Consider the following 115,343-nt stretch of genomic DNA (forward strand, 5'->3'; position numbering starts at 1 on the left):
AAGCTATAATGAAAGCCGTCTAACACGTCAGAAAGGAGCATCGCGATGTTAAAAATTTTTTCTACTCAGTTGAGTGGCTATTTTACAAGAGTTTCTCAAAAAGAAGAGATGAATATAGAAGATAGTGCCCGTTTACTTGCCCAAGCACTAGTTGGTGATGGCATCATTTATGTACATGGTACAAAAGAAATGGAGGGTGTTGTTTCTGAAGCTTTACACGGGGCAGAACCGATGAAAAGCGCCAAATGTTTATTCGAAGATGGAAAACAAGCAGCCGTTACATCCGCTGACCGTGTGCTTCTCATCAGTCGTTTTTCAACAGATGATGAAGTCATTTCATTAGTGAAAAAGTTGCAAGATGAAGGGCATTCCATTGTTGGTATTTCAGCAGTTCAAGAAGGCGAAGCATCACTGGAGCAATTTACAGATGTACATATTGATACAAAGTTGCTAAAAGGAATAATTCCAGATGATGAAGGCTCCCGTTACGGCTTCCCAAGTTTAATAATCGCTCTATTTGCGTATCACGGATTAAAATTTACAATCGATGAAATTATGAACGAATATGAATAAAACAAAAAGGCGTCCGAATCTGGACGCCTTTTTCTTGCTTACTTGCCTTCTTTATTAATAATAGAAGCTTGTACGAAATCACGGAACAACGGTTGTGGACGGTTTGGACGAGATACAAGTTCTGGGTGGAACTGTGCTGCCACGAACCAAGGATGTTCTTTCAACTCGATAATTTCTACTAAACGACCATCTGGGCTTGTACCAGAGAATAGGAAGCCTGCGTTTTCCATGTCTTGACGGAATTGGTTGTTGAACTCATAACGATGACGATGACGCTCATATACAACCGGCTCGCTATACGCATTGTAAGCATTCGTTTCTGGTGTAAGCTTACATGGGTATAGACCAAGACGAAGTGTACCACCTAAGTCTTCTACATCTTTTTGTTCTGGTAATAAATCGATAATTGCATATGGTGTTTCAGGATCAATTTCAGAAGAGTTTGCACCTTCTAATCCTAATACGTTACGTGCAAATTCAATTGATGCAAGTTGCATACCTAAGCAAATTCCTAAGAATGGAACTTGGTTTTCACGCGCATATTGGATAGCAGCAATTTTACCTTCTACTCCGCGATCGCCGAAGCCACCTGGTACAAGAATACCATCTGTATCGCCAATCATTTCTTTCACGTTTTCTGCTGTTACATGCTCAGCATTTACCCATTTCACTTCTACATCTGTATCAAATGTGTAACCTGCATGGCGAAGTGCTTCTACAACAGAAATGTATGCATCTTGTAGCTCTACATATTTACCAACAAGAGCGATTTTTGTTTTCTTAGACAGGTTGCGTACTTTTTCAACTAATGCGCTCCAATCTGTCATATCTGCAGCTGGGTTGTCTAATTTTAAATGATCGCAAACGATTTGGTCCATATTTTGCTCTTGAAGAGATAATGGAACTGCATATAATGTATCTGCATCGCGCGCTTCAATAACTGCTTTTGTATCGATGTCACAGAATAATGCAAGCTTGTCTTTCATATCTTGAGAAACAGGCAATTCTGTACGAACAACGATAATATTTGGCTGAATACCTAAGCTACGAAGCTCTTTAACGCTATGTTGCGTTGGTTTTGTTTTCATTTCGCCTGCTGCTTTTAAGTATGGAATTAATGTACAGTGAATGTACATTACGTTGTCACGGCCAATATCACTCTTAATTTGGCGAATTGCTTCTAAGAACGGTAGGGACTCGATATCACCAACAGTTCCGCCAATTTCTGTAATAACAACATCCGCATTTGTTTCACGGCCAGAACGGTATACGCGTTCTTTAATTTCATTTGTAATGTGAGGAATAACTTGAACTGTTCCTCCTAAATATTCACCACGACGCTCTTTTTGAAGAACAGAAGAGTAAATTTTACCTGTTGTTACGTTGCTGTATTTGTTTAAGTTAATGTCGATGAAGCGCTCATAGTGACCAAGGTCTAAGTCTGTTTCTGCACCATCATCTGTTACGAATACCTCACCGTGTTGGTATGGGCTCATTGTCCCTGGGTCTACGTTAATGTATGGGTCAAATTTTTGAATTGTTACGTTTAAACCACGATTTTTTAAAAGTCTTCCAAGAGATGCTGCTGTGATCCCTTTTCCTAGAGATGATACTACACCGCCTGTTACAAAAATATACTTAGTCATGAAAGTACTCCCTTCTACTCTTCTGTTATATAATCACCGTTGCAAAGTGCAACGTATGTAGATAACACTGTATCCATCTTATTGTTAGACTCTTTCATTTTTCTAAACAAAAAACAAAAAAGAAAATTGCTCCCTTCATCACAAAAAGTAATAAGTAGGGAGCAATTTTCCTTTATATTTACACTTTAAAAGTATTATCGTCTTTTTTTAAAGAGCCCAAAAATGATTCTACATGGACGATAATAAAAAGTCAAGGTTAGAGTTTGTCCTCTTCCTCTTCTTCTTCTTCTTCATATTCAAGTTCTTCTTCAGCGAATTCTTCTTCATCGTCGTCTTCATCTAGATCATCAAGATCATCGTCTGCATCAAGAACCTTGTCCAAATCTTCTACATCATCTTCTTCATCGAAGTCGTCTTCATCACTATCAACATAGTCATCAAGATCTTCTTCCTCTTCTTCAACCTTACGCTTCTTCTTAGGTTTTGGTTGAGGTAAAATTTCTTCATCAATTTGCTCATATGGGTACCAGCTGCGCATTCCCCAACGATTTTCTCCTAAATTAATGAAACGTCCATCGATATTTAAATCTGTATAAAATTGTGCGATATTCGCAGCAACTTTCTCTTTAGACAGTCCCAGCACTTGAGCGATTTCTTGAACTAAATCCTGAAATGATGTTGCTTGTTTTTTGTCCTCTAACAGGCTATGTACAACTTCAATCATGGACAATTCTTTTAGCTCTTCTGGTGAATATTGCTTAAAATTCACTTATGCGGCACTTCCTTTCTTAAAATATAATCCTATATATAAAGTCCTAGTCAAAAAAATCCATACTATTTATTATAAACAAAACTCCAACAAATATGCTACAAAAAAATAGGAAATCATAAAGTGAAACTTTGATCAGTTGAGGTTTTCTTCATCCCCACTGATTATTAGTTGAATCAATCGGGATTTTACAAGCTGTTTATCCCTACCTAACTTCTTCAAAGCTTGAAAGTGACAATCCATTCTTTCAATATATTACAATCATATTGTTTTTCCATCTTATTCTATATAAAGCATCAAATGAATGAGAAATTGCTACAAATCCTATTTTATATTTTAAGCGAGCTACGTCAACCTCTTCTTTTTTATTCTAGAACCATATGAGCTCCATGTAATACGTAACGAATTTGCATCTCTGTGTATTCCTCTAACGTATAAAGCTTTTGCAGCGCCCAGCGCCTAAATCCCCACATTTGTCCTTGAATAAAAATATTGTGGGCAAGCAATTGAATTTCCTTTTTCGTTAATGTGAATATACCATTTCGGGCACACTGTTCCAAAATATTTTCAAACATGCCCACCATTTGAAATTCTTTTTCGAGAACATAAGGAAGCGATTCTTTTGGTAAAAAACGAACTTCTTGATACATAATTAGCACTTCTTCTTGCAGTTCATCCATCACTTTAAAATAATTTGTAATGGCTATCCTTAAACTCTCAACGCTTCCTTTCTCCGTACATACAACTTCTTCTAACCGTTCTTTTACATGCTCATAAATGCTATCGCACACTAAATAGAGAACATCATCTTTCGTTCGGATATACTCGTAGAGCGTACCGATACTAAACCCTGCTGCTTTTGCAATTTCCCTCGTTGTTGTGCGCGGGAATCCTTTTTGTTTAAAGAGCTGCACAGCTCCTTTAATCATCTGCTCACGCCGCAGTGCAACCAACTTCTCATCTTTTACAGACGCATGCACATTATGCTTAATCATCCCCTTCACCTCTTTCTCTATCAATTTGAAGGAAAAAGCGTAGGAGATACCTACGCTTTTTCCTTACTCACATCTCATGATTATTTCGTTAACATACGAGAGATTACAAGACGCTGGATTTCTTGCGTCCCTTCATAAATTTGCGTAATCTTCGCATCGCGCATAAAACGTTCCACTGGATAATCTTTCGTATAACCGTAACCACCAAATACTTGCACCGCTTCGGTTGTTACTTTCATCGCCGCATCCCCAGCAAATAACTTCGACATCGCCGATTCTTTTCCGTACGGAAGTCCTTCTGATTCCAGCCACGCTGCTTGATACGTTAGTAGACGTGCAGCTTCTACACTCGTCGCCATATCCGCTAATTTAAAACCGATACCTTGTTGCGCTGCAATTGGCTTTCCAAACTGGTGCCGCTCCCTCGCGTAATCTACGGAAGCATCTAAAGCTCCTTGTGCGATTCCAACAGCTTGCGCCGCGATACCATTGCGGCCGCCGTCTAGCGTCTGCATCGCAATTTTGAAACCTTCCCCTTCTTCCCCAAGTAAATTTGCAACAGGAATGCGGCACTCTTCAAACATAATTTCTGTCGTTGGTGAAGAGCGAATACCGAGCTTACTTTCTTTCTTACCAACCGAAAACCCTGGTGCACTGCTTTCTACAATGAATGCACTTGTGCCGCGTTGTTTTGATTCCGGATCGGTCAATGCGAAGACAACGTAAATATCAGCAATCCCACCGTTTGTAATAAAAATCTTGGAACCATTTAAAATGTAATGGTCACCATCACGCTTCGCTGTCGTTCTCATCCCCCCTGCATCTGAACCAGAACTAGGCTCCGTTAAACCATATGCACCAATTTTTTTCCCTTCCGCCATCGGACGTAAAAACGTTTGTTTCTGCTCTTCTGTACCGAATTTAAAAATCGGCCAGCCTGCCAGCGAAGTATGGGCAGATAACGTTACGCCTGTAGAAGCACAAACACGTGATAATTCTTCAACTGCAATCACATACGCCAAGTAATCGCTTCCAATTCCCCCGTATTCTTCAGGCCATGGAATCCCTGTTAAACCGAGGTCTGCCATTTGATCGAATAATGCACGGTCAAAACGCTCTGCTTCGTCGCGCTCCGCTGCCGTCGGTGCCACTTCATTTCTCGCAAAATCCCGAACCATTTTCCGTATCATCTCATGTTCTTCCGATAACCTAAATTGCATGTTCTCTTCCTCCTCTATCCTTTTCAGGTAATCAAACGATTTCTATAGCGCTCTGCTAATCACAAGACGCTGGATTTCACTCGTTCCTTCATAAATTTCACAAATTTTCGCATCGCGGAAAAAGCGCTCGACCGGATAATCTTTCGTATAACCATAGCCGCCAAATACTTGTACCGCTTCAATTGCGACTTCCACCGCTGTTTTTGAAGCGAATAACTTCGCAATAGATGCTTCCTTGCCACATGGGAGGCCTTGCGCCCGCATTGAAGCTGCCCTGTATACGAGTAATCTTGCAGCTTCTATACTCGTTGCCATATCCGCTAGCTTAAAGCCGAGCCCTTGCTGCGCGGCAATTGGTTTTCCAAATTGTTGACGTTCCTTCGCATAATCCACGGCGCACTCTAGTGCTGCCTCAGCAATGCCAAGTGCTTGTGCCCCAATGCCAATACGACCGACATCTAAGTTTGCCATTGCAACCTTAAATCCCTGTCCTTCTTCACCAAGTAAATTCTCTGCCGGTACTTTCATATCTTCAAATGTGAGCTGTACTGTACGTGAACCAAGCAGCCCCATCTTATGTTCATCTTTACCAACGATAAGACCCGGTGTATCCTTCTCGACAATAAATGCTGAAATCCCATTCTTCCCTGCATCTGGATTTGTAGAAGCAAATACGATATATGTATCCGCCTCGCCTCCATTTGTAATAAATACCTTAGAACCATTAATCACGTAGTGGTCACCTTGCTTCACCGCTCGTGATTTCAGGCTTCCAGCATCTGAACCCGCATTTGGCTCCGTTAAAGCAAAAGCACCTAAATATTTACCCGTTGCTAGTTTTGGAAGATACTTTTGTTTCTGTTCTTCTGTTCCAAAATATACAATCGGATTCGTTCCAACAGATGTATGTACCGCCAAAATCACGCCGATTGTCGCACTTACTTTTGACAATTCCTGAATAGCTAAAATGTAGGAAATGAAATCCATTTCCGCACCACCGTATTTCGCTGGAATTGGAATCCCCATCAATCCAAGCTCACCCATTTTACTTAAAACTTCTCCAGGAAACACCCCTTGTTCCATACTTGGAACAAAGGGAGCAATTTCCTTTTGTGCGAAATCCTGAACCATTTTTCTCATCATTTTTTGCTCTTCTGTGAAATGAAAATTCATATGCCCCGCCTCCATTTGTTTCATATACTTATTCGATAATCTGGTAAGACCACTACTTTGTAAAAAAGAGGGAGACCTACCTTATTGACTTCCTATTCGTACACGTAGAAGCCACGGCCTGTTTTACGCCCTAACCAGCCAGCATTCACATATTTACGTAGAAGTGGACAAGGGCGATATTTACTATCTCCTAATCCTTCATGAAGCACTTCCATAATATATAGACACGTATCTAGACCGATAAAATCTGCTAATGTTAGCGGCCCCATCGGATGGTTCATACCAAGCTTCATTACTTCATCGATTGCTTCTTTCGTCGCCACGCCTTCATATAGCGTATAAATTGCTTCGTTAATCATTGGCAATAAAATGCGGTTCGAAACAAATCCAGGGAAGTCATTTACTTCAACAGGTACTTTCCCGATTTTCTTTGTGATATCTTCAATTGTTTCATATACCGCATCGTCCGTTGCTAATCCGCGAATGATTTCAACAAGCTTCATAACCGGGACTGGATTCATAAAATGCATCCCAATTACCTTCTCTGGTCTTTTTGTTACTGCTGCAATTTCTGTAATGGGTAAAGAAGACGTATTTGTCGCCAAAATCGCGTGTTCTGGTGCAATTTCATCTAAATTCTCAAAAATTTTCTTTTTAATATCCATTTTTTCAACCGCTGCTTCAATAATGAGATCTGCTTCCTTTACACAATCTAGTTCAAGGGTGGTTGTAAGACGGTCCAAAGTTGCTTGCTTAGCCTCTTCTTCCATACGTCCTTTTTCCACTTGGCGCGCTAAATTTTTTGTAATAATCGCCAATCCTCTATCTAATTGCTCCTGCTTTAAATCTTGTATATACACGTGATAACCTGCCATTGCACACACTTGTGCAATGCCTGCCCCCATTTGTCCAGCACCAATTACAACAATATTTTGTACACTCATGTTCTTCTCCCCCTTTAATTAGCGAACTTCAATCATAATCGCGTCACCTTGACCACCGCCGCTACAAATAGAAGCAATGCCAATTCCGCCGCCGCGCTGTTTTAACGCATGAATAAGCGTAACGATAATACGGGCTCCGCTCGCCCCAATTGGGTGTCCCATCGCAACCGCTCCGCCGTTTACGTTAATCTTCTCCGGATTAATCCCTGCAATATCCGCACTTGCAATTGCAACTGCTGCAAAAGCTTCGTTAATCTCAAATAAATCAATCTCTTCCACTGTCTTACCTGTTTTCTTCAAGAGCTCATTAATCACATAACCCGGTGTTCTCGGAAAATCCTTCGCTTCAACAGCAATAGCTGTATGTGCCAAAATTGTTGCTAGCGGTTTTCTTCCTTCTTGCTGCGCTCTGTCCTCGCTCATTAATACAAGTGCAGCACCGCCATCATTTAAACCAGGTGCATTGCCCGCTGTTACTGCTGCCGTTTTATCAAATACTGGCTTTAGTTTTGCTAATTTTTCAACTGTCGTATCCCCGCGCGGTGCTTCGTCTTGTGCGACAATAATTGGTTCACCTTTTCGCTGCGGCACAGATACTGGAACGATTTCTTCTTCAAAACGTCCTTCTTTTTGTGCAGCAACCGCACGCTGATGACTGCGACATGCCCATTCGTCTTGTGCTTCACGGGAAATACCGTCTTCTTTTGCCACTTCCCCGCCATATACACCCATATGTATACCTGAGAATGCACATGTTAAGCCGTCTGCCACATTTAAGTCGACAACTTCGTTATGCCCCATTCGATATCCCCAGCGTGCACCTCGTAAAATATAAGGGCTGTTGCTCATTGATTCCATACCACCAGCTACAATAAGTGATTGATCGCCAGTACGAATAATTTGATCCGCTAACGTAACAGCACGCAGACCCGATGCACATACTTTATTCACTGTTTCTGTGCGCGTCTCCCATGGAATTCCAGCTTCTCTTGCCGCTTGACGCGAAGGGATTTGTCCTTGTCCTCCTTGAATAACCGCTCCAAAAATAACTTCTTCAATGTCACTTGCTTCAACATTTGCACGATCTAGTGCAGCTTTAATCGCGATACCTCCAAGTTCCGTTGCTTTTACATCTTTTAAAGCTCCCCCAAACTTTCCAACCGGTGTTCTTGTTGCACTTAAAATCACTGTTCTTACCAAAACGTATTCCCCCATTTCCTTTTTTACGGCGTGATTGAACGCTCGCTCGGTATTCCTACGTTGAGAAGAGGTGCAAAGCTTGCACCTCTTTCTAAAGTTGTATGAATTCTTATGATTTACATTGCTTCTTTCTTTTGCCCGATGACAGAGCGTTCTAGAATCTCTGTTACATCAAGTGTTTGTACTTGCTCTTCTACTTCTTTTGCTTTCGTACCGTCACTAATCATTGTTAAACAATACGGACAGCCCGTACCGATCATTGTCGGTTTCACAGCAAGTGCTTGTTCTGTACGTGCCACATTAATACGTGTACCAGCAGTCTCTTCCATCCACATAAGACCACCGCCTGCGCCGCAGCACATTCCTGTTTCACGATTACGCTCCATTTCAACAACTGTTACGCCTGGAATTGCTTTTAAAATATTGCGCGGCGCTTCGTATACTTCGTTGTATCTTCCTAAATAACAGGAATCATGATACGTAATTGTTTCTTCCACACGGTGGACTGGCTTTAAGCGCCCTTCTTTCACCCACTGTGCTAATAGTTCTGTATGATGATAGACTTCTGCTTGTAAGCCAAAGTCCGGATACTCATTTTTAAATGTGTTATATGCATGTGGATCAATCGTGACGATTTTTTTCACACCTGCTTTTTCAAATTCCTCGATATTTTTTGTCGCCATCTCTTGGAAGACAAATTCATTTCCTAAGCGGCGCGGCGTATCTCCTGAGTTCTTCTCTTTGTTACCGAGAATTGCAAAGGAAATGCCAGCTTCATTCATTAGCTTCGCAAATGATAAGGCAATCTTTTGACTACGATTATCGTACGAACCCATAGAGCCAACCCAGAATAAGTACTCAAATTCTTCGCCAGCTTTTGTTTTCTCTTTAACAGTCGGAATTGATACTTCTTCATCCGCTTGACGCCATGTTTCACGCTCTTTACGGTTCAGCCCCCAAGGGTTCCCTTGACGCTCAATATTTGTCATGGCACGCTGCGCTTCTGGATCCATTTTCCCTTCTGTTAAAACAAGGTAACGGCGCAAGTCAATAACTTTATCAACGTGCTCATTCATAACCGGGCATTGATCTTCACAGTTCCGGCACGTTGTACATGCCCAAATCTCTTCTTCTGTAATGACTTCTCCAATTAAGCTTGGATCATACGCAAGTGTTGCCCCCGCCGACTCTTGCTGGCCTTTCCCAGTTGCCATCATCGCCAATTGGTTTCCTTGTGTATTATTAAAGGCAACAGCCGGAACCCAAGGTGTCCGCGATGTCACCGCTGCTCCCTTGTCAGTCAAATGGTCGCGAAGTTTTAAAATTAAATCCATTGGCGACAGCATCTTTCCAGTTCCTGTTGCCGGGCACATATTCGTACAACGTCCACACTCTACACAAGCGTATAGATCAATGAGCTGCGTTTGTTTAAAATCTTCAATTTTCCCAACACCAAATGTTTCTTGCGTTTCATCTTCAAAATCGATTTTTTCAAGCTTCCCTGGATTGGAAAGACGACTAAAAAAGACATTGGCAGGTCCAGCAATTAAATGCGCATGTTTGGACTGCGGTACATAAACTAAAAACGTTAACAAAATAAGTAAATGCACCCACCAAGCAAAATAGAACACGGAAATGGCTACGGTTTCATTTATACCCGCAAAAACGTAAGCGATTGCAGAAGCGATTGGTTCGCTCCACGAAAGTTCTTCGCCGTGCCATATAATGCCCATCCCGTTACCAAGAAGTACGGAAAGCATTAAGCCACCGATAAAAATAAGAACGAGGCCCGATTTGAAATTACGTTTTAAACGAACAAGCTTTTCAACGTACCTTCTATAAAAAGCCCAAAAGACTGCGATTAAAATAATAAGTGTGATAATTTCCTGGAAGAATGTAAATGCAGGGTATAGTGGTCCAAGTGGAAGATGTGATCCTGGTGCTAATCCTTTCCAAACGAAGTCAAATGCTCCAAATTGGACAAGAATAAATCCGTAAAAAAACATAACGTGAATGATACCGCTCTTCTTGTCTTTCAACAACTTTTTTTGTCCAAAGACGTTTACCTTAAGAAGATCCCATCTTTCTTTAAAGCGGCGATCAAATTCTACCTTTTTACCTAATTGTATGTAGGCCATCCTCGTTCGTATGAGATATACAAATAAATATCCTGCATACGCAATAACGGCAATAGCAGCCAGCCAATTGATAAGTAATAAACTATTCATTTTTATGCCAACCCCTCTCTTTGTAAGCACTCTTTCTTTTAGAATCTTCGAAAATAAATAATTTTCTGAATTTATATCCCCTATCCCCATTATATAATGAGTGAGCATTCAGTCAACAGTTTTTTGTTATACAACAACAGAATTTTTATAACACTGTTTTTAACTGACGATATTTTTGTCGGGCGACAAAATTTTGGGTAGTTCAGCGACAATAAGTTGGATAAAAAGAATATAAAGTAAAATAAGGGGTAGCACGCACATTTTAACCTTTTTATACGCTAAGGGATTCTCAAAACTCAATATTACCTATTTCAATTGAGCCTTTAATTTAGAGATGAGTTTTGAGATTGAATAAATTGCTTAGAGTAGTAAAATCAACGTTTTTTCGGATTGAAATTTGCTTAGCGTATATTTTCATTAAAATGTGAGCGGTACGCCTATATGAGGAACTCCCGTCGGATTTACATTATGTTTTGTAAAGATAATAGATTTTACATCTTGAATATTATAACGAATATACTTTTCTACCCGTGCTTCTTGTGCTTTCCAAAACTTTTCTTCTTGTTCTTTTTGATTTAAGTATTCCATCGTTAAATACCCTCCTGCTATGATCGCCATAGCAGTTATAACGAAAATGAAAAATTTCTTCATAGGAATCCCCTTAATTTAAAAACATTGAAATAATCTCTTTATAAATGGGCTATCTAAAACAAGAGTAGTCAGTTCAACTACTCTTGTTTTTTTTCTTTCTCTTCTTTTTCAATTTCGGATACGGATTTTTCAGGTTGTTTTATAAGTTCTCCCAGTTCCTCAGAACGGGAAAAATCATCTTCAAAATTCTTCGTAGTACTTATACTAGCATCAAACCATAATTCCTTATCATTATTTATATATCCTTCTACAGAAGGAACCCCCATAAGACTTACATCTTTTTTTGTAAACGTAATAGATTTTACATCTTCAATATTATAACGAATATACTTTTCTACTCGTGCCTCTTGTGTTTTCCAAAACTTTTCTTCTTTTTCTTTTTGTTTTAAGTATTCCATAGTTAAATAACCTCCTGCTATGAGCACCACAGCAGATACAAACCAGATGATTATTTTCTTCATAGAAAACCACCTTATAAAAAACTTACCAATGCATTCTTCTTAAAATGGGATACAGAAGACAAGAGTAATCGCAAAGACTACTCTTGTTTCTTTTCCTTCTCTTCTTTTTCAATTTCAGATACCGATTTTGCTGGTTTTTTCACATAGTTATCATATAATTCTCCAGAACATGAAAACTTATCTTCAAAATCTTTTATTGTGCTAATACTAGCTGAGAAATCTAATTTTTTATTACCGTTTATATATCCGTCTACAGAAGGAACCCCCATTGGATCAACTTCATTATTTGTGAATGTAATAGATTTCACATCCTTAATATTATAACGAATATACTTTTCTACTCTTGCTTCTTGTCGTTTCCAAAATTGTTCTTCTTTTTCTTTTTGTTTTAAGTATTCCATAGTTAAATAACCTCCTGCTATGAGCACCACAGCAGATACAAACCAGATGATTATTTTCTTCATAGAAAACCACCTTATAAAAAACTTACCAATGCATTCTTCTTAAAATGGGATACAGAAGACAAGAGTAGTGCAAAGACTACTCTTGTTTCTTTTCCTTCTCTTCTTTTTCAATTTCTGATACGGATTTTTCTGGTTTTTTTATAAGTTTTCCAAGTTCTCCAGAACGCCCCAATTTTCTTTCGAAAGTATCATTATCATCAAGACCAGCATCAAACCATAATTCTCGATTATCATTTATATATCCTTTTATATGAGGAACTCCCATAGGGCTTATTTTATGTTCTATAAACGTAATAGATTTTACATCTTGAATATTATAATGAATATACTTTTCTACTCTTGCTTCTTGTACTTTCCAAAACTTTTCTTCTTTTTCTTTTTGTTTTAAGTATTCCATTGTAAAACACCCTCCTGCTATGATCACCATAGCAGATACAAACCAAATCATTACTTTCTTCATTGAAAATTCCCCTTATAAAAAACACTTACCAATGCATTCTTCTTAAAATGGGATGCAGAAGACAAGAGTAGTGCAAAGACTACTCTTGTTTTTTTTCTTTCTCTTCTTTTTCAATTTCGGATACTGATTTTTCTGGTTTTTTTACATAATTATCATATAATTCCCCTGAACACCCAAACTTATCCTCAAAATTATCTGTAGTACTTATACTAGCATCAAACCATAATTCTTTATCATCATTTATATATCCTTCTACAGAAGGAACACCCATCGGACTTATATCATGTTTTGTAAACGTAATAGATTTTATATCTTTAATATTGTAATGAATATACTTTTCTATCCGTGCTTCTTGGTCTTTCCAAAACTTTTCTTCTTTTTCTTTTTGTTTTAAGTATTCCATAGTAAAATACCCTCCTGCTATAATACAAATAATGGATAAAATAATTACCAATTTCTTTTTCATTTAAAATCCCCTTGTATTTGAATATAGTTAAAATATACCATGAAATGAGTTGAAACATATGAGTGAATTTAAAAAGAATACCATTGCGACAGATGAAGATTATTTTGAGTTATCAGATAAGGTTTATAAAGATACATATTTACATAAAGGTGAAAAAATAACGGGTAATAATGGGAAAGTATGGAGGGTTATAGAATCAATTGATGCAGATTGCCAAAAAGTCAAAAACGGATTACAAGCTATCGCAGTAGTACCTGAAAAAGATTATAAAGAGAATGCAACACATTATGATGATATAATCCTAGCATTTCGTGGAACAGAGGCTGGTAAAGGTGATGGAGATCTTCGTACAGATGTCAATCAAATTACATTTGGAATTAAAAAAAACATCAGTTTAAATATCGGAAACCAAGAAGTAAAACATAACCAACCAACATCATTTGATACTGGATTAGAATGGGCAAAAAATGACATTGTTGCGAAATATAAGCCGAAATCTCTTCATACAACTGGACATAGTAAAGGAGCTGGAGAGGCAGACCTTATAGCTGCGGAATTAAATTGTTATGCAACTACATATGCCGCGCCTAATGTTTATCGATTACTCAGTGACGAAGCAAAAAAACGAGTAGATGAAGGCGTAATGGAAAATAAAGCAATAGATTATACTCATAAAAAAGATGCCGTAGGGAATTTCACGCAATTTGGAGCACCTATGATTGGTAAACAATTTACAACTAAAAGTAATGGAACGGATAGTGTTCTTGCGGCGGTATTTATGGGACAACACCCAATGAAGACTTTTAAAGACACGTTCCACGAAAATGGTGGTGTCCAATTAGAGTTAGAACCAGATGACATTATTGCACGTGCAAAAGAAATACAAAGAATAAGTGATACATTACATGATATTGTTCGAAACATAGAAAATTTCCAACGACAAGAAGAAGAGGAAGTTGCAAAATTGAAGAGTCAATTGAAGCATGAAACAGGTCCTGGGGGAAAATATCATCTGTTAGAAGAACATGAAGTAGATGAGGCAATCAGAGAGATTGCAAAAACATCCCAAAACGGAAAAGATTATTTTCATGATGTAAAACTCGCAGAAGAATTAATTCATCTTTTACGGAAAAAACAAAAAGAATTAAGTCTTTTTGGAGATGATATTGCGCATGCTGCCAATTCATTACGAGATAAAGATAACCAATTAGGCACAAATTTTGAAGGATTGGCGGTGAAATAACATGATTGATTTTATAGAGGAAATTAAAAAAGTAGAAAAAGAAATAGAAAAAGCTGTGGGAGATGTCGCAGGAAATGTCGTTGATGAATTGCAAGCTCTCAAAAAACAATTAGAAAAAGAAATGCAACAAAAATTTTTAAAAACTGAAGTAGCATTCAAAACAAATAGTATAATAACAAAACAAAAGCATACTATTCAAAAAAATAAAGAATCATTTCATGATGTATGCAAAAGTTTAACTGAACAAGGAATTGAATTAGACAAAAGTTTTGAAAGTAAAACAGGTAGTGCAGTAAAAAAAACATTACATGAACACCTCAACCAAATTCGAAATGAAATGATTTCCGTACAATATGATTTAATTGATAGTTGCGGAAAAAAATAAACCTAATAGAGAAAATAAAGAATTACTATTTTTATTTCAATCGATATACATAAAAAAGTCCTCTTATACAGGACTTTTTTTCTAATTTTGAATGTAAACTTTTATATATTAGTTTACACTCAGATCGTTGATTTTATTAGTTTTATCGCATTTTACTCATTTTCTCCAAAATCACTATTAAAAGTATACATTCAAAATACTATAAATAAAGAATCTAGAAACTCCATGAACAAAAACAAACACCTCATTGATATACAACTGATTCGAAGTAATTCATATTATTCGGAGGACTATCCAGAGTAATAATGACCGATACTAAAAATAGATATAGACGCTTAGATGAAATGGGTGATTAATATGTATATGCCAATGGAACAAGAGGTTAGAGGATATTTAGTTACAGGTTCCTGTCTTGTAGTTATAGTTTCTTTAATACTTCTAATTTATTGGCTCATTAAGTACAAAGAAAAAAATATCATCTGGTTTATTGCACATTTCTTAACCCTTGCTTTAAGTTTATTCCTTCTGATAAATCTTCTAATCGGACCTAACTTTTCTAACTACGCTATGGCATCAGAAGAGAATTCACTTCAATTGGCCATATCAGGAATCACTTGGGTAGTAAGTATTATTTTCCTCTCAAAAGGAATTTTGGAGTTTATTAAACAAAACGTTCGTAATAAAAACAGCACCTAACCCTATTTAATCTAAATAAGGTTAGGTGCTGTTTTAGTTACTATATAAATCCATTTTTGTTTTTCGACATATAAGCCGCGGCTATGGATAACAAAAGGTGACCTGCACTCGTTTTCTCTCTTTGTTTTCACTTGACATGGGGCAGGAAAAGGATCTGACCGCTTCTATGCATGACCGGATGCTCCCTCCCCCCTAAAAAGAAGGGGTTTATGTCGGTTTTTTAATTTGTATTTATATATAATCAGTGTTAACGGAAGTAAAAATTACTAGACAAAATATTTCCAATATCCTATTACTACAAATAGTAAAGACACTGCTATATAGATAATAGATCCAATAAAAATAGGATTCATATTTAATTCAAACTTTTCTTCATCCATTGATTCAAATATAAAAAATAATCCCACTATAGAATTGCTTTACATACTTTTGCTCAAATTATAAGTACTGCTTATAACTTAAGCATGGTTAAGTTCTTCTTACGACCATCTTGCCAAAATTCTGTCATGCCGCAGACAACTTACCAAAACCCTGTCTTAAGGTTACGGCACAATTTTGAATCATTCCACAACGATTATTTCGGAAAAAACTAAAGAAGAACCACCCTCTCTAGAAAAATCATCTAAAATACTACATGTAATATTGAATTGTCTTACATACTTCTGTTTAAACTATAAGAACTACGTATTTCTAATACAATAAGCATCATTAACAAGTTCGGTTATCTTCCCAAATTTTCTTCTTAGTACTGTAGCACAAATTGAACAAAATACATGCCTGTGTAATCCAAAAAGAATGTGTTGAGAGAACCTGCTTTATGATCCAAATTGGATTCATTGGGCCACTATAGAAATGAATATAGAGGAGGTAATTTGATAATGGTCTTTTTATCTCTCTTGCTACTATTATTTGTAATATGGGTCCTACTGGACTTTTCATATGGAAGAAAGCGTCATTTAAAACAAATTAAGCATCGCTCTTTTCCTTTACGCCGTGGCCATTTTAAACTTTATACATATGGAAAAAATTTATACGATGACTTATTTACTGATATACAGCAGGCACAGCACCACATTCATATTTTATTTTTCATTGTTAAAAATGATGAGGTGAGTAATGCCTTTTTACAGCTTCTAATCAAAAAAGCAAAACAAGGCATACAAGTACGGCTTCTTCTCGATCGCATAGGTAGCCACCAATTATCAGGGGAAGCGATTCGTACATTGCGACAACATGGTGTCTCTTTTTCATTTTGTCATAAGATTAAATTCCCTTTTCTCTTTTTTTCCGCAAACCAAAGAAACCATAGAAAGATCACGATTATTGACGGGAAAATCGGCTATATCGGGGGCTTCAATATTGGGGAAGAATATTTGGGGCATGATCCAAAACTAGGCCTGTGGCGCGATTACCATTTGCGCCTTACAGGAGAAGGGGTACAAGATTTACAAACACAATTTTTGCACGACTGGCGCGATGATACAGCTGAGGATTTACTAGGAGAAACGTTATATTTCCCTAAACAACCGCCAGGCCCCATTCCACACCGCTTTATTCCAACAGACGGTGCTTATTTACAGCAAACCTTTTTAAACCTGATTGAAAGCGCAAAAGAAGAATTGTATATTGGGACACCCTATTTTATTCCAGGAAAAAAACTCATGCATGCATTATTACAAGCGAAAGAGCGCGGCGTTCGTATCACGATTCTTGTTCCAAAAAGGGCAGATCATCCGTTTGTTCGGGAGGCGAAATTACCATACTGCCGAAAACTGATTCAAGCAGGTTGCAACATTTATGAATTTCAGCAAGGATTTTTTCATGCCAAAATTATTATGGTCGATGGTCATACTTGTGATATTGGAACGGCCAATTTTGATATGAGAAGTTTATATACCAATCACGAGATCAATTGTCTCTTATATGATTCAGCCTTTATAAAAGAAATTAAAACGAAAATTAGCGAAGACATAGAAGAATCCTCCTTACTTTCTTGGAAAAATGTCTCCTCTCTATCCCTAATTGATAAGACAAAAGAATGGATTGGGACATTACTGGCATTTTTCCTATAGAATGAAACTTCTATCAGCGGAATACGAAATGGAATTGCGGTCTCACGCTGATTATATTGATGCTTCTTTTATACAACCCCTTTTAAAAATTGCAAAAGAAGTAAATCAGGACTTCAATATTATGATTGAGAGCAAACGAAAGGATTTGGCACTTTTTCAATTATATAAATCCATTTTGATTTTTCGGCATATAGCCGCGGCTATGGATAACAAAAGGTGACCTGCACTCGTTTTCTCTCTTTGTTTTCACTATGTCTGGGGCAGGAAAAGGATCTGACCGCTTCCATCATTGCATTAGCTAAAAATTTACAGCTCACCGTCATTGCTGAAGGTGTTGAAACGCATGAACAATGGGCGTTTTTACATAAACAAAATTGCGATCAAATTCAAGGCTTTTTAATTAGTCAGCCCGTCTCCGTCGAAGATGTATGGGTACTGTTACAAAAAGAAAAAGAAACAACCGCTTAAATAAGACGGTCGTTTCTTTTTATATTAATATTCAAATGGTAAATCAGAAGCTAATTGTACCACTTCATTATGATCTGTTACTGCATGATTTCGATCTAATACTACATCGCTAAAAGAAATACCCGCTACCATTGCTAACGTCAATAAACTACCAATAAGAAGTTTCTTCATATTCCATCACCCATATATTTTTTCTTTTACTATATCATGAAAATTTATCCATTCTACATGCAATTATGCATACCCATTAATATCCATTTTGATTTTTCGATGTATAAGCCGCGGCTATGGATAACAAAAGGTGACCTGCACTCGTTTTCTCTCTTTGTTTTCACTATGTCTGGGCAGGAAAAGGATCTGACCGCTTCTATACATGGCCGAATGCTCTCTCCTACCTAAAAATAAGGGTTTTATGTCGGTTTTTTAATTTGTATTTGTAAGTATAAGTACTTACAGATTTATTTTCTTTAAAAGTGTGTTTTTATAGGAATGTAGCTCTAATAAATCAAAAAAGAAAAGGGCTTTTTCATAAGCAACTCTAATATCCTGTTCTGCGTATCCTAACTTTTCCAGACACTCCCCTTTTTGATAATATAGCTGTCCAATAAGTGTCATGCTGCTTATACGACACGATGTTTCAATTGCCTTTTTAACCTGGTAAAGTGCTTCTTCATATTGTTCATCTAAGTATAGTGCTTTCGCATGATTATAACCAACCTTTACAGCAAATTCCTCGTTGCTATGTAGCGACTCCAGTTGCTTTAAAATATCTTGAAATAATCCTATACTTTTTTTGAAATACCCGTTTTCCGCATAAATATTTGCAATTGCATTTTCTACATATAAATTTTGAAATACATCAAGTCCTGCTAGTTGCTTGTTTATTAATTTTCTTAGTTCCAAAATACAATATTCATAGTTTACCTTTTTTAACATATATGCCGATACATGATACTGCCAAAGAAGAAATTGTTGAAATTCGGGATGATATTCCTCCTTCTTTAATTCATTACACACTTTTTTATAAATTTCTTTATACTGCTTTTGTTTACAAAGCAGTATAATATGATCCTTAAATTGTTTTTTTCTTTCAATATCAGAATAAATGAGTACCTCATAAAAATGAGTGATAGGTACTTTTAGCTTCGATGCAATACCTTGTAATATATCCATACTCGGATATACTGCTCCTGACTCAATTCTACTCACTTCTGATTGATGACATATATTATCAGCTAACTGCTTTTGTGTTAACCCTCTCATCATCCTCATTTTTTTTATTTCGGTTCCAAGCTTTTCTGCGTGCATGGTAGCTCACCATCCCATTACCAAAATCTATCTTTTCCTTAAAAGTTTTCATATCACTACAATAATGTTCTTGCGACAATTTTTGATATGAAATATTGCATAATATATATAAAATTCGGCAAATTCCTCTTACAATTCATCTCATACAAACACAAGATTGGGAGTATTAGAGATGAATTATAAAAAAGTTGCTAGTGCCCTTCTCGTTTTTGGTCTACCCTGTCCTTTATCAACTGAAGCTATTCATGCCCAAGAAGTTGATAAAAACGAAGTACAGGTTGAAGTTACTCAGCCTGGTTTAACAATCGGAAAGTTAACAGAACCACAAAACGGTACAACAGAAAATATCGCTAAAAAATACTTAAAAGGTGAAGTACAAGGAGCAAAAGCCCAACAAGAACAAGTTACCACTGAAAAAAGTGTTGATTTTCACCCTACAAACAAAGAGGTAAAAGAAAATCAAACAGAAGTACGTCTTGCCCAGACATATAAAAATTACAAAGTATACGGTCAAGGCTTAATTGTTAAGGTATATAAAAATGGAGTTATTACAACTGTTAGTGGTAAAGTTGCAAGGAATTTAGAAAATCAGCCTAACCTTACTATAACAAATATTTTGTCGAAAAATGAAGTAAAATCGTCATTACGAAATACTATATAAGTCCATTTTGATTTTTCGACATATAGCCGCGGCTATGGATAACAAAAGGTGACCTGCACTCTTTTTCTCTCTTTGTTTTCACGTGGCATGGGGCAGGAAAAGGATCTGACCGCTTCTATGCATGGCCGGATGCTCTCTCCCACCTAAGAAGAAGGGGTTTATGTCGGTTTTTAAATTTTTATTTATATATTCAAATTCTAAACAATGCAATCGCAAAAGGGAGAATAATAGAAAAAGATGTTTACCGATATACATTGGTAAACATCTTTTTTCATATCCATCCCTTTTCTTCTGCAATGGCAATTGCTTCAATTCGGTTTTTGGCATTTAATTTTGTTAAGACATCTGAAATATAATTTCGCACCGTACCCGATGAAAGATAGAGTGTTTTCGCGATTTCATTTGCTGTTTTTCCTTCTTTCGCTAACAGCATTACTTCTTTCTCACGATCTGATAATGGGTTTTGTTCTTGCCAAAGCCCAAACATTAGCTCCGGAGAAATCTCCCGTTTCCCCTTCATCACATTACGAATCGCTGCCGCTAAGTCTTCACTTGGACTATCCTTTAATAAATAACCCTGTACATTTGCTTGCATCGCCCTTTCAAAATAACCTGGGCGCGCAAATGTCGTTAACATCATCACTTTGCATGGTGATTTTTTCTTCTGCAATGCTTCTGCGACATCTAGCCCACTTTGAATCGGCATTTCAATATCCATAATGCTTACATCAGGCTGCAACTTTTCAATCAATTTTAAAGCCTCTTCTCCGTTCTCTGCTTGCCCAACCACTTCAATGTCATCTTCTAAATCAAGCAATGCACCTAATGCGCCTCGGAGCATTCGTTGATCTTCTGCAATGATGATTCGAATCATGCCCTCACCTCGTCTTTTCCTGTTCTAATTACGATTGGAACTTTCACCGTTAACATCGTTCCAGGTCGCATTCCACCTAATTCGAGAGCTCCATCTATAAGAGCAAGTCGTTCTCTCATACCTAAGATTCCATTTCCATCATTAGCTTGCGCTTGTAATCCCACTCCATTGTCCTTAACCTGCAAAATCAGTTCTCCTTGCGTTTCAAGTAAAGACACCTTGCATGTTGTCGCTTTACTATGCTTTACAACGTTTGTGATAGCTTCTCGCAAACACATACCTAAAATATTTTGTTCAAGCGGTGATAACGCATTTGAATCCGCCTTCTGCTCTACTTCTAACGAAATATTAGCAGCTTCTAGTATGACCTTCACTTGCTCTAGCTCTTCCTCCACAGTAATCATCCGCATATCAGAAATTAATTCACGAAGCTGCTTTAAAGCTGTACGAGATGTTTGTGTAATCTCCTTTGCCTCAAGACTTGCACGTTCTGGATTTTTCACAATGAGCTTCTCGACAAGCTGACTTTTTAATGTAATAAGAGATAGCGTATGTCCTAGCGTATCGTGAAGATCTCTTGCAATACGCTGACGTTCTTCACGTTTTACTAAATCTTTAATTTGTCCATTTGCTTCACTTAATTGCGTTTTTAGTTTCTTTTTTTGGTTAAAATTACGCATACCAAACGGCGAAAGAAGCATTAAAATAAACATTGGTATTATATTGACTAGGCTTGTAGTTGTTAACTGTTTTACATACACTAATACAAAAGCACCAAGCATTACAATCAAAAGACCAAACAATACTCGAAATACTTTTTTTGTTGGCGCAAACCCCATCGCACTTGCAGTAAAAAATCCGAAAAATATCATAAACGGATCATAAAACATAGCAAATATAAATGTAATTACAAGTTGAATACTTGCCCACATAATAAATGTCTTTTCTACAAAATAAAGCTGGCGGTATGCAATCACAAAAAGCAATAGCATACCGCTTCCTAAAATCAATTTCCATCCTGATTGATTCAATAGATGGTACAAAGGATACAACAAATACACAAACCATATATATGGGAAAAACCCCATATGTTTTGGAAAAATCTCAAACTGCTTCTTTTCGCCCACCCTATACCGCTTCCTGTCTTTTTCTTATATATATTGATATTACAACAAATATAAGGAAATAACCTCCTAAAATCGTGATATTCTCCCAGCCTATGGATTTACCCGCTACAATATCCCATGCTCCACTTCCGAAGTGATATGTCGGTGTCCATTCTCCAATTGTTCTTAGTACTTTCGGAAACACTTCGATTGGCATCCATAAACCGCCTAATACTGCTAAACTCATATTTAAAATATTAGCGAGCCCGGAAGCCGCGTCTGCTTTCTTAATTGAACCTACAATCGTTCCAAGTGCTAAAAATGGTGTCACACCTATTAATAACCATAATCCAGCGCCAATCCACTGCCCAACTGTTAATTCCACATTATTAATTAACATGCCTGCAATAAAGATCACAAGGATTGAAAAAGCATTTACCACTGTTTGAGAAATAATTTTAGCCGTTAAATATGCACCTTCTGGAAGTGGTGTAATTCTCAAAAGGTGTGTCCACCCCTGCCCTTTTTCTTGAGAAAGTCTCACACCGAAACTAAAAAGTGCAGTTCCTACAATACTAAACGTCGCCATCGAAATTAAATAATGGGCTTTCCAAGCATCCCCGTTCTGCGGTACTTGAATTACATTTGTAAAAATGTAATAAAACATAACTGGCATTAATAATGAGAAAAAGATAAATAATTTATTGCGAAACGTACGTAAAATCTCTATTTTGCATTGCATCCATAATGCTTTCATGCGATTCCCTCCTTCTGATTTGCAACAAACTGTTCAAAAGCTTCATCAAGACTTCCACGTTCAACAGAAATATCTGTAACAGGTAGGTTTTCTTTATAAATAGCTTGCAACGTAGCATCCGTATCATCTGTTGTTAGAATCGTACGTTGTTCATGAAACTTTACTTCCGTTACATGCGGTAATCCCTTGAGCAAGCTTGTAGGAATATCTTCTTTTGCATAAAATGAAATTGTTTTTCTGGAAATCGTTGCTTTCATTTCATCCGGCGTTCCATCCGCAATTATTTCTCCGTTTGCAAATAATAAAATGCGATCCGCTAATGCATCAGCTTCTTCTAAATAATGCGTTGTTAAAAGAATTGTCTTTCCTTCGCTTGCTAGCTTTCGAATGGTTTCCCAAAATGTCTTTCTAGACGTAATATCCATTCCTACAGTCGGTTCATCTAAAAATAGTAAATCTGGATTTCCAGCAAGTGCGAGCGCAAAGTTTAAACGTCTTTTTTGACCACCTGATAGTTTTTCACATCGTTGCTTTTTTTCTGATTCTAAATTCGATAACTGGAGTAATGTTTCTTTTGCAATTGGATTTGTATAATAACTGCGAAATAGATCAATTGCTTCCTCCACTGATATGCTATCGATAACACTTACTTCTTGTAGCATTGCGCCAAGGCGATTACGAACAGCTCGATGTTTTGGACTCTTTCCAAATATAGAAACACTTCCTTCTGATGGATCCTTTAACCCAAGCATCATTGAAATCATTGTTGTTTTCCCTGCACCATTTGGCCCAAGTAGTGCAACAATTTGCCCCTTCCCCACATGAAACGAAACGTTATTTACAGCCTTTTTATGTTTAAATGTTTTTGAAACACTATTTATTTCAATAATCTTTTCCATCTCTCTACCCCCGTTATTCCTTATATTTACATTGTATTAATTGGAAGAGATGGAAAACAGTAAGATACGTCATGACATGAATATGACAAATGTCATGAAATCTTTGTGGAAACAAAAACAAACGTGATACAATCGTGTAAGATATTTATTCGAGGAAGGACAGTGGTTTTTTATGATTATTCGTAATGAACAAGATTTAGAAAGCTTACGAAAAATCGGCTGCATCGTTGCACTTGCACGCGAGGAAATGAAAAAACAAGCGAAGCCAGGCATGACAACGAAAGAGCTTGATTTAATCGGTAAGAAGGTATTAGACGAGCACGGTGCCATTTCTGCACCTGAAAAAGAATATGATTTCCCAGGTACAACTTGTATTTGTGTAAATGAAGAAGTTGCTCACGGCATTCCAGGAGATCGTGTACTTCAAGAAGGCGACTTAATAAACGTAGACGTATCTGCGGCACTTGATGGGTATTACGCAGATACAGGCATTTCTTTTGTTCTCGGACAAGATGAAGAAAAAGAAAAACTTTGTCAAGCAGCGATAGACGCATTTTGGGCAGCAATGAAAAAAGTGAAAGCTGGTTCAAAACAAAACCAAATCGGCCGTGCTGTTTCCAATTTCGCACATAAAAATGGTTATGAAGTTATCCAAAACTTAACAGGCCATGGCATTGGACTTAGTTTACACGAAGCTCCAAACCACGTTTTAAGCTATTTTGATCCAATGGACAATGCACTGCTTAAAGATGGTCTTGTTTTAGCTGTAGAACCATTCATTTCTCTAGGCGCTGATCATATTATCGAACGCGGTGATGATGGCTGGACATTCGTAACACCAGACAAAAGCCTTGTTGCACAATGTGAACATACAGTTGTCGTAACACGCGGGGAGCCTATTATTTTAACAGAACTGTAAATCAAAAAAGAAGAGAGATCAATATTGATCTCTCTTCTTTTCATATGGATGATTTACAAATATTGCTAAGGATTATCATGAAATGTGGGAACATGATAATCCCCATATTACAAGGCTCAAGCGTAAGAAAAAGAAATCCTATTATAAGTTTCTTTTTCTATACATAATCTAAAGTTTGGGTGCACTAGATTAATGTAATTTAGGGACCTTCATGAAAGAAAGCCGATCCTTATATAAAATGATAGCATATACAGCTCAGCAAAAAATATGCAAATTTGCATATAGAATTATTTTCTTATTTCTCAACCTGAATTAATTGAAAATACAGAAATTAAAAGATAAAATATAGTCGTTATCCGTCTTCTTTTGTCAGTCAGAGAGAATAGAAGAATGGGAGAGGAAAATATGAAGATTTCATTGAAACAAAAAATAGTAAGCTCTTTGCTTGCTATATCACTCGCTGTCAGCTTAGCTCCACTTGGACAAGCAAAGGCTGATTCTCCGTCGGAAACCATAACAGCCCCATCTATTGCAAAACAACTTGATGCCAACCGCGCTATTGAACATGTCCGTTTTTTATCCGAAACAATTGGTCCACGTCCGAGTGGAACACCGAAAGAACAAGCTGCTTCTCGTTATATTGGAATGCGATTACAGTCTATGGGATATGAGGTAGAATACCAACCCTTTTCCGTCCCAGATCAATACATAGGGTTTATTGATTTCCCTTTATCTCGTGAAAAAAATTGGCAAGCAGGCGCTGCACCAAATTCTCTTATTTCTGCTGAACCTGTTACTGCTCCAATTATCTTTGTTCCAAACGGGACAAAACCAGAAGAAGTCCCCAATAACGTAAAAGATAAAATTGTATTATTTGAAAGAGGTACTACGGTAGCTGATTATAATAAACAAGTAGAAAACGCTGTCGCAAAAGGTGCTAAAGGGGTTTTATTATATAGCCTAATTGGTGGTCGCGGAAACTACGGACAAACGTTTAATCCAAGATTAACGAAGAAGCAACCAATCCCTGTATTCGGTCTTGCTTATGCACAAGGAAATGGGTTAAAAGAAAAAGTACAGAAAGGTAACACAATACTTTCTTTAAAAGCACGGCATGATGCAAACTTACAGTCCCTAAACGTTATTGCGAAAAAGAAACCGAAAAACAGTACAGGAAATGAAAAAGCTGTCATCGTAAGTTCGCATTACGACAGTGTTGTTGGAGCACCTGGTGCAAATGATAATGCATCCGGCACTGGTTTAGTACTAGAGTTAGCTCAGGCATTTAAAAATGTAGAAAGCGATAAAGAAATCCGCTTTATTGCTTTTGGTTCTGAAGAAGTAGGTCTAATCGGCTCTGATCATTATGTTGAAAACTTATCACAAGCTGAAAAGGATCGCATTTTAGGTGTCTTTAATGCTGATATGGTTGCAACAAACTATGATAAGGCGAAAAATTTATATGCCATGACACCGGATGGTTCTACGAATCTTGTAACAGATGCGGCATTAAACGCTAGCAAACAGCTAAATAACCCACTTGTTCTACAAGGAAAATTCGGTTCCAGCGACCATGTACCATTTTATGATGCTGGTATACCTGCAGCACTCTTCATTTGGATGGGCGTAGACAGCTGGTATCCACTCATCTATCACATTGAAAAGGTATATCATACGCCGCAAGATAATATTCTAGAAAACATTTCACCAGAGCGTATGAAAATGGCGTTAGAAGTCATTGGTACTGGCGTTTATGATATTCTGCAAAAACCGGCGGTACAAACAGGGCAGAAAGCTGCTTAATTATTACCAAAGCCACTCACTCCAAAGTGATGGCTTTTTTTGTTAAAAAAAAATAAATATGCATAAAAGCATATTTATTTCAAGGTATCATCATGTATAATACTAAATATAATAATAACTAAATATAATAATAATGATTATACTTGATAAGAAGGCATTTCTATTAGAAAAAAAACGATTCTTGCAGGTGTATTAACTTTTGCTGGACAGGAGCTACTGCTTTTATTCCAGAAACAAAAGCTACTGCTGCAACCATTCAAGAACAAAGCTTTACAAAATACTATTTCTAATTTCGCCATAGAAAAACCCCCTTCAGGTTGCATTCTTTTCTTCACATTATCATGAAGTTTTTTTGAATATCTACCTAAAGGGAGTAATATCAATAGTAATTTTTTAGTTTTTCCACTACTCAGATTACAATGTAATCAATAATTTAAAGCTTTTTTATTATTTTATTCGTTGTCGAGTGAATAGAATTCCACCTAAAACGAATAATATCATACCTGCAACGATTGAAATCATTTCCGCTGATGTTCCTCCTGTATTAGGAAGCATTGATGTCGGCTTATCATTTTCTTCAGTAGGTGGAACTTTTGAATCGTTATTTGTGTTTGGATCTGTACCTGGATCTTTTGGATCTTTTGGATCTACACCTGTTTCGTCTTTGATTTTTGTATTCGTGATGTCATAACCATGTACTTCGGATTGATATCCATTTACCGGTTGTTCTTTCACTTCATACTTGTATGCCTTACCTTCGGCATCGTATGCCGCTAAATCTTTGAATTCATATTTCCAACCGCTTGCTTCACTTACTTCTTGTGTCGCAAGCACTTTGCCATTTTGTAGTAGGTCTACTTTGATCATTGCTGGACGATCTTTCGCATTGTCGTCTTTCCATGTCTTCGTTCCTTCTACTTTTGTTTGGCCTACCTTTGTATTCGTGATGTCATAACCATGTACTTCGGATTGATATCCATCTACCGGTTGTTCTTTCACTTCATACTTGTATGCCTTACCTTCGGCATCGTATGCCGCTAAATCTTTGAATTCATATTTCCAACCGCTTGCTTCACTTACTTCTTGTGTCGCAAGCACTTTACCATTTTGTAGTAGGTCTACTTTGATCATTGCTGGACGATCTTTCGCATTGTCGTCTTTCCATGTCTTCGTTCCTTCTACTTTTGTTTGGCCTACCTTTGTATTCGTGATGTCATAACCATGTACTTCGGATTGATATCCATCTACCGGTTGTTCTTTCACTTCATACTTATATGCCTTACCTTCGGCATCATATGCCGCTAAGTCTGTAAATGCATATTTCCAACCTGTTGCTTCGCTTACTTCTTGCGTTGCAATCACTTTACCATTTTGTAGTAGGTCTACTTTGATCATTGCTGGACGATCTTTCGCATTGTCGTCTTTCCATGTCTTCGTTCCTTCTACTTTTGTTTGGCTTACTTTTGTATTCGTGATGTCATAACCATGTACTTCGGATTGATATCCATCTACCGGTTGTTCTTTCACTTCATACTTATATGCCTTACCTTCGGCATCATATGCCGCTAAGTCTTTGAATTCATATTTCCAACCGCTTGCTTCACTTACTTCTTGTGTCGCAAGCACTTTGCCATTTTGTAGTAAGTCTACTTTGATCATTGCTGGACGATCTTTCGCATTGTCGTCTTTCCATGTCTTCGTTCCTTCTACTTTTGTTTGGCCTACCTTTGTATTCGTGATGTCATAACCATGTACTTCGGATTGATATCCATTTACCGGTTGTTCTTTCACTTCATACTTGTATGCCTTACCTTCGGCATCGTATGCCGCTAAATCTTTGAATTCATATTTCCAACCGCTTGCTTCACTTACTTCTTGTGTCGCAAGCACTTTGCCATTTTGTAGTAAGTCTACTTTGATCATTGCTGGACGATCTTTCGCATTGTCGTCTTTCCATGTCTTCGTTCCTTCTACTTTTGTTTGGCCTACCTTTGTATTCGTGATGTCATAACCATGTACTTCGGATTGATATCCATCTACCGGTTGTTCTTTCACTTCATACTTGTATGCCTTACCTTCGGCATCGTATGCCGCTAAATCTTTGAATTCATATTTCCAACCGCTTGCTTCACTTACTTCTTGTGTCGCAAGCACTTTACCATTTTGTAGTAGGTCTACTTTGATCATTGCTGGACGATCTTTCGCATTGTCGTCTTTCCATGTCTTCGTTCCTTCTACTTTTGTTTGGCCTACCTTTGTATTCGTGATGTCATAACCATGTACTTCGGATTGATATCCATCTACCGGTTGTTCTTTCACTTCATACTTGTATGCCTTACCTTCGGCATCGTATGCCGCTAAATCTTTGAATTCATATTTCCAACCGCTTGCTTCACTTACTTCTTGTGTCGCAACCACTTTGCCATTTTGTAGTAAGTCTACTTTGATCATTGCCGGACGATCTTTCGCATTGTCGTCTTTCCATGTCTTCGTTCCTTCTACTTTTGTTTGGCCTACTTTTGTGTTTGTAATGTCATAACCTTTTACTTCTGTTTGGTATCCGTCTACTGCTTGTTCTTTTACTTCATACTTGTATGCTTTTCCTTCGGCATCGTATGCTGCTAAATCTTTGAATTCATACTTCCAGCCCGTTGCTTCGCCTACTTCTTGCGTCGCAACCACTTGGCCATTTTGTAGTAGGTCTACTTTGATTGTTTCTGGACGTCCTTCACCATTTCCGTCCTTCCATGTCTTCGTTCCTTCTACTTTTGTTGTTTGTACCACTTTTGTATTTGTAATATCATAACCTTTTACTTCTGTTTGATATCCATCTACCGGTTGTTCTTTTACTTCATACTTATATGCATTTCCGTCTGTATCATATGCCGCTAAGTCTTTGAATTCATATTTCCAGCCTGTTGCTTCTGTTACTTCTTGTGTTGCGATCACTTTATCATTTTGTAGTAAGTCTACCTTAATCATCGTCGGACGATCTTTCGCATTATCGCCTTTCCACGTCTTTGTTCCTGTAACAGATGTAGTTTTCACTTTATTCGGAATCGGCAACTCCACTCCGTTTGCATCATTTGATTTCACTTCAAACTCTATTTTTGTTTGAGGATCGAAATCAATATACTCTGGAGCTGAAACCTCTTGCACATAATATTTACCTGGTTGTAATTTAGGAATTTCGATTATTCCTTCGTTATTTGTTTTATATTCGTCCCCAACTTGTTCACCAGACTCTTTATACAACTTAAATGAAACACCCGGGATTACTTTTTTGGTATTTCCTTCAATATGTTTAACAATTTTTAGTGATCCTTTTGGAACCTCGTTACCTTCAGCACCACCGTTAGCTGACATATTTTCGACTGGGTGACTACCCGATTCAGTAACTGGGTCTTTGTGAAAAACTTGGTAATCAATCGTATAATCATTCTTAAAAAATTCTTGATTCTTTCCGGCTTCCGTTATAGTAGATGTATAACCAATCGTAAAGTAGGCAAGACGTGCTTTATCCTTATAAAGCACAACTTTAAACGATCTGTCACCAGTAAAGGTAATCGTTCCGTAACGTTGCTTTTCAAACTCTTGTAGCGTTAAAGATCGACGACCTAGATAATCATCAATAATTATATAGAAACTATCCTTATTAAGTGTTTGACCTTCCTGTAAATTATCAGTCACAACAATATCGCGACTTAACTCTTCTTTATTTAAGTTTATATTCAAGAACCAACGTACTTCATTGTCCTTACCTGAGTTCATATCACCAGTTTTATAAAAAAACGGTTTCTCTCCAGGCTCTGGGCCTGGACCGCCTGGACCGGTAATTGTTACAGCTTGCTTATCTACATTTGTACCAAAATTTGTTTCAATCTCTTTCTTTTGATCCGTTCCTACATTAGCAGCTTCCACGTAAAAGTTTAAATACCCTTTAATATTGTCATGTGTATCTACTTTATCATTAAATGTACATACCACAGTACCTGCAGTGACTTTACAAGTACCATAGTCATCTAATGGAAACTCTCTATCTAATCCTTTTAATTCTGGAGGCAGCGTTAATGTTAGTGTATCTCCAGGCTTCAGCCTAAGTCCATTTTTTTCACTGAAGTTTACAGTTACTTTAGTTCGTTCTGTGGTCTGTAGATTTGTTTTACCAATCTGAAAACTATCCACAAACCCTGCTGTATTTAACTCTTGTGCATTTGCTACTATACCTAAAAAACTCTGACCTATAGTAAACATAAAAATCATTATAATCGAAAAAATCGAAGTTATCCTTTTTAAATACATGCTTTACGTTATCCTCCCTATAAAATTAAATGTTGCTAGATTCTGGTACAAACATACTATGACAAAGATTCTATTATTCAATGTCATTAAGCTATTTTATTTAAATATGTTTGATAGCTATTATCATCTTTTTCTCTTTTTTCAACTCTTCTATTGCTTAGAGACTTGGAATTTTCTTTTTATATAGATTCATCTAGTTTCTTCGACATGTCTAAACTGTGGTATTTTGAGTCTGTATTGTTTAACAAAAACAGCTAAGGTAAAAGACAAAGTTTAATAAAGGAATTCAAATTACAAATACACATGAACGGGCCATAGAACAATTTCAGAGTCAGGAGAAGACAATTCAAAAAGCATTCACGATAAAACTCATGACAGTCATTCGTCTTATTATGCCGTAGAGTTTCCTAAATTTCCTCATATCCAGCGCAAACGATTGCTCCATACGCAAAAAATTTTAGTGTGAGCAAGTATAGACGAGCTACTTCACAGCAAATATGCATTTGGTCAACTCCCATGATTATCCTCATAAAGAATAACAAGAAGTACAGCGTATAATCGAATTTAACACACCAGCAGAAGAAGGTTATGGCCGTGAAACGTGCTAGGATACTCGTATTCTAAAGGATGCCATTGAAGATATGTTTTCTGTCATCATGAGTCAAAGTGAGATTGGCCATATGTTAAAACATTTTATGTTTCGTTGCACAACTGAACTTACACACCGAAACAATCAGACAAGAAAAACAAAAAATGTTCCAATATAAGCGCTATATGAATAAAAATGCTCCGGACAAAGTATTGTTTGCCTATGAAGATAAAAGTGATATTCTCCAAATCTGAATACAGTGGAACGAATTTGGGGGTAAATAAAAAAGAGTGTGATTGGCAACTAATTTCATATGAATCGTGCAGAAATGTGAAATTTATCCTTTTCATTTTTGGAGTCTATAAATGAGTGTCGAGAAAAAGTAATTTGCCTAGTGGATCTATGGCTATGTCGAAGAATTAAAATGAACTTATACATACATTTCACTTACTCGCTAAGAAGCGTTAGCTTTTCTAGAGCGACATTAATTTTTAATGCCGAGATGTATATATAAATGATGATAATAGCAAAACCGAGAAATTTATCTTCTTTCATCATTTTTATCAAATCATGAAAGCTTTAGTTGGACCATATGTACTATTTTAGACATAAAATCCCTAGTTTCTTGACTGGATTGGAAGTTTTCAAGATTACTTCCTAATTGTTTAAATACTTGGTTAGATGAAGTGTTAGTTTAGTATCCGTCATGGTTGTAACAACATTATTCACAACGACCACACCATTTCCTGGTAACATTCCACCAACTAATACTACATGTACAGCTTTTTGATAATTTTACCCCCGACAACCTATTATTCTAGAATCGTTCCCAAAAATCAATAGTTAATTGATGTTTTTCTATTTTCATTTCATCACCATAACATATATTTGCCACATATATTTAGAGTAGAAAGCTGAAACAGAAAAAGAGATAGCTTTGCCATCTCTTTTTCTGCCTAGCTTCCCCTTATCAAGCCGTACGTGAGGTTCTCCCCCATACGACTTTTCGGTGGTCTGCTTTCTTTGCCATCTAATCAGTCTATAGACTGATTAGATGTTTTTATATCAACTTGTATATCACTTTTAAACAAAAATAATCATCTTTTCTTTTGTCTATTACATTTTCTCTGGTGCAGATACTCCTACGATTGCTAATGCATTTTGAAGTGTAATGCGTACTGCACGCATTAAGTCGTAACGAGCTTTACTTAGTTCTAAGTTATCTTGGTTTAATACTTTTTCTGCATTGTAGAAGCTGTGAAGTGCTGCTGCTAATTCAAATGCATAGCTTGTAATACGGTGCGGCAGACGTTTTTGTGCTGCTTCTGCAACCGCTGCTGGGAATTCTCCCAGTTTCTTCAGTAAGTCAACTTCTTTCTCTGAGGAAACAAGTTTGTAGTTCACATCTCCGCCTGCCGCTAAGCCTAGCTCTTCACCTTGACGAAGGATGCTGCATACGCGTGCATGAGCGTATTGTGCATAGTATACAGGGTTTTCATTTGATTTTGATACCGCTAAGTCCATATCAAAGTCTAAATGAGAGTCACCACTACGCATTGCAAAGAAGTAACGCATTGCGTCCACGCCTACTTCTTCCATAAGTTCACGTAATGTAACAGCTTTACCTGTACGTTTACTCATTTTCACCTTTTCACCGTTTTGGTATAGTTGTACCATTTGGATGATTTCTACTTCTAACGTATCTTTATCATAACCAAGCGCTTGGATTGCTGCTTTCATACGGGGAATGTAACCGTGGTGATCAGCACCCCAAATGTTGATTAATTTATCAAATCCACGCTCTAATTTATTACGGTGATATGCGATATCTGGCGTTAAGTATGTGTAAGAACCATCGTTTTTAATTAACACGCGGTCTTTATCATCGCCATAAGTTGTAGAACGGAACCAAGTAGCTCCCTCTTCTTCAAATATTTCGTCGCGCTCTTTTAGCACTGCAAGAGCTTGGTCAATTTTTCCATCTTTATATAGTGATGTTTCTGAATACCAAACATCAAAATCAACGCGGAAACTGCCTAAGTCTTTTTGAAGTTTTGCTAATTCATATTTTAAACCGTACGCACGGTAGAATTCATAGCTTTCTTTTTCGTCAGCTTTCGCATAACGATCACCAAACTCTTCTGCTAAACGTTTCCCGATACCGATAATATCCGCACCATGGTAACCGTCTTCTGGCATTTCTTTTTCTAAACCTAACGCTTGCATGTAGCGAGCTTCAACAGAAAGTGCTAAGTTATGAATTTGGTTACCAGCATCATTAATGTAGTATTCACGAGATACATCGTATCCTGCTTTTGCTAATACATTACATAATGTATCACCAACTGCTGCACCACGTGCATGTCCTAAGTGAAGGTCACCTGTTGGGTTTGCAGATACGAACTCAACTTGTACTTTTTCACCTTTACCAGTGTTTGTTTCACCATAAGCTCCGTCAGCTTTAATAATCGTTGGGATTAAATCTGTTAAATAGCTGTTATCCATATGGAAGTTAATAAAACCAGGACCAGCAATTTCAATCTTTTCAATAGAAGCTTTTGCTTTATCGAAGTTTGCAATTAACTCTTCTGCAATCATACGAGGTGCTTTTTTCGCTACGCGTGCAAGTTGCATCGCCATGTTTGTAGAGAAGTCACCGTGTGTTTTATCCTTTGGAGATTCTAATACAACGTTTGGAATTTGTTCTGCTGTTGCTAATTCCGCTTTTAATACAGCAGCTTTGATTTCCTCTTTAATCAATTCTTTTACTTGTTCTAAGGAATTCATTTTGTTGCCTCCTTCAAATTAATCGTAATTGTATATCTACCTGCTTCTTGTTCACTTAGAAGCAATGCATACGTTAAAAAGAGTTGTCCTTTTTTCTTCTCTTCCGACCATTTAAAAAGAACGTTATCTGTTTTCGTTTGCAATACAAACGTGCCAAGCTGACTCGTATACGTACCAGTTGTCCATTCACCTTTTGTATGCGTTTGACGCATAGATACAGCACCTGAACGCATGATGAGAACTTGTTCATCTTGGATTTTTATAATTGTTTTCACTTCGCCTTGTTCGTTCGGCTCTTGAAACGTTACATATGTACTTTGACCTTTTACATAGTATTGACCATTTGCGTCAAAAGCAATAGTTTCCTTTCGTGCCCCTTCACGGATTTCTGTTACGAAATGAACGTGCACCGGCAAGCCTGCAAGTTGTTTCTCCACGTCTTGCACACCTTTCAAAATGTTATAGATTTTAAATATAATTTATAATAGAATACTTTTTCTATCATATCAAAAAAAAGCAGTATCTGTCTGCTGAAAAATCAGGAAAACTACGTTTCGAAAAAACAATTTATAGGGATATATTTCCCATGGTAAAATATCAGTTAAATCTAAATTTTCTTTCACTACTTTCCCAATTGGTGGTCGTGTAAAAATTATTGCGGATCACAGGCAAACATCAATTACAATTTTGAAACATTAAAAAAGGAGCGAATGATTCGCTCCTTTTTATCCCGTTATTCGCGGGCAGTAATACCCTCACCTCGAAATTCAGCAAAAGAAAAGAAGTTAGATGGGAGATGAAGAAAACTCCACTGCTTAAAGTTTCACTTTATGACTTCTGTAATTTCTTTAACGCCTTCTCCGGAATAGCTTCTTTCGAAATTTCAGCCCACCCTTTTCCTTGGGTTCCTTTTGCGTAAATTTTAATAAAGACCCCTGGATGAAGCTTACGATTAATCATTTTTTTAATAATTTGTTGCTCACCATTCTGGCCATAACCCGTAAATGTGTACAAATATTCGGCATCTTTTTTCTCACCTTTATTTATAACAGCATAATAATCTTTTATTTCTTTATTTGAAAAGAAGTTATCGACAAAGGCTTGAACGCCTTCTGTTTTTGATTGTAAATAAAATGCCGTTCCACCTAAAAGAATAGCAAATACAGCTAAAACTCTTATGACTAATTTCATGTATGACCCTCCTGTTTATAAATATCTCTTATCGGTCATATACTTATGTCTTTATTATACGGAAGAGGACATACCATACTCTATCGAATTTCCTTACAACTTCCTTATACTATTGTAAGAAAGTTCGTTTGAAGTATTTCCCTAATAAAAAATTTTTCTGTTCCAGCAACTTTTGTATTATTATTAAATAATACAAATTTTTATAAACAAAAATCAAAAAGGGGACGTTTTTCAGATGGCAATCTTGCAAGGTTTAGCACTACTACTCGTTGTACTATTTCTTTTTACACTTTTTAGCTTTCGTGCTCCTTACGGAATGAAGGCAATGGGAGCTCTTGCCAACGCTGCAATTGCAAGCTTTCTCATTGAAGCGTTTCATCGCTATATCGGTGGCGAAATGTTCCACAACAACTTTTTACAATCTGTCGGTGAAGCTTCCGGTAGTATGAGCGGTGTCGCCGCTGCTATTTTAGTGGCACTCGCAATCGGTGTATCTCCTGTATATGCTGTTTTAATCGGTATTGCATGTAGTGGATTTGGAATCTTACCAGGATTTTTTGCTGGATATGTTGTTGCCTTTATCGTTAAATTTTTAGAAAAGAAACTGCCAGCTGGCGTCGAATTTCTAGCAATTTTATTTGTTGCAGCACCGTTATCACGCGGAATGGCTATGCTTATGGATCCCATTGTAAATGCAACGCTTGGAAAAATCGGCTCCATGATTTCAGTTGCTACCACAGAAAGTCCAATTATTATGGGAATTATGCTCGGCGGACTCATAACAGTTATTTCTACATCTCCATTAAGCTCCATGGCGCTAACTGCTATGCTTGGATTAACAGGTTTACCAATGGCCATTGGTAGTCTTGCAGTAGCAGCCTCTGCTCCAATGAACTTTATTTTCTTTAAACGTTTAAAAATTTGTTCAAAAAAAGATACGATTGCTGTAGCAATTGAGCCATTAACACAAGCCGATGTTGTAGCAGCAAATCCAATTCCTATTTACACGACAAACTTTGTCGGTGGTGCACTTGCTGGTATCATTACATCCTTATTCCAACTGGTAAACAACGCTCCTGGTACAGCATCACCAATTCCAGGACTTCTTGTTCTCTTTGGATTCAATGATGTCGTGAAAGTAGCAATTGCAGCTGTATTATGTGGTATTGTTACTACAATCATCGGATATATAGGATCGATTATTTTCCGCAAGTATCCAATTCGTTCCGCAGATGAAATTCGCGGTGTATCTTAAGAAGAAAAAGGAGCTAGTTCCATAGTATGGGACTAGCTCTTTTTTCTTATACGTAACTTGTAGGTAGATGCCGAATTTTTCAGAAGCGTCGATATGTTGTGTCGAAACGCCGATATATTCACCCATTCGGTCGATATATTTGAAAAAACGTCGATATATGGGGCGCAAGCTACTTTTATTTTTATCCAGCTACGCCTCCTAGACCCTTACGTCTAAGAACCTTCCCTGCCAAGAGGTAAAAAACACCTTTTGCAGGAAAGAACCTTAGCCACCGGGTCTAAACAGTCGGCTTCGCTTTTATTTTATCTAGCTACAGCGGCTAGAATACTCGGTGGCTTCGCTTCTTCCTGCGAGGCAAACTACGCCTCTACGTCTGAAGCTCCATCCCCCTCCCATTCTGAGCGAGCCGCTTTCGCCTTTATTTCACCCAACCGAGCAGCATTTCCCGCACGAATTTGCTTGCTGCGATTGGTGTTTGATCGCTATGGTCATAGATAGGAGCTACTTCTACTAAGTCCGCTCCAACTACGTTTATATTTGAATTTGCAATTGCAACGATGGAATCTAATAGTTCTTTTGATGTGATACCACCAGCTTCTAATGTTCCTGTTCCAGGAGCATGTGCTGGATCTAATACATCAATGTCAATTGTGACATAAACAGGGCGTCCTGCTAGCGTTGGCAATACTTCCTTTAACGGCTCTAATACGTCAAATTTGTATAAATTCATGCCCACTTCTTTTGCCCACTGGAACTCTTCTTTCATACCAGAACGAATCCCGAAAGAATATACGTTTTCCGGACCAATTAAATCGCACACTTTACGAATTGGTGTAGAGTGGGATAAAGGCTCCCCTTCATATGACTCACGCAAGTCAGTATGAGCATCCATATGAATGATTGCTAAATCCGGATATTTTTTTGCCATTGCCTTAAAAATTGGCCAAGACACTAGGTGTTCACCGCCAAGACCTAGTGGAAACTTATCGGCATCTAATAGTTTTGTTACATATTCTTCAATCATGTCTATGCTGCGCTGCGCATTCCCGAATGGAAGCGGAATATCACCTGCATCAAAATATTTTACTTCTTCTAGCTCACGATCTAAATATGGACTGTACTCTTCTAGTCCAATCGATACTTCACGAATACGTGCAGGACCAAAACGAGAGCCTGGGCGATAACTTACTGTCCAATCCATTGGCATCCCGTAAATTACAGCCTCTGCATCTTCAAAACTTGGATGACTTTTAATAAATACTTTACCTGAATAAGCTTCATCAAAACGCATATTCTTTTCCTCCTTATATGGAACTTAAGGTATCCCAACCTTTCATTATTTCTCAAATTTGGAGCCACTTGCTCCTCTTTCTCGATTTAACACACTCTTCTCTTTACATCCGTGAAAAGATGATCTTTACGTAAAGTAGCTTCAGCGACTAGGCCTTTTCGGCTAAGAACCTTCCACACAAGAAAGTAAAAATCACTTTCTGTGCGAAAGAACCTTAGCCGTCAGGCCTGAACAGTCGACTCCGCTTTTTTTACTTAATTAAATCCCCAACAAATTTTGGTAATGCGAAGGCTGCTTTATGCAGTTCTTTTGTGTAATATTTCGTTTCGATTTCATGGAAACGTTCTTCGCTTACTTCTAATGGATCATGTTTTTTAGATCCAATTGTGAATGTCCAAAGTCCACTTGGGTACGTTGGAATGTTCGCTGTATATAGACGTGTAATTGGGAAGATTTCTTTTACGTCTTTGAACACAGTTGAAATTAATTCTGGTGTGAACCAAGGGTTGTCCGTTTGCGCAACGAAAATACCATCTTCTTTTAACGCTTTTGAAATTCCAGCGTAGAATCCTTTTGTAAATAAGTTTACTGCTGGTCCTACTGGCTCTGTAGAGTCAACCATGATTACATCATATTCATTTTCGCTTTCTGCGATGTGTAAGAAGCCGTCTCCCACTTTCACTTCAACACGCTCGTTATCTAACGCACCTGCAATTGTTGGTAAGTATTGTTTAGAGTACTCGATTACTTTTCCGTCGATTTCAACAAGCGTTGCTTTCTTTACGCTTGGGTGTTTTAACACTTCACGAATAACACCGCCATCGCCGCCACCAACAACTAATACGTTCTCAGGGTTTGGATGTGTAAATAAAGGTACGTGCGCTACCATTTCATGATAAACGAACTCGTCCTTCTCTGTTGTCATAACCATGCCATCTAAAATAAGCATGTTTCCGAATTCTTCAGTTTCTACCATATCAAGCTTTTGAAATTCCGTTTGCTCCGTATGTAATGTGCGGTTAATACGCGCAGTAATTCCAAAATGCTTTGTTTGTTTTTCAGTGAACCATAGTTCCATCGTACAATCACGCCTTTCATTGCAAATTTATAATGGGGACATCATTAATGTCCCCTAACAAAAATAAAACAAAACATACGAAAAGTATAGTTAAAAGTACAAAAATACCGAAAATATATTTTAGTCAAATCGTTTTTGTTCGTGTATAACGGAAATTATCTATGTAGTAACAAAGAAAACCCTTTCTTAAGAAAGGGTTTTTGTCTCTACTTTCATGGATTCACGAACAGGAATTAAAATCATAATACAACCAACTAATACAACAATTCCTCCCACTAAAAATGGACTTTGTGGTGAAATCGTATGACCGATGATGCCGGATAAAATTGGTGCGATTGCTCCGCCTAACCAGCGAACGAAGTTATATACACCCGATGTGACAGATCTTTCATAAGGTGAAATATCCATTACATAACTTGTATATAAAGCATTATTTAACCCAGATGCTAATCCCGATAAGACGATAAGGACAATTTGTAACCACATCACTTTTATAAAGAATAGCGCAATTAAAAAGATCGCAAATACGAGTAAGCTATAGCGTAGTAATGTTTTTGGTTCATATTTTCCTTCTAATTTATGTGCTAATATAGCAGATCCATACGCTAACGCAAGTCCCCAGCCACAAAATACAAAACCAAGCTGAATTGCGGATAAATGCATAATAAGTGGTGAATAAGCTAGCACAACGAAAAATCCATAGTAATATAACATGCCAGAAATTGCACCTTGCATAAATGGTTTATATTTCACCAAGTTAAGTAATTCACTCATTCCGGCCGCTTTACGCTTCACTTTGCGCTCTGGTTCTTTGACAAAAAAGAAAACAAGAATAAATGCTGATAAAATTAAAATACTTGTCGCAAAGAATGGATAACGCCAAGAATATCCGCCTAATAAGCCCCCTAATAACGGCCCGCCTGCCATACCTAAACCAATCGCTGCTTCATATAACCCTACTGCTTCATGCACTTCTTTACTTAAAGCGATTAATAATGTCATCGCTGTTGCGAAAAACATTGCATTCCCTAGACCCCAGCCAGCACGAAAAATAGATAACTGCGCAATCGTTTGTGATAATCCACATATAAATGCAAATACTGTTACAATCGCTAAACCTGTTGTCATCATTCGTTTATCGCCAAAACGGGCTGCAAATACACCAGCTGGCAGCATCATAATTGCCATTGTCAAAATATAAGCTGTAAATAACATTTCTACTTGCCAATGCGTTGCACCGATTTTCTCAGCGATGATCGGCAAAATAGGATCGACTACCCCGATGCCTGAAAAAGCAAGGAAGGTAGCCAAAACTGTAATCATTCTCCCTAATCGTTGTTTGCTCTCCATGCACATCATTCTCCTTTATTTTTTTCTAAAAATGTTGTTGCTCGTTGTAGACTATGCTCTAACTCTGCTTTGACGCGCTGCATTTGCATCATTTTTGCATCTAGTGTCTGCACTTGTTCCTTGAGCATATCCGCAATCTCTTGAATGACTTCACGATCACGTGGATTATCGCTGTTTCGTCTTTGCTCCATGCGCTCTTTTAATGATAAGAACTGTTGCATTTCTTGGAGGGTGATTCCTAGTACTTCTTTTGCTTCCACAATTTTTTTAATGCGTGCAATGTCAGCATCCGTATAAAGGCGAATATTTCCTTCACTACGCTCTGGTGGATGAATTAAGCCAATTTCTTCATAATAACGAAGTGTTCGTTTTGTTAAACCAATTTGTTTCGTTACTTCATCAATCTTATACATGTGTATTCCTCCCCTCATCACGTTATTACATTTTACGTTAACGTTAACTTTTATGCAACTGTTATACTTTTGTAAATCTTTGGCATATACATTGTATTTTTCTTGTAGCAGTTTCATAATGAAAGAAATGAAACGATAAGGAGATTTTCAAATGAAACAACCACTTATTTTTGCCCATCGCGGCGTCAAAGGAACACATCCAGAAAATACAATGATTGCATTTCAAGAAGCAGAGCGCATTGGGGCCCATGGCATCGAGCTTGATGTCCACCTTTCAAAAGATGGTGAACTTATTGTCATTCACGACGAAACTGTTGATCGTACAACAAATGGAGCTGGACTTGTTTCTGAAAAAACAGTAGCAGAATTACAGCTACTGGATGCAGGTAGTCATAAGGATGTATCTTTTCACGAAGCAAAAATTCCAACATTACGTGAAGTGTTCATTTGGTTGTCTACAACAAATTTACAACTTAATATTGAATTAAAAACAGATGTGATTCATTACCAAGGCATTGAAGAAAAGGTTGTTGATCTTGTCCGTGAATACCATCTTTCCAATCAAATTATATTCTCCTCGTTTAATCACGATTCTGTTGCATTACTTGCACAGTTAGCACCTGAAATTTCAAGGGCGATTTTATATGATGAACCACTTGCCGATCCACTTGCCGAAGCAAAAAAAAGGGAAGCAAATGGACTGCATCCGAATTTCAAACTATTAACAAAGGAATTCATCCAAACTGCACAGCAGCAAGGGTATGTATTCCGTCCTTATACAATCAATGAATACAACGACTTACAAACGATGATTGATTACGGCGTTGATGTCATCATTACAGACTGGCCAAAACGTGCTTTTGAGCTTCTTTCTTGAATGAAGAAGCTCTTTTTTCTTTTGTAGAAACCCTTCAAGTTTCACTTTACCTCGCTATTCGCGGGCAGTAATACCCCATCTCAAAATTCAAAAAAAGCAAAGAAGTTAGGTGGGGACTGAAGAAAACCCCCACTGATTAAAGTTTCACTTTATTGTTTAAAATATGAAAAAACCCTCAATACTAGTAAAAGTATATAATGAGGGGCTGAAAAAGATGGAACAAACTGTAAATCCAAAACATAAAAAATATATACGTCTTTTCCTCACCGCACTCTTTTCATGCGTTCTTTTTTTTGTTTTCGCTCTTTTTATTACGATTATCGTGGCGAAAATTATGGGGCCGCCCCCTGTTGCCGTTCCTCAAACAAGTGTCTTTTACGCTAACGATGACACAGTGATGGGACAAAACAATAGTATCCAAAAACGCTATAACGTCTCTCTTGATAGTATTTCTCCTTACGTAAGAGAAGCAACCCTTTCGATTGAAGATCAACGCTTTTACGACCACCACGGTTTCGATATGAAGCGAATTGCCGGTGCTGTGCTTGCAGATATAAAAGCAATGGCAAAAGTACAAGGTGCTAGTACCATTTCGCAGCAATACGCTCGTAATTTATATTTAGATCACGATAAAACGTGGAAGCGAAAGTTGTTAGAAGCAATGTACACCATTCGTCTCGAAGTCAATTACCGCAAGAATCATATTTTAGAAGGATATTTAAATACGATTTATTACGGACATGGTGCTTATGGAATTGAAGCTGCCTCCCGCCTTTACTTCAATAAATCTGCTAGTCGTTTAACATTAGCAGAGGCAAGTATGTTAGCTGGCATTCCAAAAGGACCTAGCGTATATTCTCCTTATTTACAGGAAGAGCGAGCAAAAAATAGACAACAACTCATTTTAAATGAAATGGTGGAACAAGGTTATATCACGAAACAAGAAGCAACCACTGCCCAAAAAGAAAAACTCACTCTTGCTTCCTTAGAAAAGAAAGAAGTAGCAGAAATAGCACCTTATTTTCAAGATGCTGTACGAGCTTCCCTTATTCACGATGTTGGGCTAAATGAGCAAACCATGCAGCGTGGTGGACTTCGCATCTACACAACACTTGATCCAAAACTACAAAAAATTGCAGAACAAACGGTAAAAGATACAATTCCCAAAACAACGGATATCCAAACGGCACTTGTCTCTATGAATCCTAAAACAGGAGAAGTAGCTGCACTTGTAGGCGGGAAAGATTATAAAGCAAGTCAATTTAACCGAGCTGTCCAAGCGTATCGTCAGCCAGGCTCTACCTTTAAACCATTTTTATATTACGCTGCGTTAGAGAAGGGATTTACGCCAGCTACACGTTTAAAAAGCGAGTATACAGTGTTTACGTTAGGTGATGGGGTCTCCAAATATAAACCCCAAAATTACAAAAACTATTATGCGGATGATTTTGTAACGATGACGCAAGCTCTTGCGGTATCAGATAACGTATACGCTGTGAAAACACATTTATTTTTAGGGGCGGACTCCCTTGCGAAAACTGCTAAACAATTTGGCATTACGAGTTCACTAAAGGATGTGCCATCACTTGCCCTTGGTACTTCTCCAGTAAAACCCATTGAAATGGTGGGTGCATACAGTATGTTTGCCAATGGCGGAAAACAAGTAAAACCAACATTTATTCGCCGCGTTGTCGATCATGAAGGAAATATTTTGTACGATGCACATTTAGAAAGCAAACAAATACTCGATAAAAGCAAAGCGTTTGTCATGCAAGAAATGATGACAGGTATGTTTAATAAAAAATTAAGCAGCTATGCTGCTGTGACAGGGCAATCGCTCGTCCCAAAACTATCGCGCACATACGCCGGAAAATCTGGTTCTACAGAGACCGATAGCTGGATGATTGGCTTTACACCACAGCTTATAACGGGTGTTTGGGTTGGCTACGATCAGCCCAAGTCTATTTCAAATCCAGCCGAACAAGGCTACGCCAAAACAATATGGGCCAATACGATGGAAAATGGGTTAGATGGGAAGCCAAAAAAAGAATTTAAACAACCAACTGACGTTGTTGCTGTAAATATTAATCCTGAAAATGGAAAAATCGCTACAAAAGGGTGCCCTGTTTCTGTCAAAATGTATTTTGTAAAAGGAACTGAACCGACTGAGTATTGTATGGATCATGTCGATGATAAAGAAGAATTCGATGAGGTAGTAAAAGAGAAGAAAAAGGAAAACTGGTGGAAAAAGTATTTTCCGTGGTAATAGGATGCACAATTCACAAAGGAGCAGTTTCATCCCCTGCTCCTTTTCTATTTTCAAATGCTATATTTCGCTTCAGCAATCTTTATCATTAATAATCGCTAGCACTTGATGATCTTCCCACCTTCCATTAATCTTTACATTTTTTCTAGCAATACCTTCCCGATGAAATCCAACTTTCTCTAAAACATGAATGGATCCTTTGTTATGTGGCATAACCCCAGCTTCAATTCGGTGAAGCTTTAATTCGTAAAATGCATATGAAACAACAAGGCTAACCGCCTCTGTCATATATCCTTTTCCATTATGATGCTTATCTAAGTAGTAACCAATGAAACAATTTTGTAAAGGGCCTCGCAATATATCTGAAAGTGCAATATTTCCAATCAATTCTTCTGTTCCGATCAAGAAAATTCCAAATGAGTATTCTTGATCTAGCTTTCTCTTTTCATATTGTTTTCTAATTCGATCCTGCTGTCCTTCCAAAGTGTAAAATGCAGCATCTCTTAATGGTGTATACAGCTGGAAAAATTCTTGATTCCTCAATTCTACTTGTAACATCGCTTCAGCATCATACTCTTCAAGAATTTTCACAAAAACACGATTTCCCTTTATTTTCATTTTATATCGCCCCCTTTCCCTATCTTCCAGCACAAATAAAAAATCCCCTTCTATCGAAAGGGATCTTTTATTATTCTCCTAATAACGCATGACGTAACGCTTCACTAGATTCATTCCAGATAGCTTCGTTATGCTCTTTTAAAAACTTCCCAAGCACTTTTTTAGATGTTGCATCCATATGATCAACCATAATGTGACGCTTTAATGATTTATCCATCTTATTTACATGCTCAGGAAGTGATTTATAACCACGGCGAATTTCACGATCAACTGTCATTTCACAAGCTGTAACACCCGCATAGTACGCACCTGTAGCTGTTCTCTCAATCGTTACCCAAACAAGCCAGTACGGTTTTCCGTTTGGAACTTCTTCTTTGCTCTTTAAAAATTTAATTCCTTTTTCAACAGTACTACGTGCATGCATCGCTCCAATATCCACAAATGCATTTTCTTCTGTAACATCAACGAAAACAGGTGAAATATTTTCTAAGCTTAACGCACCAACGCCAAAGCCACCGTGTCCATCCGTTGAATCATTTTTAACGATATTAAAACCAATTTTTTTCTTTTTTTCTGTCATACAAAACTCCTCCTCACTGCCCCATTAAAATAATCCGAATAACGGCGCAATTATACTTTCTAAAATGCCTAATACATAGGGAATTATTACTTGGAAAATAGGTTGAATTGTGTAACGATCTAGCGGTGTGATTACAAGAATTAATAAAATAATCGCACCATATTTTTCATACTGTGTCATTTTCGCCCGAGCACTTGCCGGCGCTAAATCTTCAACAACTCGATAGCCGTCAAGTGGCGGAATTGGCAATAAATTGAAAATGAATAGCACAATGTTAATCCCAATGAAAATTTGGAAAAATTGACCTAATGTTTCTGCAACAGCATACGGAATCGCAGCTAATACGCCAAATTTTATTAAGCTATACCAAACAATTAATCCAATGGCGCTTAACACGAAATTACTAAATGGACCTGCTAAAGAAACAAGAATCCCCGCCAAGCGTGGTCTTTTGAAGTTATAAGGATTGACTGGCACCGGACGTGCCCAACCAAATCCAATTAATAACACGGCGATAATCCCAATTGGATCTAGATGCGCCATTGGAGATAACGTTAAACGCCCTTGCCTTTTCGCTGTGTCATCGCCAAATTTATATGCAACATAAGCATGTGCAAATTCATGTACGGACAGTGCCATTATAACTGCCAGTGCTAATAGTGGTAATTGGTGCAGTGGATACGCAAAAAAGTGTTCCATACTTCATCTCCCTTTGGTTATAGTAAAAAAGAAAATATTTTTTTCTGATTGTTCTCTTTCAAAATCCGTTATAATAAGATGGTAACCTACATAAAAGGAGCGATATATATGCCATATGTAACAGTGAAAATGCTAGAAGGACGCACAGAAGAGCAAAAGAAAGCCCTTGCTGAGAAAGTAACAGCGGCAGTAAGCGAAACGACTGGTGCTCCAGAAGAAAATATCGTTGTCTTCATCGAAGAAATGTCTAAAAACCATTATGCTGTCGGTGGAAAACGCTTAAGCGACAAATAATTTCTATCTTCTAGAATAAGAAGCAGTTCTAGGACTACTTCTTATTCTTTTCCTTCTAATAACTGAATAATTTTCTCTTTATATTTTCCTTTTCGACCATCTTCATAGATTAAATCATGCGGATAAAAGAGTTTTTGATCCGTTCTCTTCTTACCCGTAATCGCTTCTACAATATCAGATTCACGTGAAAGTTCACGAAGTTCTCCGTTTGGCATCAGAAGTAAAATCGGGAGGCGCTCCTCTTCTTCCCCCGCACGGTAAAAGTCGTACGGCAAGTCCGATGTAGAATCAACCACTAAATAATACTCTGGATCCAAACCAATTTTTTTAAATAAACTACTTAATTCCGCCCAATTATTCAAGCCATGTTTCTCTGTAAACTCTACATATTTAAAAAGGTTTCGATTCATAAAGCGGCGACACAAATCACTTAAAATAGTATCTTCTTCATCCTGCCATACTTGGAAGTAGTAATACATAATATTCTCATCTAGCTTTATGTAATCCTCTACCGTTACTTCTTCCTCAAATAAAGAGTAAAAGTGAACAGGATGATGCTTAAATGCATAATACTGCTCATGCAATGTTTTTGCACGGTGTAAGATTTTCGTTAAAATGACTTCTGCGCTGCGTGTTACCGGATGGAAATACACTTGCCAGTACATTTGATAACGGCTCATAATATAATGCTCAACAGCATGCATACCGCTATTTTTAATAACGACTTGATCTCCGTACGGTCGCATAACACGTAATATACGCTCCATATCAAAGTTTCCGTATTTCACACCTGTAAAATATGCATCTCGTAATAAATAATCCATACGATCTGCATCAATTTGACTCGAGATCATACTAATCGCTAACTTATTGTTCGACGTTTTCGCAATGACATCTGCTACCTTTTGTGGAAACTCTTGATCAACACGGCTTAATACTGTATTGATTTCAGTGTCACCGACAATAATTTTTTGTGTAAACTTCTCATGATCTAATGAAAATACTTTTTCAAATGAATGAGAAAATGGGCCGTGTCCAACATCATGAAGCAATGCTGCACATAAACATAACAATCTATCTTCTGCATTCCATTCCGGTCTGCCATCAAATACATCATCAATCATACGACGAATAATTTCATATACACCTAATGAATGAGTAAAGCGACTATGTTCCGCACCGTGAAATGTAAAAAATGTCGTTCCAAGCTGCTTAATACGGCGCAGACGTTGAAATTCTTTCGTTCCGATTAAATCCCAAATCACGCGATCACGCACGTGCACATATTTATGTACTGGGTCTTTAAACACTTTTGTTTCGCTGAGTTTGTCGTTTAAATATACCATCGACTTCCCCCTTTCTTTACTTCATTCTTACTTTTATTATAAACGAAATAGGAAACAGAAAGAAACGAAAGACTGTATAAAGTAAAACTTTTCTCAGGAAGGGGTCCTGCCCATTAGTGGGGAATAAATCAATAATTGTGCTGTATATAAAGAAAAATCACCTTTGCCAAAGCGAAAGTGATTTTTCTTTATATTATTTTCCTAAAACGAAATCAGCAACTTCGTCTAAGATCATTTCTTTACCAAGTGGGAAGTATCCTTTGTTTAAATCTTCGTTTTTAATTGTAAACACGTGATTGTTCTTAACCGCGTTCATATTTTTCCAAATTGTTTCTTCTTGGAATTCTTTTAAGCGTTGTGAACCATCACCTGTTGTAAATACGAATAAGTAATCTGGGTTGTAGTCGATTAATGCTTCTTTTTGTACTTGTACTAATGGCTTATCAGTTGGCGTACCTTTAACAGCTGGAAGTTTTAAGTCCTTAAACAATACGCTACCGTAACCGTAGTCACCGTATACACGGAATGCATTTGGATATGCAGCCATTTTCATGAACGTCGCATCACCAGTTTTTGCAACGATTTCATCATGTAACTTGCTTGCTTTTTCGTCGTATTTCTTCAACCATGCAGTTGTTTCTTTTTCTTTACCAAAGATTTTACCTACTTCTTCAAACTTTGGACGCCATTGATCTAATGGAGTATTTAACATAACTGTTGGTGCAATCTTGGATAATTGATCGTAAATCTTTTCTTGACGGTTGTTCACAAGAATTACATCAGGTTTTGCAGCCGCTACGGCTTCAATATTGATTTTATCGCCCCAAGCAGAACCAACTGGTTTTACACCTTTTAATTTATCTGCAATATGTGCATCAATTTTCTCTTGAGACGTATTTGCAGTAATAATTGGCTTCATGCCAAAGATTAACAATTCTTCTGTTGAACCACTAAGGTCAGCAATTTTCTTTGGATTTGCAGGGATTTTAATTTCCCCTTTTGCGTGTTTTACAACCCGCTCTTCACTTTTCGCATCTGCTTTCTTTTCTTCTTTCTTATCAGAAGAACAAGCTGCAAATAATACAGAAGTAATAACTAGTAAGCATGCTAGTAATGTTACCTTAAATTTCTTCATATTTCCCTCTCCTTATGTATTGCATAATTTACTCTTATAAGATAAGAATATCTATAAGAAATCACTTTAAACAATAAATTTATATATACTTATTTATCGTTTAAAATGACCCATTCTAACGGGTGTTCGGTTTCCCACAGCGACTGAGAAACTCAACATCCATTAGAATCCCTCCCCCTATCAAGATATTGATAAAGGGGAAAGACTTCATTTACGCTTGTTTACGTAGTTGTTTATTTGTCATCGTTAAATCATACGTTAAGCAAATTGGTTTACAGTTTACAGGACATGGAACGATTTGTGCTTCAATCTCAAACACGTCACGAAGTGTTTCACACGTCATAACCTCATCCGGCGTCCCTTGCTTCATTAACTTTCCGCTCTTTAAAGCAATCATATGATCTGAAAAACGAGAAGCATGATTTAAATCATGAATAACCATAACAATTGTTCGGCCTTCTTCTTGATTTAATTTTTTCAATAAGTTTAACACTTCCAGTTGGTGAGCCATATCCAAGTATGTTGTCGGTTCGTCTAGCACAAGTAAATCTGTTCCTTGCGCAAGAGCCATCGCAATCCAAACGCGCTGACGCTGTCCACCTGATAGGGCTTCCGCTGGACGATTCGCAAACTCTGTCATACCCGTCACTTCAAGTGCCCAGTGAATATAACGATAATCTTCTTCCCTTAACGTCCCAAAGCCCTTTTGATGTGGGAAACGGCCATATGACACCAGTTCAAATACAGTCAGACCGGTTGGCACTTCTGCAGTTTGTGGCAAAATCGCCATTTTCTTCGCGATTTCTTTTGTCGGCTGTTTCTCAATTGCTTTCCCATCAAGATAAACAGTACCTCGTTTTGCTTTTAAAATACGAGAAGCTGTTTTTAACAAAGTGGATTTTCCGCATCCGTTCGGTCCAATAATCGTTGTAATTTTCCCTTCTGGAATTTCAACTGACAATCCATCAATAATTAATCCTTCATTATAGCCAACAGATACTGAATCAACCGCTAAAGTTGCCATATAAAATGCCTCCCTTTATTTTGTTTTAATAAGTAAATAAATGAAATATGGTGCACCAATAACAGAAATAACAAGACCGACCGGTATTTCTGATGTCGTTAATACACTACGTGAAATCAAATCTGCAAACAATAGTAAAAACGTTCCAATTAGTGCAGCTGTCGGTAACATAATTTGATGCTTTCCTCCAACAAGGCGTCTCGCTAGATGCGGTGCCATTAAACCAATAAAACCAATTCCACCAGCTACTGCAACGGATGCCCCCGCTAAACAAACTGCAATAAATAATAGTTTACGTCGTTCTCTCTCTACATTTACACCAAGTCCAACTGCCGCACCATCGCCTAAATTCATAATGTTTAACACGTGCGCTTTTCGAATGGCAATAGGTAAAAAGATCAGCATCCATGGAAGTACACTAAGTACGAATTTCCAATCTGTACCCCATAAGCTTCCCGTTAGCCAAATTGTTGCGAAGCGGAAATCATTCGATGTCATTTTCATTGAAAAAATTAAGCTAGCTGCACTAAAACCAGCTGCTACTGCAATACCTACAAGAATTAAACGAGTAGGTGAAACGCCATTTTTCCATGCTAATGCATAAATAATAACCGCTGCCAGTACTGCACCAACCAAAGCGAAAAACGGAAGAATAAATACTGATAGAAGGGAACCAGTTCCCACTTTTCCAAAAAAGAAATATACGAATACAACAACCGTTAATCCTGCTCCGGCATTAATTCCGATGATTCCTGGATCAGCAAGTGGATTTCGTGATAACCCTTGCATAATCGCACCTGATACAGCTAATGCTGAACCGACTAGTATAGCAATGACCATACGCGGCATCCGAAATTCAAATAAAATGACTGACTGATCTTCTGCTCCAAGCCCAACTAATGATTTCAATACGTCCATTGGTGGGATTTTAAACGTTCCTGTATTTAAACTAATAAGGAAAACTGCAAAAATTAAAAAGGTTAAAAGTGTTACGATAGAAATATTCTTTCTTGTTAAGACGCTTGTCCTCACATTTTTCCTCTCCCTTCATTACGTGCTAAGTAGAGGAAGAATGGAACGCCAATTAGTGCAGTAATTGCTCCAATTGGTGTTTCAAACGGCGGATTAATAATACGAGATAACATATCCGCACACTCAATTAACAATCCACCTAATATAGCAGAACATGGAATAACCCATCTATAATCTGATCCGACAAGAAAACGTGTCATATGTGGAATCACAAGCCCAACAAATCCAACCGATCCTGCCATAGATACTGCAGAACCTGTTAAAACAAGAACAAGTACAGTTCCGATAAATTTAATTAGTGTTGTATTTTGTCCAAGTCCAATTGCAATTTCTTCACCGAAACTTAGAATTGTAATGTATCGTGACATCATAATTGCAATAAGAAGACAAACAAGTCCGATTGGTAATAGCATATTAATGCTTTCCCACTTTACACCAGCAACGCCACCCGCATTCCACATACTCACTTCTTGAGCAAGGTTGAAATACAAAGCAATACCAGATGAAATCGCTCCTAATAAGGCACTGATTGCTGCCCCAGCTAATGCTAGTTTAACAGGTGTTAATCCACCTGGTGAAGCTGCTCCAATTCCATATACAATACTTGCGCCAAATGCCGCTCCGATAAAAGAAGCAATTACAAATATTAAATATGGGGAATTAGGGAAAAACGCATACATAATCGCAATCCCAAATACGGCCCCATCCGTAATCCCCATTAATGATGGAGATGCAAGTGGATTTCGCGTCATACCTTGCATAATCGCGCCTGATACAGCTAAAAAAGCTCCAGCAACAACACCACCAATTGCCCTAGGCATACGAAGCTCTCGAATTACATTATGATGCGTCACAGACCCATCAAACTGAAACACAGCTTGCCATACCGTTTTCAAACTAATATCTGCTGCTCCAAATGAGATTGACATAGCCATACTTAAGGCCAATAAGATTGTACCAGCTATTAATATAATAGTGGCAACAAGCGGCCGACTCTTAATTTCTTTCGCATTTACTTCTTCTTGTTGTTCTATCTTCCTCGCACTTGCTTCCATCCCTTAACCATCCTAATCCAAAGCATATATTTAATAAAATGAGATTTATTCTTAAGAAAAAACAAAAAGAAAATTGGGTTTATCTACCCGATTTGATAATGATTCTCATAATCACACTTTCTATTCTACATATTGGCATAAAAGACTGTCAACCATTATTTTGTAATATAAAACTTATGTACTTTATACGAAACCGATGTCACAAAATAAGAAGAATTCGTTGTAAAAACCATCTTGCACAACCAACTTATCCCCTACTCCTCATTATATTGCGATAAGGATTTTTCATTGAAAATAAAAAAGAAGAGCAATATATTCGCTCTTCTTTTCCTTATTTATTTAATTTCGCTTCAATTTTTTTAAGTAATTCATCTTCATTTGGTGCTGCAACCGGACGGTTATTGACAAAAGCGAATGATTTTTTACGACCTGGACCACAATAAGATTGGCATCCAACTTCAATGTCTGCACATGAATCTATCTTTTTCAAACGTGGTATCAACGTCTTAATATTCGTTGCCTGACAATCATCACACACACGAAATTCGTTTCCCATTATTATAACACTTCCTCTATTTTAAACTTTTCACAAGTACATTTAACAATAAACACTAAATGGTATTTTACCGCTCTTTGGGACGGGATGCAAGTTTTCCTACACCGCTATTTACCTGTAATATCTTCTTGTATCATCATATAAAGCGCTCATTTTTCCAATTCATCTTCCCCCTACTTCTCCGATTAATCCGTATACCGCATACAACCGGGGTTTCACTTTATCAAAATCTACTATATTTTTAAAAGCTTTGTATAAAAGCAATTTCTTTTGTCCATTATAAAAATAGGAAGTTCATAAAAAGAAAGGGAGCTGAATCTATGAAAGTAAGACAAGATGCTTGGACTGACGAAGACGATTTATTACTTGCTGAAACCGTACTACGTCATGTTCGAGAAGGAAGTACCCAATTAAATGCATTTGAGGAAGTTGGCGATCAGTTAAATCGTACATCAGCTGCTTGTGGTTTTCGCTGGAATGCTGTTGTTCGTTATAGCTATGAGCAAGCATTGCAGCTAGCAAAAAAACATCGAAAAGATAAAATGCGTGCCGCTGGTGGTGAACAAGCAAAAAAACGACTTCTCTATACCCCTCCAGCTTCAGCAGTAATTACAGTTGATGAAGAACCAATCACACATGAACTGTATGAGCCTATTCAACGTCCAGAACCAGTTGTATCCAAAAATGCTATGACTATGCAAGATGTCATTTATTTCTTACAAACGGTAGGATCTTCAAATGGAAAAGTATCCGCCCTTGAAAACGAGAATACAAGATTAAAACAAGAAATCGCTTCATACATGCTTCGAAATGATGAATTAGAAAAGAAACTGGAAAAGATAGAACAACAATCACACACGGTACAGGAAGATTACGAAACACTCATGAATATTATGAACCGTGCTCGTAAGTTAGCACTAATGGATGATGAAGAACGTACCCAAACATCATTTCGCATGGATCGAAATGGAAATTTAGAAAAGATTGCAGAATAAAAGGATGCGATGAACGCATCCTTTTTATTTTTATTTTGACTTTATCTCTACCATATGGACTTCTTCCACTTTAGAATCTCTCTTTATATCTGGAAAAATCTCTTTTTTCGGATTTTCTTTAAACTCTACTACCCCAATTGTTTTTACAGGTGCACTAATTGCTGAATATACTGTATCACTTACAACCGCATACATATCTGTATATTTACGTGCATCGCCGATAATAACATTACCTTCATATTTCATTTTTTTCCGTTAATTGTTACATCATTCTGCTCAGTTTTCGCAAATACAATCCCTGTATCATCAGAAACAGATGGTAATGTTTCAATTGGCTTCACATTGTCCCCATCTACTTTTCTCAGTATCTTTTCTTTCACAAGCTTGTCTGCTGTCGTTTTATTTATAATTAACACCTTTTGATCATTGAATTTATCAAATTTCGCTTCATATTTATTTTGAGACTCAATTTCTTTTTGATACTTCTCTATTGTTTGTTGTAGGACTGCATCATCACCATACATAATTACACCGTTTGCTTGCGGAGCAATCATATCCATAATGGAGCAACCACTAAATACTATAGCTGAAAGTGCCGCTACAAATCCTAATTTTACTTTTTTCATTTATATTCCTCCTAAACGATACTTGCTCCTTCCATTTTAACCACCAAAGTCGCCCTTACCAATTTAGTCTCCTTACAGTAACATTACAATTCCGTAAGGTTCTTTTCACAACCACCCTCCCTCAGCTCTCTTTTTTGTTATAATAAAGATTGTCATTTTATAGATAAGGGGTTAGTTACATGAGCAATTCCCGTTCGATTTTATCTCAACCAGAGTGGCGCATTGTTGATCAGTCTAGTTTAGGACCAACCTTTCATGCCCTGCAGTCATTCGCAATGGATGACACGCTATGCACGACAGTTGGAAATGGTACATCCGCTGCAACAATGCGCTCTTGGGTTCATCACAATACAATTGTTCTTGGCATTCAAGATTCACGCCTTCCTCATTTAAGTAAAGGGATTTCTTTCTTACAAAGCAACGACTTCAATGTCATCGTCCGAAATTCAGGTGGCCTTGCTGTCGTACTAGATGAAGGTGTTTTAAATGTATCACTTCTATTTCAAGAAACAGAAAAAGGAATTGATATTGATCTTGGATATGATACGATGTGGCATTTAATTAAAGAAATGCTAAAAGATTACGATGTCAACATAGAGGCGAAAGAAATTGTTGGCTCTTATTGTCCTGGAAGCTATGATTTAAGCATCGGTGATCAGAAATTCGCTGGTATTTCACAGCGCCGCATTCGCGGAGGGGTTGCTGTACAAATTTATTTATGTGCAACAGGAAGTGGCTCCGAACGTGCGGCACTTGTTCGTGATTTTTACAACTTAGCAATTCAAGGAGAAGAAACAAGGTTTACGTATCCTGAAATTGTCCCAAGTACAATGGCTTCTTTATCTGAATTACTTGGTGAAACAATTACAGTTCAAGATTTAATGATGCGTCTCTTACAAACATTGCAGCACTTTACGCCGCAATTAACACCATCACAGCTAACAATAGACGAGGTTCCGTTATATGAACTTCACTTGCAGCGTATTATTGATCGGAATAATAAAGCACTCAGTCTTGAGAAATAACAAAAGCCCCGCATATGCGGGGCTTTTGACTTTTATAGTGCTTGAGCTGCTGTAATTAGAGCTAACTTGTACACTTCTTCTTCGTTACAACCGCGAGATAAGTCGTTTACTGGCATGTTTAAGCCTTGTAAGATTGGTCCCACTGCTTCGAAGTTACCTAAACGCTGTGCAATTTTGTAGCCGATATTACCAGCTTCTAAGCTTGGGAATACGAATACGTTAGCATCACCTTTAATAACAGAACCTGGTGCTTTTTTCTCAGCTACAGATGGCACAAATGCAGCGTCGAATTGGAATTCACCGTCTAATGTTAATTCAGGAGCCATTTCTTTTGCAATGCGTGTTGCTTCTACAACTTTTTCTGTTTCTGGAGATTTCGCAGAACCTTTTGTAGAGAAGCTTAACATTGCAACGCGTGGATCAATGCCGAATAGTTCAGCAGTTTTTGCACTTTCAATACCGATTTCAGCTAAATCTTGGCTGTTTGGTGCAATATTGATTGCGCAGTCAGCGAATACATACTTTTCATCTTCACGTACCATAATGAATACGCCAGAAGTTTTTGTAACGCCTGGTTTTGTTTTAATGATTTGAAGTGCTGGACGAACTGTGTCAGCTGTAGAATGAGCTGCACCACTTACTAAACCGTGTGCTTTGCCCATGTATACAAGCATCGTACCGAAGTAGTTTTCGTCTTTTAAGATTTCACGAGCAGCTTCTTCTGTTGCTTTGCCTTTACGGCGTTCAACGAAAGATGCTACCATTGCATCCATTTCTTCATATGTAGCTGGGTCGTAAATCGTAACGCCTGCTAATGTTAAATTCATGCTAGCAGCTTTTGCGCTAATTTCTTCTTTATTACCAACTAAGATTGGCTTTACTAATTCTTCTTTTGCTAAACGCTCTGCAGCGCCTAAAATTCTTTCATCAGTTCCTTCAGGAAGTACGATAGAAATGCCTTTTCCTTGAACTTTTTCTTTTACAGTTGTAAATAAATTGCTCACGAATAAACCCTCCTACAAATGTTTAAAAAAACTCCATCTTTAAGCATACTGCTTTTCGACTCTATTTTAAACTTATAGCTTCGAAAAAATAGGCAAAATATAAATGATTATATTTTCATAAAATTCAGTTCTGACAATTCCTCCTTATAAAAGGAAAAAAAGGCGTATATCGTACACTCTCTAACCACTTAATAGGATTCGAAAAATGTGACAATTTTATGCGAATGAGCTTTACATACATGATTTTAAAACTATATATGCTATAGTTAACGTGTAAACTATCATTAACTGAGGTGACCTAAATGAGTGAAGCAGCAAAAACGTTAGATGGTTGGTATTGTCTACATGACTTCCGTTCTATTGACTGGGCAGCATGGAAAACATTATCTAGTGATGAACGCGGACAAGCAATGTTTGAATTTTTAAACATCATTGAGAAATGGAATAACACAGCGGCTGCAAAACAAGGTAGCCATGCAATGTATACAATTGTTGGTCAAAAAGCAGATATCATGTTTATGGTTTTACGTCCAACAATGGAAGAATTAAATGAAATTGAAGCAGAATTAAATAAAACAACATTAGCTGAATATATGGTTCCTGCCTACTCTTACGTATCTGTTGTTGAGTTAAGTAACTATCTTCCAGCTGACGAAGATCCATATCAAAACCCACAAGTTCTTGCACGTTTGTACCCTGAATTACCAAAGGCAAATCATATTTGCTTCTATCCAATGGACAAACGTCGCCAAGGTGATGACAACTGGTACATGCTACCGATGGAAGATCGCAAAAAGTTAATGTACAGCCATGGCAAGATCGGTCGTCAATATGCAGGTAAAGTTCGTCAAATCATTACTGGTTCTGTTGGCTTTGATGATTATGAGTGGGGTGTAACACTATTTGCTGATGACATCCTTCAATTCAAAAAACTTGTATATGAAATGCGCTTTGATGAAGTAAGTGCCCGCTATGGTGAATTTGGAACATTCTTCGTTGGGAATATCTTACCAAGCGAAAAAGTGGCAAAATTTTTATATGTATAATGTCAAAAAGGAACGAATTTCGTTCCTTTTTCTTTTTCCCCCGCATTAACGAGTAGTAATACCCCCACCTCAAAGTTTTGCAAGAAGCAAAGAAGTTAGGTGAAGGATAAACTACCAAATCCCCTCATCCTAAAACTTCGTTTGGTTGTCATATCTAGCGTCTTTTTCTCATACGTATGAACTAGTAATTGTTCTACACTTCACCTTGAAACAAACCTCTTTCTCTAGTGCAAACAAAAAAGAAAGGTGAGACATAATGGGTGTCATCGCGCATACAGAAGAACATGTAAAATTACTAGCAAGACTCATGCGAGCAGAAGCTGAGGGAGAAGGACAACAGGGCATGTTGATGGTTGGTAATGTCGGTGTAAACCGTGTCAGAGGAGATTGCTTAGATTTTAAAAAGGTACGTAATCTACGTCAAATGGTATTTCAAAGCCCTGGTGGATTTGAAGCAACACAAAAAGGGTATTTTTATCAGCGGGCTCGCGAGCAAGATATCACTCTTGCAAGACGTGTCATCCAAGGACAACGCTTTTGGCCTGCTAACTTTGCTTTGTGGTTCTTTCGCCCAGAAGGTCCTTGTCCACCAACTTGGTACAATCAGCAAAACTCTGGTCGTTTTAAAAAACATTGCTTTTTCCAACCGTCTGGTGAGAATTGTCCAGGAGTATATTAAAGAGTGGAATCAAGGAGGGATTTGAAATGGCACAGCAACAAAACCCGTACTATGGAACTGGCTTTTATCAACCGGCAGGAGGGTATATACAACAAGGACAACAACCGATGACAGCGCAGCAGCAACAAGCGATGCAACAACAGGCGATGCAACAACAGGCGCAACAGCAGGCAGCAATACAACAAGGAATGCTTCCTCTAGAGCAATCTTATATCGAAAATATCCTTCGTTTAAACAAAGGAAAACTGGCAACTATCGTTATGACATATGAGCGTGGAAGTTCTCTTGGTACGCAATCCTATACAGGAATTATTGAGGCGGCTGGGCGTGATCATATCGTCATCAGTGAACCAAAATCTGGAAAACGCTACTTATTACTTATGATTTACTTAGATTATGTAGAATTCCCTGGAGAAATTAATTATTTACCTGGGCAACAAGCAACCTATGCCCCAAGATCATAAAAAAGCTGGCATTTGCCAGCTTTTGTTTTTTGTTCTTATAGGAGATGTTCAAAAAGTCCGGTAAAGATGGCTGCCCTATTTCTTCGTTGCGTCGCCAGTCCGGTACTCGTGTAGTTCCATCTACACTCCATATCCTCCTGGCTTCCGCGCCTCGAACTACTCAGCTCTCTTTATCCTCCTTTTGAAACAAGCACTTATAGTCCTTTTGCAACTGCAGTTCCAAGTAAAATCCAGCCAACAATAAAGGCAACACCGCCAAGTGGCGTAATCGGACCAAAAAATTTAATCCCTGTCGTACTTAACGCATATAGGCTTCCGGAGAACATAATAATTCCTGCTACCATAAACCAGCCTGCTGTACTAAGAAGCGACGATTGGATTTTATCCATTAGTAATGCAATGACGAACAATCCCCCCGCATGAAACATTTGGTATGTAACACCCGTTTTCCACACATCTAACATTTTCGCAGAGATCTTATTTTCTAAACCATGTGCACCAAAAGCCCCTAATACTACAGCTAACCCTGCTGCAATGCAGCCTAATAAGAAGAAAATTTTCATTTGAATCCCCCTTTTTTATCTTTATGATAAGAAATTTTCACGTATAATCCAACCATTTCGCCTTTTAAAAATCAAATAAAGATTTACCGTTTGCATCCGCTTCTTTTATATATACTGGTTCCCCTGAAACCGGCGTAATCGGTTGAACTGGCGTCATTGGATACGATGTTATGACCTGTGCTTGCGATTGTACTTTCGGCTCCATATACATAGGAGATTCTGTCTGTTCTTCCAGTAATAAATCACATAAGGCTCGAACAACTAAAAGATGTTCTTTTGATTTATGTCCTTCACTACCTTTTGCTTTTGCAATTTCATTTGCCATTTTATTCAAAATTTTATCGCTAGATATTTGCATTCTTTATCACCTCATGCTTTGTAGTTCGTTCTCAAATTGTCCCAGCTTCTCCACTGAACCAAATACTATTATCATATCACGTTCTTGTAGTTTTTCCTTCCCTGTTGGGTTATGAATAATATTTCCATCACGTAAAATAGCTAAAATCGTAACATCAAAGCGATTTCTGATATTGCTATCCATCAATGTTTTTCCGATTACAGAAGCCCTGGAACCAATTTGAACCTCTTCAATCGCAAAAGCTTGTTCCGCTCCATATAGCACTGTATCAATATAATGAACCGTTAATGGATTTGCGATTCCTTTTGCAATATGAACCCCGGCCATACTTGATGGGTTAATAACTTTATTTGCACCAGCACGGCGCAGCTTCTCTTCAGTTTCCGGCTTTTCAGCTCTAGCTACAATTTTAATATTGCTATTCAGTCCTCTGGCTGTTAATGTAATAAAAACATTTTCCGCATCATTTGCAACGATCGCCACTAAACCTGCAGCTCTTGCAATTCCAGCCTTATGTAACACTTGGTCTTCGGTAGCATCACCTTGTACATATAGAAGCTTTTCTTTTTCTAGCACTGCTTCTTCTCTATCTACGACAACAAATGGAATCTTTTTTTCTTGTAATTCCTGCACCACCTGTAACCCAACTCTACCACACCCACATACAATAATATGATCGTTTAGCTTCGCTATTTGCTTATCCATCTTCTTCCTCCGCACCACTTGAAATAAATCCCCCTCAACAATCATCGCCGCTACTACCCCAATTGCATACGTAACAATCCCTACACCAACCGGAATAATAAGAAGTGCGAAAATCTTTCCTGCTTGCGTTAACGGAACTGCATCTCCGTATCCAACTGTTAAAACGGTAATCATCGTCATCCAAAAGGCTTGAAACAAACTAATCTCTTCTATCATCACAAATCCAATGGTTCCAAGGACTACAACGAAACACATACATATAACTGCAATCCATAATTGCTTACGTGCACTCATACTATTCTTTCAACTCTTTTCTCTACATACAATCTTTGCCACAGGAAATAAAATACGTATATACTAGAAGCGGAATCTACGAAAGAGGTTGATATAATGAAAACATTTCTTTCTGCCCTGCAATGGGCATTGTTTATTTTGGCTGGTAGCCTCATTGTCCCCATTAGCGTTGCCGCCAGCTATGGACTAGAGGGTGCTGAAGCCATTGCATTTGTCCAGCGAACATTATTTGTCCTTGGTTTTGCTGGCCTATTGCAAGCTGTATTTGGTCATCGCCTTCCAATTCAAGAAGGACCAGCTGGCCTTTGGTGGGGGATTTTCTCACTATATGCAAGCTTGGGTGTCGTATTATTTGGGTCAAATAGCGAAACACTTCGCGTCTTGCAATATGCCTTCCTACTAAGTGGAATTATTTGTATGCTTCTTAGCATCTTTGGACTCATTGACAAACTCGTTCGCTATTTTACACCAACAGTTATTGGAACGTATTTATTTCTTCTCGTTGCCCAGCTCAGCGGTTCCTTCCTAAAAGGAATGTTTGGACTGGATGGACAACATACAGAAGTGCAAACAAACGTATTCATTCTTTCACTCATTGTTATTTTACTATCTTTTTTCATTATGAAGCTACCTATTATTGGACAATATTCAGTTCTTTCCAGTATTGTCTTCGGATGGATTTTATTTGCCTTCTTCGGATTATCCAATCCAATCACACCGGTAACAGATATCATTCGTCTTCCATCGTTCTTCGTTTTTGGTACACCTCGGATCGAGTGGAATATGGTAATCACCGTTCTCTTCGTCACGTTATTGCTCCTGACAAATATGTTAGCAAGCATTCGCGTTGTACAGAAAGTTGTTTCCAAATATGAAGAAGGTGCGGTGAAAAATCGTTTTAAACAAGCTGGGATTATAACAGGTATCAATCAGTTACTTGGCGGTCTTTTCTCTGCCATTGGACCAGTTGCCATTTCAGGTTCAGCTGGATTTATTGCTACGACAAATATTTATAAACGACTCCCTTTTATACTAGGATCAAGCTTTATTTTACTGATTAGTATATTTCCAAAAGTTACATCGTTCTTTGCAGCAATTCCTGTAGCTGTTGGGTATGCTGCCATTTATCCTGTATTTGCAAGCATGATTGGCCTTGCTTTCCGGGAATATGAAACGGTGCAAGATAAAGAGCGTTTATTCCGCGTCGCTGGCCTATCTCTCTTTACAGGAATCGGGGTTATGTTTGTACCATCACAAGCATTCTCTACGCTTCCACCATTTTTAGCATCCTTTTTAAGCAATGGCCTTGTACTTGGTTCTGTAATGGCCATTCTACTCGAAGTATTATTTTCTCGTTCAAAAGAAAAACAAACATCGTAAATTGGAAAACCTCATTATATTGCACTCTACTTTAAGAGTTGTTACGATAGGATAGAATTATCATAGGCAGCACGATTTGTCCGCCCATGATAATTCGTTGTAACAATACGGAGATCACTCTATATAAATCCATGTTGATTTTTCGACATATAAGCCGCGGCTATGGATAACAAAAGGTGATCTGCACTCGTTTTCTCTCTTTGTTTTCACTTGGCATGGGGCAGGAAAAGGATCTGACCGCTTCTATGCATGGCCGGATGCTCTCTCCCACCTAAAGAGAAGGGGTTTATGTCGGTTTTTTAATTTGTATTTATATATTATTTCAACATAGAAAGGGCGTTTCTATATGTCTTATAAAATGATTGTTCTAGATTTAGATGATACATTACTTCGCGATGACCATACAATTTCACCACGTACGAAACAAGCCTTAATGCAAGCACAAGAGCAAGGAGTAAAAGTCGTACTCGCTTCAGGTCGTCCAACATTTGCAATGCGTCACATTGCAAAAGAACTTCGTCTAGAAGATTTCGGGAGCTTTATCTTATCGTTTAACGGTGCCAAAATTATAAACTGTAAAACAGATGAAGAGTTGTTCAGCAGTACGTTATCTCCTGAAATCGTTCACAATCTGTATAAAATAAGCCTTGATGAGAATGTCGGGATTCATACGTATATTGGCGATGACATCATAACAGAAGCAAATAACCAATATACAGAAATTGAAGCTACCATTACAGGCATGCCAATTATTGAGGTTGATAGTTTCACTAATGCAGTACAAGGGCCTGTTGTAAAAGTATTAATGGTAGAAGACCCGGAACATCTCGTGAAAGTAGAAGAGAAACTACAAAAACAATTAGAAGGTGAGTTAAGCGTGATGCGTTCTAAACCATTTTTCTTAGAGTTCACAGAGGCTGGTGTAACGAAAGGAACAAGCTTAAATCAACTGATCCAAAAACTTGGTATCGAGCGTGAAGAAGTAATTGCAATGGGCGACAGCTACAACGACCAAGCAATGATTGAATTTGCAGGTCTTGGCGTCGCAATGGGCAATGCACCGGCTGATATTAAAGAGATTGCAAACTACGTGACTGATACAAATATGAACGATGGCGTTGCGAAAGTTGTAGAAAAGTTTGTTTTAAATAGCAAAGTACTTGCATAAAAAGTAGTTAAACCTATTCAATTCCAAATTCATTCATAAAATCCCTTTTAAGTCAAATACTTCAAAGGGATTTTTATTTAAATTTAAATAGCTTTGTGAAGATATTTCGAACTTTACAACATTCACATAGTGCAAAGTTTATTTTCGGATATAATGAAACAAAACAGACTATTTTATTTTGAAAAAGAATACAAATTTACTATATGTACGTGTTCAAAAAGGAGGATACGGAGTGTAGCTCGAACTACATGAGTACCGGAGTGGCGGCGTAACGAAGAAATACGACAGCTATCTTTACCGGACTTTTTGAACATCCCCTATATACAAGCTCATATTATAAGGAGGCCGTTTCATGTTATCTACACCGATTGGGCGATTAAGAGCGATTGGATTAATTGAGGGAATTTCCTTTCTACTATTGTTATTTGTTGCAATGCCGTTAAAATATTTTGCTGGATTCTCGAAAGCTGTCTCTATTACAGGCATGGCTCACGGCGTACTATTCGTACTATTCGTCTTTGCTGTGATTCAAGTCATGATTGTACATCGCAAGTCTATTTTATGGGGTCTTGTTGCATTTATTGCGTCTGTTATCCCATTTGGTACGTTTATACTAGATGCAAAACTAAAAAATGAACAAAATTAAAAAAGAAAAAGGCTTATCAAAAAGGTATATTATACTCCCTTTTGATAAGCCCCTTTTCTTTTTTTATTCTCTATATTTCACACAAAAAAATTATCGTTAACATATCAATACTTTCATTATAAATAAAGTAAGTAGAAGTAGCCTTTTGAATTATAATCTATAAGATGATACGTTAATACCCTGCCACTCATAATAATCTAAAATACCAGAGTAGATTGCTTCTGCAGCACGTTGTCTCCAATATTCAGAAGTAAGTTTTCCATTATCTGATTCATTATCAATGAATGCAAGTTCTGTAAGAATGGCAGGCATTGTATTTTCACGAACCACGTGTAAATCTCCTTCTTTTACGCCACGATCTTTCGTATCTAAGGCTTCCACTAAGCGCTTTTGAATTTTTTCTGAAAGCACTTTACTTTCTTCTACATGTGGATTGCCATATCTACTATTACCACCCCAATAGTACGTTTCTGATCCATTAGCATCACCATTGAAGCCATTTGCATGAATGCTTACAAAAATATCACCGTTATTTTGTTCAGCAAATTCCACACGTTTTTTTAATGATTCTGCAGCAGTGTTACCTGGTCTCCAATCCCCATCTCGAGTTAGTAATACTTTAAATGGCGATTTACGATTAAATATTTCACGAACTCGTAAAGCAGCATCTAATACAACTTCATCTTCGTTCATTCCGTTACCTAAGCCCTCATGGCCGTTATCTATGCCACCATGACCAGGATCAATAATAATTGCTTTTCCATTTAACGGATCACGATTTTCATTAATTTTGATCAGTGATTCAGGTATCCATCCTTCTTGACCATTCACACGGATTTTAATCCAGTTATTTGGATCTTTCTGTAACACATCAACTACCGTTCCTTGTGAAGGTGTTCCCAATACATTATTCGGTTTACCAACACCTGTTGGATATGGCCAAGGTGCAGAACGAAACTCACTCGTTGTTTGTTTTAATTGACCTTTTGTATTCGGTTTATAGTCTGTATACGGAATATCTTTTGGAAGTTGGTGAGAATCAACTACCTCTTCACCATTCTTCGGTATAATATTTACTCCATCATATTCTCGTTTACTATATGGATGGATTTCTTCCATAAGGTTTGCAATTTTTGTTGCCCAACCTTTATCCGTTGAATAATTTGCATTTATATCTTTTAAAGTTACGCCTTTATATTGCCAATGTCCTGGCTCTAGGTAATACGCTCTTACATATGCAGCATTGTAATTAATACTTGCATTAAAGTTATTAAAGTAGCGCGCTAAGCCAAATGGATCGGAGTCTTCCGCACGAAGTCCAAATAAGTTATGTTTACGATAAGCAATTTCCGATCTACCATATCCAGATTCTAAAATTGCGTGCGATGCTAAAAATAACGCATTTACACCATATTTATTTTGAGCATCAATGAAATCTTGACCATGCCCCATAAGCGGACTGGAACCGTTTGTTCTTCTACTCACATAGTTCTCAATTTCTTGTGCTGTTACTTTCGAAGGCTTACGTAAATCTAACGTTTCGTACGGTTTATCGATATAGTAGTCAACCGATAGATTCGCTTGACCTGTCCCTTCAAAATACTCAACTCGCAGTTTATGCTGACCTTTTGTTAATGATATATTTCCTTTACGGATACCACTATCACTAGATTGCCAAGAATCAATAACAGCAAGATCATCCACATAAACACGAACTCCATCATCCGCTTTAACAGAGAATGTATAATCTCCACCATCAAAGTTTTCTGTTTTTGTAAATCGAGCTGAGAAGTCATCCGCTTTAATTCCTAGAATTGGCGAGCCGTATTTCCAATCAAAATTCAAGTAATCAATCTTCTGTAGTGCATTATTTCCACCCATAATAACTGAATCGCCTGTTAAATTCTTATTATTATAGAATTCACCTATCCAACTAGACGGATAGTTAACTTGACTATATGACTCTATACTGAATTCTACACGGCTTGCGCCTGTTTTCTCTAAATATTGAACCTCCACTAAGTGGGTATCTTTTTGATTTGTTGCTCCAAATGCCCAAGCTGCTGTTCCGTCATTAATATGAATTTTGCGTGCATATTCAGTAAATCCGTTTGGTCCCCAATGATCCAATACAGGTTTTCCATCAATAAAGACACGAATACCATCATCTGCGCGCCCACGAATCACATAATCACCAGCTGCAAGACGTTTTACAGTTGTATAACGTGCTGAAAAATTATCTGCTGGAACTTTTGCGGTTGGTGAACCAGTTCCATTATTTTCAGCTAATTTTTTTTCACTTCCTTGCGGTGCGATTACTTTTGCATCTACTGGGTAACCTGCTAAATCCGTATTAGGATAGTAATAAGCTAACCAATGATCAAAAGGAACAAAGTCAGAGAAAATGGCTGCTTGACCCGTATTTTCATAATAATTTGTTTGAATTTTATGATCTCCTTGCGAAACATTTGTAACGAGAGCACGATTAATCTCCCCTGCTTTATCAGACCAACGATCAATAACGTTTTTCCCATCAAAAGCAACTTTTACTCGATCATCCGCCAATGTATGCACAAAATAATCACCAGCATTCAAACTTCTAGATTGATCAAATTCAGCATAAAAGTCATCATCCGGATACTCAGGAGTAGGACCACTATATCCCCAATTGTAGTGAACATCCCCGCCTTTTTGGTAAAATGGCCCAGGAATTTTCTTATAATCTACCTGTAAATTAGCATTTCCTTTTTCTTCTAAGTATTCCACCTTAACCTTATGATCTCCGGCCTTCATAGGTACTCTCGCTTTACGAGCTTCATTATTACTCGGTTTCCAAGAATCAATAACCAGCTTGTCATCGACGTATACCCGTACACCATCATCTGCTTTTGCAGTAAACATATACTCGCCATCTTCAAAGCGAGCTATCTTTGTAAAACGTGCTGAAAAATTATCTGAAGAAATGGATTTATGTGGTGTCCCATATCCCCAGTTAAAATTAAGTGAATCTATTTTTTCAGAGGACTTATCGCCTCCAATAACAACTGCATCACCTTGTAATGCTTTATTATTGTAAAATTCACCAATCCAGCTCTTTGATTGTATTGCTTCTTTGTAGGGCTCAATACTAAAATCAACTTGGCTTCCACCTGTTTCTTCTAAATATTGAACTTCTACTAAATGTGTATCTTTTTCATTTGCTTTTCCAAATGCCCATCCTGCAGTCCCATCATCGATACGAATTTTTCGAGCATCTTCTTCTAACCAACCTGAACCCCAACGATCGAGTACTAATTTCCCATCAATGAATACACGAACTCCATCATCAACTCGTCCACGAATGACATACTCTCCAGCTGGAAGGCGTTTTACAGTCGTATAACGTGTTGAAAAATTATCTGCTGGAACCTTTGGGGTTGGTGAACCATAACCACTATTTTCAGCTAACTTTTTTTCACTTCCTTGCGGTGCAATTACTTTTGCATCTACTGGATAGCCTTCTAAATTTTTATTTGGATAATAATAAGCTAACCAATGATCAAAAGGAACAATATCTGAAAATACAGCAGCCTGTCCCGTATTTTCATAGAACTTTGTTTGAATCTTATGATTTCCATCTGTTACATTTTTGATAATTGCACGATCAATTTTCCCTGCTTCATCATACCAACGATCGATGACATCTTTTCCATCAAATGATACTTTCACACGATCGTCTGCCAATGTATGTATAAAATAATCACCAGCTTTTAACGATTGAGATTGATCAAAAATAGCAGTAAAATGGTCTGCTGACACTCCAGGCTTCGGGCTATCATACCCCCAATTATAATGCACATTTCCACCACGTTGTGTAAACGTATTAGAATCTGCCTCTACAGCAGCTGAAGTAAGGAATATGCCTGCTATAGCTACAGCTATAGGTACGTACCACATTTTCTTCACTCTTACATACTCCTTTTCTATGAAATTTTTTTCGGTAGTTTAATATGTAAATATTGTAATGTAAAATCCCTCCTTCTCCTCTTTTCTGTAATTTTCTGAAACATCTGGTTGAAATATGGTACAAGTCCTCTAACAGCGCAAAGCTGCATAGGAGCTATACAAATATTATAATATCAAATCTCCCTTTTCTCCTTTTCTGTAATTTTCTGAAACATCCAGTTGGAATATGGTACAAATCCTCTAACAGCGCAAAGCTAAACGATTATGTATTTTCTCTCTCCAAATAAAAAAAGACTACAAATTAAGTTCATTTCCAACTTGTAGTCTTCCATCTTCTTTTTCAATTAATCACTATTTTTATTTACATCATTCCGAAAAAAATTCTAATTTCCTACAATTAAGACATTACTGAACGGAGAACTTCTTTGCAGTTACTCTGTTCCCATGTATTTCATATATATAAATACAAATTAAAAAACCGACATAAAACCCTTCTTTTTAGGTGGAAGAGAGCATCCAGCCATGCATAGAAGCGGTCAGATCCTTTTCCTGCCCCAGACACAGTGAAAACAAAGAGAGAAAACGAGTGCGGGTTACCTTTTGTTATCCATAGCCACGGCTTATATGCCGAAAAATCAAAATGGATTTATATAGATGCCTTCACAACGTAAACAATGGATTTGTTTTTCTGTTCTTTCCCCCCAACCCTTCCTATAGATTTGGAATTTGCCAATCAATTTCCTTCTCACCCATGCTAGATAAGAAGTGATTCACTTTTGAGAATGGCTGACTTCCGAAGAAACCACGTCTTGCTGATAGCGGACTTGGATGGACAGACTCAATAATATGATGATTTTCGTTTGTAATTAGTTTTTTCTTCACTTGTGCATGTCGTCCCCACAAGATAAAAATCACCGGCTTCTCACGTTCGTTTAACAGTTCAATCACACGATCGGTGAAATGCTCCCATCCTTTTCCTTTATGAGAATTTGCTTCTCCTTGACGCACTGTTAATACTGTATTTAAAAGGAGCACACCTTGCTCTGCCCATTTTACTAAGTAACCGTTATTCGGTATTTCACAACCAAGGTCTGCCTGCAGTTCTTTGTACATGTTTTGCAAAGATGGTGGCGTTCTTACACCCGGTTGTACGGAAAAGCTTAAACCGTGCGCTTGATTTGGTCCATGATACGGATCTTGTCCTAAAATCACAACCTTTGTATTCTCATAGCCTGTATAATGCAGTGCATTAAAAATATCATGTGCATTCGGATATATGACCTGTGTATGATATTCTTCTTTTAAAAACTGTCTTAGTTTTTCATAATACGGTTTCTCAAATTCTGGTGTAAGCAACGGCTCCCAATCATTCTTTAATACGTGTTCCATCTCTTCACTTCCTGTCCATTTAATTTACCATATCTTGCTTTGTAAACACCGAAAATGAAACGATAAGTGAGGCAATCGCCCACATCGTCAAGTTCATTAATGAAAAGCTCATGGATAGGCCTTGTAGTGCTGGTAACTTCCCTGACAAATAATCTGTTAATGATAAATTGACACTAAAAATGTATTTTGCCCCTTCCCAAGATGTTGCAAAAGAGCTTAAAATACCACCGGCAATTAATGCTGCGAGCATGACCCCCATACCAGCTGGTGTATTTCGAATCAGAACGGAAACCATAAACGAAATCGTTCCAACAACAAGTGCAACAAACCAAGCAAGTCCGTAAGCCATCAAAATATATTGCCACTGTGGGATAAGATGAACAAAGTTTGTATTCAACGTTTCCTTATCTATTACAAATCCTGTTAATACAGGTAAATTCCAGCCCGCATAGCCAAAAACAATACCTGATAATCCATATGCAAAAGCCCCAACAAGAAGCAATATGAGCGATATAAATAACAGCATCGTGACATATTTGCTGAGAAGAATTTTCCAGCGCCGAATTGGCCTTGTCAGGAGCATTTTCATGGTCCCATCGCTTCGTTCTCCCGCTACGATATCAATGGCAACAATCATAACAAGCAGTGGAATGAATAATGTAATTCCTTGTTCAATGAACGCCCGTACAAATGTCGGTGCCCCTGGTGCAGTTGGGTTAATATCATGATCTAAGTAGTATTGTTGTTGCTCCACTTGTACTTTTAACCAATCGCGCCATTCTTCTGGCAGCCTAGAATTGTTTAAGCGATTTTGTGAATCCACAATTTGCTGCTGAAGTGCTACTTTCCAATCACTCGTACCAAGACGTTTTTGCGTCGTTTGCACTTCGCGATACTGTGCATAAACAAATAGCGGAATCAAGATTGCTAATATGAGCATCACTACCAAAATACGTTTCTTCCGGTAAACTTTTTCTGATTCATTTAAAACAAGATTCGCAAATTCACGCATGCCGCTCACTCCTTGTGAGTTCAATAAATAAATCTTCTAGTGTAAACACAATTTCTTTCACGCTATGCACGTCTATGTCACTTTCCACAAAGCGTTTATTCCAAACACTAATAGATGCTATATCCATCCGGCATAATAAGCGGGACTCTTCTATTGTTATTTCACTTACTTGATCTGAAGCCTCTAACATGACCTTTGCTTTTGAAATCGGTGTAACGATCCATTCAACACGGTCACTTGCTGTTTTTACCAACTCTTCAACCTGAGCCACCGTAATCACTTTTCCTTTATGAATAATAGCAACACGGTCACATATCATTTGCACTTCACTCAGCAAATGACTAGAAATAAAGACGCTCATATTTTCTTCTTTTACAAGCGTATGTATAAACTCCCTCATTTCTCTTATACCAGCAGGATCAAGTCCATTTGTCGGTTCATCCAATATAAGAAGCTTCGGATTTCCAAGAAGGGCCTGGGCAATACCAAGACGCTGCTTCATGCCAAGAGAATACGTTTTCACTTTGTCATGAATGCGTTCATCCAAATGAACCATTCTTGCAATTTCAAAAATACGTTCATCTGATATGCCACCAAGCATACGTGCAAATTGCTTTAAATTTTCAAAACCTGTTAAATATGTATATAACTCTGGATTTTCAACGATACTACCGATTTGTCGCATTGCTTCTCGAAAATCTGCTTTAATATCGTGGCCACCGATGGAAATGTTTCCTTCGGTCGCTTTTATTAACCCAACTAACATACGAATCGTCGTTGTTTTTCCTGCTCCATTTGGTCCTAAGAAACCAAACACTTCTCCTTGTTTCACATCAAATGAAATATTTTCTACAATCGTCTTTTTTCCAATTACCTTTTTCACATTTCTTACCGATAGTACTGCTGTCATTTCGCCTCTCCTCCATCTAGCTTTAGCTTACTTACAACATTTTGTAATAAGCGATTTGCCATATATGAGTAGCCTGTTTCGTTCGGATGGAAATGATCTGAGTATAACAATTTCTTACCTTGATTTTGGAACAGATCAAAAGTTGGCGTAATGTATACATTTTTATCATCTAATGCTAACTTCTCTAAAGATGCGTTCCAATCTACAACAATTGATGAAGAACCTTTTAAATCTTCTACATCTTCAAAAGGATTATACAAACCAAGCCAAAAAATAGGACTATTTGGATTTAACTTTCGAAGCTCAGCTAAAATTTGCTTCGCTTGATTTTGAAACGTTACTGTATCAGGGCGATACGTTTCTAAGTCCATTTTCCCGAGTGATTCCCAACCTGGAAATAAATCATTTCCTCCAATTGTTAACACGATGAAATCAGCTTGTTTAATCGAATACTGAGCGCCGCTACTTTCCATTTGTTTTAACAAGTCCGGCATTTTTGCACCGCTGACTGCTAAATTCGTTAGCGCCACCCTTTGCTTATAATCCTTTTGTAAAGTATCCTTCATACGTCCAACATAACCAATTCCTTCTTTATCGCCAACGCCGCGCGTTAAAGAATCACCTAAACTAACGACTTGTAATGTTCCAGACTGCTGTTTCCCCTTTGCTTGTTTTTGCCCTGTAGGAGTAATTATCTTGGAAGCCTTTGGATTTAACACATCACCCACGCCAGCAATAAAACCGTAAGCAAATAAACAAAAAGATGCAATTGTAATGAGTAGAATTCCCTTTACTAATGTTGGCCTCATGTCAAAACCCCTTTTTAACCCTCATAGATTGTCCATAATTATACCAAACGCATTTTTGAAAAGCGATTTTCCTACTTCATCTATTATGTTGTTTCCCTCTCTATCAATTGTGGCAATAACTCGATATTCTTTACATCTATCTTTTCATCGTTAATCTTCTCATATAACAATTCAAACGCTTTTGTACCAACTGCCTTACTCGAATGTGCAATCGTTGTAATTCCTAATATGTCGGCTACCTCTTGATCATCACACCCAATAATGGCAACGTCTTCCGGAATACGAATTCCATGCTTTTGCGCTTCCGTTACAATCCCAGCTGCAATCGGGTTACACGAAACGAGCAAGGCGGTCGGTTTCACCTGCAATTGAAGCCATTCCCGTATCACTTCGCGTCCATCTTCTACCATAAAACGTTCTGTAAACTCCCATTCCTTCCGAGGTTTCATAGATATAGAATCTAAAGCTTCATAATAAGCTTGCTTTCTTCTTTGACTATTTACACTGTTATTTCTTCCGATACAATATCCAATGTGGGTATGTCCATTTTTTATTACATATTTCATTCCGAGTGAAAATACTTTGTAATGATCGATATGCACGCTGGAAATGGCCTGTGACTCCGTTTCTTCGCATGTTACGATTGGTCCAAACTTTGTATATTCTTCAATTATTTCGCAGTCATTCATTTTTGAGCATATAATTACACCATCTAGTTTCTTCATTTTTAACATATTTAAAATTTCAATTTCTTTTTCTGTACTGTAGTTCGTCTGACAAAGCATCATATTGTAATTTTTCTTTGCCGTTTCTTTAGAAATCCCTTCGATAATTGCACTATAGTATTGATTATTTACATGAGGTAATAGTACACCTATCACATTTGTTTTCCCTCTAACTAAATGAATCGCATTCACATTTTGGGTATAATTAAACTCTTTAATAATCGCTAATATTTCTTTCCTTTTTTTATCGCTAACATATGGATGATTGTTTAACACACGTGAAACAGTCGAGACTGATACACCAGCTATTTCAGCGATTTTCTTTATATTTGTCATGTTTCATTCTCCCCCTTCAATCCTTTCATATTCCTTCATACAAAATTCCCGCTTGACCTGGTAAGCTTTCCACATTGTATCCTTTCCTAGCAAACAAATGCAGAAAGGAATTTACACATATGATGCGACTCAAACTAGAATATATATTTTTTATTGGCGGATTACTCATTCTTTCCCTCGGTATCAACATGATGACAACGATTACTTCTTTTGGACTCAGTCCGTATGATTCATTCTTTATTGCGTTATATCAAAATTTCGGTGTAAGCATTGGCTTTTGGATTTTTATGATTAACTTTGCCTTTACACTTATCGTACTCTATTTGAATAAAAAATATATTACGATAGGAACAATTGTTACAATGATCCTGATTTCTGTTTTTGTGGATGCTATTGGTTCCATCGACATCATTATGGATTCCATTCGTTCTCTTCCAAAATATATAACACTTGTATGCGGAAATCTATTTGTTGGGGCTGGAATTGGAGTGTATGTATCTACACAACTATGTGCAGCTCCGCAGGAAGCATTCGTTCTCACCGTTTCCGAAAAGAAAAAATGGACATTTCGGAGGACAGAAATTTCACTCGCCTTTTTATTCTTAACGATTAGTTTCTTATTAGATGGCCCTATTTATTTTGGAACCATAATTCTTTCCTTTACGACAGGATGGATTATTCAAGCATTTATTCATATTGGCACAAAAATACTTCACTCAAAAAAGCCTATTGAAAGCATGTAACTTTCAATAGGCTTTTCTGTTCTTTCATCACCTGAACCTCTTTATCCTGCTATTCGCGGGCAGTAATACCTCCACCTCAAAATTCGGCAGGGAGTAAAAAAGTTATGTGGAGGATAAACTGCCCGTAAAAGCCCGATTGGTGAAGGCTAATAATCAGTGGGGGATGAAGAAACCCCCACTGATTAAAGTTTCACTTTATTGGACAACTGCTCCGCGAATATAGTTAAAGACAATCTTTTCATCGTTCGGCAGCACAACTGGCTGAATTTGCTTCGTATCAATTGCGATATTTGGGTCTTTCAAGCCATTTCCTGTTAGTACCGCTACGATTTGACTTCCCCTCGCAATTTCTCCACTTTGCAATTGCTTATAAATACCGGCAAGAGATGCACAAGAAGCCGGTTCAGCAAAGACCCCTTCGTACTTCGCTAACCATTCGTATGCTTGAAGAATTTCGCTATCTGTTACTTCATCTATTTTACCTTGAGAATACTCTGCCGCAGCCACAGCTTTCTCCCAGCTTGCCGGATTCCCAATCCGAATTGCCGTTGCGATTGTTTCAGGCTCTTCAATTTTATGTCCCCGCACAATAGCAGCTGCTCCCTCTGCTTCAAAACCATGCATTTCTGGCAACCCAGTGCCAAGTCTTTTATGATATTCCTTAAAACCTTTCCAGTACGCTGTAATATTGCCGGCATTCCCAACTGGAATTGCTACAATATCCGGAGCTTTTCCTAGTGCATCACAAATTTCAAATGCAGCCGTTTTTTGTCCTTCAATGCGGTACGGATTGACAGAATTCACAAGAGTAATGGGCGACGAATCACTTAATTTACGCACCATCTGCAAAGCATGATCAAAGTTTCCATCAATACTTACAATCTCAGCACCATACATGACCGCTTGCGCTAATTTCCCGTATGCAATCTTCCCATTAGGAATGATAACAATACATGATAATCCTGCCCGAGCTGCATAAGCTGCTGCAGATGCAGACGTATTACCTGTAGACGCACAAATAACCGTCTTGCTTCCCACCTCTCTAGCCTTCGCTACAGCCATTACCATGCCGCGATCCTTAAAAGATCCGGTTGGATTCGCTCCTTCTATTTTTCCATAAATCGTAACACCCCACCGCGCTGAAAGGTTCTCTAATAAAACAAGTGGTGTATTTCCTTCGTGTAATGTCAGGAGTGGCGTCTTTTCTGTAATAGGTAGGAAATCCTTATATTCAGCAAGCAGCCCTTTCCACATTATCTAGCATCCCCTTCGATTCGATAATTTGCTTTCACACAATCTACTTCTTCGTATGATTGCAGTGTATGTAAAATATATTCATAATCTGCAAGGGACGCACGATGTGTTACGATGACAATCTCAGCTGCTCCTTTCTGCTGTAATGGCATTTGGATAATCTTTTCAAAGCTAACACCGCGCTCAGAGAATAGTGATGTGATTTTTGCAAATACACCAATCTCATCTTGTACGTGTAGACGTAAAAACTTTTTCACAAAAATTTCGTCTTGTTCTTTTAATACTTTCTCATATTGCGGAGAAACCGCACTATTTCCTGTTACACCAAGGCGCACATTTTGCATCACCGCAACTAAGTCAGAAACAACTGCTGTTGCTGTTGGCAAACTTCCGGCACCAGGACCGTAAAACATCGTTTCTCCTACCGCCTCACCATATACATATACAGCATTATATTCATTTTGAACGGCAGCAAGAGGATGGGTATTAGGAAGTAACGTTGGCTCGACTGTTACCTCTAATTTTTCTCCATCTCGCTTTGCGAGTCCAATTAATTTAATTGTGTACCCTAAGCTTTTACTATACGTAATATCTTCCTCTGTGATGGATGTAATCCCCTTCACTTTCACATCCCCAAGCTCTACATTTGTAGAAAAGCCTAGAGTTGCCAAAATCGTCATTTTTCTTGCTGCATCTAATCCTTCTACGTCTGATGTTGGATCTGCTTCCGCAAATCCAAGCTCCTGCGCTTCTCTTAACACGTCGTCGTATGCTCTCCCTTCGTCAGACATTTTTGTCAAAATAAAGTTTGTTGTTCCGTTCACAATTCCCATCACTTTTGTAATAAGATCCGAAGAAAGTCCTTCTACGATGCTACGTAAAATGGGAATACCCCCAGCTACACTCGCTTCGTAAAATAGATCAGCTTGATTTTCTTTTGCAGCTTTAAGTAATTCTGCTCCGTGCACCGCCATTAAATCTTTATTGGCAGTGACAACGTGCTTACCACTTTGCAAGGCTTTCAAAATATATGCTTTTGCCTCTGAAACACCGCCCATTACTTCAATGACAACATCAATGTCAGGATTATTTATAATATCATTTGGATTCTTCGTTAATAGCGTAGAGGGAACTTGAACTTCTCTCTCTTTTTCAATATTTTGCACTAATATTTTTGCTACTTTCACCGGACAACCTACTTGATGCATAAGACGGTCTTGATGATCCGTAATAATACGAACCACACCGCTGCCAACTGTCCCAAGGCCTAATAAGCCCACTTGAATTTCATTCATGATACTGTCCACCCCTCTAGATAATTGTATTTAGATGCCATTATATAAGTTAAAATTCTGAAAAACAATATATTTTGAACATTCGGAAAAATAGAAGTTGTTCATTACAAAGAAAACGTTGCCACGTGTCATATAATGATTATCTTATAAAACATAAGGGGTTTCTTGATACACATAATAATTTAACCAATTTGAAAATAATAAGTTTCCATGACTCCGCCATCTTACAAGTGGTTTTTCAGATGGATTATTATGTTTAAAATAGTTTTTAGGAATCGTAATCTCTAACCCTCTTTGCCTATCTCGTTCATATTCTTGCTTTAACGTATCACAGCTATATTCACTATGACCGAGAGCGAAAATATGTTTACCATCTTGATTCATGACGAGATGGACACCCGCTTCTTCTGATGTTGCAAGTATTGTAAGCTCTGGTACTTTTTCAATATCAGATGCTCGCACTTCTGTATGACGAGAATGCGGGGCAAAAAAGAGCTCATCAAATCCCTGCAATAACTTCACATGCTGCCCATGCACCTCATGTTCAAATACACCAAACAGCTTTTCTGTCAGCGAGTATTTTGTAATTCCATAATGATAATACAGTCCAGCCTGTGCCCCCCAACAAATATGAAGGGTAGATGTTACATTTGTTTTAGAGTATTCCATAATGCGCCCGAGCTCTTCCCAATAATCTACATCTTCAAAAGGAATTGTTTCAATTGGGGCCCCTGTAATAATAAGCCCATCAAATCTTTCTCCTTCAATATCACGAAATGTTTTATAAAAACTTGTTAAATGTTCCTGCGCTACGTTACGTGATACATGAGACTCCATATGAAGCAAATGTACATCCAGTTGAAGCGGTGTATTACCGATTAACCGAAGCAACTGTGCCTCTGTTTCTTGTTTCGTTGGCATTAAGTTTAAAATTGCAATTTTTAAAGCACGTATATCTTGCGTTTCTGCTCGCTCTTTTGTCATCACAAAAATATTTTCCTTTTGCAACACTTTACGAGCTGGTAGATCTTTATCAACAATGATCGGCATGTGCTTTGCCTCCAACTAATGCTTCTTGTAAATCTGCAATAATATCAGATGCATCTTCTATACCGACCGATAAACGGACTAAATCAGATGTAACGCCAGCTAACCGCTGCTCTTCTTCTGTTAATTGTCTGTGCGTTGTACTTGCTGGATGAATCACACATGTTCTTGCATCTGCTACGTGCGTCACTAAGGTTGCCAATTTAACGTTTGCAATGAAATCTTTGGCGGCCTGTAAACCACCTTTAATGCCAAACGTTAACACCCCACTTGCACCTTTTGACAAATATTTTTTTGCTCGTGAATAATTCTCATTACTTTCTATACCTGGATAATTCACCCATTCAATTCGTTCATGATTAGCAAGCCACTGCGCAACTGCGAGCGCATTTTCACTATGACGCTCCATTCGTAAATGCAATGTTTCTAAACCAATATTGCTCATATACGCATTGAACGGGCTCATACAGTTTCCATAGTCTCTTAATAACTGCACGCGAGCTTTTACAATATATGCCGCTTGCCCAAAGTTTTGTACATAACTGACACCGTGATAGCTTGGATCTGGTTCCACAAGCTCTGGAAACTTTCCATTTGTCCAGTCAAAATTTCCGCCATCAATAACAATTCCGCCTAATGAGCTTGCATGACCATCGATATATTTCGTTGTAGAATGAATAACAATATTTGCCCCATGTTCAAACGCTTGGCACAAATATGGCGTTGCCAATGTATTATCGACAATAAACGGTATTTCCAGCTCTTTTGCTGCCGTTGCAAACTCTTCAAAATTTATAACATTCATCGCTGGATTTCCAAGTGACTCAGCATAAATTAATTTTGTTTTATCATTTGCGAGTGCCACAATTTCATCAGCAGTCTGGTTCGGATTAAAGAATGTCACATCAATTCCAAGTTTACGTAGACTTACTCCAAATAAATTAACTGTTCCCCCATAAACCGTGGAAGAACAAAGCAGGTGGTCACCACTGCCACAAATATTTAAAACTGCAAGCATAATTGCAGCTTGGCCAGATGCTGTTGCAACAGCTCCAACACCGCCCTCTAACTCTGTTAGCTTCTGTTCAAATGCCGCCAGTGTCGGATTACCAATACGCGTATAAATATAGCCTTCCGCCTCTAAATTAAAGAGCGCGGCTAAATCATCTGACGTATCATATTTGTACGTTGTACTTTGATAGAGTGGCAGGACGCGAGGTTCACCATTCTTTGGTGTATAACCACCTTGTACACAAATTGTTCCTTTTCCCCATGATTCTCCCATTTCTCATACTCCTTTCTTCTATCTCACTCTAAAAGCCAAGAATTAACGCCTTCCATTAATAGATTGAGTATTCACCTTCAATCTATTGATGAAAGTTTCACTTTATGAAAATAAAAAAACTGCTTCTTTCCCGAACAAGAAAGAAGCAGTTTGAAAACACGCTCTAGATTTTCTTTCTTATCTGTCAGGACTATTACCTGCAGGATTTGGCACAATTCCGCTAATCGGCTGTTGCCAAGGTTTCATAGGGCCTGTCCCTCCACCTTTTCTTGATAAGACTATTCAATTACCGTTGATTTTATAGCAATATTTTCCTACTGTCAATTATTTTTCTGAATTTTTTCAAAAGATTTTATTAACAGTTTAATCATTTATTCCTAAAATTTAAATTTAAAAAATCAAAGAAAATGGCGCTATCTAAAGAAAAAGAATACCTTTTAAAAACCTTACTTACTATGTAAAATTAAAGAGTTGTATTTAACAATGCTACACTTTATACAAATGCTGTCAAAATATATACAAAAACACGATTACAATTAGGAATGTTTCAGGGCTTCATAAAATAATAATGCTGGTTTTTGTAATATATTTTGAATAAGTAATTCTCTTACAAAGATAATATGCATATTGAATTAGTTATCCAATTATTTTCGTATCATAATCTCTAACTTTTTCATAATAGAATATAACATAAAGGAGGCATAAAGAATGGCCATTAGGGGAGGCATGCACTATTTACTCATCATATATGGTATGTTCCTAGGTTCTATGGTTGGTGCTACAGTCTGGTTATTTTTAGTTGTCACCAATGCTGGAATTCACTTCATTTGGGAATATTTACCCAAAGAATTTACATTACCACCTTATTACACAATTTGTGTAACAATAATCGGTGGTGTTCTTATCGGATTATCACAGAAGTACTTTGGTACATACCCACGTTTAATGCCAGAAGTAATGGCTGAATATAAGAAAACAGGTAGGATTGAGTACCATTTTGTGCATCAAGCTACGTTAACAGCTATTATTGTTTTAGTATTTGGCGCAAGCTTAGGACCAGAAGCAGCACTTGTTGGGATTATAGGTGGACTTTGTACGTGGATTGGTGATCGCTTTAATTTTGCTTTAAAAGGAATGCAAGGACTAACAGAAATTGGGATTGGTGCTACTTTAAGTGTTATTTTTAATGCACCGCTATTCGGTTATTTAGCCCCAAGCGAAAATGAGAATGATCGACTTGCTGAAGTTTCTAAAGGGAAAAAGGCTATTGTATATCTCGCTACTACTTTTGCTGGTTTTTCTGTTTATTTATTACTTAGTAAATTTGATAATCGAGGATCTTTTATTGTTAATTTTGGAGAAGGGTCTTTTGCACTCCATGAATGGGTTGCCTTTCTCCCCCTTGCTTGTATAGGCGCTGGTGTAGGCTATTTTTATTTCAAGATAGAATATATATTGGAAAAAGTAGTACATCCTTTTCAAGAATATAAACTAGCATTAGGGATTATAGGTGGCATTCTTTTAGGGATTGCAGGAACTTTCCTCCCATATACAATGTTTTCAGGAGAACACCAATTAAAAGAATTAGTGAATGAGTGGACAGAATTATCATTTGGGTTGCTGTTTCTTTCAGGGGTTTTAAAATTATGTATAACGGCAGTTTGTTTAAATACAGGTTGGCGTGGTGGACACATTTTTCCGATTATATTTGCTGGTGCAAGTATTGGATATGCTATGGCCACTGTCATACCAGTAGATCCAATTGCTTCTGTAGCCATCGTGACGACAGCCATTTCAAGCTATGCATTACGAAAACCAATCGCTATTACAGTATTATTGCTTATGTTCTTCCCAATCAATTTATTATTACCAATGCTTGGAGCTGCAATGATTGGTAATTTATTTCCACTTCCTAACCATAGTGAGAATAAACAGGCGGCTAGTGCAAATATCAAATAGTAAAATAAACAAATAAAAAGCAGTACCATCGCTATAAAAGTGTTGGTACTGCTTATAATGCTGCTTGTGTGCGATCAGATAAATTTAATTTCCTTAAAATGCTACTTACATGAGCATTTACCGTTTTTCTATAATCACTAAAACAGAGGCAATTTCCTTATTGCTCATCCCTTTTGCTAATAGCTGCAACACTTCATTTTCTCTTGCCGTTAGTACATCTATATGAATAGCCGAGGGTTCCTCTTTCTCTTCTTGAGGTAACGTTTGAGAAAGAAGCGCACTTGCTATATCAGGATGGAGCTGAATATTAAAATACCATTAAAATTGATCTTTCCATCCGCTTACGTTTTTACAAATAAAATTGCCACTGCAAGTAAACTATTACTAACAATTACACAAAGGACTGATAAGTATATCATCGAATATTACAAAATAATATTTAAGACCATCTTAATGTAGATAAAATTCCCCTTAAAACCTCACAAGAACTACCACTTTAAAATTTCATATAGTTCATCAAAAGTTTGTATTTCATAAGTCGGAACTATCCCGCTATCGTTTAACTTTTTTTCAGGATTAAACCAGCAAGTATCTAGCCCAGCTAACTGTCCTCCTCTAATATCCGCGCTTAGCGAATCTCCAATAATGAGTCCTTCCTCTACAGAAAAATTAGGAATCCGTTCAAAGACATAATCAAAATACTCTTTCATTGGCTTTTGAAAACCTGTATCCTCTGAAACGAAAATACCTTTAAAAAGTGAATGCAATTCCGAATTACGCAGGCGTTTATCTTGCGTTTTGGAAACACCATTTGTCACAATATATAAATCATATTGGGTTTGAATATTTTGTATGAACTCAAACGCTCCGTGAATGAGCTGATTTCCTTCTTCTAAATAACTACGATAATTTTTTTCGAATAAAGGCCCATCAACTTCTTGACTATATTCCTTAAATAAAATTGAAAATCGAGTATTCACAACTTCATCACGATCTATTTCCCCTTCTTCAAAAGATTTCCAAAGACCTTTATTTATTTTTTTATAATGGGCTTCAATTTCAGTAGTTAAAGGTATATTTTTCTCCTCAAAAAGCATACGTAATGCTGTTTTCTCAGCTTTCTTAAAATCTAATAATGTGTCATCTACATCAAATAACAATGTTTTATATTCTTTCTTTAATTTTGTCATAATACCCCTCACGTTCTTCCTCTCTTCTACCAAAAACTATTTTAATTTATTTTCATATAAATCGTATCATTCTTTCTTGTAAAAATAATAGGAGATATCTCATACTAAATACGAGGTGAAAAAATGAACATCGGAAAAAATAGAGAAGAAATTTGCAATTATGTACAAGCTTACAACTTCCAAACGCTCTTTTCCTTTGATGTTTTACCGTATATAGAACTTCACTCCTTTCAAAAGAAAGAGACTATATGTAGTGAAGGGGAGGATTTCCCATACCTCTATTACTTAATTTCTGGAAGAGCAAAAATATATATGAGCCACAAAAACGGAAAGATATCCTTAATTAATTTTATTCAGGCACCTTCATTCATTGGAGAATTAGGATTAATTGGAGTGGAATCTGTCACAAAGGGGATTGAAACTATAGAACCTTGTATCTGCCTAGCTCTTCCACTTAAAGATTGTCGCCACCTCTTATTGCAAGATGCCACTTTCTTACAACAGTTATGCAAATTTATTGGAGAAAAAACAATTACTCGAACGGAGAGCTATGCAAAAAATTATAGTTATCCTTTAGAAAACCGATTAGCTGCTTTTATTCTATTAACCGAACAAAATAATTGCTATGTCGAAAAGCATACAGAGGCCTCTGAATATTTAAATGTTAGTTACCGTCATCTCTTGTATGTACTAAACCAATTTTGTCAGCAAAATTGGTTAAAAAAAGAAGGAAGAGCATATTGCATCCAAAACAGAAATCAATTAAAACAACTAGCTGATGAGCTTACAAGATAATAAAAAGCAGTATTAACATTTTATTAACGTTAATACTGCTTTCTTTGAGTGAGAATTATGCTTTTAATTAAAATTTGCTTGCTACTTTAACAGTTTTTTCAAGACCAGCTGCAATAATTTCTTCCGCTTGCTCAAGGAATTGGTTGTGACCTTCAATAACGATTGTTTCCATGTTTTGTACACCGAAGAAGCCCATCATGCTCGCTACGTATTTAACAGCCATTTCAACCTCAGCTGCTGGCCCTTCAGAGTATACACCACCGCGTGCGTTTAATAATGCAATTTTCTTATCTCCAATAAGACCTACTGGACCTTCTGGTGTATATTTAAATGTTTTACCAGCACGGTTTAAGTAATCGATGTATGTGTGAAGTACAGCCGGAATTGTTAAGTTCCATAATGGGAAACCAAATACTACTTTATCCGCTGCAAGGAATTGATTTAAATATTTATCAGCAACAGCTACTACTTTTGCCTCTTCTGCTGTTAAGTCAAATCCTTTACCTGCTTTAAATGTACCATTAATCATGTCTACACCTACATATGGCAAATCTTCTTTGAATAGATCAAGTTCTACAACTGTATCGTTTGGATGTGATTCTTTGTAACTTGCTAAAAATGCTTCATATAATTTCACACTAACTGCTTGGTCTGCTGGACGGTTGTTTGCTTTTACAAATAAAACTGTTGTCATTTTCTTTTCCTCCTAATTACTCACTCTTACGTTGCTTATATATTTACTCACTAAAAAGGGACAATCCCTTGTAATGTTGTTACTTACAAGTATATTCTACCTTTTCAATTCATCAATTTCTTCCTCACATAGACGTATCTTTTCATAAAAAAAGTCCACCTCCTAAAGGTGAACTAAGTCCTACGACTTTTGTCTTATACAATTCCATTTTTCACTGCATATAAAGCTGCTTGTGTCCGATCTGATAAATTTAATTTACTTAAAATACTACTTACATGAGCTTTTACCGTTTTTTCAGTAATGACTAAAACAGAGGCAATTTCCTTATTACTCATCCCTTTAGCCAGTAACTGTAATACTTCATTTTCTCTTGCAGTTAGCACATCCACATGAGTATTTGATGTCGGCTCTCGTTCTTCTTGCGGCAGAGTTTGAGAAAGAAGCGCGTTTGCTATATCAGGATGAAGCTGAATATTTCCTTTGTATGCACTACGAATCGCTTCTACAAGCTGATCAGGCTCAACGTCTTTTAAAATATATCCGCTCGCTCCAGCTTTTAATGCTGGCAACACATGAGCTTGATCCGAAAAGCTAGTTAATACAAGTACTTTCACATGCGGATACTCCTTTTTAATACACGCTGTCGCTTCAATGCCATCCATCTCTGGCATATACAAGTCCATCAATACAACATCCGGCTGTGCCTCTCCTACTTTTTCTAACGCTTCTTTTCCGTTATTTGCTTCTCCAACTAATTCCAAGTCTTCTTGTGTGCTTAAGAAAAATGCTAATCCTTTTAAAACAACTGTATGATCATCAACTAATAATACTTTTATTTTCACAAGTTCCCCTCATTTTCACATCGCATTATAATGGTACGATAACTTTTATACTTGTCCGCTTTTTTTCACTTACAATCTTAATACATCCGCCGATTAACTCTGCCCGTTCGCGCATTGTTGTCATCCCAAGCGATTTCTTCTCTTTTATATCCTTTTCTATAAAACCAAGGCCGTAATCAACCACCTCTAAGGACACATCTTTCTCTGTCACTTTAAAATAAATCGTCGCTTCTATTACACCTGCATGCTTAGTAATATTATTTAAGGCCTCTTGTCCGATGCGCCATAATGTTTCTTCTACCACACGCGGTAAATCGCGCACACCTGTGACCTGTTCGCGAATCTTTAACCCTAAGTTTTCACCATACTGCTTTAAAGCTGGAAGCAAACCTTTTTCTAATCCTGCTGGACGTAGCTGCCAAATGAGTGTCCTCATTTCTTTTAAGGCACCTTGCGCTAGCTCCCTCATCTCATGAAGAGATTGATCGACCCTTTCATTTTGTCCCTTCAAAACAGCTTCTGCCCCCTTCGTCATGAAGGTTAATGAAAATAGCTTTTGTGAAACGGAATCATGAAGGTCCCTTGCTAAGCGGTTTCGTTCTTCCATTCGAGCAAGCTCGCGGCGCTGTTCATTTAAGCGTAAATTCTCAATTACTAATGATATATGATTAGTCAGCGCTTGCATCATATCTACAGTATGCGTATCAAATTCCTCCTGCTTTGAACTGCTCACACATAACACACCAAACACATGATTTCGAATATAGATAGGAACAGCGATGATGGAATCATTGTTTTGAACTGCTTTCCCAACTGGTCTTTTCCTCACGACGGTGTGATTCTGTTGAAATGCTTCCCATGCTATATCTTCTAATCCCGCATCTTCCTTTTCTTCCTGCAAAACACCATTTTTATAGAAGGCGCGTAGCGATAGCTTCTCTTCTTCCTGTATAAAAAATGCTAACTGCGGCCACTCAAACACTTTACCAACCTGTTTTATAACTTCTAACGGTAATGTGTTGAGCTTGTGAATTGTTCCCATTTGTTGAATCACACGCTCTAATTTCACATAATAATGAGCACGCCTCTTTTCGCCTTCATATAATTTCGTCCGTTTTAAAGCCGTTCCAATCTGTAAAGCAACTGATTGTAAAAGCATCAGTTCTTCCTCGGAAAAATGTGTTTTTCCTGGACTTGCTACATTTAGTACGCCGAATTCTTCCCCACCGGCTTTTAATGGAACAGTTGCATGATGAAGAATTCCTTCTGTGTCGCCCCAATTATTTTCAATTGCATTGTTAATTCGTTTACATTCAATAATATTAACAGCCCGTTCTAATTTCCCTTCAACAAAACGGCGCAAACACCAACATTCCCCTTCACACATTGGTTTTTTATTTTGAAAGGTAAGCGCTGCTGGCAAACGATAATCAATCAATTTCGTATACCTGCCGTCTCCATCAGCAAGGAAAATCCACCCTGTTGTTAAGCCTGTTACATGCAATAACTTTTCTAATACAGCCTGTAACACATGATAAGTATCATTTGATGTATTTAATGTTTCTGCAATCTCTTTTAATATCACTAATTCGTTTGTACGATTTTCTTGAAACATAATTTTTCTCCTACATACAATATTTTCATTTCTCATTGTACCAAATTCAATATCATTTAAAACAAACAAGTTATTTTTTCACTTTGTACTTAGTCATAACATTGATATAATGGTTAAAAATGTAGTTTTCATTATATTACCTGAGGGGGCTTTCACAATGACATTAAATAAAGCACTTACAATCGCTGGATCTGATACAAGTGGCGGTGCTGGTATACAAGCAGATTTAAAAACATTCCAAGAGCTTGGCGTATACGGAATGACGTCTCTTACAACAATCGTAACGATGGACCCACATAATGGCTGGGCACATAACGTATTCCCAATTCCAGCTTCTACACTAAAACCACAATTAGAAACAACAATTGAAGGTGTTGGTGTTGATGCTTTAAAAACAGGTATGCTTGGATCTGTTGAAATCATTGAGCTTGTTGCTGAAACGATCGAAAAGCATAATCTACAAAATGTAGTAGTAGACCCAGTTATGGTATGTAAAGGAGCAGATGAAGCACTGCATCCTGAAACAAACGATTGCTTACGCGACGTACTTGTCCCAAAAGCATTAGTTGTAACACCAAACTTATTTGAAGCATACCAACTAAGCGGTGTGAAAATTAACTCTCTTGAAGATATGAAGCAAGCAGCTGAAAAAATCCATACTTTAGGTGCAAAATATGTACTAATTAAAGGTGGTAGCAAACTAGGTACTGAAACAGCAATCGATGTATTATACGATGGAAAAACATTTGATATTTTAGAATCAGAAAAAATCGATACAACAAATACACACGGTGCAGGCTGTACATACTCTGCAGCAATTGCAGCAGAACTTGCAAAAGGAAAACCTGTAAAAGAAGCTGTAAATATTGCAAAAGATTTTATCACAGCAGCAATTCGTCACTCTTTCAAAATCAACGAATATGTAGGACCAACACATCACGGTGCCTATCGTAAATTTGCTGTTGGAAAAGAGCTTGTATAAGAAATAAAAAATAAAGCTATCGCATTGATAGCTTTATTTTCATTCCATTCTAGTAGGTAGTAAGGCTCCCCTTAAAACCATAATTACTAATTTCACACCAGCTAACCAATCAAAACAAATGTTGTTCCACGTGAAACACAAAAAATAAAAAAAGAGCGACGAATCGCCCTTTTCCTTCAACAACACCTTGATATTTTGCCACCTTTCGCATTAAAACGTGCCTCTTGTGCTTCCGAAAAAAACTGTTTTTGACATAAAATTGGTTCATCCGGATGATGTTTTTTCATATGAGTAACATACGTTTCATAACTTGGAACGCCGACAAGTAAACTAATAAATTGCTTTCGTGTCTTCCACATATTCCCCAATGTTTTAAGCATAATTTCTCGACTCACCTTCATCTTTCGGAATGTATGGCGCTTCTTTTAATGGTACTGCTTTATTTTGCAATACTTGAATCCATATACGGATAGCAGAAATAAGAACCGCAATTACAACTAACATGAACACACCACAAAGTGCAGCATCGATATAATCGTTGAAAATAATTTGTTTCATTTGTGCTACGTTTTTCGCTGGAGCGAGTACTTTCCCTTCGTCTAAAGCATTCTGAAATACTTTTGCATGTGATAAAAAGCCAATCTTTGGGTTTTCATGGAATAGTTTTTGATAGCCAGCTGTCATCGTCACAATGAGTAAACCTACAGTTGGAATAAGTGTCACCCAAACGTACGCCTTTTTCCCCATTTTGAACAAAATGGTTGTTCCAAGTAGTAATGCAATACCAGCTAACATTTGGTTGGCAATTCCAAAGAGTGGCCATAACGTATTAATCCCACCGAGCGGATCGACTACCCCTTGGTATAAGAAATACCCCCAGCCTAACACACACAGTGTTGTTGCAATAATATTTGCCGGTGTAGAGTTTGTTTTCGCAAACGGTTTATAAATATGTCCTAAAATATCTTGAATCATAAATCGTCCTACACGTGTACCCGCGTCAATCGTCGTTAAGATAAACAGCGCTTCAAATAAAATTGCGAAGTGGTACCAGAAGGCCATCATTGCTGTTCCACCAAGTACTTGTGAAAAAATATAGGCCATTCCAATTGCTAATGTTGGCGCTCCTCCCGTACGAGACAATATCGTTTGTTCTCCCACATTTACAGCAAGCTCTTTCAATTCATTTGGTGTAATTGCAAATCCCCAAGAAGAAATAACTTGGGCCGCTTGTGCTACATCTGTGCCAATAAGAGCCGGCGGACTGTTAATTGCAAAATATGTTCCTGGTGTTAATACACACGCTGCAATCATCGCCATCACCGCAACAAAGGACTCCATTAACATTGCACCGTAACCGATTGGTTGTGCGTGTCCTTCACTTTCAATCATCTTTGGTGTCGTACCAGAAGAGACTAAAGCATGGAATCCAGATACAGCACCACATGCGATTGTAATAAATAAGAATGGAAATAAGTTCCCGGAAAATACTGGTCCTGTTCCATCGATAAACTTAGACACAGCTGGCATTTGTAAATCTGGTGCTACAATAAGAATACCAACCGCTAATCCAGCAATTGTCCCAACTTTTAAAAATGTACTTAAATAATCACGAGGAGCAAGCAACATCCACACGGGAAGTGCAGAAGCGATGAAACCATATACAATCAGCATAATTGCAATTGTTTCTCCTTTAAAAGTAAACATACTTGCAAGTGCTGGGTTTTCCGCTACATACTGCCCTCCGACAAGAGATAAAAGAAGTAAAATAATGCCGATGACCGATCCTTCTCCAACACGCCCTGGACGAATGTAACGCATGTAAACACCCATTAAAATTGCAATTGGAATGGTCGCCGCAATGGTAAACATTCCCCACGGACTACCAACAAGAGCCTTCACGACTACTAACGCTAATACTGCTAATAAAATAATCATAATACCTAAAATGCCAATCATTGCAATCAATCCTGTCACAGGACCAATCTCTTCTTTAATCATTTCCCCTAATGATTTTCCATTACGTCTCATCGAGGCAAATAAAATCACGAAATCTTGAACAGCCCCGGCTACTACAACGCCAACAATGATCCAAAGTGTTCCTGGTAAATAGCCCATCTGCGCGGCTAAAATTGGTCCGACTAACGGACCTGCTCCCGCGATGGCCGCAAAGTGATGACCAAATAACACCCATTTATTTGTTGGAACATAATCTTTTCCATCATTTAAGGTCTCTGCGGGTGTTTTCCGATTATTATCAAGCTCAAATACTTTTCTCACAATAAATCTACTATAAAATCGATACGCAATAGCATATACAGAAACAGCGGCTACTAATAGCCATACAGCATTAATAGTTTCACCTTGAGATAGGGCGATCACACCAAATCCAACCGCTCCTAATGCTGCAATTAATCCCCAAAGTAAAATCGACTTGAAAGCCTTCACATATAATTCCCCCTATACTATTTCTTAGAAGGAATTGTACTAAATTTTCTGAATATTTAATTTGAATCCTCCTTATCATGAAGGATTCTTATGTTAACATGTTGAAATTCATTCATAACTTGTCACAGTTCGACTTTATTTCGAAGTCTTTTTACATAATTTCGACTAACAGGAATTGGTTGGCTATCAGACTTTTCCAAATAAAGATTATATGTTCCGTTATAATAAGGCTTTAGTTCTTGCACATACATAACGTTAATTAAATAACTTTTATGCACACGTAAAAAATCATATGCTGCTAATTTATTTTCCAGTTCCTGGAGCGTATATGTTGAAATATATTGATTATTCGTTGTGTAAATCGAAACTGTTTTATTTTCTTTATTTTTACTTACATATACAATATCTTCCGGAAAAATATATGTAATACCTTCATGACTTTCAATGGGAAGTTTACGCAACCGATTTTTCTCTTCACTTCTTTTTACTTGTTCCATCCTATCCAATAAAAAATGTAAGTCTTCTTCCCGAAACGGTCGCAACAAGTAATAGAACGCTTGAAATCGAAAAGCTGTGATTGCCCCTTCTATGTCTGTGCCCATAAAGATAAATTTTGTATATAAACTTAACTGTTGTAATAAGCTGGAAAATTCAAATCCTGTACCATCCGTTAACTGCGTATCTAAAAAAATGAAATCGGGAGTATGCTTTTTTGTTATTTGTAAGGATTCCATTCCTGTTTGTGCTTCAAAACATTCTACATTCCGCATATTTTCTGTAAATGTTTCCATTAACTGATGTCTATTTTCTGATGATCCCGTTATAAGTAATATTTTCATCTGCCCAACCACCTAATTCTTTTGTCCATATGCCTTGTTGTATACATTCGCCTCTTTAAGAAATAATCCCTTTTTATATCCATATTTTCTATCCAATATACCATCCTTTTCCCAAAAATAACAAAAAAGGGATGCCTATAAGGCTCCCCTCTTTCGTTATACCAATTCTTGTTGCTTCGTTTCTTGTCCAAGTACCAGCACCGCAAGCGCTCCAATTAAAATAGAGACGCAAAAGATTGTAAAGATCAATGAAAGGGAAGTCTGCGAGGCAACAAGATAGCCAACTAACAACGGACCGAGAATGCCACCAATACGGCCAAACGCGGCAGCCATACCTGCCCCAGTACCACGAATTGCTGTCGGATATTGCTCAGGTGTATATGCATATAATGCGCCCCACGCCCCTAAATTAAAGAAGGACAACAGCATCCCTGCTACCATCAGTGTCATAAATGACTCTGCTACTCCGAAGAAATAAGCACTACATGCTGTACCAAGTAAATACGTAACTAGCACAAATTTACGGCCAAGACGCTCGATAAACCATGCAGCCGTAAAATAGCCTGGAAGCTGTGCCAGCGTCATAATTAATACATACTGGAAGCTTTTTATTAAACTAAATCCTTTTAACACCATCACACTTGGCAACCAAAGGAACATGCCGTAGTAGGAAAAGACAACGCAAAACCATAAAATCCATAACATAATCGTTGCTCTTCTATATTCTCCAGACCAAACCGACTTTATATTTGTAAAAACAGATTGTCTTTTCTCCACTTTTTCAAATTGCGGGGAATCCGGTAGATTCCATCTTAAATACAGTGCATAAATGGCTGGAACGGCACTTAATACCATCGCTGCTTGCCAACCGTACGTTGGAATTACAAAATAGGAAATAAGAGCCGCTATTAACCAGCCTCCAGCCCAAAAGCTTTCTAATAGTACAACAATTTTCCCACGTTCATGTGCCTCAACACTTTCAGATACAAGTGTAGAAGCAACCGGTAATTCTCCGCCAAGCCCCATACCAATTAAAAAGCGCAATATAATAAATACGGTCAATGTTGTTGATAAAGCAGTTAAACCACTACCGATAGAAAATAATAATAATGTCATAATAAAAACGGATTTCCGGCCTATCTTATCTGCTAATATTCCAAATAAAAGTGCTCCAACTGCCATACCAATGGAGTTTATACTTCCAATCCATCCCATCTCTTGGCTACTCAGTCCCCATTCTTTTTGCAATGCGACAATGACAAATGACAGCATACCAACATCCATTGCATCAAATAGCCAACCAAGTCCCGCTACACCAAGAAGCTTACGCTTTGAAATTTCTTTTACGTTCCCCACTAGAAGTCCTCCTTATACAGGTGTCTTTACACATCATTTTACACGTGTGTATTTCATAAGTAAAATATTTTTCATTCCTTACATTTATCCCGCTATTCACGGGCAGTAATCCCCCACCTCAAGATTCTAAGGTAAGGGCTGATAATCAGTGGGTGATGAAGAACCCCCCACTAATTAAAGTTTCACTTTATCATTTAAGAAAAAAATTCCCTTTCAGCATTCCCGTAAGGTGAAGCTTCTATCACTCCATTACCTTTTAAGTGTGTAGATTAGCTTTTTCTTGCTATATAAATCCATTTTGATTTTTCGACATATAAGCCGCGGCTATGGATAACAAAAGGTGACCTGCACTCGTTTTCTCTCTTTGTTTTTACTTGGCATGGGGCAGGAAAAGGATCTGACCGCGGCTATGCATGGCTGGATGCTCTCTCCCACCTAAAAAGAAGGGGTTTATGTCGGTTTTTTAATTTGTATTTATATATTATTAAACTTTTCAACAAAAAAAAGCAGCGATATTTCGCTACTTTTTCGAACGCATGACTTCTTTTAAAAATTCAACCAACACAAGCTGACGACGCCAACGCGTTGGATTGCTACATAAGCGGTAAAACCACTCTAAATGAATCGATTGAATCCATTTTGGTGCACGCTTTACTTCTCCTGCCCAAACGTCAAGGCTACCACCGACACCAACTGCTACTTTTGTTTGTAGACGATGCTTATTATTTTGGATAAAAGTTTCTTGTCGTGGAAATCCAAGCGCAACAAGTAATAGATCAGGCTTTGCTTCTTGAATGCGAGCAATAATGTCCTCTTCTTGTTCTTGCTTAAAATATCCGTCTTGCATACCGACAACTGATACAGCTGAATATGTGTTCGTTAAATGCTCAGCAGCCCCCTTCACAACGTGCGGTTTTGCTCCAAATAAAAAGATAGAAACGTGTTTATTCTCTTTCGATAACGTTGCAAATAGATCACTCATTAAATCAAAACCTGCCACACGTTCTTTTAATGGTGTTCCTAACATACCACTTGCCTTTACAACGCCAATCCCGTCCGGCGTAATAATATCCGCTTCTAGAAGTGTTTGATGGAAACTTGGATCCTTTTTCGCACACATTACAATTTCAGGGTTCGCTGTTACAACTTGAAATGTGTGGGCTTGTTCTGTTTCGAGCCGCTGCATGATATATTGAATCGTCTCTTCCATTGTCATCGTAGAGAAAGGGACACCTAAAATATCAATTGTTTGCACTGCCATAATTACAATCCTCTCTATTTCAAATATCTTTTCTATTTCGATAAAGTGAAGCTTTAATCAGTGGAGGGGGATTCATCTCCCACTGATTATTAGCCCTCACAAATCGGGCTTTTACGGACAGTTTATCCCCATCTAACTTCTTTGCTTTCTGCAGAGCTTTCAGGTGAAGGTATTACTGCCCGTTAATGTGGGATAAAAGTTTTTTATACGCTTTATGAGTATCTTCATATAAACTTTGTAATGAGAATTGAGAAGACGCATGTCCATATAGACGCTCACCCATTGTTGCTAATTCACCATTTCCCCATTTTTCATATGCTTCCTCTAATGCACGTGCTAATGCATTTGCATCACCAATTGGTATAATCCATCCATATGTGTTATCAACAATCAACTGTTCCATATCACCAACGTTTGTTGCAATCGATGTTAAGCGTTGATTTGCAGCTTCTAATAACACAAGCGGGAAACTTTCACTATACGATGTTAATAAACTAATATTTGCCGATGCATATAATTCTTTTACATCTGAACGATAACCTAAAAATAGCACTTTATCCTCTAAACCTTTCTGCCTTACCACTTCTTTTAGTTCCACTTCACTTGGTCCGTCACCGACCAATAACACTTTTATTTTAGGAATTGTTATTTTTTGCAATGCTTCAAAGAGGATTTCATGCCCTTTCACCGGATGAAGACGCGCTACTTGAATCGCAGTAAATACACCTTCTTGTATGTCAAATTCAGTTAGTTTGTTATAAGGTTTTGCTGGCATACTGTCATACTCAATTCCGTTATAAATTGTACAAATTTTATCTTCTGGCACACCGAGTGCTACCGTATTTTTCTTAAAACGTTCCGTGATTGCAAAAAACAAATCAACTTTCTTAAAAGAACGTAAATTTAATTTTGTAAAAATCCAACCTTTTAAACCACGCTTCATAAAGTCGAGGGTTGGATCACTATGAACCGTTGTTACCCATTTTGCACCTATCTTCCTTTTTAAAAGAGAAAGATAAAAATTCGCCCGTGCTCCATGTGTATGCACAATATCAAAACTTCTTTCATTAATAAATGTACGTATTTTTGAAAGAATAGATATGTCATAACGAGATGATTGCGAAAAAACATGCACCTTGATTCCAAGCTCCCTTGCTTCTTTAGCAATAGAACCTTCTTCAAATACAGCTAGTTCAACTTCGTCTTTCGGAAACTGCGACAAAAGTGAAATAATATGCGTTTTTCCGCCGCCTTCTTCAGCTCCAGCATTCATATGCAACACTTTCATCTCTTTCTTCCTCCATCTTCATATTCTCTTATACTTTACTATAACAAAAAATAAAAGCTAACGTGACGCTAGCTTTTATCCCGCTATTCGCGAGCAGTAATATCCCCACCTGAAGTTCTGCAAACAGCAAAGAAGTGAGGTGAAAATCAACTGTTCGCAAAAGCCCGATTCATGAGGGCAAATGATCAGTGGGACGAAGAAAGCCTCCACTGATCAAAATTTTACTTTATTTCTCTATCATTCAATTTCTAAATCAATGATTAAATAGGCTAAAATTACAGCAAAATAAATACTTACCCCAGGTGCAGTTAATACATGTCCTGCCATATAAGAAATGCCTAACGCCAACGCTAACGCCAACGCTAGTAATGCGTATTTTACTGTAAATAACTGTTTAAATCGCGTTACGAACACGAACAGAATTTTAACACCAAAATATATAAATGGGATTAAAAGCAAACTGAAACCGACAATTCCAAATGCATAGAACCAATCATGGAAATCTCTTTCAATCAGTTTAGGACCCTCTGTAGGATTATCGGGTGAAAGCGTAACGGTTGTGAAATTCCCAGCATACCCCATACCTAATAACTTTTGAGACATTGGCGCTTTTTCATAGTACCCTTTATACATTTGTTGGAACAGCTCACGTCCGCTGAAAAGGAGCGCCTGCGTTTCCTCTTTTTTTACTTCCTCTTTTGTATCTGGAGTTTTACTATTCTTCTTTTCTTCCGCCGTTTTTTCTGCTTGCTGTTTCTCAAGAACTTGGACATGCAATCCCATATTTTTTATGAATGGCGAAGACGGCGTATACACAAGTACTCCAGCAAAAACAACCGCTGCGAGAATGCCGTTCAGCAAGTATGGTTTCTTTTGCTGACTTTTACGCTGTAAAAACGCTTGCGTAAAGCACATAAAAATTGCGATAACGAATGTAGCGAAAATAGCTCCAATCCCTACTTTTGTACCAATTGCAAAAAGTGAAAAGATTGTTAAAATAGATGGAATCCAAAAATAACTTTTAGCCATGCTAGTCGTTTTTCCAATTGAATATAAAACGACAATTGGACAAATGATCGCTAAAATGGACCCCAATTCATTTCCCGCATAAAACCAACCGCGCGAACCAAGTTTCAACCAACCATAACTATTAGAATCTGTTCCAGTTGCGATCGAAACAACCATCGCGATATTTATGATTAATGTTGAATACACAATATAGTTTCGCATTTTTGAATACATAGCTTCTTTTGCTTTGAATGACTTAAATACAAAGATATAACAAGTAAGCATAATGAGTGGGTATAAAGCTTTTGCTATAAATTTAATTTCTTCTCCTAATATAATAGGACTTTTTATGAATTTATTATTTATAAAACCTGCAACCAAAACAATTCCGACTGCTATTAAATATATAATATATTTGCGATTTTCTTTTTCTCTTGCTTGAAGCAAAATATAAATCCCACCAAGAGCCATTACAAACAGACGCGTTATAATTCCAATTGTCGTATCTATTTTTAAAACTAAAATACAAAATGATGTAAGCAAATCTAAAATTGGTTGTAATATAATAAAAATTAGCAAAAACTGCTCAAATTTATTACCTAAACTATTATTCCCTAACATCTCGAACCTCCATAACTATCATTACCTTCTCTTATCTCAATTTATCCCGCTATTTGCGGGCAGTAAAAGCCCGATTGGTGAGGGCTAATAATCAGTGAGGATGAAAAAAAAACCACTAATTGAAGTTTCACTTTATACGATTTATTATCCCTATCTTAGCTTGTCTCAAATATTGATTATAACATAACTTCTTAATTAACTATTCGATATTTACGCCTTTTATAAGACATATCAATCGTATTTTCAAACGCTTTCTTTTCGTATTTTTTCGTTTTTTTTACATGTAACGGAAAGTAATTGTTATTTTCATAGCTTTAGTGTATATTTTTCTCCGGAGCATCTTTAGGAGGAAGGGATTAGAGCCATGTTGTTAATCGAAATATTTACGTTTCTCGGCATTATTGCCGCTGCCATTTCTGGTACATTAGTTGGTTTAAAGAAAGATTTGGATTTATTTGGTGTCCTTTGTTTGGCTGTAGCTACTGCACTGGGTGGCGGAATTATTCGTGATATTATGATTGGTAACTTACCTCCCGTGGCGTTTGTACAACCAATTTACTTTTTTGTCAGTGTATTAGCAGCCCTGTTTACTTGTATGTTTTTTGAACGTATTAATAAACTTCAAGTTGTGATTATGCTTTCAGATGCGGTTGGTTTAGGCGTTTTTACCGCCATTGGTGCAAATGCAGCTATGACACATCATGTCAATGCCGCGTTTTTAGTTGTTTCGATGGGTGTTATTACAGGTATTGGTGGAGGGATTATGCGTGACATTTGTGCACAAGATATCCCATATGTATTTCGCAAAGAAATTTATGCAATTGCTTCTATTTTAGGCGCAATTAGCTTCCTAATTACGCATGAAATGGGTGCACACGTATTAGCTTTCTATATTTGTTTACTAGTAACCTTCACTATACGTGTTGTTACCGTTATATATAATGTACATTTTCCAGTCTTCTTTAAAACTCATGCAAAAGCGCATAAAAGCCATTAAGAGAATTCCATTCGAATTCTCTTAATTTATTATTGTGCGATTTGTAGCAATAATATATATAAATACAAATTAAAAAACCGACATAAACCCCTTCTTTTTAGGTGGGAGAGAGCATCCGGCCATGCATAGAAGCGGTCAGATCCTTTTTCTGCCCAGACATAGTGAAAACAAAGAGAGAAAACGAGTGCGGGTCACCTTTTGTTATCCATAGCCGCGGCTTATATGTCGAAAAATCAAAATGGATTTATATATATGAAAAGAAGTAATCTTAGTGAATGACCCCTTACGATTTGTTTGAAGAATGAGCTACATAGCCAAAGAAAGAACACAAAATAAAACTCACCACTCCTTAGGAATGGTGAGTTTTATTTTACTTTTTAAAGAACAGTTTTTGACAATAAAAAGACATCGTATATACACCAAAGCTTTGTAAAATAAAAAGACTTGGTATAGTTAAATTACCATATATAATATCTTTGTTAAAAAATTCCATACCTATGTATCCTGTTATAAGTAATAATAACAACATGTGGTTCCCGCTCTTTTGCTTCTGAATAAGAAAATGTAAAAGTGCGATTGCCATAAATAAGGTTACGGCTATATATATAAGTTTTTCGCCTTTTAATAGTGTCTTTTGTGATGGCTGTCCTACACCCAATTGAACAGAAGCTAATCGTTCTGTTTCTAACTCTTTTAACTTTTGATTTAAACGATCTTTCATACTTTGCGTCTGAACGGTTTCTTGTTTACTACGTTGCTCTCCGATTAAAACGGAATGAACATACGCCTTATTAGAAAATGCATACTGTGGCATGTCCATTGCTTGAAGGCCGTAACTCACACCGAAATGTACGGCGGAAAACAAGATAACAGTTCCCGTCATTTTTAACAATATTTTTTGTTTTTCTGCACCTTGTAATAGCTCTACTAACAGAACATATACGATCAATAAAATAAGTAAAGATACTCCCACTGGGCGAATCATATTGCTAAAAGCAAACAATATTGCTGCACATACCCACATATAAGGATGACTTAATCCTTTATGTAGCAGTATATAACACGCAAAATAAAATAAAAATACAGCCAATGGCTCCCCGGTTAAAAGCGAGCAAAAAAGAATATTTGGCAAATACAGTGCATAAAATATCGCCGCAATTCGGCCACATTCTTCTTGGAACAAAATCGTTGCAATTCGATAAATGAAAAACGCTGTTCCTGCACAATATAAAATATTAAATAGCTGTAAAACAAATGTTGCATCTCCAAACAAACGAATCAAAAATGATTCGTATACAATGAAAGGCAATTGGTCGACAAACTCTATACCGCTATTTCCTAATGCAATTTGTTTTGCCGATTCATACATACCCTTCGCATCACCTATAAGTGGGGTTTCAATAAAAATAACCGTTCCAATCCTCACGAGCACTGTTATGCTCATAAGAAAAATAAGAAATTGTTTATCTGTAAACCGATACTGCAAAATAGATGCCATTAGTAAAAGAAGAATAACGAAAATGGATAATGTAATCGCTAAACTTGTGGAGCTTCCTCCGAAAAATTGCTTGCTTCCTTCAAAGGCGTTCCAACAAGAATAAGCAAAAAAAGCAAGCATAATTCCAATAATTGTTTTACTAAAAAAAGATGAAAAACCTGTTTGTATGTGATTCATATATATGCTGCACCTCTATTTCCATTCATAACAAAACGATTCTATCACGAATATGGACATGGCAGGTAGGGAATTTATATGACAAAATCATAGCAAGCACTTTTCACTTGCAATGTAAGCGAAACCTCTTTTACACTACAAACTATACAAAACAAATTTTCTTTCAATCACATACAGGGAAATGTAAAAGAGTTCTAGCTCAATAAGAAAAATCTTTCCTATTACTGAGGGCTTTCTATCAATGGGAAAGATTCGCTTTATATAATAAAGATATACCACCTTAATTGAAACAAAAAATGGGAGTAGATTATATTATGGAAAAGAAATTTATGCGAGAATCAAAAGCAATAAAAACAACACGGGTTTTTCCCAATGACTTAAACAATCATCAAACATTATTTGGAGGAAAATTATTAGCAGAAATTGATAGTATTGCCTCTATTGCAGCCGCACGTCATAGCCGTAAGCATTGCGTAACTGCATCCATTGATTCTGTTGATTTTTTAACTCCAATTCACCAAACTGATTCCGTTTGCTACGAAGCGTCCGTTTGCTATACTGGTAAATCTTCTATGGAAGTATTTGTGAAGGTTATTGCAGAAAATCTACTAGCAGGAGAACGACGAATTGCTGCAACTTGCTTCATCACGTTTGTTGCGATAAAAGATGACAAACCATCCTCCGTCCCACAAGTGATTCCAGAAACAGAAGAAGAGCATTGGTTATATAACACGGGTGCTGAACGAGCTGAAAAACGTAAAATAAACCGCATCAAAAGTAAGGAAATGGCGGAAGTATTAACATTGAATAAACCTTGGAGCGTATAGGGTGAAACTTTGATCAGTGAGGGTGTTACTGCTCGCGAATAGCGGGAGTTTTCATAATGCTATTAAGTCGCCTTAGCATGTATATTTAATTTTACAATATATCCCTTTCTTCATTAACTGTTATGGATATTTCGTAATGTCGATTATACGTCTCATTGCTTCCTACGGAATTATACTAACTATACAAATATAGATAAGAAACATACAAATGCTTCAGTCCCATGTAGACTGAGGCATTTGTTTTATCATATTCATGTATCTCCTTAAACAAGCAATAGTTGATTTACAAAGTTTATCTGCAGTAAACTTATATCCGTAGTGATTGACTATGAAAATCACTTTATCACCTACAGAGGAATATCCTTTGAAAATCATTTAATATATAAAAAACATAAAGCGAAACTTTAATCAGTGGGGATTTTCTTCATCCCCCATTGATTATTAGTCCTCACCAATCGGACTTTTACGAGCAGTTTATCCCCGCCTAACTTCTTTACTCCCTGCCGAAATTTGAGGTGTGGGGTATTACTGCCCGCGAATAGCGGGATAAAATATGATGTTATTTCTTTGAAGGTGGGGGAAATGTAACTTTTGAAGAGCATAGAACTTATCGTATTGCAGCACGTTGGAAAACAAAAGAGCCATTTCTGCGTTTACAGATATATGAACAATATTTAATAAACAATTATGGCCCACACTATATGTGGAAAGATATGAATTGGATTCATCCAATCTCGCTCTCAATATCCAGATATTTTTAATCGAATATACAAAAGGATTTTACTTTAGTAACTAATATGATCATCATGAAAGGCGAAATTATGCAAAAATCACTTGGATCAAATATTTTCTATAAAATATTACTCAACACCTTTAATATCATTCTGCCAATTTTAGTAGGTCCTTACGCATATCGAATGCTTGGGGCCAATTCAATGGGAACAGTTAACTTTGCTGAAACAGTTTTTAATTACTTTTTCATTTTTGCTGTATTTGGTGTATATCAATATGGCTTACGTGAGATTAGCTTAGTAAAAAATGACAAGAAAAAAGTCTCACAATTGTTTACAAGTTTATATGTTATTAACTTCACAACCAGTATTCTGGCTTTAATAGCATTTATACTCTGTAGTTATATCGGATATGGCGATAAGGACTTATTTCCTGTACTGCTCATTTTTGGATTCAATTTTATTTCAAATATGTTTTATGTAGAATGGTTCAATGAAGCACATGAAAATTATGATTTTATTACGAAGAAAACCGTTGCTGTCCGTCTTATTTATGTTGTGCTTCTTTTCACTTTTATTCATGGAGCGGATGACTATAAGCAATTTGCTGGTTTGTTAGTTCTATCGACATTTTTAAATCATTTTATCAGTTTTATATATGTGAAACGCCGGGTTCCGTTTGATTTTTCAAATTTGACGATTATCCCACATTTAAAACCTTTATTTTTAGTTGTTATCTTTTCAAATGCCACTCTCTTATACACGCAATTAGATCGTCTATTCTTAGGAGAATATGCTGGAAAGGCTGCAGTTGCTTTCTATGTCATGGCTTTTCAAATTATGACCATTATTAACACACTTATGTTAAGTGTTATTCAAGTTACGATTCCAAGACTCTCTTATTTATCAGGAAACGCTACGGAAAAAGAATATGAAACGTTACTAAATAAAATCTCTAAAGTATATTTCATTACCCTCTTCCCCGCCGCTATTGGTCTCATGATTATTGCTCATGGAGCTGTTATTATTTACGGCGGAGACGAGTTTGCTAATGCCGGTAGCACACTCATGGTTTTTGCATTGTATATGATTTCAGTAGGAATCGAATCTATTTTGGCGAATCAAGTTATTTATGTGAAAAAGAAAGAAAATATTTTAATACGCTTTTTATTCATTTGTGGTTTCATAAACCTTGTATTTAATATTACACTTATATTCTTTAATGTACTTACGCCAACCACAGCAATTATCACAACAACAATTGCAAACTGCTTGTTAATTACATTTGAATATATATACGTAAAAAAGAAATTAAAAGTCAATTATACATTGTTCGATATGCAAAAACTAAAGTATCTCTTTTATTCACTTACATTTTTACCATTAGCACTGGTTGTTCGCATCGTAATCCCTGGGCAGATCCTACAGGTTATCGTTACAATTTTAACATGTGGATTCGTCTATGCCCTTATTCTATGGATAACAAAAGATGCAATTCTCCTCATGCTTTTAGAAAAAATGAAAGCAAAATTTAAGAGATCCTGATATAAGTGAAGGAGCAGAAATATAATACTTGATCTTCATACAAACGAATGACACCTTTTAAAGGAGCTGTTACAATTGAAATTTTCTTTAATCATGGCCACTTGTGGCAGACGTGATGATATTATAGATTTACTAAAATCATTAGAAAAACAAACATACCAAAATTTCGAACTCATTGTAGTCGATCAAAATGACAAGCCAATTTCTGATCTCTTCGAAGACTATAAGGGGAAATTTTCTATCAACTACCTTTATACACCTATTAAAGGGTTATCTCGTGCACGAAATAAAGGATTAAAAGTAGCTGATGGTGACATTATAACTTTTCCAGATGACGATTGTATTTATGAAACAAACGTATTAGAAAGAATCTTAGAAACGTTTGAAAAAAATGTAGATATTCATTTTATATCAACAAATACGACCAATGTTGAAAAAACAGGATCATTAATAAATGCACCGAAAACGGATATTATTTTAAATAATAAATACGGATTCATGGGGCCGTCTTTTGCACTATTCTTTACGAAGCAATTTGTACAAGATGTCGGTACGTTTGATGAAGATTTAGGGGTCGGATCAGGTACGATTTACGGAGCTGGTGAAGAGACTGACTTCGTACTTCGTGGTATGAAAAACGGATATACAGGTATATTTAAGAAAGATCTTTTCGTATACCATCCAGTAAAAGAAGAAATTATTAATGAACAATCATTAAAAAGGGCCATTTCCTATGCTGGTGGTTTCGGAAGAGTCATTCGCTTACATTATGGATTCCCTTACTTTTTACGTGCGACTGCCGCTGCTTCATTCCGTACGATGCAAAACATTTCTAACGATAAACGAAAATTTCACGCAAATCGCTTAAAAGGAATCATTCGAGGATACTTCAAATAAGGTGCAACCGTTCTGGTGTTGAACGGTTGCACTTCTTTTTATCCCGCTATTCGCGAGCAGTAATACCCCTACCTCAAAATTCGGCAGGAAGCAAAGAAGTTAGAAGGGGATAAACTGCCCGTAAAAGCCTTCACTTTATTGTGTTCATAGCCGATCCAATACTATTCGAAATCCATATTTTTCACTTACTTTTTTGTATATACGTTTTAAAACAATTAGTTCTTCCCTTCCATAAATAAAATGGTCTCCTTTAATCCATTACGATAAGGTGTCCTTGGCACTTTACCAATATAGCGCTCATATTTTTCTCCGCTTAATACAACCGGTTCTTCTGTCAAATATAACATTTCTACAAACTCCCTCATTTGTTTATCAAATAAGCCAAGCAATCTTATCATACCTTTTTTTACAGTCATTACCGATTTTGTATATCCAGTTAATTCTCTTATATGTTGAATCATCTCTTCTCCTGTAATCACACCACAACCTGGTATGTTCCAATTCTGTCCATATGCTTCATCACGTAATGCCAATTCAACAATAGCTTTAGCGCCATCTGGTGTGAAAATATATTCTCTTGCAAGCCGCTTATCTCCAACAAAGTTAGCCATCTTATTTGCAAGAACACTCTGTAACGTATGATGAATAAGCGTACTTTCCGCATTTGGACCATAAAAATCCGGAAAATGAGCAATAAGTATCGGTACCTCGTATTGTTTTGTCATCATCTCAAGTTGTAATCGAATTTTTCCCTTTTTTGTATGAGGATGCTTTTCTACTTCTTCTGTTACTTGTTCTTGTCCCTGCCTTCCATACGCATAAATATTATCTACCATCGCTAACTTTGCACCGTAATATTTTGTTGCTTCCAATATATTTCTTAATAGCTTGGGTTGCTGCATTTCCCAATCTGTATATGGAATATTTACAGCATGAAAAATTACATCCACACTCTTAGCCGCTTCCATTACATTGGATTGCTGAAATACATCACCAGTTTTTATTTGTACTTTTTCTTCTCCATGAAATAATTTTTCCAGTTTCTTCTTATTTCTTGCAAAAGCAATTACATCAATTCCTCGACTACATAATTCCTTTGTAATTGCATACCCCATTGCTCCAGATGCTCCAATTACTAACGCTTTTTTCACCATAGTTCCCCCTTTAATTTACCACTGTTCAATTAAATGTAAAAAGAAAATCACTTACATAAGAAGCGATTTCACAATAAAATCCACATGCGAAGCAGCTAGCGTTTGCACATCTTCAAACGTTTGATCACATCTACAATAATGCGATACAAATCCATGTAATGATAAAAAGACAGACCATATTGTCATGATATTTATATTCCCATGACAAAGAGATGATATGACAGTCGCAAATTTTTCATAACTTACATTTGGCCCATCTGCTAGCCACTCTTTTAATTCATCATCTTTAATAAGAAACATTATTTCATAATGACTTTGATTTCGCAGACCAAATTCAATAAAGCCAAGTAAAACTGCTTTTAGTTGCTCTTCCTGCTGTAAATCTTGAGTTGTAACTTCATCTAATTTTTGATCTAATAATTGAAAGTCTTGCTCAACCATTGCATAAAAGAGCTCTGCTTTATTTTTAAAATGATAATAGAGCGAACCGTGACTATATCCTAATTCTGTTGCAATCTTACGCATTGAAGTATGCTGATATCCTTGTTTTATAAATAAATCTCTCGCTGCATTCATAATCATTTCTCTTGTTAACTCTTGTTTAACTGATCTTCTTGGTGACATTTTTCATACCTCACATTTTAATTAACCACTGTTCAATTACATTATATCCCTTTTCTAAAAATAAGCAACCCCCTTCTTGAAAAAATATACAATTTGAAAGGATAGCATTATATCCAAGAATTTAGTATCATGATTCAAGATACTATTTCAGCATGAACGGAGGACACTATGAGTTTATTAACAGTAGAAAACCTAGGTCATACATTTGGTGACCGCACATTATTTAAAGATGTATCACTACGTTTATTAGCAGGAGAACATGTTGGATTAGTCGGCGCAAACGGCGTTGGTAAATCAACATTTATGAATATTATTACAGGACAGCTTATTCATGATGACGGACGTGTAGAGTGGACGCCTGGTACGCATTACGGATATTTAGATCAGCACACCATTTTAACGGCTGGAAGAACCATTCGCGACGTACTGACAGATGCATTCTTACCTTTATTTGAAAAAGAAAAAGAGTTAAATACGATTGCCGAAAAAATGGGAACTGCCACGCCAGAAGAATTAGAAGAACTACTTGAGCAAATGGCGAACGTGCAAGATGCACTTGAAGCAGGTGGATTCTACTTATTAGATATTAAAATTGAAGAAGCGGCACGCGGTCTTGGAATTGATGCAATTGGTTTAGATCGTGATGTTTCTGCATTAAGCGGTGGACAACGTACGAAAGTATTGCTTGCAAAGCTATTACTTGAGCAACCAGAAGTACTATTACTAGATGAGCCAACCAACTATTTGGACGTTGAACATATTCAATGGCTAACGAACTATTTAAAAGAATATCCACATGCGTTTCTTTTAATTTCCCATGATACGGAATTCATGAACAAATGTGTCGATGTTATTTTCCACCTAGAATTTTCAAAAATGACGCGTTACACAGCAACATATGAGAAATTTTTAGAGTTAGCAGAAATGAATAAAAATCAACATTTAAACGCCTACCAAAAACAACAAGAATTTATTAAAAAACAAGAAGATTTCATTTCAAAAAACAAAGCGCGTTATTCAACAACAGGGCGTGCGAAAAGTCGCCAAAAGCAACTTGATCGTATGGAACGTATTGATCGCCCAGAAACAGCAATCAAACCAGAATTCTCGTTCAAAGAATCCCGTGCAAGCAGCCGTTTTGTCTTTGAAGGTGAAGATGTAGAAATTGGTTACACACATCCACTACTACCAAAACTAACAATGACAATTGAACGCGGTGAAAAAATTGCAATTGTTGGATGTAATGGTGTTGGTAAATCAACATTACTAAAAACAATTCTTGGGAAAATCAAACCATTAAACGGGAAAACTAGTCTTGGTGATTTCCTGGAGCCAGCATATTTTGAGCAAGAAGTAAAAGCAGATAATTTAACACCAATCGATGATGTGTGGAATACATTCCCACATTTAGATCAGCATCAGGTTCGTGCAATGTTAGCAAGATGTGGTTTGAAAAATGAACATATCTCTCGTCCATTGAGCCAATTAAGTGGTGGAGAACAAGCAAAAGTCCGCTTATGTAAATTGATGGGTGAAGAAAGCAACTGGTTGCTATTTGATGAGCCGACAAATCACCTTGATGTGACAGCGAAAGAAGAGCTAAAGAATGCTCTTAAAACATATAAAGGAACGATTCTTCTCGTATGTCACGAACCAGACTTTTATGAAGGTTGGATAACAAAAGTTTGGAATGTAGAAGAATGGGCACAAGCTAATAACTAATAAAAAAGGTGGATTCACTATGATCCACCTTTTTCTTATTATGAATTTATACGTTTCACGTAATTTTTATATTATAGTATCCAGCTAACCTCAATTGAAAATCTTTCAGATCAGCATATGCCCTTAAGTTTGCTAACATTCCTTGAATTACTGGTATTCTTGGATTTGGCAACCTCATTTCAGCTTCCAAAACATCTAAAGTAACTAACAACTCATCATTTTCTAATTGATCTGCTAGTGTGCGTTTGAATGTAACAATTTCCTGCAAAAAATGCTCTTTGGCTTGCTCTTTAATAAGCTCTGAACTACCAAATAATCGGTTCATTTGCTCTTCCTGCAAAACGGGCATGTCCTCAGAATGTACAAGCCCCTCTACAAGATCATCTATTCTCTTTAGAATAAATGTAGAGACGTGAGGTATATCAATTTCAGCTGCATTAAAAATAATTAATTCTAAATAGCTTCGGCATATCCCCTCTACCATAACCACAAGGTCTAATATATATGGAATAACCTTTTCACCATAAATAGATAATAAGCTATTTCGATAAAAGGCATGCGACTCTAACTTCATTTTCACCATAAAAGCCTCTACTTCTTTATTAAACGGGATTGCATTTTCCCTCGCATATATAATAAGAAATTCCTTATCTTTTTGCACATCATTAAACTGACAATACAATTGTTTTTTAAACTTTTCACGTGGTAGCAAAGATTCTTCATCAATAGCCATCATCTTTTTATAGATTTTGTCATAATAATACTGGAGTGTCGCTAATAACAATTCATCTTTCGATTTAAAATATAGATAAAATGCTCCTTTTGATATGCCACATGCTGTTACAATTTCTTGTACTGATGTTGCATTGACACCCTTAGTCGCAAATAACTTCATTGCCATTTCTATAATTAAACGTTCTTTTTCTTTCATTTTTTTCTCTCTCTCCTATTTTTTCAAAAACGCTTATACCATCATTATAAATTTTCTCATTTTACCATACCATGCTTTTTCATTGACGACTGACCACTTAGTCAGTTATATTATGTATTAGACTGACCAGTTGGTCAATATTTATTATAAAAAGGAGCGCAAACATGAACAAAATCATTAACTTTTCGTTAAAAAATAAGTTCGCAGTTTGGCTATTAACCATTCTTGTTACCATTGCAGGAATTTATTCTGGCCTTAATATGAAGTTAGAGACAATTCCTGATATTACAACACCTGTTGTAACAGTAACAACGGTTTATCCTGGTGCTACGCCAGCGGAGGTAGCAGATAAAGTATCTAAACCGATGGAACAACAACTGCAAAATTTGAGTGGAGTCAACGTTGTAAGTTCTTCCTCTTATCAAAATGCTTCTTCCATTCAAGTAGAATATGATTTTGATAAGAATATGGAAAAAGCGGAAACTGAGATTAAAGAAGCACTCGCAAATGTGAAATTACCAGAAGGTGTGCAAGATTCAAAAGTTTCTCGAGTAAACTTTAATGCCTTCCCTGTTATTTCATTGAGTGTAGCAAGTAAAGATGAATCTTTAGCTGCCTTAACTGAAAAGGTTGAAAAAAATATCGTCCCAGGATTAAAAGGACTTGATGGTGTCGCATCTGTTCAAATCACAGGACAACAAGTAGACGAAGTACAACTTGTCTTTAAAAAAGATAAGATGAAAGAATTAGGTTTAAGTGAAGATACAGTTAAAAATATCATTAAAGGTTCTGATGTTTCTTTACCGCTTGGATTGTATACATTTAAAGATACCGAAAAATCAGTTGTCGTAGATGGCAATATTACAACACTCTCAGCATTAAAAGAAATGAAGATTCCTGCTGTTCCTTCAACAGGTGGCCAAGGCCAAGGTAATCCAGGGGCAGGGGCCCAATCACCACAGATGAATCCAGCTGCAGCTGGCGGTATCCCAACTGTTACGCTAGAAGAAATTGCTGATATTAAAGAAGTAGGAAAAGCAGAGTCCATCTCTCGTACAAATGGAAAAGAAGCAATCGGTATTCAAATTGTAAAAGCTGCTGATGCAAATACAGTTGATGTCGTAAATGCTGTAAAAGATAAAGTAAAAGATTTTGAGAAGAAGTATAAAGACTTAGAAATCATCTCAACATTTGACCAAGGTGCACCAATCGAAAAATCAGTTAATACAATGCTCAGCAAAGCAATCTTTGGTGCAATCTTCGCCATTGTAATTATTATGTTGTTCTTACGAAATATCCGAACAACATTGATTTCTGTCGTTTCTATACCACTTTCTTTATTAATTGCTGTTTTAGTACTAAAACAAATGGATATTACACTTAATATGATGACACTTGGAGCAATGACCGTTGCCATTGGGCGCGTTGTCGATGATTCGATCGTTGTTATTGAAAATATTTACCGACGCATGGCCTTATCAGACGAAACATTAAAAGGTAGAGACTTAATTCGCGAAGCAACAAAAGAAATGTTCGTTCCAATTATGTCTTCAACGATTGTAACAATTGCTGTCTTTTTACCTCTTGGTCTTGTAAAAGGTATGATTGGTGAAATGTTCTTACCATTTGCTTTAACGATTGTATTCGCACTACTGGCATCACTGCTTGTAGCAATTACAATTGTACCGATGTTAGCACACTCTTTATTCAAAAAGGAAAGTTCAAGGGAAAAACATGTACATCATGAAGAAAAACCAAGTAAATTAGCAAATGGATATAAACGCCTGCTTGCATGGGCGCTAAATCATAAAATTATTACATCTAGCATTGCTGTTCTTTTATTAGTAGGCAGCCTTGCACTTGTACCAATTATTGGTGTAAGTTTCTTACCATCTGAAGAAGAGAAAATGATTATTGCAACGTACAATCCTGAACCAGGGCAAACATTGGAAGATGTTGAAAAAATAACAACAACAGCTGAAAAACACTTCCAAGATAAGAAAGATGTAAAAACGATTCAATTCTCATTAGGTGGAGAAAACCCAATGAGCCCAGGAAAAACAAATCAAGCAATGTTCTTCGTTCAGTATGATAACGACACGAAAAACTTTGACAAAGAAAAAGAACAAGTGATTAAAGACTTGCAAAAAATGACAGATAAAGGTGAATGGAAGAGCCAAGATTTTGGAGCTAGCGGCGGTAACAATGAAATTAAGCTATACGTATATGGAGATAGCTCAGAAAGCATCAAACCTGTCGTAAAAGATATTCAAAATATCATGAAAAAGAATAAAGACTTAAAAGATATCGACTCTAGTATTGCAAAAACATATGCAGAATACACATTAGTCGCAGATCAAGAGAAACTAAGTAAAATGGGTCTAACTGCTGCCCAAATTGGAATGGGCCTTTCTAATCAACATGATCGTCCTGTTCTTACAACAATTAAAAAAGACGATAAAGATATTAACGTATATGTAGAAGCTGAAAAACAAAATTATGAAACCATTGATGATTTAACAAATCGTAAAATTACAACACCACTTGGCAATGAAGTGGCTGTTAAAGATGTTATGACTGTAAAAGAAGGTGAAACTTCCAATACAGTAACACATCGTGATGGTCGCGTTTATGCAGAAGTGACTGCTAAACTAACAACAGATGATGTTTCAAAAGCATCAGCCGCTGTTCAAAAAGAAGTAGATAAAATGGCTCTTCCTTCTGGCGTAGACGTTTCTATGGGCGGTGTCACAGAAGATATTCAAGAATCATTCACACAACTTGGCTTAGCTATGCTAGCTGCGATTGCAATTGTATACTTCGTTCTTGTTGTTACATTTGGCGGTGCACTAGCACCATTTGCGATTTTATTCTCGCTACCATTTACAATTATCGGGGCTCTCGTTGCACTATTAATTTCTGGTGAAACATTAAGCGTATCAGCAATGATCGGGGCGCTTATGTTAATCGGTATCGTTGTAACGAACGCTATCGTTTTAATTGACCGTGTGCTTCATAAAGAGCGTGAAGGACTCTCTACTCGTGAAGCGCTACTCGAGGCTGGTGCAACTCGCTTACGTCCAATTTTAATGACAGCAATTGCAACGATTGGAGCGCTTATCCCTCTTGCACTAGGATTTGAAGGAAGCGGCTTAATTTCAAAGGGACTTGGAGTAACTGTAATTGGTGGATTAACAAGTTCAACATTATTAACGCTTCTTATTGTTCCAATTGTATACGAGGCTTTGAGTAAGTTTAAAAAGAAAAATAAAACAGTAAAGTAAAAAAATAACCTCGCTATATGCGAGGTTATTTTTTATTTCCAAACAAGATCAAGAAGTCTCCATACCCTTCCTTTTCTAACTCTTCTTTCGGAATAAACCGAAGCGCCGCTGAATTAATACAGTAGCGTAATCCATTGGGGCCAGGACCATCCGGGAATACATGACCAAGATGAGAATCCCCTTCCTTACTCCTTACTTCCGTACGCGTCATATTGTGGCTGACATCCATTTTCTCTTTTACACTAGCTGACATAACAGGCTTTGTAAAACTCGGCCAACCACATCCACTATCGAATTTATCAAGTGAAGTAAAAAGTGGCTCACCCGAAACGACATCTACATAAATGCCTTCCTGTTGATGATTCCAAAATTCATTTTGAAAAGGAGGCTCTGTTCCATTTTCTTGTGTTACGTAAAACTGCATATCTGTTAATCGTTCTTTTAAAGGGGCGTTATCTCTTGGCCAATGCTTTTTAATAAAGGCATCACGGCCTGATCCTTGACGATATAACTCATAGCGGAATGTGTTTTTCTTATGATAACCTTGATGATACTCTTCAGCTGGATAAAATGTGGCAGCAGGAAGTATTTTTGTAGCAATCGGTTTCGAAAAGCGACCGCTCTCAGCAAGTGTTGCTTTTGACGCCTCCGCTTGTTCACGCTGCTCTTCATTATGATAAAAAATTACGGTTTCATAAGATTGCCCACGATCATGAAATTGACCTCCTACATCGGTTGGATCAATCTGTCTCCAATACATATCTAACAGTTTTTCGTATGGCATTTTATTGGTATCAAAGGTAATTTGTACTGCTTCATAGTGCCCTGTTGTTTCTGAACAAACCTCTTTATAAGTCGGGCTCTCTTTATGCCCACCCGTATAACCTGAAACGATCTGTATAATGCCTTCCATCTCTTCAAATGGTGAAACCATACACCAGAAACACCCTCCAGCAAACGTAGCAAGCTCTATCTTTTCATTTATAGCCATTTTTTCACCCCAATTATTTATTCTCCTTACAGTATGGCATACGAGGATAGAAGTTATAAAAGAAAAAGCATCGGCGTCCGATGCTTTTTCTTTTTACTCTATTTTTCAGCAGAAGCTTTTTCTTTTTCCTCACTCGTTACTTCTAATACATCTAGTAAAAATATAAAGATTGGAATACCAATAATCAGTCCCCAGACACCTAAGAAGTGTTCCGAAAAGATTAATACCATAAAGGTATAGAAAATTGGTAGGTTTGTTTTTTGAGACATGAATTTTGGATTTAGTACATAACTTTCAAGGGCATGAATCACAGCAACAATAATTAATATATAGACAACATATGTGATGCTGCCAATATTATAAGCAATCATACAAAGCGGGAATAGTGAGATAATCACACCTGCCACCGGAATGAGACCTAGCAAGAAGATCATTAATGCTAAACCAAGCAATTGCGGGAATCCTAAAATCCATAAAGCAATAACAGATAAAACACAATTGACAACTGCAATTAAAAATTGGGCTTCAATTACTTTCCCAAAAGAACGAGCAAATTTTCTTCCGAAATACTCAATCTCAGTATAGAAAATTGCTAGCCTGCTCCCTTTAAATTTTGCAGTAAATGCAACAATACGAGATTTCTCTAGTAGGAAGAACAAACTTAAAATAACGGAAAGTAAAAATTGCAAACCGACTTTTCCGACATTAGCAATTGATTTATAAATAATATCGACGCCTTGTTCAATATATTTCGAAAGTTCCATATGGTTAATTGTAGAAAGTAAATATTTAATAATTTCATTATCTGGTGGATTTTTATAGAACACATTGAACTGATAAATTAATTGTGAAATTTGTACAGTCAATACCGGTAAATATCTATATAATGTAATGGCAATGCCACCCACTAACATCACATATAAAAAGGCAATAATAATTTTTCTATTAATCGGCATAAAATGATCGAATTTACGAGAAATAAACTTCTGGAATCGATCCATCAAATACGTAAGGATAAACGTAATTAATATTAAATTAAACATACTTCGTAGCCCATATAACATAAGGGCCAGTAAGAGTAGTACAAGTAATCTCTGAAATCCTTTACTTTGAAACAGGTTTTTCATTTGCATAATTAACGAGTGATCTCTCCTGTCCTATAAATCATCTTACTTTTATTTTACAATACAATTTATCTTTTCAGAACGAATTCTGTAAAGTATTGATGAAGTTTTATTAGAAATTTCTCTTGCTTCTTCTATTTTCTCTATTCAAAAGAGGTCTTACCACCACTGTAACACAAAAAGCAAGCTATCAGTAGAAATCTGTTCTACGAATAGCTTGCTTTTTTGTTTTGACAAGGATATGTCATATTATACAATGAATGGCATGAACATTGGGATGATAACCACGGTTACAACCCCAACAACCGTTACTGCAATACTTGCCATCGCTGCTTCTACTTCACCCATCTCAATCCCAACTGCAACGCCAAGTGCATGTCCTGCAGTTCCTAACGCTAACCCTTTCGCGATTGGATTTTTCACTCTAAATGTTTTTAAGAATAAAGCACCAAGTGCATATACGATAACTGCGTTGAAAATAACTGCAAAAGATGTAATTGCTGGAATACCGCCGATACTTTCAGATAATGGTAGTGCAATTGCTGTTGTTGCCGCTTGTGGTAACATAGAGTTCATTACAGATGTATCTAAGCCAATTGCTTTTGCGACAATGAACACGACAATCACTGAACAAACAGACCCAACAACGATAGCGGATAAAATTTGCCACCAATATTTTTTTAACTTATCAACTTGTTTGTATAACGGAATTGCAAAGGCAATTGTTGCTGGCTCTAAGAAGAAGCTAATCATTTTACCGCCAGTATTATATTCTTCAAATGTAAAGTTTCCGACCTTTAAAAAGACAATTCCAAGTACCATTGCTACAAACAGTGGTGTAAATAAGAAGAATCCTTTTGAGTGTTTAAATAAGAATGTTCCAATTCCGTATGCGATTAATGAAACGACGATTCCAAAATAGGGAGTCATTGTGCTTGCCATGTTCATTACCTCCTAACCATATGTGGTCCAATCTATTACGCAACTTTTCCGTGCTCGCGTCCTTTATTTACAACATCTAGTTGTTTTGTATCTTGAGTTTCTTTTTCATCTTTACCTAGAATAAACTGTGCAAATAAACCAGTTACTGCTAATAGAATAATTGTTGCAACAACGATTACAGTTATAATTTGTACAAAATATTGGCTCATTACGCCAAGAGAGTTAATAACGGAAATACCAGATGGTACGAAAAGAAATCCGATAATAGCAGTTAACGCTGTTCCAAGTGATTCCACTTGCTCTAATTTAATGACCTTTAAGCATAATAGACTAAACAAAATAACTAATCCGATTACTGATGAAGGCATTGGAATTGGTAAGTGTGTTGCAATAATATTAGAAACAAACATAATAGCTGAAAAGACAAATGCTTGTGATAGAAAACTGTATACTTTTTTTGTACTCATTTTTGCCACCTCTTTCGATTTGGTACCTTTATTGTATATGATGAAACCACTTAAGTAAGCGCTTCCAATATGGAACGTCAAATACATGGAATCAGTTACAAAAAAAGCGGGTTGAAATACAAAAGCTGCTTCTTAAATACGAAGCAGCTTTTTTAATTCCTTTGCATATGTACGGCTCACCGGCACTTTTGATTCGTCTTTCATAATTAAATTATAGGTGGAATTAAACCAAGGTTGTATTTCAGAAATATGATTGATATTCACAATAAAACCACGGTGGACACGCATAAAGCTTGTTTGCGGCAATTTCTTCTCTAAAATAACCAATGTATCGTGCGTTACATATGTATCATGCATTGTCTTTACAATCACCTTTCCATCTACAAGTCCTGCATAGACAATATCACCTATATTTACCAGCACAATGGATTCTTCTATTGGAAGGGCAAGCTTGTGCATTCCATTTGCTACATCTAGCGCTTGCACCTCTTGTTTTTTTGCCGTTTCACTTTGCTTTCGTTTCTTATATTTTTTCAGCGTCTGTGCAATTCGTTCTTCATCAAATGGTTTTAAAATATAGTCTAGCGCATCTACCTCAAATGCTTGCAATGCATATTGATCATACGCTGTTGCAAACACAATAGCCGGTGGATTCTTCATTTTCTTTAATATATTTGCAATTTCAAATCCGTTATCGTCTGAAAGCTGAATATCTAAAAAAACAAGATCTGGCTTACTATCCATTAGCTTTTCTAACGCATCTTCTACACAGTCCGCTTCTTCGATTACATCGACCTCTTTCGTTTTCTGTAATAAATACTTCAGCTCATCTCTCGCCAGCATTTCATCATCTACCACTAATACCTTTAACACCGTTCTCTTCCTCCCCTATCCTTTGAATCGGAATCGTAAAGAAAATTTCTGTCCCTTTTTCTACCTCACTATCAATATGTAGTGTTGTATCTTTCCCAAACAATCCTATTAACCGTTGATTAATGTTATATAGGGCTGTTCCTGTTCCTTTTTTCGATGCTACAACAGTCTTCCCTAATTGCTCTAAACGTTCTTGTTCAATTCCCTGCCCATTATCTTTCACCTTAAAATGAACCATATCCTGGTCAGCGTAGGCATGAACTTCTACTTGGCATTTTGGCTGTTTCTTTGGAAAAGCATGGCGAAGTGCATTTTCTACTAACAATTGCAGTACAAATGGAGGCAACAAAATCGTATTTAAGCCTTCTCCAATATATGTTTTCACCTCATACTTATTTGGAAATCTTGCTTGCTCTAATGATAAATACGCATGCACATGGTTCAGCTCTTGCTCAAGTGGAATGAGAAGCTGACGTGCACCTTGTAAATTACAGCGGAAGTATACGCTAAGCTGCAATAAAAGTTTTCTCGCCTTTTCTACATCTGTACGACATAAAGCCGACACCGTATTGATTGCATTAAATAAAAAATGCGGGTTAATTTGTGCTTGTAGCGCTTTTATTTCTGCATCTTGAAGCAGCTTACTTTGTAATTCTGCTTCTCCTAATTCAAGCTGTGTGGAAAAGATTTTTGCTAATCCTTCTGCTAATTCTTCCTCCACACGACTTAACTGGTTTGGATTTTTAAAGTATAGCTTTAATGTCCCAATGGTATTGCCATGTGACGTTAATGGAATGACAACTGCCGCTTGCAACGGACATCCTTCATGCTGACAATTGATTACCTCACGTGATTTCGCTTTCATAATTTTCCCTGTTGTTAATACTTCTTTTGATAGTCCTGTAATTAAACTATGGGAAGGGATATGGTGATCAGATGCTAAGCCAATATGCGCTAATATTTTTTCTGTATCTGTTAAAGATACCGCATCTGTTCCTGTAAAGCGATGGATAATCTGTGCCACATGCTTACAAGACTCTTCTGTTAACCCACGGCGGAAATAAGGAAGTGTTTTATCAGCAATGCGTAACACTTTATGTGTTTGTAATGCTTTTGCATTTTCCTCTTGGCGCAGAATGGCTTGTACCATAGAAAGTAAAATAAAACTACCAAAACTGTTTACAAGAATCATTGGGATTGCAATTGTTTTTACAATATCCCAACCATCCTTCACAATCAACAAGATCATTCCCATTTCTAAAGATACAATCAGAACACTTAAAACTGCAGAAAACTTAGGTGTTATCACTCGGTTATTCTTTTGAAAAACCCAACCAATATAACCCGTAATAATCCCCGCTAAAATAGAAGTAATTGTACAACTAAGGGCGGTCGTTCCTCCCAGCATATAGCGGTGAATTCCAGCGATAAATCCAACTCCCACTCCGACAACTGGTCCACCAAGTAAGCCACTGATCCCAACGCCCATAATACGCGTATTTGCAATCGTACTAGATGAAGAAACGCCTTGCAGCCAGTTTTCGTTCATAATCGTATTCCCTGCAATTTCAATCCCTGTATAATTGCTTACAATTGTAAATAACGAGAAAATACAAATGAGCATAAGATTATCTTTATATCCATTTTGTTTATGAAGAAGGCGTCTGAATATTTTAATATGCGAAAGTAAAAAACCTAAAATAACAATTAACCCAACGCGTTCGATCATCATGAGCAATAAATCTAGCATCTTGCATTCATCCTTTATTTATTTAGTTA

99 protein-coding genes, 6 pseudogenes and 1 riboswitch are annotated in these 115,343 nt (G+C 37.1%); of the genes and pseudogenes, 31 read left to right on the forward strand and 74 right to left on the reverse strand.

The window, feature by feature from the left end:
- Nucleotides 1-45 precede the first annotated feature (45 nt).
- Nucleotides 46-573, forward strand: a complete 528-nt coding sequence (locus QUF99_RS27570) for a DUF2529 domain-containing protein (RefSeq protein WP_289374352.1) — start codon at nt 46-48, stop codon at nt 571-573.
- 38 nt (nt 574-611) lie between these two features.
- On the opposite strand, the gene pyrG is transcribed toward QUF99_RS27570, so the two are convergent.
- From pyrG to QUF99_RS27635, 13 genes and pseudogenes are all read right to left on the reverse strand, one after another.
- Nucleotides 612-2,219, reverse strand: coding sequence for a CTP synthase (gene pyrG / locus QUF99_RS27575; RefSeq protein WP_289374353.1), 1,608 nt, complete (start codon nt 2,217-2,219; stop codon nt 612-614).
- A 256-nt stretch (nt 2,220-2,475) separates the two neighbouring features.
- A complete protein-coding gene (gene rpoE / locus QUF99_RS27580; protein WP_289374354.1) occupies nt 2,476-2,988 on the reverse strand; it encodes a DNA-directed RNA polymerase subunit delta in 513 nt (170 codons plus the stop codon).
- A gap of 365 nt (nt 2,989-3,353) precedes the next feature.
- On the reverse strand, nt 3,354-3,983 hold the full coding sequence (locus tag QUF99_RS27585; protein ID WP_289374355.1) for a TetR/AcrR family transcriptional regulator: 630 nt from the start codon (nt 3,981-3,983) through the stop codon (nt 3,354-3,356).
- Nucleotides 3,984-4,063: 80 nt separating this feature from the next.
- A complete protein-coding gene (gene acdA / locus QUF99_RS27590; RefSeq protein ID WP_289374356.1) occupies nt 4,064-5,203 on the reverse strand; it encodes an acyl-CoA dehydrogenase AcdA in 1,140 nt (379 codons plus the stop codon).
- 42 nt (nt 5,204-5,245) lie between these two features.
- Nucleotides 5,246-6,376 (reverse strand): acyl-CoA dehydrogenase, encoded by a 1,131-nt coding sequence (locus QUF99_RS27595; RefSeq protein WP_289374357.1) that lies wholly within the window; start codon nt 6,374-6,376, stop codon nt 5,246-5,248.
- Between the two features lie 92 nt (nt 6,377-6,468).
- A complete protein-coding gene (locus QUF99_RS27600) occupies nt 6,469-7,320 on the reverse strand; it encodes a 3-hydroxybutyryl-CoA dehydrogenase (RefSeq protein ID WP_289374358.1) in 852 nt (283 codons plus the stop codon).
- A gap of 18 nt (nt 7,321-7,338) precedes the next feature.
- A pseudogene (locus QUF99_RS27605) lies at nt 7,339-8,627 on the reverse strand (acetyl-CoA C-acetyltransferase).
- 9 nt (nt 8,628-8,636) lie between these two features.
- Entirely contained in the window at nt 8,637-10,748 is a 2,112-nt protein-coding gene (locus QUF99_RS27610; RefSeq protein ID WP_289374359.1) for a (Fe-S)-binding protein, read from the reverse strand.
- A gap of 438 nt (nt 10,749-11,186) precedes the next feature.
- Nucleotides 11,187-11,399: pseudogene (locus QUF99_RS27615) on the reverse strand (DUF1433 domain-containing protein); the annotation flags it as partial.
- Nucleotides 11,400-11,476: 77 nt separating this feature from the next.
- Nucleotides 11,477-11,860: a DUF1433 domain-containing protein gene (locus QUF99_RS27620; protein WP_289374360.1), complete on the reverse strand. Its 384-nt coding sequence runs from the start codon at nt 11,858-11,860 to the stop codon at nt 11,477-11,479.
- Nucleotides 11,861-11,937: 77 nt separating this feature from the next.
- Entirely contained in the window at nt 11,938-12,324 is a 387-nt protein-coding gene (locus QUF99_RS27625; RefSeq protein ID WP_289374362.1) for a DUF1433 domain-containing protein, read from the reverse strand.
- A 76-nt stretch (nt 12,325-12,400) separates the two neighbouring features.
- The gene (locus QUF99_RS27630) at nt 12,401-12,784 is read right to left on the reverse strand and encodes a DUF1433 domain-containing protein (protein WP_289374364.1); all 384 of its coding nucleotides are present in this window, start codon (nt 12,782-12,784) and stop codon (nt 12,401-12,403) included.
- Nucleotides 12,785-12,863: 79 nt separating this feature from the next.
- On the reverse strand, nt 12,864-13,250 hold the full coding sequence (locus tag QUF99_RS27635) for a DUF1433 domain-containing protein (RefSeq protein ID WP_289374365.1): 387 nt from the start codon (nt 13,248-13,250) through the stop codon (nt 12,864-12,866).
- 58 nt (nt 13,251-13,308) lie between these two features.
- Here QUF99_RS27635 and QUF99_RS27640 point away from each other — a divergent pair, with 58 nt between their 5' ends.
- The 5 genes and pseudogenes from QUF99_RS27640 to QUF99_RS27665 form a co-directional block, all read left to right on the forward strand.
- Complete coding sequence (locus QUF99_RS27640) at nt 13,309-14,493, forward strand: alpha/beta hydrolase family protein (protein ID WP_289374367.1); 1,185 nt, start codon at nt 13,309-13,311, stop codon at nt 14,491-14,493.
- A 1-nt stretch (nt 14,494) separates the two neighbouring features.
- A complete protein-coding gene (locus QUF99_RS27645; protein ID WP_289374369.1) occupies nt 14,495-14,878 on the forward strand; it encodes a hypothetical protein in 384 nt (127 codons plus the stop codon).
- A gap of 363 nt (nt 14,879-15,241) precedes the next feature.
- Nucleotides 15,242-15,574, forward strand: a complete 333-nt coding sequence (locus QUF99_RS27650; protein ID WP_289374370.1) for a hypothetical protein — start codon at nt 15,242-15,244, stop codon at nt 15,572-15,574.
- Nucleotides 15,575-16,452: 878 nt separating this feature from the next.
- Nucleotides 16,453-17,646 (forward strand): cardiolipin synthase, encoded by a 1,194-nt coding sequence (gene cls, locus QUF99_RS27655; protein ID WP_289374372.1) that lies wholly within the window; start codon nt 16,453-16,455, stop codon nt 17,644-17,646.
- 279 nt (nt 17,647-17,925) lie between these two features.
- Nucleotides 17,926-18,114, forward strand: a pseudogene (locus QUF99_RS27665) (EAL domain-containing protein); the annotation flags it as partial.
- Nucleotides 18,115-18,138: 24 nt separating this feature from the next.
- On the opposite strand, the gene QUF99_RS27670 reads toward QUF99_RS27665, so the two are convergent.
- Both QUF99_RS27670 and QUF99_RS27675 read right to left on the reverse strand, forming a co-directional pair.
- The gene (locus tag QUF99_RS27670) at nt 18,139-18,285 is read right to left on the reverse strand and encodes a quorum-sensing peptide PapR (protein ID WP_289374373.1); all 147 of its coding nucleotides are present in this window, start codon (nt 18,283-18,285) and stop codon (nt 18,139-18,141) included.
- A gap of 279 nt (nt 18,286-18,564) precedes the next feature.
- The gene (locus QUF99_RS27675) at nt 18,565-19,422 is read right to left on the reverse strand and encodes a helix-turn-helix domain-containing protein (protein ID WP_289374375.1); all 858 of its coding nucleotides are present in this window, start codon (nt 19,420-19,422) and stop codon (nt 18,565-18,567) included.
- 172 nt (nt 19,423-19,594) lie between these two features.
- Here QUF99_RS27675 and QUF99_RS27680 point away from each other — a divergent pair.
- Nucleotides 19,595-20,080: pseudogene (locus QUF99_RS27680) on the forward strand (M4 family metallopeptidase); the annotation flags it as partial.
- A 274-nt stretch (nt 20,081-20,354) separates the two neighbouring features.
- Here the strand turns inward: QUF99_RS27680 and QUF99_RS27685 are convergent.
- From QUF99_RS27685 to QUF99_RS27700, 4 genes are read right to left on the reverse strand one after another with little or no spacing between them, the layout of a single operon-like run.
- Nucleotides 20,355-20,957, reverse strand: a complete 603-nt coding sequence (locus QUF99_RS27685) for a response regulator transcription factor (protein WP_289374377.1) — start codon at nt 20,955-20,957, stop codon at nt 20,355-20,357.
- The gene (locus QUF99_RS27690) at nt 20,954-22,084 is read right to left on the reverse strand and encodes a sensor histidine kinase (protein ID WP_289374380.1); all 1,131 of its coding nucleotides are present in this window, start codon (nt 22,082-22,084) and stop codon (nt 20,954-20,956) included. Before QUF99_RS27690 ends, QUF99_RS27685 begins: the two co-directional genes overlap by 4 nt.
- A 1-nt stretch (nt 22,085) precedes the next feature.
- A complete protein-coding gene (locus QUF99_RS27695; RefSeq protein ID WP_289374382.1) occupies nt 22,086-22,820 on the reverse strand; it encodes an ABC transporter permease in 735 nt (244 codons plus the stop codon).
- Nucleotides 22,817-23,719 carry an ABC transporter ATP-binding protein gene (locus QUF99_RS27700; RefSeq protein WP_289374383.1) on the reverse strand — a complete coding sequence of 301 codons (903 nt, stop codon included), beginning with the start codon at nt 23,717-23,719 and terminating at the stop codon, nt 22,817-22,819. The genes QUF99_RS27695 and QUF99_RS27700 overlap by 4 nt, the downstream gene beginning before the upstream one ends.
- A gap of 172 nt (nt 23,720-23,891) precedes the next feature.
- On the opposite strand from QUF99_RS27700, the gene map reads away from it, so the two are divergent.
- Complete coding sequence (gene map, locus QUF99_RS27705) at nt 23,892-24,638, forward strand: type I methionyl aminopeptidase (protein WP_289374384.1); 747 nt, start codon at nt 23,892-23,894, stop codon at nt 24,636-24,638.
- A gap of 405 nt (nt 24,639-25,043) precedes the next feature.
- Nucleotides 25,044-26,441 (forward strand): M28 family metallopeptidase, encoded by a 1,398-nt coding sequence (locus QUF99_RS27710; protein ID WP_289374385.1) that lies wholly within the window; start codon nt 25,044-25,046, stop codon nt 26,439-26,441.
- Between the two features lie 137 nt (nt 26,442-26,578).
- On the opposite strand, the gene QUF99_RS27715 is transcribed toward QUF99_RS27710, so the two are convergent.
- From QUF99_RS27715 to QUF99_RS27735, 5 genes are all read right to left on the reverse strand, one after another.
- Nucleotides 26,579-26,740: a hypothetical protein gene (locus QUF99_RS27715; protein ID WP_289374798.1), complete on the reverse strand. Its 162-nt coding sequence runs from the start codon at nt 26,738-26,740 to the stop codon at nt 26,579-26,581.
- A 148-nt stretch (nt 26,741-26,888) separates the two neighbouring features.
- Entirely contained in the window at nt 26,889-30,743 is a 3,855-nt protein-coding gene (locus QUF99_RS27720; RefSeq protein WP_289374387.1) for a Cna B-type domain-containing protein, read from the reverse strand.
- Nucleotides 30,744-32,448: 1,705 nt separating this feature from the next.
- A complete protein-coding gene (gene argS / locus QUF99_RS27725; RefSeq protein WP_289374388.1) occupies nt 32,449-34,119 on the reverse strand; it encodes an arginine--tRNA ligase in 1,671 nt (556 codons plus the stop codon).
- On the reverse strand, nt 34,116-34,556 hold the full coding sequence (locus QUF99_RS27730) for a YwiB family protein (protein WP_289374389.1): 441 nt from the start codon (nt 34,554-34,556) through the stop codon (nt 34,116-34,118). Before QUF99_RS27730 ends, argS begins: the two co-directional genes overlap by 4 nt.
- A 391-nt stretch (nt 34,557-34,947) precedes the next feature.
- Nucleotides 34,948-35,310, reverse strand: a complete 363-nt coding sequence (locus QUF99_RS27735; protein ID WP_289374390.1) for a YxeA family protein — start codon at nt 35,308-35,310, stop codon at nt 34,948-34,950.
- A gap of 235 nt (nt 35,311-35,545) precedes the next feature.
- On the opposite strand from QUF99_RS27735, the gene QUF99_RS27740 reads away from it, so the two are divergent.
- Nucleotides 35,546-36,565, forward strand: coding sequence for a PTS sugar transporter subunit IIC (locus QUF99_RS27740; RefSeq protein WP_289374391.1), 1,020 nt, complete (start codon nt 35,546-35,548; stop codon nt 36,563-36,565).
- Nucleotides 36,566-36,983: 418 nt separating this feature from the next.
- On the opposite strand, the gene speB is transcribed toward QUF99_RS27740, so the two are convergent.
- The 4 genes from speB to QUF99_RS27760 form a co-directional block, all read right to left on the reverse strand.
- A complete protein-coding gene (gene speB, locus QUF99_RS27745; protein ID WP_286122904.1) occupies nt 36,984-37,856 on the reverse strand; it encodes an agmatinase in 873 nt (290 codons plus the stop codon).
- 250 nt (nt 37,857-38,106) lie between these two features.
- On the reverse strand, nt 38,107-38,934 hold the full coding sequence (gene speE / locus QUF99_RS27750) for a polyamine aminopropyltransferase (RefSeq protein ID WP_286122905.1): 828 nt from the start codon (nt 38,932-38,934) through the stop codon (nt 38,107-38,109).
- Between the two features lie 186 nt (nt 38,935-39,120).
- Nucleotides 39,121-40,284 (reverse strand): MFS transporter, encoded by a 1,164-nt coding sequence (locus tag QUF99_RS27755; protein WP_289374393.1) that lies wholly within the window; start codon nt 40,282-40,284, stop codon nt 39,121-39,123.
- A gap of 5 nt (nt 40,285-40,289) precedes the next feature.
- The gene (locus tag QUF99_RS27760; RefSeq protein WP_289374394.1) at nt 40,290-40,697 is read right to left on the reverse strand and encodes a MerR family transcriptional regulator; all 408 of its coding nucleotides are present in this window, start codon (nt 40,695-40,697) and stop codon (nt 40,290-40,292) included.
- Between the two features lie 151 nt (nt 40,698-40,848).
- Here QUF99_RS27760 and QUF99_RS27765 point away from each other — a divergent pair, with 151 nt between their 5' ends.
- Together QUF99_RS27765 and QUF99_RS27770 are read left to right on the forward strand one after the other, a co-directional pair.
- Entirely contained in the window at nt 40,849-41,574 is a 726-nt protein-coding gene (locus QUF99_RS27765) for a glycerophosphodiester phosphodiesterase (RefSeq protein ID WP_289374395.1), read from the forward strand.
- A gap of 214 nt (nt 41,575-41,788) precedes the next feature.
- Nucleotides 41,789-43,840, forward strand: coding sequence for a transglycosylase domain-containing protein (locus QUF99_RS27770; RefSeq protein WP_289374396.1), 2,052 nt, complete (start codon nt 41,789-41,791; stop codon nt 43,838-43,840).
- 72 nt (nt 43,841-43,912) lie between these two features.
- Here QUF99_RS27770 and QUF99_RS27775 read toward each other — a convergent pair whose 3' ends face one another.
- The 3 genes from QUF99_RS27775 to QUF99_RS27785 form a co-directional block, all read right to left on the reverse strand.
- A complete protein-coding gene (locus QUF99_RS27775; protein WP_289374398.1) occupies nt 43,913-44,458 on the reverse strand; it encodes a GNAT family N-acetyltransferase in 546 nt (181 codons plus the stop codon).
- A 70-nt stretch (nt 44,459-44,528) separates the two neighbouring features.
- On the reverse strand, nt 44,529-45,038 hold the full coding sequence (locus QUF99_RS27780; RefSeq protein WP_289374399.1) for a YwhD family protein: 510 nt from the start codon (nt 45,036-45,038) through the stop codon (nt 44,529-44,531).
- A 24-nt stretch (nt 45,039-45,062) separates the two neighbouring features.
- Nucleotides 45,063-45,737 carry a site-2 protease family protein gene (locus QUF99_RS27785; RefSeq protein WP_289374400.1) on the reverse strand — a complete coding sequence of 225 codons (675 nt, stop codon included), beginning with the start codon at nt 45,735-45,737 and terminating at the stop codon, nt 45,063-45,065.
- A 108-nt stretch (nt 45,738-45,845) separates the two neighbouring features.
- On the opposite strand from QUF99_RS27785, the gene QUF99_RS27790 reads away from it, so the two are divergent.
- The gene (locus QUF99_RS27790) at nt 45,846-46,031 is read left to right on the forward strand and encodes a 2-hydroxymuconate tautomerase (protein ID WP_001147171.1); all 186 of its coding nucleotides are present in this window, start codon (nt 45,846-45,848) and stop codon (nt 46,029-46,031) included.
- A gap of 41 nt (nt 46,032-46,072) precedes the next feature.
- Here QUF99_RS27790 and QUF99_RS27795 read toward each other — a convergent pair whose 3' ends face one another.
- The 6 genes from QUF99_RS27795 to QUF99_RS27820 all read right to left on the reverse strand — a co-directional run bounded on the left by QUF99_RS27795 (nt 46,073) and on the right by QUF99_RS27820 (nt 52,179).
- A complete protein-coding gene (locus QUF99_RS27795; protein ID WP_289374401.1) occupies nt 46,073-47,377 on the reverse strand; it encodes an HD domain-containing protein in 1,305 nt (434 codons plus the stop codon).
- A gap of 193 nt (nt 47,378-47,570) precedes the next feature.
- Nucleotides 47,571-48,512, reverse strand: a complete 942-nt coding sequence (locus tag QUF99_RS27800) for an ABC transporter substrate-binding protein (RefSeq protein WP_289374402.1) — start codon at nt 48,510-48,512, stop codon at nt 47,571-47,573.
- 211 nt (nt 48,513-48,723) lie between these two features.
- Nucleotides 48,724-49,536, reverse strand: a complete 813-nt coding sequence (locus QUF99_RS27805; protein WP_289374403.1) for an ABC transporter ATP-binding protein — start codon at nt 49,534-49,536, stop codon at nt 48,724-48,726.
- A gap of 15 nt (nt 49,537-49,551) precedes the next feature.
- The gene (locus QUF99_RS27810; protein WP_289374404.1) at nt 49,552-50,568 is read right to left on the reverse strand and encodes a FecCD family ABC transporter permease; all 1,017 of its coding nucleotides are present in this window, start codon (nt 50,566-50,568) and stop codon (nt 49,552-49,554) included.
- Entirely contained in the window at nt 50,565-51,623 is a 1,059-nt protein-coding gene (locus QUF99_RS27815) for a FecCD family ABC transporter permease (protein ID WP_289374405.1), read from the reverse strand. Before QUF99_RS27815 ends, QUF99_RS27810 begins: the two co-directional genes overlap by 4 nt.
- Before the next feature lie 331 nt (nt 51,624-51,954).
- Nucleotides 51,955-52,179, reverse strand: coding sequence for a YuzB family protein (locus QUF99_RS27820; RefSeq protein WP_289374406.1), 225 nt, complete (start codon nt 52,177-52,179; stop codon nt 51,955-51,957).
- Nucleotides 52,180-52,499: 320 nt separating this feature from the next.
- On the opposite strand from QUF99_RS27820, the gene QUF99_RS27825 reads away from it, so the two are divergent.
- On the forward strand, nt 52,500-53,174 hold the full coding sequence (locus QUF99_RS27825) for an RsfA family transcriptional regulator (protein ID WP_289374407.1): 675 nt from the start codon (nt 52,500-52,502) through the stop codon (nt 53,172-53,174).
- 30 nt (nt 53,175-53,204) lie between these two features.
- Here the strand turns inward: QUF99_RS27825 and QUF99_RS27830 are convergent.
- Nucleotides 53,205-53,800 (reverse strand): annotated as a pseudogene (locus tag QUF99_RS27830) (lipoprotein BA_5634 family protein).
- Between the two features lie 179 nt (nt 53,801-53,979).
- Here QUF99_RS27830 and lipL point away from each other — a divergent pair.
- A complete protein-coding gene (gene lipL / locus QUF99_RS27835; RefSeq protein WP_289374408.1) occupies nt 53,980-54,825 on the forward strand; it encodes an octanoyl-[GcvH]:protein N-octanoyltransferase in 846 nt (281 codons plus the stop codon).
- 32 nt (nt 54,826-54,857) lie between these two features.
- On the opposite strand, the gene pta is transcribed toward lipL, so the two are convergent.
- Nucleotides 54,858-55,829, reverse strand: a complete 972-nt coding sequence (gene pta / locus QUF99_RS27840) for a phosphate acetyltransferase (protein WP_289374409.1) — start codon at nt 55,827-55,829, stop codon at nt 54,858-54,860.
- Nucleotides 55,830-56,131: 302 nt separating this feature from the next.
- Between pta and hemQ the strand changes: the two genes are divergently transcribed.
- The 3 genes from hemQ to gerQ all read left to right on the forward strand — a co-directional run bounded on the left by hemQ (nt 56,132) and on the right by gerQ (nt 58,018).
- A complete protein-coding gene (hemQ, locus tag QUF99_RS27845) occupies nt 56,132-56,875 on the forward strand; it encodes a hydrogen peroxide-dependent heme synthase (RefSeq protein WP_289374410.1) in 744 nt (247 codons plus the stop codon).
- Between the two features lie 256 nt (nt 56,876-57,131).
- The gene (locus QUF99_RS27850; RefSeq protein ID WP_289374411.1) at nt 57,132-57,554 is read left to right on the forward strand and encodes a cell wall hydrolase; all 423 of its coding nucleotides are present in this window, start codon (nt 57,132-57,134) and stop codon (nt 57,552-57,554) included.
- Between the two features lie 26 nt (nt 57,555-57,580).
- Nucleotides 57,581-58,018 (forward strand): spore coat protein GerQ, encoded by a 438-nt coding sequence (gene gerQ / locus QUF99_RS27855; protein WP_289374412.1) that lies wholly within the window; start codon nt 57,581-57,583, stop codon nt 58,016-58,018.
- Nucleotides 58,019-58,212: 194 nt separating this feature from the next.
- On the opposite strand, the gene QUF99_RS27860 is transcribed toward gerQ, so the two are convergent.
- The 3 genes from QUF99_RS27860 to QUF99_RS27870 form a co-directional block, all read right to left on the reverse strand.
- Complete coding sequence (locus QUF99_RS27860; protein WP_289374413.1) at nt 58,213-58,581, reverse strand: DUF423 domain-containing protein; 369 nt, start codon at nt 58,579-58,581, stop codon at nt 58,213-58,215.
- A 64-nt stretch (nt 58,582-58,645) separates the two neighbouring features.
- Nucleotides 58,646-58,939 (reverse strand): YwdI family protein, encoded by a 294-nt coding sequence (locus tag QUF99_RS27865; RefSeq protein ID WP_289374414.1) that lies wholly within the window; start codon nt 58,937-58,939, stop codon nt 58,646-58,648.
- A gap of 6 nt (nt 58,940-58,945) precedes the next feature.
- Entirely contained in the window at nt 58,946-59,938 is a 993-nt protein-coding gene (locus tag QUF99_RS27870) for a potassium channel family protein (RefSeq protein WP_289374415.1), read from the reverse strand.
- Between the two features lie 96 nt (nt 59,939-60,034).
- Between QUF99_RS27870 and QUF99_RS27875 the strand changes: the two genes are divergently transcribed.
- The 3 genes from QUF99_RS27875 to QUF99_RS27885 all read left to right on the forward strand — a co-directional run bounded on the left by QUF99_RS27875 (nt 60,035) and on the right by QUF99_RS27885 (nt 63,132).
- Complete coding sequence (locus QUF99_RS27875; protein WP_289374416.1) at nt 60,035-61,318, forward strand: purine/pyrimidine permease; 1,284 nt, start codon at nt 60,035-60,037, stop codon at nt 61,316-61,318.
- Nucleotides 61,319-61,664: 346 nt separating this feature from the next.
- Complete coding sequence (locus QUF99_RS27880) at nt 61,665-62,486, forward strand: Cof-type HAD-IIB family hydrolase (protein ID WP_289374417.1); 822 nt, start codon at nt 61,665-61,667, stop codon at nt 62,484-62,486.
- 352 nt (nt 62,487-62,838) lie between these two features.
- On the forward strand, nt 62,839-63,132 hold the full coding sequence (locus QUF99_RS27885; protein ID WP_289374418.1) for a DUF3817 domain-containing protein: 294 nt from the start codon (nt 62,839-62,841) through the stop codon (nt 63,130-63,132).
- A 150-nt stretch (nt 63,133-63,282) separates the two neighbouring features.
- Here QUF99_RS27885 and QUF99_RS27890 read toward each other — a convergent pair whose 3' ends face one another.
- From QUF99_RS27890 to QUF99_RS27915, 6 genes are all read right to left on the reverse strand, one after another.
- On the reverse strand, nt 63,283-67,068 hold the full coding sequence (locus QUF99_RS27890) for a PA14 domain-containing protein (protein WP_289374777.1): 3,786 nt from the start codon (nt 67,066-67,068) through the stop codon (nt 63,283-63,285).
- Between the two features lie 720 nt (nt 67,069-67,788).
- Nucleotides 67,789-68,466: a uracil-DNA glycosylase gene (locus tag QUF99_RS27895; protein ID WP_289374419.1), complete on the reverse strand. Its 678-nt coding sequence runs from the start codon at nt 68,464-68,466 to the stop codon at nt 67,789-67,791.
- A 19-nt stretch (nt 68,467-68,485) separates the two neighbouring features.
- Entirely contained in the window at nt 68,486-69,478 is a 993-nt protein-coding gene (locus QUF99_RS27900) for an ABC transporter permease (RefSeq protein ID WP_289374420.1), read from the reverse strand.
- A complete protein-coding gene (locus tag QUF99_RS27905; RefSeq protein ID WP_289374421.1) occupies nt 69,471-70,388 on the reverse strand; it encodes an ABC transporter ATP-binding protein in 918 nt (305 codons plus the stop codon). The genes QUF99_RS27900 and QUF99_RS27905 overlap by 8 nt, the downstream gene beginning before the upstream one ends.
- Nucleotides 70,385-71,197 (reverse strand): SGNH/GDSL hydrolase family protein, encoded by an 813-nt coding sequence (locus QUF99_RS27910; protein ID WP_289374422.1) that lies wholly within the window; start codon nt 71,195-71,197, stop codon nt 70,385-70,387. The genes QUF99_RS27905 and QUF99_RS27910 overlap by 4 nt, the downstream gene beginning before the upstream one ends.
- 83 nt (nt 71,198-71,280) lie before the next feature.
- Nucleotides 71,281-72,258 (reverse strand): LacI family DNA-binding transcriptional regulator, encoded by a 978-nt coding sequence (locus QUF99_RS27915; protein ID WP_289374423.1) that lies wholly within the window; start codon nt 72,256-72,258, stop codon nt 71,281-71,283.
- 119 nt (nt 72,259-72,377) lie between these two features.
- Here QUF99_RS27915 and QUF99_RS27920 point away from each other — a divergent pair, with 119 nt between their 5' ends.
- The gene (locus QUF99_RS27920) at nt 72,378-73,001 is read left to right on the forward strand and encodes a YczE/YyaS/YitT family protein (protein ID WP_289374424.1); all 624 of its coding nucleotides are present in this window, start codon (nt 72,378-72,380) and stop codon (nt 72,999-73,001) included.
- Nucleotides 73,002-73,196: 195 nt separating this feature from the next.
- On the opposite strand, the gene thrC is transcribed toward QUF99_RS27920, so the two are convergent.
- The 4 genes from thrC to QUF99_RS27940 all read right to left on the reverse strand — a co-directional run bounded on the left by thrC (nt 73,197) and on the right by QUF99_RS27940 (nt 77,882).
- Nucleotides 73,197-74,255: a threonine synthase gene (gene thrC, locus QUF99_RS27925; RefSeq protein ID WP_289374425.1), complete on the reverse strand. Its 1,059-nt coding sequence runs from the start codon at nt 74,253-74,255 to the stop codon at nt 73,197-73,199.
- Complete coding sequence (locus QUF99_RS27930; RefSeq protein WP_289374426.1) at nt 74,255-75,550, reverse strand: homoserine dehydrogenase; 1,296 nt, start codon at nt 75,548-75,550, stop codon at nt 74,255-74,257. The genes thrC and QUF99_RS27930 overlap by 1 nt, the downstream gene beginning before the upstream one ends.
- A gap of 144 nt (nt 75,551-75,694) precedes the next feature.
- Entirely contained in the window at nt 75,695-76,600 is a 906-nt protein-coding gene (gene metA, locus QUF99_RS27935; protein ID WP_289374427.1) for a homoserine O-acetyltransferase MetA, read from the reverse strand.
- Complete coding sequence (locus QUF99_RS27940; RefSeq protein ID WP_289374428.1) at nt 76,584-77,882, reverse strand: bifunctional O-acetylhomoserine aminocarboxypropyltransferase/cysteine synthase; 1,299 nt, start codon at nt 77,880-77,882, stop codon at nt 76,584-76,586. The genes metA and QUF99_RS27940 overlap by 17 nt, the downstream gene beginning before the upstream one ends.
- 174 nt (nt 77,883-78,056) lie before the next feature.
- Nucleotides 78,057-78,161: riboswitch (SAM riboswitch) on the reverse strand.
- Between the two features lie 429 nt (nt 78,162-78,590).
- Here QUF99_RS27940 and QUF99_RS27945 point away from each other — a divergent pair.
- The gene (locus tag QUF99_RS27945; protein WP_483298619.1) at nt 78,591-79,841 is read left to right on the forward strand and encodes a chloride channel protein; all 1,251 of its coding nucleotides are present in this window, start codon (nt 78,591-78,593) and stop codon (nt 79,839-79,841) included.
- Between the two features lie 52 nt (nt 79,842-79,893).
- Here the strand turns inward: QUF99_RS27945 and QUF99_RS27950 are convergent.
- Nucleotides 79,894-80,150: pseudogene (locus QUF99_RS27950) on the reverse strand (helix-turn-helix domain-containing protein); the annotation flags it as partial.
- 179 nt (nt 80,151-80,329) lie between these two features.
- A complete protein-coding gene (locus QUF99_RS27955; protein WP_289374429.1) occupies nt 80,330-81,031 on the reverse strand; it encodes a YjjG family noncanonical pyrimidine nucleotidase in 702 nt (233 codons plus the stop codon).
- 123 nt (nt 81,032-81,154) lie between these two features.
- On the opposite strand from QUF99_RS27955, the gene QUF99_RS27960 reads away from it, so the two are divergent.
- Nucleotides 81,155-81,826, forward strand: coding sequence for a transcriptional regulator YeiL (locus QUF99_RS27960; protein WP_289374430.1), 672 nt, complete (start codon nt 81,155-81,157; stop codon nt 81,824-81,826).
- A gap of 67 nt (nt 81,827-81,893) precedes the next feature.
- On the opposite strand, the gene QUF99_RS27965 is transcribed toward QUF99_RS27960, so the two are convergent.
- The 3 genes from QUF99_RS27965 to QUF99_RS27975 all read right to left on the reverse strand — a co-directional run bounded on the left by QUF99_RS27965 (nt 81,894) and on the right by QUF99_RS27975 (nt 84,977).
- The gene (locus QUF99_RS27965; RefSeq protein ID WP_289374431.1) at nt 81,894-82,520 is read right to left on the reverse strand and encodes an FMN-dependent NADH-azoreductase; all 627 of its coding nucleotides are present in this window, start codon (nt 82,518-82,520) and stop codon (nt 81,894-81,896) included.
- Nucleotides 82,521-82,714: 194 nt separating this feature from the next.
- Complete coding sequence (locus tag QUF99_RS27970) at nt 82,715-83,362, reverse strand: response regulator (RefSeq protein WP_289374432.1); 648 nt, start codon at nt 83,360-83,362, stop codon at nt 82,715-82,717.
- Between the two features lie 25 nt (nt 83,363-83,387).
- Complete coding sequence (locus QUF99_RS27975; RefSeq protein WP_289374433.1) at nt 83,388-84,977, reverse strand: GAF domain-containing sensor histidine kinase; 1,590 nt, start codon at nt 84,975-84,977, stop codon at nt 83,388-83,390.
- 157 nt (nt 84,978-85,134) lie between these two features.
- Here QUF99_RS27975 and pdxK point away from each other — a divergent pair, with 157 nt between their 5' ends.
- Nucleotides 85,135-85,959 (forward strand): pyridoxine/pyridoxal/pyridoxamine kinase, encoded by an 825-nt coding sequence (gene pdxK, locus QUF99_RS27980; RefSeq protein ID WP_289374435.1) that lies wholly within the window; start codon nt 85,135-85,137, stop codon nt 85,957-85,959.
- A gap of 176 nt (nt 85,960-86,135) precedes the next feature.
- Here pdxK and QUF99_RS27985 read toward each other — a convergent pair whose 3' ends face one another.
- The 7 genes from QUF99_RS27985 to QUF99_RS28015 all read right to left on the reverse strand — a co-directional run bounded on the left by QUF99_RS27985 (nt 86,136) and on the right by QUF99_RS28015 (nt 94,780).
- On the reverse strand, nt 86,136-86,339 hold the full coding sequence (locus QUF99_RS27985; protein ID WP_289374437.1) for a YbdD/YjiX family protein: 204 nt from the start codon (nt 86,337-86,339) through the stop codon (nt 86,136-86,138).
- On the reverse strand, nt 86,332-88,407 hold the full coding sequence (locus QUF99_RS27990) for a carbon starvation CstA family protein (protein ID WP_289374438.1): 2,076 nt from the start codon (nt 88,405-88,407) through the stop codon (nt 86,332-86,334). The genes QUF99_RS27985 and QUF99_RS27990 overlap by 8 nt, the downstream gene beginning before the upstream one ends.
- A 122-nt stretch (nt 88,408-88,529) precedes the next feature.
- Nucleotides 88,530-89,246 carry a LytR/AlgR family response regulator transcription factor gene (locus QUF99_RS27995; RefSeq protein ID WP_289374440.1) on the reverse strand — a complete coding sequence of 239 codons (717 nt, stop codon included), beginning with the start codon at nt 89,244-89,246 and terminating at the stop codon, nt 88,530-88,532.
- A 156-nt stretch (nt 89,247-89,402) separates the two neighbouring features.
- On the reverse strand, nt 89,403-90,602 hold the full coding sequence (locus tag QUF99_RS28000; RefSeq protein WP_289374441.1) for an MFS transporter: 1,200 nt from the start codon (nt 90,600-90,602) through the stop codon (nt 89,403-89,405).
- 520 nt (nt 90,603-91,122) lie between these two features.
- Complete coding sequence (locus tag QUF99_RS28005; protein WP_289374442.1) at nt 91,123-91,863, reverse strand: WecB/TagA/CpsF family glycosyltransferase; 741 nt, start codon at nt 91,861-91,863, stop codon at nt 91,123-91,125.
- 172 nt (nt 91,864-92,035) lie between these two features.
- Complete coding sequence (locus tag QUF99_RS28010) at nt 92,036-93,151, reverse strand: glycosyltransferase (protein ID WP_289374444.1); 1,116 nt, start codon at nt 93,149-93,151, stop codon at nt 92,036-92,038.
- A gap of 237 nt (nt 93,152-93,388) precedes the next feature.
- On the reverse strand, nt 93,389-94,780 hold the full coding sequence (locus QUF99_RS28015) for an O-antigen ligase family protein (RefSeq protein ID WP_289374445.1): 1,392 nt from the start codon (nt 94,778-94,780) through the stop codon (nt 93,389-93,391).
- A gap of 364 nt (nt 94,781-95,144) precedes the next feature.
- Between QUF99_RS28015 and QUF99_RS28020 the strand changes: the two genes are divergently transcribed.
- On the forward strand, nt 95,145-95,777 hold the full coding sequence (locus QUF99_RS28020; protein ID WP_289374447.1) for a trimeric intracellular cation channel family protein: 633 nt from the start codon (nt 95,145-95,147) through the stop codon (nt 95,775-95,777).
- Nucleotides 95,778-96,147: 370 nt separating this feature from the next.
- Here the strand turns inward: QUF99_RS28020 and QUF99_RS28025 are convergent, their stop codons facing one another.
- Nucleotides 96,148-97,452 carry a glycosyltransferase family 39 protein gene (locus QUF99_RS28025; RefSeq protein ID WP_289374448.1) on the reverse strand — a complete coding sequence of 435 codons (1,305 nt, stop codon included), beginning with the start codon at nt 97,450-97,452 and terminating at the stop codon, nt 96,148-96,150.
- Nucleotides 97,453-97,766: 314 nt separating this feature from the next.
- Between QUF99_RS28025 and QUF99_RS28030 the strand changes: the two genes are divergently transcribed.
- From QUF99_RS28030 to QUF99_RS28040, 3 genes are all read left to right on the forward strand, one after another.
- Nucleotides 97,767-98,279, forward strand: a complete 513-nt coding sequence (locus QUF99_RS28030; RefSeq protein ID WP_289374450.1) for an acyl-CoA thioesterase — start codon at nt 97,767-97,769, stop codon at nt 98,277-98,279.
- 821 nt (nt 98,280-99,100) lie between these two features.
- Nucleotides 99,101-100,555 (forward strand): oligosaccharide flippase family protein, encoded by a 1,455-nt coding sequence (locus tag QUF99_RS28035; RefSeq protein ID WP_289374451.1) that lies wholly within the window; start codon nt 99,101-99,103, stop codon nt 100,553-100,555.
- A gap of 75 nt (nt 100,556-100,630) precedes the next feature.
- On the forward strand, nt 100,631-101,452 hold the full coding sequence (locus QUF99_RS28040) for a glycosyltransferase family 2 protein (RefSeq protein WP_289374452.1): 822 nt from the start codon (nt 100,631-100,633) through the stop codon (nt 101,450-101,452).
- A 215-nt stretch (nt 101,453-101,667) separates the two neighbouring features.
- Here the strand turns inward: QUF99_RS28040 and QUF99_RS28045 are convergent, their stop codons facing one another.
- Both QUF99_RS28045 and QUF99_RS28050 read right to left on the reverse strand, forming a co-directional pair.
- Nucleotides 101,668-102,603: an SDR family NAD(P)-dependent oxidoreductase gene (locus QUF99_RS28045; protein ID WP_289374454.1), complete on the reverse strand. Its 936-nt coding sequence runs from the start codon at nt 102,601-102,603 to the stop codon at nt 101,668-101,670.
- 54 nt (nt 102,604-102,657) lie between these two features.
- A complete protein-coding gene (locus QUF99_RS28050) occupies nt 102,658-103,230 on the reverse strand; it encodes a TetR/AcrR family transcriptional regulator (protein ID WP_289374456.1) in 573 nt (190 codons plus the stop codon).
- A gap of 168 nt (nt 103,231-103,398) precedes the next feature.
- Between QUF99_RS28050 and QUF99_RS28055 the strand changes: the two genes are divergently transcribed.
- A complete protein-coding gene (locus QUF99_RS28055) occupies nt 103,399-104,952 on the forward strand; it encodes an ABC-F family ATP-binding cassette domain-containing protein (RefSeq protein WP_289374459.1) in 1,554 nt (517 codons plus the stop codon).
- Between the two features lie 55 nt (nt 104,953-105,007).
- On the opposite strand, the gene QUF99_RS28060 is transcribed toward QUF99_RS28055, so the two are convergent.
- On the reverse strand, nt 105,008-105,883 hold the full coding sequence (locus tag QUF99_RS28060; RefSeq protein ID WP_289374461.1) for a TetR/AcrR family transcriptional regulator: 876 nt from the start codon (nt 105,881-105,883) through the stop codon (nt 105,008-105,010).
- A 164-nt stretch (nt 105,884-106,047) separates the two neighbouring features.
- Here QUF99_RS28060 and QUF99_RS28065 point away from each other — a divergent pair, with 164 nt between their 5' ends.
- Complete coding sequence (locus tag QUF99_RS28065; protein WP_289374462.1) at nt 106,048-109,167, forward strand: efflux RND transporter permease subunit; 3,120 nt, start codon at nt 106,048-106,050, stop codon at nt 109,165-109,167.
- A gap of 25 nt (nt 109,168-109,192) precedes the next feature.
- Here the strand turns inward: QUF99_RS28065 and msrB are convergent, their stop codons facing one another.
- The 6 genes from msrB to QUF99_RS28095 form a co-directional block, all read right to left on the reverse strand.
- Nucleotides 109,193-110,158 carry a peptide-methionine (R)-S-oxide reductase MsrB gene (msrB, locus tag QUF99_RS28070; protein WP_289374464.1) on the reverse strand — a complete coding sequence of 322 codons (966 nt, stop codon included), beginning with the start codon at nt 110,156-110,158 and terminating at the stop codon, nt 109,193-109,195.
- 98 nt (nt 110,159-110,256) lie between these two features.
- Complete coding sequence (locus QUF99_RS28075; RefSeq protein ID WP_289374466.1) at nt 110,257-111,291, reverse strand: AI-2E family transporter; 1,035 nt, start codon at nt 111,289-111,291, stop codon at nt 110,257-110,259.
- 240 nt (nt 111,292-111,531) lie between these two features.
- Nucleotides 111,532-112,224: an antiholin-like protein LrgB gene (gene lrgB / locus QUF99_RS28080; RefSeq protein ID WP_289374468.1), complete on the reverse strand. Its 693-nt coding sequence runs from the start codon at nt 112,222-112,224 to the stop codon at nt 111,532-111,534.
- A gap of 35 nt (nt 112,225-112,259) precedes the next feature.
- Nucleotides 112,260-112,691, reverse strand: coding sequence for an antiholin-like murein hydrolase modulator LrgA (gene lrgA, locus QUF99_RS28085; protein WP_289374470.1), 432 nt, complete (start codon nt 112,689-112,691; stop codon nt 112,260-112,262).
- Between the two features lie 132 nt (nt 112,692-112,823).
- On the reverse strand, nt 112,824-113,564 hold the full coding sequence (locus QUF99_RS28090; RefSeq protein ID WP_289374471.1) for a LytR/AlgR family response regulator transcription factor: 741 nt from the start codon (nt 113,562-113,564) through the stop codon (nt 112,824-112,826).
- On the reverse strand, nt 113,539-115,314 hold the full coding sequence (locus tag QUF99_RS28095) for a sensor histidine kinase (protein WP_289374473.1): 1,776 nt from the start codon (nt 115,312-115,314) through the stop codon (nt 113,539-113,541). Before QUF99_RS28095 ends, QUF99_RS28090 begins: the two co-directional genes overlap by 26 nt.
- Nucleotides 115,315-115,343 lie beyond the last annotated feature (29 nt).

The sequence above is a fragment of the Bacillus sp. DX4.1 genome, assembly GCF_030348195.1.
GTDB lineage: Bacteria > Bacillota > Bacilli > Bacillales > Bacillaceae_G > Bacillus_A.

What these genes read in the sequence shown, in the direction of transcription:
- QUF99_RS28020 (WP_289374447.1), top strand. Translation starts at nt 95,145, where the DNA reads ATGTTGTTAATCGAAATATTTACGTTTCTCGGCATTATTGCCGCTGCC.
- QUF99_RS27760 (WP_289374394.1), bottom strand. Translation starts at nt 40,697, where the DNA reads ATGTATAAGATTGATGAAGTAACGAAACAAATTGGTTTAACAAAACGA.
- QUF99_RS27570 (WP_289374352.1), top strand. Translation starts at nt 46, where the DNA reads ATGTTAAAAATTTTTTCTACTCAGTTGAGTGGCTATTTTACAAGAGTT.
- QUF99_RS27945 (WP_483298619.1), top strand. Translation starts at nt 78,591, where the DNA reads ATGGCCATTAGGGGAGGCATGCACTATTTACTCATCATATATGGTATG.
- QUF99_RS27850 (WP_289374411.1), top strand. Translation starts at nt 57,132, where the DNA reads ATGGGTGTCATCGCGCATACAGAAGAACATGTAAAATTACTAGCAAGA.
- QUF99_RS27785 (WP_289374400.1), bottom strand. Translation starts at nt 45,737, where the DNA reads ATGGAACACTTTTTTGCGTATCCACTGCACCAATTACCACTATTAGCA.
- QUF99_RS27720 (WP_289374387.1), bottom strand. Translation starts at nt 30,743, where the DNA reads ATGTATTTAAAAAGGATAACTTCGATTTTTTCGATTATAATGATTTTT.
- QUF99_RS27920 (WP_289374424.1), top strand. Translation starts at nt 72,378, where the DNA reads ATGATGCGACTCAAACTAGAATATATATTTTTTATTGGCGGATTACTC.
- QUF99_RS27610 (WP_289374359.1), bottom strand. Translation starts at nt 10,748, where the DNA reads ATGAATAGTTTATTACTTATCAATTGGCTGGCTGCTATTGCCGTTATT.
- QUF99_RS27645 (WP_289374369.1), top strand. Translation starts at nt 14,495, where the DNA reads ATGATTGATTTTATAGAGGAAATTAAAAAAGTAGAAAAAGAAATAGAA.
- QUF99_RS27915 (WP_289374423.1), bottom strand. Translation starts at nt 72,258, where the DNA reads ATGACAAATATAAAGAAAATCGCTGAAATAGCTGGTGTATCAGTCTCG.
- QUF99_RS28005 (WP_289374442.1), bottom strand. Translation starts at nt 91,863, where the DNA reads ATGGCAGTGCAAACAATTGATATTTTAGGTGTCCCTTTCTCTACGATG.
- lipL (WP_289374408.1), top strand. Translation starts at nt 53,980, where the DNA reads ATGAGCAATTCCCGTTCGATTTTATCTCAACCAGAGTGGCGCATTGTT.
- cls (WP_289374372.1), top strand. Translation starts at nt 16,453, where the DNA reads ATGGTCTTTTTATCTCTCTTGCTACTATTATTTGTAATATGGGTCCTA.
- QUF99_RS27955 (WP_289374429.1), bottom strand. Translation starts at nt 81,031, where the DNA reads ATGACAAAATTAAAGAAAGAATATAAAACATTGTTATTTGATGTAGAT.
- QUF99_RS28095 (WP_289374473.1), bottom strand. Translation starts at nt 115,314, where the DNA reads ATGCTAGATTTATTGCTCATGATGATCGAACGCGTTGGGTTAATTGTT.
- lrgA (WP_289374470.1), bottom strand. Translation starts at nt 112,691, where the DNA reads ATGAGTACAAAAAAAGTATACAGTTTTCTATCACAAGCATTTGTCTTT.
- QUF99_RS27905 (WP_289374421.1), bottom strand. Translation starts at nt 70,388, where the DNA reads ATGACAGCAGTACTATCGGTAAGAAATGTGAAAAAGGTAATTGGAAAA.
- QUF99_RS27880 (WP_289374417.1), top strand. Translation starts at nt 61,665, where the DNA reads ATGTCTTATAAAATGATTGTTCTAGATTTAGATGATACATTACTTCGC.
- QUF99_RS28035 (WP_289374451.1), top strand. Translation starts at nt 99,101, where the DNA reads ATGCAAAAATCACTTGGATCAAATATTTTCTATAAAATATTACTCAAC.
- QUF99_RS27755 (WP_289374393.1), bottom strand. Translation starts at nt 40,284, where the DNA reads ATGGAGAGCAAACAACGATTAGGGAGAATGATTACAGTTTTGGCTACC.
- argS (WP_289374388.1), bottom strand. Translation starts at nt 34,119, where the DNA reads ATGAATTCCTTAGAACAAGTAAAAGAATTGATTAAAGAGGAAATCAAA.
- speB (WP_286122904.1), bottom strand. Translation starts at nt 37,856, where the DNA reads ATGCGTTTTGATGAAGCTTATTCAGGTAAAGTATTTATTAAAAGTCAT.
- QUF99_RS27640 (WP_289374367.1), top strand. Translation starts at nt 13,309, where the DNA reads ATGAGTGAATTTAAAAAGAATACCATTGCGACAGATGAAGATTATTTT.
- speE (WP_286122905.1), bottom strand. Translation starts at nt 38,934, where the DNA reads ATGGAACTATGGTTCACTGAAAAACAAACAAAGCATTTTGGAATTACT.
- QUF99_RS27995 (WP_289374440.1), bottom strand. Translation starts at nt 89,246, where the DNA reads ATGAAAATATTACTTATAACGGGATCATCAGAAAATAGACATCAGTTA.
- QUF99_RS27585 (WP_289374355.1), bottom strand. Translation starts at nt 3,983, where the DNA reads ATGATTAAGCATAATGTGCATGCGTCTGTAAAAGATGAGAAGTTGGTT.
- QUF99_RS28030 (WP_289374450.1), top strand. Translation starts at nt 97,767, where the DNA reads ATGGAAAAGAAATTTATGCGAGAATCAAAAGCAATAAAAACAACACGG.
- QUF99_RS27765 (WP_289374395.1), top strand. Translation starts at nt 40,849, where the DNA reads ATGAAACAACCACTTATTTTTGCCCATCGCGGCGTCAAAGGAACACAT.
- QUF99_RS27865 (WP_289374414.1), bottom strand. Translation starts at nt 58,939, where the DNA reads ATGCAAATATCTAGCGATAAAATTTTGAATAAAATGGCAAATGAAATT.
- QUF99_RS27775 (WP_289374398.1), bottom strand. Translation starts at nt 44,458, where the DNA reads ATGAAAATAAAGGGAAATCGTGTTTTTGTGAAAATTCTTGAAGAGTAT.
- QUF99_RS27685 (WP_289374377.1), bottom strand. Translation starts at nt 20,957, where the DNA reads ATGATTCGAATCATCATTGCAGAAGATCAACGAATGCTCCGAGGCGCA.
- QUF99_RS27820 (WP_289374406.1), bottom strand. Translation starts at nt 52,179, where the DNA reads ATGGGAAACGAATTTCGTGTGTGTGATGATTGTCAGGCAACGAATATT.
- QUF99_RS27895 (WP_289374419.1), bottom strand. Translation starts at nt 68,466, where the DNA reads ATGGAACACGTATTAAAGAATGATTGGGAGCCGTTGCTTACACCAGAA.
- QUF99_RS27805 (WP_289374403.1), bottom strand. Translation starts at nt 49,536, where the DNA reads ATGGCAACTTTAGCGGTTGATTCAGTATCTGTTGGCTATAATGAAGGA.
- QUF99_RS27780 (WP_289374399.1), bottom strand. Translation starts at nt 45,038, where the DNA reads ATGACAGAAAAAAAGAAAAAAATTGGTTTTAATATCGTTAAAAATGAT.
- QUF99_RS28025 (WP_289374448.1), bottom strand. Translation starts at nt 97,452, where the DNA reads ATGAATCACATACAAACAGGTTTTTCATCTTTTTTTAGTAAAACAATT.
- QUF99_RS27695 (WP_289374382.1), bottom strand. Translation starts at nt 22,820, where the DNA reads ATGAAAGCATTATGGATGCAATGCAAAATAGAGATTTTACGTACGTTT.
- QUF99_RS27735 (WP_289374390.1), bottom strand. Translation starts at nt 35,310, where the DNA reads ATGAAATTAGTCATAAGAGTTTTAGCTGTATTTGCTATTCTTTTAGGT.
- QUF99_RS27620 (WP_289374360.1), bottom strand. Translation starts at nt 11,860, where the DNA reads ATGAAGAAAATAATCATCTGGTTTGTATCTGCTGTGGTGCTCATAGCA.
- QUF99_RS27625 (WP_289374362.1), bottom strand. Translation starts at nt 12,324, where the DNA reads ATGAAGAAAATAATCATCTGGTTTGTATCTGCTGTGGTGCTCATAGCA.
- QUF99_RS27930 (WP_289374426.1), bottom strand. Translation starts at nt 75,550, where the DNA reads ATGAATGAAATTCAAGTGGGCTTATTAGGCCTTGGGACAGTTGGCAGC.
- QUF99_RS27600 (WP_289374358.1), bottom strand. Translation starts at nt 7,320, where the DNA reads ATGAGTGTACAAAATATTGTTGTAATTGGTGCTGGACAAATGGGGGCA.
- QUF99_RS27700 (WP_289374383.1), bottom strand. Translation starts at nt 23,719, where the DNA reads ATGGAAAAGATTATTGAAATAAATAGTGTTTCAAAAACATTTAAACAT.
- QUF99_RS28065 (WP_289374462.1), top strand. Translation starts at nt 106,048, where the DNA reads ATGAACAAAATCATTAACTTTTCGTTAAAAAATAAGTTCGCAGTTTGG.
- map (WP_289374384.1), top strand. Translation starts at nt 23,892, where the DNA reads ATGATTATTCGTAATGAACAAGATTTAGAAAGCTTACGAAAAATCGGC.
- QUF99_RS27795 (WP_289374401.1), bottom strand. Translation starts at nt 47,377, where the DNA reads ATGGTATATTTAAACGACAAACTCAGCGAAACAAAAGTGTTTAAAGAC.
- QUF99_RS27940 (WP_289374428.1), bottom strand. Translation starts at nt 77,882, where the DNA reads ATGGGAGAATCATGGGGAAAAGGAACAATTTGTGTACAAGGTGGTTAT.
- msrB (WP_289374464.1), bottom strand. Translation starts at nt 110,158, where the DNA reads ATGGCTATAAATGAAAAGATAGAGCTTGCTACGTTTGCTGGAGGGTGT.
- QUF99_RS27870 (WP_289374415.1), bottom strand. Translation starts at nt 59,938, where the DNA reads ATGAGTGCACGTAAGCAATTATGGATTGCAGTTATATGTATGTGTTTC.
- QUF99_RS27815 (WP_289374405.1), bottom strand. Translation starts at nt 51,623, where the DNA reads ATGGAAGCAAGTGCGAGGAAGATAGAACAACAAGAAGAAGTAAATGCG.
- QUF99_RS27710 (WP_289374385.1), top strand. Translation starts at nt 25,044, where the DNA reads ATGAAGATTTCATTGAAACAAAAAATAGTAAGCTCTTTGCTTGCTATA.
- pdxK (WP_289374435.1), top strand. Translation starts at nt 85,135, where the DNA reads ATGACATTAAATAAAGCACTTACAATCGCTGGATCTGATACAAGTGGC.
- QUF99_RS27975 (WP_289374433.1), bottom strand. Translation starts at nt 84,977, where the DNA reads ATGTTTCAAGAAAATCGTACAAACGAATTAGTGATATTAAAAGAGATT.
- hemQ (WP_289374410.1), top strand. Translation starts at nt 56,132, where the DNA reads ATGAGTGAAGCAGCAAAAACGTTAGATGGTTGGTATTGTCTACATGAC.
- QUF99_RS27875 (WP_289374416.1), top strand. Translation starts at nt 60,035, where the DNA reads ATGAAAACATTTCTTTCTGCCCTGCAATGGGCATTGTTTATTTTGGCT.
- gerQ (WP_289374412.1), top strand. Translation starts at nt 57,581, where the DNA reads ATGGCACAGCAACAAAACCCGTACTATGGAACTGGCTTTTATCAACCG.
- acdA (WP_289374356.1), bottom strand. Translation starts at nt 5,203, where the DNA reads ATGCAATTTAGGTTATCGGAAGAACATGAGATGATACGGAAAATGGTT.
- QUF99_RS27885 (WP_289374418.1), top strand. Translation starts at nt 62,839, where the DNA reads ATGTTATCTACACCGATTGGGCGATTAAGAGCGATTGGATTAATTGAG.
- QUF99_RS27910 (WP_289374422.1), bottom strand. Translation starts at nt 71,197, where the DNA reads ATGAGGCCAACATTAGTAAAGGGAATTCTACTCATTACAATTGCATCT.
- QUF99_RS27595 (WP_289374357.1), bottom strand. Translation starts at nt 6,376, where the DNA reads ATGAATTTTCATTTCACAGAAGAGCAAAAAATGATGAGAAAAATGGTT.
- QUF99_RS28010 (WP_289374444.1), bottom strand. Translation starts at nt 93,151, where the DNA reads ATGAAAGTGTTGCATATGAATGCTGGAGCTGAAGAAGGCGGCGGAAAA.
- QUF99_RS27790 (WP_001147171.1), top strand. Translation starts at nt 45,846, where the DNA reads ATGCCATATGTAACAGTGAAAATGCTAGAAGGACGCACAGAAGAGCAA.
- QUF99_RS27890 (WP_289374777.1), bottom strand. Translation starts at nt 67,068, where the DNA reads ATGTGGTACGTACCTATAGCTGTAGCTATAGCAGGCATATTCCTTACT.
- QUF99_RS28050 (WP_289374456.1), bottom strand. Translation starts at nt 103,230, where the DNA reads ATGTCACCAAGAAGATCAGTTAAACAAGAGTTAACAAGAGAAATGATT.
- thrC (WP_289374425.1), bottom strand. Translation starts at nt 74,255, where the DNA reads ATGTGGAAAGGGCTGCTTGCTGAATATAAGGATTTCCTACCTATTACA.
- QUF99_RS27960 (WP_289374430.1), top strand. Translation starts at nt 81,155, where the DNA reads ATGAACATCGGAAAAAATAGAGAAGAAATTTGCAATTATGTACAAGCT.
- QUF99_RS27675 (WP_289374375.1), bottom strand. Translation starts at nt 19,422, where the DNA reads ATGCACGCAGAAAAGCTTGGAACCGAAATAAAAAAAATGAGGATGATG.
- QUF99_RS28055 (WP_289374459.1), top strand. Translation starts at nt 103,399, where the DNA reads ATGAGTTTATTAACAGTAGAAAACCTAGGTCATACATTTGGTGACCGC.
- QUF99_RS28060 (WP_289374461.1), bottom strand. Translation starts at nt 105,883, where the DNA reads ATGAAAGAAAAAGAACGTTTAATTATAGAAATGGCAATGAAGTTATTT.
- QUF99_RS27985 (WP_289374437.1), bottom strand. Translation starts at nt 86,339, where the DNA reads ATGCTTAAAACATTGGGGAATATGTGGAAGACACGAAAGCAATTTATT.
- QUF99_RS27740 (WP_289374391.1), top strand. Translation starts at nt 35,546, where the DNA reads ATGGCAATCTTGCAAGGTTTAGCACTACTACTCGTTGTACTATTTCTT.
- QUF99_RS27770 (WP_289374396.1), top strand. Translation starts at nt 41,789, where the DNA reads ATGGAACAAACTGTAAATCCAAAACATAAAAAATATATACGTCTTTTC.
- QUF99_RS27800 (WP_289374402.1), bottom strand. Translation starts at nt 48,512, where the DNA reads ATGAAGAAATTTAAGGTAACATTACTAGCATGCTTACTAGTTATTACT.
- QUF99_RS27900 (WP_289374420.1), bottom strand. Translation starts at nt 69,478, where the DNA reads ATGCGTGAATTTGCGAATCTTGTTTTAAATGAATCAGAAAAAGTTTAC.
- QUF99_RS28075 (WP_289374466.1), bottom strand. Translation starts at nt 111,291, where the DNA reads ATGCAAATGAAAAACCTGTTTCAAAGTAAAGGATTTCAGAGATTACTT.
- lrgB (WP_289374468.1), bottom strand. Translation starts at nt 112,224, where the DNA reads ATGGCAAGCACAATGACTCCCTATTTTGGAATCGTCGTTTCATTAATC.
- QUF99_RS27715 (WP_289374798.1), bottom strand. Translation starts at nt 26,740, where the DNA reads ATGGCGAAATTAGAAATAGTATTTTGTAAAGCTTTGTTCTTGAATGGT.
- QUF99_RS27670 (WP_289374373.1), bottom strand. Translation starts at nt 18,285, where the DNA reads ATGAAGAAACTTCTTATTGGTAGTTTATTGACGTTAGCAATGGTAGCG.
- metA (WP_289374427.1), bottom strand. Translation starts at nt 76,600, where the DNA reads ATGCCGATCATTGTTGATAAAGATCTACCAGCTCGTAAAGTGTTGCAA.
- QUF99_RS27860 (WP_289374413.1), bottom strand. Translation starts at nt 58,581, where the DNA reads ATGAAAATTTTCTTCTTATTAGGCTGCATTGCAGCAGGGTTAGCTGTA.
- QUF99_RS27965 (WP_289374431.1), bottom strand. Translation starts at nt 82,520, where the DNA reads ATGACAACAGTTTTATTTGTAAAAGCAAACAACCGTCCAGCAGACCAA.
- QUF99_RS27650 (WP_289374370.1), top strand. Translation starts at nt 15,242, where the DNA reads ATGCCAATGGAACAAGAGGTTAGAGGATATTTAGTTACAGGTTCCTGT.
- pyrG (WP_289374353.1), bottom strand. Translation starts at nt 2,219, where the DNA reads ATGACTAAGTATATTTTTGTAACAGGCGGTGTAGTATCATCTCTAGGA.
- QUF99_RS28015 (WP_289374445.1), bottom strand. Translation starts at nt 94,780, where the DNA reads ATGTTAGGGAATAATAGTTTAGGTAATAAATTTGAGCAGTTTTTGCTA.
- QUF99_RS27825 (WP_289374407.1), top strand. Translation starts at nt 52,500, where the DNA reads ATGAAAGTAAGACAAGATGCTTGGACTGACGAAGACGATTTATTACTT.
- QUF99_RS27630 (WP_289374364.1), bottom strand. Translation starts at nt 12,784, where the DNA reads ATGAAGAAAGTAATGATTTGGTTTGTATCTGCTATGGTGATCATAGCA.
- QUF99_RS27635 (WP_289374365.1), bottom strand. Translation starts at nt 13,250, where the DNA reads ATGAAAAAGAAATTGGTAATTATTTTATCCATTATTTGTATTATAGCA.